114 protein-coding genes, 1 tRNA gene, 2 riboswitches and 3 other annotated features (2 of these 120 cut by a window edge) are annotated in these 115,343 nt (G+C 42.3%); of the genes, 14 read left to right on the plus strand and 101 right to left on the minus strand.

Going from position 1 to position 115,343, the window contains the following annotated elements; genetic code table 11:
- From recJ to QR42_RS12185, 5 genes are all read right to left on the minus strand, one after another.
- Positions 1-699: the 5' portion of a single-stranded-DNA-specific exonuclease RecJ gene (gene recJ, locus QR42_RS12165; RefSeq protein WP_039180306.1), read on the minus strand. The gene continues 1,626 nt to the left of window position 1, outside the view; only the first 699 of its 2,325 coding nucleotides appear in the window; it begins with the start codon at positions 697-699; its stop codon lies off the left edge, out of view.
- A gap of 81 nt (positions 700-780) precedes the next feature.
- Entirely contained in the window at positions 781-1,131 is a 351-nt protein-coding gene (locus QR42_RS12170; RefSeq protein ID WP_039180309.1) for a LapA family protein, read from the minus strand.
- A gap of 101 nt (positions 1,132-1,232) precedes the next feature.
- A complete protein-coding gene (locus tag QR42_RS12175; protein WP_039180311.1) occupies positions 1,233-1,721 on the minus strand; it encodes a cation:proton antiporter regulatory subunit in 489 nt (162 codons plus the stop codon).
- 357 nt (positions 1,722-2,078) lie between these two features.
- Positions 2,079-4,307: a protein translocase subunit SecDF gene (gene secDF, locus QR42_RS12180; RefSeq protein WP_039180313.1), complete on the minus strand. Its 2,229-nt coding sequence runs from the start codon at positions 4,305-4,307 to the stop codon at positions 2,079-2,081.
- Positions 4,308-4,348: 41 nt separating this feature from the next.
- A complete protein-coding gene (locus tag QR42_RS12185) occupies positions 4,349-4,645 on the minus strand; it encodes a post-transcriptional regulator (RefSeq protein ID WP_003216788.1) in 297 nt (98 codons plus the stop codon).
- A 116-nt stretch (positions 4,646-4,761) separates the two neighbouring features.
- On the opposite strand from QR42_RS12185, the gene spoVB reads away from it, so the two are divergent.
- Entirely contained in the window at positions 4,762-6,312 is a 1,551-nt protein-coding gene (gene spoVB, locus QR42_RS12190) for a stage V sporulation protein B (protein ID WP_039180316.1), read from the plus strand.
- A 1-nt stretch (position 6,313) separates the two neighbouring features.
- On the opposite strand, the gene QR42_RS12195 is transcribed toward spoVB, so the two are convergent.
- Entirely contained in the window at positions 6,314-6,976 is a 663-nt protein-coding gene (locus QR42_RS12195; RefSeq protein WP_039180318.1) for a DUF421 domain-containing protein, read from the minus strand.
- A gap of 151 nt (positions 6,977-7,127) precedes the next feature.
- On the opposite strand from QR42_RS12195, the gene QR42_RS12200 reads away from it, so the two are divergent.
- Positions 7,128-7,505 (plus strand): TIGR04086 family membrane protein, encoded by a 378-nt coding sequence (locus tag QR42_RS12200; RefSeq protein ID WP_039180321.1) that lies wholly within the window; start codon positions 7,128-7,130, stop codon positions 7,503-7,505.
- 49 nt (positions 7,506-7,554) lie between these two features.
- Here the strand turns inward: QR42_RS12200 and yajC are convergent, their stop codons facing one another.
- From yajC to QR42_RS12235, 7 genes are all read right to left on the minus strand, one after another.
- Positions 7,555-7,821 (minus strand): preprotein translocase subunit YajC, encoded by a 267-nt coding sequence (gene yajC / locus QR42_RS12205; RefSeq protein ID WP_008360993.1) that lies wholly within the window; start codon positions 7,819-7,821, stop codon positions 7,555-7,557.
- A gap of 47 nt (positions 7,822-7,868) precedes the next feature.
- Positions 7,869-9,014: a tRNA guanosine(34) transglycosylase Tgt gene (gene tgt / locus QR42_RS12210; protein ID WP_034321314.1), complete on the minus strand. Its 1,146-nt coding sequence runs from the start codon at positions 9,012-9,014 to the stop codon at positions 7,869-7,871.
- Positions 9,015-9,045: 31 nt separating this feature from the next.
- Positions 9,046-10,074 (minus strand): tRNA preQ1(34) S-adenosylmethionine ribosyltransferase-isomerase QueA, encoded by a 1,029-nt coding sequence (gene queA / locus QR42_RS12215; protein WP_039180328.1) that lies wholly within the window; start codon positions 10,072-10,074, stop codon positions 9,046-9,048.
- A 34-nt stretch (positions 10,075-10,108) separates the two neighbouring features.
- The gene (locus QR42_RS12220; RefSeq protein ID WP_012010741.1) at positions 10,109-10,309 is read right to left on the minus strand and encodes a DUF2905 domain-containing protein; all 201 of its coding nucleotides are present in this window, start codon (positions 10,307-10,309) and stop codon (positions 10,109-10,111) included.
- Complete coding sequence (gene ruvB / locus QR42_RS12225; RefSeq protein ID WP_024423143.1) at positions 10,302-11,306, minus strand: Holliday junction branch migration DNA helicase RuvB; 1,005 nt, start codon at positions 11,304-11,306, stop codon at positions 10,302-10,304. Before ruvB ends, QR42_RS12220 begins: the two co-directional genes overlap by 8 nt.
- An 11-nt stretch (positions 11,307-11,317) precedes the next feature.
- Entirely contained in the window at positions 11,318-11,923 is a 606-nt protein-coding gene (gene ruvA / locus QR42_RS12230) for a Holliday junction branch migration protein RuvA (protein WP_024423144.1), read from the minus strand.
- Between the two features lie 148 nt (positions 11,924-12,071).
- Positions 12,072-12,572, minus strand: coding sequence for an intercompartmental signaling factor BofC (locus tag QR42_RS12235; RefSeq protein WP_200885531.1), 501 nt, complete (start codon positions 12,570-12,572; stop codon positions 12,072-12,074).
- Between the two features lie 238 nt (positions 12,573-12,810).
- Here QR42_RS12235 and QR42_RS12240 point away from each other — a divergent pair, with 238 nt between their 5' ends.
- Positions 12,811-13,455: a serine/threonine protein kinase gene (locus QR42_RS12240; RefSeq protein ID WP_039180336.1), complete on the plus strand. Its 645-nt coding sequence runs from the start codon at positions 12,811-12,813 to the stop codon at positions 13,453-13,455.
- A 33-nt stretch (positions 13,456-13,488) separates the two neighbouring features.
- Here the strand turns inward: QR42_RS12240 and QR42_RS12245 are convergent, their stop codons facing one another.
- Positions 13,489-13,671: a hypothetical protein gene (locus QR42_RS12245; protein ID WP_008342761.1), complete on the minus strand. Its 183-nt coding sequence runs from the start codon at positions 13,669-13,671 to the stop codon at positions 13,489-13,491.
- 191 nt (positions 13,672-13,862) lie between these two features.
- Here QR42_RS12245 and QR42_RS19475 point away from each other — a divergent pair, with 191 nt between their 5' ends.
- Positions 13,863-14,009 carry a hypothetical protein gene (locus QR42_RS19475; RefSeq protein WP_167364625.1) on the plus strand — a complete coding sequence of 49 codons (147 nt, stop codon included), beginning with the start codon at positions 13,863-13,865 and terminating at the stop codon, positions 14,007-14,009.
- Between the two features lie 35 nt (positions 14,010-14,044).
- On the opposite strand, the gene thiC is transcribed toward QR42_RS19475, so the two are convergent.
- Positions 14,045-15,805, minus strand: coding sequence for a phosphomethylpyrimidine synthase ThiC (gene thiC, locus QR42_RS12250; RefSeq protein ID WP_039180339.1), 1,761 nt, complete (start codon positions 15,803-15,805; stop codon positions 14,045-14,047).
- Positions 15,806-15,931: 126 nt separating this feature from the next.
- A riboswitch (TPP riboswitch) is annotated at positions 15,932-16,040 on the minus strand.
- A 235-nt stretch (positions 16,041-16,275) separates the two neighbouring features.
- Here thiC and QR42_RS12255 point away from each other — a divergent pair.
- The gene (locus QR42_RS12255) at positions 16,276-16,908 is read left to right on the plus strand and encodes a LysE family transporter (RefSeq protein WP_024423148.1); all 633 of its coding nucleotides are present in this window, start codon (positions 16,276-16,278) and stop codon (positions 16,906-16,908) included.
- Positions 16,909-16,953: 45 nt separating this feature from the next.
- Here the strand turns inward: QR42_RS12255 and QR42_RS12260 are convergent, their stop codons facing one another.
- The 5 genes from QR42_RS12260 to nadB form a co-directional block, all read right to left on the minus strand.
- Positions 16,954-17,571 carry a YhcN/YlaJ family sporulation lipoprotein gene (locus QR42_RS12260; RefSeq protein WP_039180343.1) on the minus strand — a complete coding sequence of 206 codons (618 nt, stop codon included), beginning with the start codon at positions 17,569-17,571 and terminating at the stop codon, positions 16,954-16,956.
- A gap of 334 nt (positions 17,572-17,905) precedes the next feature.
- Positions 17,906-19,156 carry a SafA/ExsA family spore coat assembly protein gene (gene safA, locus QR42_RS12265; RefSeq protein ID WP_039180346.1) on the minus strand — a complete coding sequence of 417 codons (1,251 nt, stop codon included), beginning with the start codon at positions 19,154-19,156 and terminating at the stop codon, positions 17,906-17,908.
- Positions 19,157-19,287: 131 nt separating this feature from the next.
- Complete coding sequence (gene nadA / locus QR42_RS12270; RefSeq protein WP_039180349.1) at positions 19,288-20,397, minus strand: quinolinate synthase NadA; 1,110 nt, start codon at positions 20,395-20,397, stop codon at positions 19,288-19,290.
- Positions 20,384-21,244 carry a carboxylating nicotinate-nucleotide diphosphorylase gene (nadC, locus tag QR42_RS12275; RefSeq protein ID WP_039180352.1) on the minus strand — a complete coding sequence of 287 codons (861 nt, stop codon included), beginning with the start codon at positions 21,242-21,244 and terminating at the stop codon, positions 20,384-20,386. Before nadC ends, nadA begins: the two co-directional genes overlap by 14 nt.
- Positions 21,226-22,800 (minus strand): L-aspartate oxidase, encoded by a 1,575-nt coding sequence (gene nadB, locus QR42_RS12280; RefSeq protein WP_039180354.1) that lies wholly within the window; start codon positions 22,798-22,800, stop codon positions 21,226-21,228. Before nadB ends, nadC begins: the two co-directional genes overlap by 19 nt.
- A gap of 94 nt (positions 22,801-22,894) precedes the next feature.
- On the opposite strand from nadB, the gene QR42_RS12285 reads away from it, so the two are divergent.
- Positions 22,895-24,037 (plus strand): IscS subfamily cysteine desulfurase, encoded by a 1,143-nt coding sequence (locus QR42_RS12285; RefSeq protein WP_200885516.1) that lies wholly within the window; start codon positions 22,895-22,897, stop codon positions 24,035-24,037.
- 3 nt (positions 24,038-24,040) lie between these two features.
- Positions 24,041-24,583 carry a transcription repressor NadR gene (locus tag QR42_RS12290; protein ID WP_039180361.1) on the plus strand — a complete coding sequence of 181 codons (543 nt, stop codon included), beginning with the start codon at positions 24,041-24,043 and terminating at the stop codon, positions 24,581-24,583.
- Positions 24,584-24,607: 24 nt separating this feature from the next.
- Here the strand turns inward: QR42_RS12290 and pheA are convergent, their stop codons facing one another.
- The 20 genes from pheA to QR42_RS12390 form a co-directional block, all read right to left on the minus strand.
- Positions 24,608-25,486 (minus strand): prephenate dehydratase, encoded by an 879-nt coding sequence (gene pheA / locus QR42_RS12295; RefSeq protein ID WP_024423155.1) that lies wholly within the window; start codon positions 25,484-25,486, stop codon positions 24,608-24,610.
- 18 nt (positions 25,487-25,504) lie between these two features.
- A complete protein-coding gene (locus QR42_RS12300) occupies positions 25,505-25,948 on the minus strand; it encodes an ACT domain-containing protein (protein ID WP_008342790.1) in 444 nt (147 codons plus the stop codon).
- Between the two features lie 55 nt (positions 25,949-26,003).
- Positions 26,004-27,290: a GTPase ObgE gene (obgE, locus tag QR42_RS12305; RefSeq protein ID WP_039180364.1), complete on the minus strand. Its 1,287-nt coding sequence runs from the start codon at positions 27,288-27,290 to the stop codon at positions 26,004-26,006.
- A gap of 21 nt (positions 27,291-27,311) precedes the next feature.
- The gene (locus tag QR42_RS12310) at positions 27,312-27,905 is read right to left on the minus strand and encodes a sporulation initiation phosphotransferase B (RefSeq protein ID WP_024423157.1); all 594 of its coding nucleotides are present in this window, start codon (positions 27,903-27,905) and stop codon (positions 27,312-27,314) included.
- 256 nt (positions 27,906-28,161) lie between these two features.
- Complete coding sequence (gene rpmA, locus QR42_RS12315; protein WP_003216586.1) at positions 28,162-28,446, minus strand: 50S ribosomal protein L27; 285 nt, start codon at positions 28,444-28,446, stop codon at positions 28,162-28,164.
- 12 nt (positions 28,447-28,458) lie between these two features.
- Positions 28,459-28,797, minus strand: coding sequence for a ribosomal-processing cysteine protease Prp (locus QR42_RS12320; RefSeq protein ID WP_039180367.1), 339 nt, complete (start codon positions 28,795-28,797; stop codon positions 28,459-28,461).
- A 14-nt stretch (positions 28,798-28,811) separates the two neighbouring features.
- Positions 28,812-29,120: a 50S ribosomal protein L21 gene (gene rplU, locus QR42_RS12325; RefSeq protein ID WP_003216781.1), complete on the minus strand. Its 309-nt coding sequence runs from the start codon at positions 29,118-29,120 to the stop codon at positions 28,812-28,814.
- Between the two features lie 12 nt (positions 29,121-29,132).
- Positions 29,133-29,205, minus strand: a sequence feature (ribosomal protein L21 leader region).
- Positions 29,206-29,271: 66 nt separating this feature from the next.
- Positions 29,272-30,141 carry a M50 family metallopeptidase gene (locus QR42_RS12330; RefSeq protein WP_039180370.1) on the minus strand — a complete coding sequence of 290 codons (870 nt, stop codon included), beginning with the start codon at positions 30,139-30,141 and terminating at the stop codon, positions 29,272-29,274.
- Positions 30,134-30,925 (minus strand): M23 family metallopeptidase, encoded by a 792-nt coding sequence (locus tag QR42_RS12335; RefSeq protein ID WP_039180373.1) that lies wholly within the window; start codon positions 30,923-30,925, stop codon positions 30,134-30,136. The genes QR42_RS12330 and QR42_RS12335 overlap by 8 nt, the downstream gene beginning before the upstream one ends.
- 180 nt (positions 30,926-31,105) lie before the next feature.
- A complete protein-coding gene (minD, locus tag QR42_RS12340; protein WP_017358134.1) occupies positions 31,106-31,909 on the minus strand; it encodes a septum site-determining protein MinD in 804 nt (267 codons plus the stop codon).
- Positions 31,910-31,911: 2 nt separating this feature from the next.
- Positions 31,912-32,595, minus strand: a complete 684-nt coding sequence (gene minC, locus QR42_RS12345; RefSeq protein ID WP_039180377.1) for a septum site-determining protein MinC — start codon at positions 32,593-32,595, stop codon at positions 31,912-31,914.
- 54 nt (positions 32,596-32,649) lie between these two features.
- Complete coding sequence (gene mreD, locus QR42_RS12350; protein WP_039180381.1) at positions 32,650-33,168, minus strand: rod shape-determining protein MreD; 519 nt, start codon at positions 33,166-33,168, stop codon at positions 32,650-32,652.
- On the minus strand, positions 33,165-34,064 hold the full coding sequence (gene mreC / locus QR42_RS12355) for a rod shape-determining protein MreC (protein WP_039180383.1): 900 nt from the start codon (positions 34,062-34,064) through the stop codon (positions 33,165-33,167). The genes mreD and mreC overlap by 4 nt, the downstream gene beginning before the upstream one ends.
- Before the next feature lie 27 nt (positions 34,065-34,091).
- Entirely contained in the window at positions 34,092-35,111 is a 1,020-nt protein-coding gene (locus QR42_RS12360) for a rod shape-determining protein (RefSeq protein WP_007501538.1), read from the minus strand.
- A gap of 89 nt (positions 35,112-35,200) precedes the next feature.
- Complete coding sequence (gene radC, locus QR42_RS12365) at positions 35,201-35,875, minus strand: RadC family protein (protein WP_029706175.1); 675 nt, start codon at positions 35,873-35,875, stop codon at positions 35,201-35,203.
- A gap of 47 nt (positions 35,876-35,922) precedes the next feature.
- Entirely contained in the window at positions 35,923-36,492 is a 570-nt protein-coding gene (locus QR42_RS12370) for a Maf family protein (protein WP_039180386.1), read from the minus strand.
- A 177-nt stretch (positions 36,493-36,669) separates the two neighbouring features.
- Positions 36,670-37,686 carry an SPOR domain-containing protein gene (locus tag QR42_RS12375; protein ID WP_039183241.1) on the minus strand — a complete coding sequence of 339 codons (1,017 nt, stop codon included), beginning with the start codon at positions 37,684-37,686 and terminating at the stop codon, positions 36,670-36,672.
- 156 nt (positions 37,687-37,842) lie between these two features.
- Positions 37,843-38,574, minus strand: a complete 732-nt coding sequence (locus QR42_RS12380) for a prepilin peptidase (protein WP_039180389.1) — start codon at positions 38,572-38,574, stop codon at positions 37,843-37,845.
- A 147-nt stretch (positions 38,575-38,721) separates the two neighbouring features.
- A complete protein-coding gene (locus QR42_RS12385) occupies positions 38,722-40,026 on the minus strand; it encodes a bifunctional folylpolyglutamate synthase/dihydrofolate synthase (protein WP_039180392.1) in 1,305 nt (434 codons plus the stop codon).
- A gap of 65 nt (positions 40,027-40,091) precedes the next feature.
- Positions 40,092-42,734, minus strand: coding sequence for a valine--tRNA ligase (locus QR42_RS12390; protein WP_039180395.1), 2,643 nt, complete (start codon positions 42,732-42,734; stop codon positions 40,092-40,094).
- Positions 42,735-42,793: 59 nt separating this feature from the next.
- Positions 42,794-43,023 (minus strand) — a binding site (T-box leader).
- Positions 43,024-43,191: 168 nt separating this feature from the next.
- Between QR42_RS12390 and QR42_RS12395 the strand changes: the two genes are divergently transcribed.
- Positions 43,192-43,380, plus strand: coding sequence for a hypothetical protein (locus QR42_RS12395; RefSeq protein WP_003216497.1), 189 nt, complete (start codon positions 43,192-43,194; stop codon positions 43,378-43,380).
- 53 nt (positions 43,381-43,433) lie between these two features.
- Here QR42_RS12395 and ysxE read toward each other — a convergent pair whose 3' ends face one another.
- The 8 genes from ysxE to hemA all read right to left on the minus strand — a co-directional run bounded on the left by ysxE (position 43,434) and on the right by hemA (position 52,184).
- Positions 43,434-44,465, minus strand: coding sequence for a spore coat protein YsxE (gene ysxE / locus QR42_RS12400; protein WP_039180399.1), 1,032 nt, complete (start codon positions 44,463-44,465; stop codon positions 43,434-43,436).
- A gap of 37 nt (positions 44,466-44,502) precedes the next feature.
- Entirely contained in the window at positions 44,503-45,798 is a 1,296-nt protein-coding gene (locus QR42_RS12405) for a LysM peptidoglycan-binding domain-containing protein (protein WP_039180402.1), read from the minus strand.
- Positions 45,799-45,932: 134 nt separating this feature from the next.
- The gene (gene hemL, locus QR42_RS12410) at positions 45,933-47,225 is read right to left on the minus strand and encodes a glutamate-1-semialdehyde 2,1-aminomutase (protein WP_039180405.1); all 1,293 of its coding nucleotides are present in this window, start codon (positions 47,223-47,225) and stop codon (positions 45,933-45,935) included.
- Between the two features lie 27 nt (positions 47,226-47,252).
- A complete protein-coding gene (gene hemB / locus QR42_RS12415) occupies positions 47,253-48,221 on the minus strand; it encodes a porphobilinogen synthase (RefSeq protein ID WP_029706177.1) in 969 nt (322 codons plus the stop codon).
- A complete protein-coding gene (locus QR42_RS12420; protein ID WP_039180408.1) occupies positions 48,221-49,012 on the minus strand; it encodes a uroporphyrinogen-III synthase in 792 nt (263 codons plus the stop codon). The genes hemB and QR42_RS12420 overlap by 1 nt, the downstream gene beginning before the upstream one ends.
- Positions 49,009-49,941, minus strand: coding sequence for a hydroxymethylbilane synthase (gene hemC / locus QR42_RS12425; protein WP_034279812.1), 933 nt, complete (start codon positions 49,939-49,941; stop codon positions 49,009-49,011). Before hemC ends, QR42_RS12420 begins: the two co-directional genes overlap by 4 nt.
- A 37-nt stretch (positions 49,942-49,978) precedes the next feature.
- A complete protein-coding gene (locus QR42_RS12430) occupies positions 49,979-50,809 on the minus strand; it encodes a cytochrome c biogenesis protein (RefSeq protein WP_039180413.1) in 831 nt (276 codons plus the stop codon).
- A gap of 7 nt (positions 50,810-50,816) precedes the next feature.
- A complete protein-coding gene (gene hemA / locus QR42_RS12435; protein WP_039180415.1) occupies positions 50,817-52,184 on the minus strand; it encodes a glutamyl-tRNA reductase in 1,368 nt (455 codons plus the stop codon).
- Positions 52,185-52,426: 242 nt separating this feature from the next.
- Here hemA and QR42_RS12440 point away from each other — a divergent pair, with 242 nt between their 5' ends.
- Positions 52,427-52,912: a hypothetical protein gene (locus tag QR42_RS12440; RefSeq protein ID WP_039180418.1), complete on the plus strand. Its 486-nt coding sequence runs from the start codon at positions 52,427-52,429 to the stop codon at positions 52,910-52,912.
- A 209-nt stretch (positions 52,913-53,121) separates the two neighbouring features.
- On the opposite strand, the gene yihA is transcribed toward QR42_RS12440, so the two are convergent.
- From yihA to ilvE, 14 genes are all read right to left on the minus strand, one after another.
- Complete coding sequence (gene yihA, locus QR42_RS12445; protein WP_024423177.1) at positions 53,122-53,709, minus strand: ribosome biogenesis GTP-binding protein YihA/YsxC; 588 nt, start codon at positions 53,707-53,709, stop codon at positions 53,122-53,124.
- A complete protein-coding gene (gene lon, locus QR42_RS12450; protein WP_039180421.1) occupies positions 53,706-56,030 on the minus strand; it encodes an endopeptidase La in 2,325 nt (774 codons plus the stop codon). Before lon ends, yihA begins: the two co-directional genes overlap by 4 nt.
- A gap of 171 nt (positions 56,031-56,201) precedes the next feature.
- Entirely contained in the window at positions 56,202-57,863 is a 1,662-nt protein-coding gene (gene lonB, locus QR42_RS12455; protein ID WP_039180424.1) for an ATP-dependent protease LonB, read from the minus strand.
- Positions 57,864-58,000: 137 nt separating this feature from the next.
- Entirely contained in the window at positions 58,001-59,266 is a 1,266-nt protein-coding gene (gene clpX / locus QR42_RS12460; protein ID WP_024423180.1) for an ATP-dependent protease ATP-binding subunit ClpX, read from the minus strand.
- A gap of 251 nt (positions 59,267-59,517) precedes the next feature.
- Positions 59,518-60,792, minus strand: a complete 1,275-nt coding sequence (tig, locus tag QR42_RS12465) for a trigger factor (RefSeq protein ID WP_034279803.1) — start codon at positions 60,790-60,792, stop codon at positions 59,518-59,520.
- 240 nt (positions 60,793-61,032) lie between these two features.
- Entirely contained in the window at positions 61,033-62,040 is a 1,008-nt protein-coding gene (gene ddcA, locus QR42_RS12470; protein WP_039180427.1) for a DNA damage checkpoint antagonist DdcA, read from the minus strand.
- Positions 62,041-62,165: 125 nt separating this feature from the next.
- Entirely contained in the window at positions 62,166-62,765 is a 600-nt protein-coding gene (gene leuD, locus QR42_RS12475) for a 3-isopropylmalate dehydratase small subunit (protein WP_024423183.1), read from the minus strand.
- Positions 62,766-62,778: 13 nt separating this feature from the next.
- Positions 62,779-64,194, minus strand: coding sequence for a 3-isopropylmalate dehydratase large subunit (gene leuC / locus QR42_RS12480; RefSeq protein ID WP_039180431.1), 1,416 nt, complete (start codon positions 64,192-64,194; stop codon positions 62,779-62,781).
- Positions 64,195-64,234: 40 nt separating this feature from the next.
- A complete protein-coding gene (gene leuB, locus QR42_RS12485) occupies positions 64,235-65,332 on the minus strand; it encodes a 3-isopropylmalate dehydrogenase (protein WP_039180435.1) in 1,098 nt (365 codons plus the stop codon).
- Positions 65,333-65,350: 18 nt separating this feature from the next.
- The gene (locus tag QR42_RS12490) at positions 65,351-66,904 is read right to left on the minus strand and encodes a 2-isopropylmalate synthase (protein WP_039180437.1); all 1,554 of its coding nucleotides are present in this window, start codon (positions 66,902-66,904) and stop codon (positions 65,351-65,353) included.
- Positions 66,891-67,919 (minus strand): ketol-acid reductoisomerase, encoded by a 1,029-nt coding sequence (ilvC, locus tag QR42_RS12495; RefSeq protein ID WP_024423187.1) that lies wholly within the window; start codon positions 67,917-67,919, stop codon positions 66,891-66,893. The genes QR42_RS12490 and ilvC overlap by 14 nt, the downstream gene beginning before the upstream one ends.
- A gap of 18 nt (positions 67,920-67,937) precedes the next feature.
- Positions 67,938-68,456 (minus strand): acetolactate synthase small subunit, encoded by a 519-nt coding sequence (gene ilvN, locus QR42_RS12500; RefSeq protein WP_007501584.1) that lies wholly within the window; start codon positions 68,454-68,456, stop codon positions 67,938-67,940.
- The gene (ilvB, locus tag QR42_RS12505) at positions 68,453-70,177 is read right to left on the minus strand and encodes an acetolactate synthase large subunit (protein ID WP_025092480.1); all 1,725 of its coding nucleotides are present in this window, start codon (positions 70,175-70,177) and stop codon (positions 68,453-68,455) included. Before ilvB ends, ilvN begins: the two co-directional genes overlap by 4 nt.
- Positions 70,178-70,299: 122 nt before the next feature.
- Positions 70,300-70,546 (minus strand) — a binding site (T-box leader).
- A gap of 8 nt (positions 70,547-70,554) precedes the next feature.
- Positions 70,555-71,469, minus strand: coding sequence for a branched-chain-amino-acid transaminase (gene ilvE / locus QR42_RS12510; RefSeq protein WP_039180440.1), 915 nt, complete (start codon positions 71,467-71,469; stop codon positions 70,555-70,557).
- A gap of 433 nt (positions 71,470-71,902) precedes the next feature.
- Here ilvE and QR42_RS12515 point away from each other — a divergent pair, with 433 nt between their 5' ends.
- Positions 71,903-72,946 (plus strand): lactonase family protein, encoded by a 1,044-nt coding sequence (locus tag QR42_RS12515; protein ID WP_039180442.1) that lies wholly within the window; start codon positions 71,903-71,905, stop codon positions 72,944-72,946.
- Between the two features lie 33 nt (positions 72,947-72,979).
- On the opposite strand, the gene QR42_RS12520 is transcribed toward QR42_RS12515, so the two are convergent.
- The 8 genes from QR42_RS12520 to QR42_RS12550 all read right to left on the minus strand — a co-directional run bounded on the left by QR42_RS12520 (position 72,980) and on the right by QR42_RS12550 (position 80,109).
- Positions 72,980-73,399, minus strand: coding sequence for a YkvA family protein (locus QR42_RS12520; RefSeq protein WP_039180444.1), 420 nt, complete (start codon positions 73,397-73,399; stop codon positions 72,980-72,982).
- 94 nt (positions 73,400-73,493) lie between these two features.
- The gene (gene dltD, locus QR42_RS12525; RefSeq protein WP_039180447.1) at positions 73,494-74,660 is read right to left on the minus strand and encodes a D-alanyl-lipoteichoic acid biosynthesis protein DltD; all 1,167 of its coding nucleotides are present in this window, start codon (positions 74,658-74,660) and stop codon (positions 73,494-73,496) included.
- On the minus strand, positions 74,660-74,896 hold the full coding sequence (gene dltC / locus QR42_RS12530) for a D-alanine--poly(phosphoribitol) ligase subunit 2 (RefSeq protein WP_024423191.1): 237 nt from the start codon (positions 74,894-74,896) through the stop codon (positions 74,660-74,662). The genes dltD and dltC overlap by 1 nt, the downstream gene beginning before the upstream one ends.
- Before the next feature lie 21 nt (positions 74,897-74,917).
- The gene (gene dltB / locus QR42_RS12535) at positions 74,918-76,102 is read right to left on the minus strand and encodes a D-alanyl-lipoteichoic acid biosynthesis protein DltB (RefSeq protein ID WP_039180449.1); all 1,185 of its coding nucleotides are present in this window, start codon (positions 76,100-76,102) and stop codon (positions 74,918-74,920) included.
- Positions 76,099-77,604, minus strand: a complete 1,506-nt coding sequence (gene dltA / locus QR42_RS12540; RefSeq protein ID WP_039180452.1) for a D-alanine--poly(phosphoribitol) ligase subunit DltA — start codon at positions 77,602-77,604, stop codon at positions 76,099-76,101. The genes dltB and dltA overlap by 4 nt, the downstream gene beginning before the upstream one ends.
- A gap of 14 nt (positions 77,605-77,618) precedes the next feature.
- The gene (locus QR42_RS19110; RefSeq protein WP_024427820.1) at positions 77,619-77,768 is read right to left on the minus strand and encodes a teichoic acid D-Ala incorporation-associated protein DltX; all 150 of its coding nucleotides are present in this window, start codon (positions 77,766-77,768) and stop codon (positions 77,619-77,621) included.
- Between the two features lie 252 nt (positions 77,769-78,020).
- Positions 78,021-79,253, minus strand: a complete 1,233-nt coding sequence (locus QR42_RS12545; RefSeq protein WP_039180455.1) for a Kelch repeat-containing protein — start codon at positions 79,251-79,253, stop codon at positions 78,021-78,023.
- Positions 79,254-79,494: 241 nt separating this feature from the next.
- Positions 79,495-80,109: a DUF4241 domain-containing protein gene (locus QR42_RS12550; protein WP_039180458.1), complete on the minus strand. Its 615-nt coding sequence runs from the start codon at positions 80,107-80,109 to the stop codon at positions 79,495-79,497.
- 197 nt (positions 80,110-80,306) lie between these two features.
- Here QR42_RS12550 and QR42_RS12555 point away from each other — a divergent pair, with 197 nt between their 5' ends.
- On the plus strand, positions 80,307-81,287 hold the full coding sequence (locus QR42_RS12555; protein ID WP_039180461.1) for an SDR family oxidoreductase: 981 nt from the start codon (positions 80,307-80,309) through the stop codon (positions 81,285-81,287).
- Positions 81,288-81,702: 415 nt separating this feature from the next.
- Here the strand turns inward: QR42_RS12555 and QR42_RS12560 are convergent.
- The 10 genes from QR42_RS12560 to QR42_RS12605 all read right to left on the minus strand — a co-directional run bounded on the left by QR42_RS12560 (position 81,703) and on the right by QR42_RS12605 (position 89,268).
- Positions 81,703-81,776, minus strand: a tRNA-Arg gene (locus QR42_RS12560).
- 120 nt (positions 81,777-81,896) lie between these two features.
- Positions 81,897-82,421, minus strand: a complete 525-nt coding sequence (locus QR42_RS12565) for a YfcE family phosphodiesterase (protein WP_039180464.1) — start codon at positions 82,419-82,421, stop codon at positions 81,897-81,899.
- 14 nt (positions 82,422-82,435) lie between these two features.
- A complete protein-coding gene (locus tag QR42_RS12570; RefSeq protein ID WP_162860205.1) occupies positions 82,436-83,038 on the minus strand; it encodes an XTP/dITP diphosphatase in 603 nt (200 codons plus the stop codon).
- Positions 83,039-83,048: 10 nt separating this feature from the next.
- Positions 83,049-83,777 (minus strand): ribonuclease PH, encoded by a 729-nt coding sequence (rph, locus tag QR42_RS12575; RefSeq protein ID WP_024427165.1) that lies wholly within the window; start codon positions 83,775-83,777, stop codon positions 83,049-83,051.
- 151 nt (positions 83,778-83,928) lie between these two features.
- Positions 83,929-84,990 (minus strand): GerMN domain-containing protein, encoded by a 1,062-nt coding sequence (locus QR42_RS12580; protein WP_039180469.1) that lies wholly within the window; start codon positions 84,988-84,990, stop codon positions 83,929-83,931.
- A gap of 100 nt (positions 84,991-85,090) precedes the next feature.
- Positions 85,091-85,909: a glutamate racemase gene (racE, locus tag QR42_RS12585; protein WP_099663515.1), complete on the minus strand. Its 819-nt coding sequence runs from the start codon at positions 85,907-85,909 to the stop codon at positions 85,091-85,093.
- A 7-nt stretch (positions 85,910-85,916) separates the two neighbouring features.
- Positions 85,917-86,357 carry a MarR family winged helix-turn-helix transcriptional regulator gene (locus QR42_RS12590; RefSeq protein WP_024423206.1) on the minus strand — a complete coding sequence of 147 codons (441 nt, stop codon included), beginning with the start codon at positions 86,355-86,357 and terminating at the stop codon, positions 85,917-85,919.
- A gap of 149 nt (positions 86,358-86,506) precedes the next feature.
- A complete protein-coding gene (gerE, locus tag QR42_RS12595) occupies positions 86,507-86,731 on the minus strand; it encodes a spore germination transcription factor GerE (protein ID WP_003184172.1) in 225 nt (74 codons plus the stop codon).
- A 206-nt stretch (positions 86,732-86,937) separates the two neighbouring features.
- On the minus strand, positions 86,938-88,254 hold the full coding sequence (locus QR42_RS12600; protein WP_039183245.1) for a CitMHS family transporter: 1,317 nt from the start codon (positions 88,252-88,254) through the stop codon (positions 86,938-86,940).
- Between the two features lie 153 nt (positions 88,255-88,407).
- On the minus strand, positions 88,408-89,268 hold the full coding sequence (locus QR42_RS12605) for a LysR family transcriptional regulator (protein ID WP_024423208.1): 861 nt from the start codon (positions 89,266-89,268) through the stop codon (positions 88,408-88,410).
- A gap of 135 nt (positions 89,269-89,403) precedes the next feature.
- On the opposite strand from QR42_RS12605, the gene QR42_RS12610 reads away from it, so the two are divergent.
- Entirely contained in the window at positions 89,404-90,534 is a 1,131-nt protein-coding gene (locus QR42_RS12610) for a 2-methylaconitate cis-trans isomerase PrpF family protein (RefSeq protein WP_039180474.1), read from the plus strand.
- 225 nt (positions 90,535-90,759) lie between these two features.
- Here the strand turns inward: QR42_RS12610 and QR42_RS12615 are convergent, their stop codons facing one another.
- The 5 genes from QR42_RS12615 to QR42_RS12635 all read right to left on the minus strand — a co-directional run bounded on the left by QR42_RS12615 (position 90,760) and on the right by QR42_RS12635 (position 95,313).
- Positions 90,760-91,479 (minus strand): biotin--[acetyl-CoA-carboxylase] ligase, encoded by a 720-nt coding sequence (locus QR42_RS12615; protein WP_039180477.1) that lies wholly within the window; start codon positions 91,477-91,479, stop codon positions 90,760-90,762.
- 78 nt (positions 91,480-91,557) lie between these two features.
- Positions 91,558-92,019, minus strand: coding sequence for an acyl-CoA thioesterase (locus QR42_RS12620; protein WP_039180479.1), 462 nt, complete (start codon positions 92,017-92,019; stop codon positions 91,558-91,560).
- 121 nt (positions 92,020-92,140) lie between these two features.
- The gene (sdhB, locus tag QR42_RS12625) at positions 92,141-92,905 is read right to left on the minus strand and encodes a succinate dehydrogenase iron-sulfur subunit (protein WP_034279749.1); all 765 of its coding nucleotides are present in this window, start codon (positions 92,903-92,905) and stop codon (positions 92,141-92,143) included.
- A 1-nt stretch (position 92,906) separates the two neighbouring features.
- Positions 92,907-94,667 carry a succinate dehydrogenase flavoprotein subunit gene (gene sdhA / locus QR42_RS12630; protein WP_039180483.1) on the minus strand — a complete coding sequence of 587 codons (1,761 nt, stop codon included), beginning with the start codon at positions 94,665-94,667 and terminating at the stop codon, positions 92,907-92,909.
- Between the two features lie 37 nt (positions 94,668-94,704).
- Positions 94,705-95,313, minus strand: coding sequence for a succinate dehydrogenase cytochrome b558 subunit (locus QR42_RS12635; RefSeq protein WP_039180486.1), 609 nt, complete (start codon positions 95,311-95,313; stop codon positions 94,705-94,707).
- Positions 95,314-95,596: 283 nt separating this feature from the next.
- On the opposite strand from QR42_RS12635, the gene QR42_RS12640 reads away from it, so the two are divergent.
- Positions 95,597-96,040 carry a YslB family protein gene (locus QR42_RS12640; protein WP_024423214.1) on the plus strand — a complete coding sequence of 148 codons (444 nt, stop codon included), beginning with the start codon at positions 95,597-95,599 and terminating at the stop codon, positions 96,038-96,040.
- A gap of 155 nt (positions 96,041-96,195) precedes the next feature.
- On the opposite strand, the gene QR42_RS12645 is transcribed toward QR42_RS12640, so the two are convergent.
- From QR42_RS12645 to zapA, 15 genes are all read right to left on the minus strand, one after another.
- Entirely contained in the window at positions 96,196-97,431 is a 1,236-nt protein-coding gene (locus tag QR42_RS12645; RefSeq protein WP_039180488.1) for an aspartate kinase, read from the minus strand.
- A 133-nt stretch (positions 97,432-97,564) separates the two neighbouring features.
- Positions 97,565-97,742: riboswitch (Lysine riboswitch) on the minus strand.
- A 61-nt stretch (positions 97,743-97,803) separates the two neighbouring features.
- The gene (gene uvrC, locus QR42_RS12650) at positions 97,804-99,576 is read right to left on the minus strand and encodes an excinuclease ABC subunit UvrC (protein ID WP_024423216.1); all 1,773 of its coding nucleotides are present in this window, start codon (positions 99,574-99,576) and stop codon (positions 97,804-97,806) included.
- Positions 99,577-99,715: 139 nt separating this feature from the next.
- Positions 99,716-100,030, minus strand: coding sequence for a thioredoxin (gene trxA, locus QR42_RS12655; protein ID WP_007501629.1), 315 nt, complete (start codon positions 100,028-100,030; stop codon positions 99,716-99,718).
- Between the two features lie 246 nt (positions 100,031-100,276).
- A complete protein-coding gene (locus QR42_RS12660) occupies positions 100,277-101,755 on the minus strand; it encodes an alpha-N-arabinofuranosidase (RefSeq protein ID WP_039180490.1) in 1,479 nt (492 codons plus the stop codon).
- 75 nt (positions 101,756-101,830) lie between these two features.
- Complete coding sequence (locus QR42_RS12665) at positions 101,831-102,808, minus strand: electron transfer flavoprotein subunit alpha/FixB family protein (protein WP_039180492.1); 978 nt, start codon at positions 102,806-102,808, stop codon at positions 101,831-101,833.
- 43 nt (positions 102,809-102,851) lie between these two features.
- Entirely contained in the window at positions 102,852-103,625 is a 774-nt protein-coding gene (locus tag QR42_RS12670; protein ID WP_039180495.1) for an electron transfer flavoprotein subunit beta/FixA family protein, read from the minus strand.
- A 31-nt stretch (positions 103,626-103,656) separates the two neighbouring features.
- On the minus strand, positions 103,657-104,436 hold the full coding sequence (locus QR42_RS12675; protein ID WP_039180497.1) for an enoyl-CoA hydratase: 780 nt from the start codon (positions 104,434-104,436) through the stop codon (positions 103,657-103,659).
- A 26-nt stretch (positions 104,437-104,462) separates the two neighbouring features.
- On the minus strand, positions 104,463-105,047 hold the full coding sequence (locus QR42_RS12680) for a fatty acid metabolism transcriptional regulator FadR (RefSeq protein ID WP_039180499.1): 585 nt from the start codon (positions 105,045-105,047) through the stop codon (positions 104,463-104,465).
- A 168-nt stretch (positions 105,048-105,215) separates the two neighbouring features.
- Positions 105,216-106,934, minus strand: a complete 1,719-nt coding sequence (locus QR42_RS12685) for an AMP-binding protein (RefSeq protein WP_039180502.1) — start codon at positions 106,932-106,934, stop codon at positions 105,216-105,218.
- Positions 106,935-107,033: 99 nt separating this feature from the next.
- Positions 107,034-107,489, minus strand: coding sequence for an immunity 63 family protein (locus QR42_RS12690; RefSeq protein ID WP_039180505.1), 456 nt, complete (start codon positions 107,487-107,489; stop codon positions 107,034-107,036).
- A 162-nt stretch (positions 107,490-107,651) separates the two neighbouring features.
- A complete protein-coding gene (locus tag QR42_RS12695; protein ID WP_008345990.1) occupies positions 107,652-108,056 on the minus strand; it encodes a DUF350 domain-containing protein in 405 nt (134 codons plus the stop codon).
- A 14-nt stretch (positions 108,057-108,070) separates the two neighbouring features.
- A complete protein-coding gene (locus QR42_RS12700; protein ID WP_039183248.1) occupies positions 108,071-110,428 on the minus strand; it encodes an endonuclease MutS2 in 2,358 nt (785 codons plus the stop codon).
- 21 nt (positions 110,429-110,449) lie between these two features.
- Positions 110,450-112,162: a DNA polymerase/3'-5' exonuclease PolX gene (gene polX / locus QR42_RS12705; protein ID WP_039180509.1), complete on the minus strand. Its 1,713-nt coding sequence runs from the start codon at positions 112,160-112,162 to the stop codon at positions 110,450-110,452.
- 114 nt (positions 112,163-112,276) lie between these two features.
- Positions 112,277-112,810, minus strand: a complete 534-nt coding sequence (locus tag QR42_RS12710) for a CvpA family protein (protein ID WP_024423226.1) — start codon at positions 112,808-112,810, stop codon at positions 112,277-112,279.
- Between the two features lie 7 nt (positions 112,811-112,817).
- On the minus strand, positions 112,818-113,075 hold the full coding sequence (zapA, locus tag QR42_RS12715) for a cell division protein ZapA (protein ID WP_012010831.1): 258 nt from the start codon (positions 113,073-113,075) through the stop codon (positions 112,818-112,820).
- 134 nt (positions 113,076-113,209) lie between these two features.
- Between zapA and rnhC the strand changes: the two genes are divergently transcribed.
- Complete coding sequence (rnhC, locus tag QR42_RS12720; RefSeq protein WP_039180512.1) at positions 113,210-114,133, plus strand: ribonuclease HIII; 924 nt, start codon at positions 113,210-113,212, stop codon at positions 114,131-114,133.
- Between the two features lie 36 nt (positions 114,134-114,169).
- Here the strand turns inward: rnhC and pheT are convergent, their stop codons facing one another.
- Positions 114,170-115,343, minus strand: partial view of a phenylalanine--tRNA ligase subunit beta gene (pheT, locus tag QR42_RS12725; protein WP_039180515.1) — the 3' end only. 1,241 nt of this gene lie beyond the right edge of the window; the window shows 1,174 of its 2,415 coding nt (coding positions 1,242-2,415); the start codon falls outside the window, past its right edge; it ends in the stop codon at positions 114,170-114,172.

The following is a 115,343-nucleotide window of genomic DNA, read 5'->3' on the forward strand; positions in this document are numbered from 1 at the left end:
AAGCGGTACAAGATCCGCGATTGTCCCGATTGCTGCAAGATCTAACAGCTGAACTGGCAGCTCCCCAAGAAGTGCATGCGCCACTTTAAACGCTACACCTACACCAGCAAGTTCTTTAAAGGGATACTCACAGCCTGGCTGCTTAGGATGGACAATGGCAAGTGCCTCAGGCAGCTCCTCACTTGGTTCATGGTGATCTGTAATGATCAGGTCTAGCCCTATTTCTTTTGCAATACGTGCTTCATTTACAGCAGCAATGCCTGTATCAACCGTGATGACAAGCGATGCTCCTTGCTCCTTGATATATCGAAAAGCCTGTTCATTAGGCCCATAGCCTTCTTTAAACCGATCTGGAATATAAAAGTCTACTATCGCAGACCGCTCTTTTAATGTATGTAAAAGTACAGACGTACTTGTCACACCATCTGCATCATAGTCTCCGAAGATCACAATCGATTCCTGCTCTTCGATCGCTTTGTTGATGCGCTCTACTGCTTCTTTCATTCCTTTTAATAAGAATGGATCATGAAATTCGGCTTTTTGATCAAATAAAAAAGACCTCGCCTCTTCTACTTCTTCAAGTCCTCTTTTTACGAGAAGCGATGCAGTCAGCGCTGAAATATTCAGATTTTCAGAGAGTGATTTCACTTTTTCTTCGCTTGGATGTTCATATTCCCAGCGCATTTTGGATAATAACATAAATTCACCCCTCAACCACACTATTATACTAGAGTGGCCTGAGGGGTTTCAATTTTTATTTTATGAAATTGTGCTGGAAGATTATTTTTCCTTCCGGTCAAATGATGCTGGCTGTTCTTTTAAAGGCGTAACATGCGATTTTTTTTGAAGATCTTTGTCTGCCTTTTTCGTCGAAGCAGCAGGTGCAGCAGCTGCACGCTCAGCTTTTAATGCCTTTAGTTCACGTTTCAGTTTCACAATTTGGAAGATCCCTGCAAATGCCACAATCAGTCCGCCCATTAAAACAGAACCGATAATGACGAGGATCAGCGGCCATTCAGCCGTTCCAAATAAGTAGTCTACCTCGACAGGCCGTACATTAATCACGGCAAATACTGAGACAATTAATACGAAAATAAATGCGAGTATGATGGTCCATTGTTGTTTGTTCATCTACAAATCCCCCAAGCTTTTTCTTTTATTCTTCCCTTTTCACTGCCTTTTTTAAACACAGAAAAAAAGCAGCGGAAGAAAACCTATCAGCATGGGCATCATCAGCTGCTGAGTTTTTCTTTAATCAGGTTCTTTAATTCTTTTCTTTCTCCAGAAATAACAAGGGTATCCCCTTCTTCGATGATGGTATCTGGTCCTGGATTTAAAATCTTCTCGTGTGATTTTCTCATAATGGCGATGACTGTTACTTGATAGTTTTGGCGAACATTGAGTTCACCGATGCTTCTTTGAACAGCTGGTGCATTCTTTTCAATTTTAAACCATTCAATCACTAGATCATCAATGGCTACCTCTACGGTTTCAAGCGCTTTCGGCTTATAGACCATGCCGCCTAAAATAGCCGCAATTTGCCTTGCTTCTTCATCGTTTAGCAGGATACCAGAAATCGTTTCTTCGTGGTCGCCCTCCTGAAAATGATACATTTCTCTTCTGCCGTCATTATGTGTAATGATGGCAAGCTTCTCATTATTTCTTGTGATCATTTCGGCTTTATGACCGATACCTGGCAGTTCAGTTTCCCGAACCTTCATCACAGCCCCTCCAATGAATAAAGCAAAATGCCTTAAACAGACACCCGCTTTCTATACTGATCTAAACGTAAGTCATTATAGCAAAAGACCATTTTAAGATCAATGAAACCCGAAATATTTTTTCAATAGAAAAAGACTGCCGAAAAGGCAGTCTCAGATTGTTGAAAAAGGGCTAAAATGATATTTATTTTAGCCCTTTTTCTTCTTTTCAGCGTGATAGAAAACCTTTGCAGTCTAGGAAGGACGAGTACCGGAGCGGAGCGAATTTGACATTCGTGAGCACCGGCACGCAGGACTGACAAAGAATGCGAGGGTTTGTCTACACGCTGAGACTGCCGAGAAGGCAGTCTTTCTAGATTAAATATCTTGATCTGTATCTATCTTAGCTGGTTTTTTCAGCTCGCGGCCTTTCCACATCAGCCAAATTTGTGCCGCGATATAAAGGGATGAATACACCCCTGTTAATAAGCCGACAAGTAAGGCGATGGAGAAGTTTGTAATCGACGCCGATCCGAAGATAAGCAGTGCGACAACAACGACAAGTACAGTCAGCACCGTATTGACAGATCGCGTAAAGGTTTGCTGTAAGCTTAAGTTCACAATGTACGATAGATCTTCAATGGTTTTCGGTTTACGTTTCTTCATTTGCTCACGAACCCTGTCGAAGGTAACGATCGTATCGTTGATCGAGTACCCGATGACCGTGAGGATCGCGGCAATGAAGGTGACATCCACCTCTAGGCGCGTAATACTAAAGAAGGCCACGATAAAGAACGCATCATATAGCAGTGAAATAATTGCCGCAATCGCCATCTTATACTCAAATCGGACGGATACATATAAAATGATCCCGATGGAGGCAATGATGACGGCATATAGCGCATTACGTGCAAGTTCTTTTCCGACAGTCGGAGACACTGTACTTACGTTTGGCTCCGTTCCGTATTTATCTTTGAAGTAATCTTTCACTTCAGCAATCTTTTCTTTGTTCGGCACACCGACAAATCTCGCTGCTGCCTGATTCTCTTTTTGACCCGATAACACGACACTGTCTGTCTCAAGGTCAAGTTTTTTAAAGTCTTGCTCGACTTGTTCAGTTGACAGCTTGTGATCACTTTGAATATCAATTCTAGTTCCACTTGTAAAGTCAATTCCCGCATTCAGCTTGAAGATGGAAAGAACGATGATTCCCGCAATGGTGATAGTAGCTGAGAAAATCATAAATCCTTTACGTTTGCTGACGAAATCCCACTTATCAAATGGTGTTTTTGGCTCGGTGGTTTCTGTTGTTTCATGAATGTTCATAATGTCTTTTTGACGAACACCAAACCAGCCTTTTCTCCGGTCAAGATAGCGGCTTTCAACAAGAAGACCGAGAAGGAATCTTGATAGGAAAACAGCTGTGATAAAGCTTGTTAAAATCGAGAGGATGAGCATTGTTGCAAATCCTTTTACAGAGCTTGTCCCGAAGAAGAACAGCACTCCGCCGGCAATAATACTTGTTAAGTTAGCATCAAAGATCGTCGCAAATGATCTGCGGTTCCCTGATCTGAAAGCAGAACGGACTGATTTGCCGAGCTTCAGCTCTTCCTTGATCCGCTCATAAGTAATAATGTTGGCATCGACAGCCATCCCTACCCCTAAAATGAGTGCGGCAATTCCAGGCAGTGTCATAACCGCGCCCATCCAGTCAAACACTTGCAGCGTAATGTAGATATAAGCTGAAAGTGTGATGACAGCTATAAGACCAGGTAATCGGTAATAAAACAGCATGAATAAGAAGATAAATGCGATTCCTACTATTCCTGCAAACACTGTTTCGTTCAGTGCTTGTTCACCAAACTGCGCACTCACAGATGTGGAATATTTTTCTGTTAATTTCACTGGCAATGCCCCGGCATTTAAAATACTCGCAAGGTCTTTTGCCTCTTGGACAGTAAACTTCCCTTCAATTTGTACGTCACTGCTGTTAATCTCTTGATTCACATTTGGTGCAGATACATACTTGTGGTTTGATTTTGAGACTTCTTTTTTGAAGGAATCTCCTTTGTGGTAATCAAGCCAAATGACAAGCTGATTATTTGGTGCCATCGCTGCTACTTTTCTTGTGACGTCACCAAATTTTTTCGCATCCTTTAGTTTAACCGTCACAATTGGCTCATTCGTTTGACTGAATGTTTGTTTTGCACTGTTTTCGACTAGGTCAGCCCCGTTTAGGAGTTCTTTATCATTCGTATCTCTGAAGGATAGCTGTGCTTCAGTGGAAAGAATCTCCCTTGCTCTGTTTTGATCTTTTACACCCGCAAGCTGCACGCGGATACGGTTGTTGCCTTCAATCGAAATGTTCGGCTCACTTACACCAAGCACGTTTGCTCTTCGGTTAAGAGCCTCCACTGTACTAACGAGAACACTATTTGTGATCTTGTCCTCTTTTTTCACTGGATGTACATCATACAGGACTTCAAATCCACCCTGTAAATCCAGCCCTAGCGTCATATCTTTCGCAACAGGCTTTGTCAGTAAGCCCACGCCAGTTCCGATTAACAGAACCACTAAGAAAAACGCAAGAATGCGCCCTTTTTTCATTATGTATTTCCTCCTTAAACACCTGAATCCATTAAGATGGCTTATTTTAACAGTTCATCAAGCATATTCTTGCCATCTTCACTGTCCAAAAAAGCAGACGTTTTAAACGACTGAACGGTTGCATAGTTCATAAATTCGCCTATTTTTACAGATAAGATATCTGCAACCATTTCATGAATCGGATACTCTTGTTTTTTCTTCCACTTCTTATTCTCTAAGTATGACCATAATTCCTCTAAATCTACATCTTTATAGCCCAAAACGATGAATTCTTCAAGCTTACTGAACAGAAAAGGCTTTAAATGGTCTTTGTAAATAGCAGCTGGATGTTGTGTCATTGCGTAGCTCCCCCTTTTCAGTTTTTTATCGAGAGACTTGTCATGCTTGGACGATATACACGCATATCTTATTGTATATGATTCTATGTCGTTTGAGAAGGCAGGTGATCTGTGATTTGACGAAGCAAACGTTTTTAAAGGGGACCATTATTTTAATTTTAGCAGGTTTTATCACGAGAATATTGGGTTTTGTCAATCGAATTGTCATTGCGAGGTTCATTGGCGAAGAAGGGGTCGGGCTTTATATGATGGCTGCACCTACCTTTTTTCTCGCCGTGACGCTCACGCAATTCGGACTGCCTGTCGCCATTAGTAAGCTTGTCGCAGAAGCAGAAGCCCGGGGTGACAAACAGAAAACAAAACGTATTCTGGTCATGTCCCTTGCGATAACAGGAACACTCAGCCTGATTTTCACGCCGCTCTTTTTATGGTTTGCGCCTATCATGGCAGAAAATATGCTGACAGACCCTAGAACGGTCTATCCACTGCTTGCCATTACACCCGTCGTACCAGTCATCGCCATTTCCAGTGTGTTAAGAGGCTATTTCCAAGGCAGACAGCAAATGAGTCCGCTAGCGATGTCTCAAGTTCTGGAACAGGTCGCAAGAATTTCATTAGTCGCGGTATGTACAACGGCTTTCCTTCCTTACGGGATTGAATTTGCGGCAGCAGGTGCGATGGTGTCATCTGTGATTGGAGAGATGATTTCACTTGCTTACTTATTGATCGCCTTTCGCTATAAAAAGACCATTCGTATTCGAAAACGATTTTTTAAGGCGATTCATGACGGAAGGGACACATTTAAGCAGCTGATGAGCATTGCCCTACCAACAACAGGCAGCCGTTTTATCGGGAATATTTCATGGTTTTTAGAGCCGATTGTTGTCGCGCAAAGTCTTGCCATTGCTGGATATGCGGCTGTTGAGGCGACAAGGCAGTACGGGGAGTTGACCGGGCTTGCTCTAACCCTTTTGACACTACCTAGTTTTATTACGTATTCACTCTCCACTGCATTAGTTCCGGCGATCAGTGAAGGAATGGAGCAGAATAAACGTAAAACGGTCGAATACCGGCTGAAGCAGGCGATGCGCCTTTGTTTACTCAGCGGAGGCATTTCATGTATTATTCTTTTCGTTTACGCAGAAGATTTAACGCTCTTTATGTATGGTTCGTCGCATGCGGCTGTTTATGTGAAATTCATGGCGCCATTTTTCCTTCTATATTATTTTCAGGGGCCCCTTCAAGCCGTACTTCAAGCACTCAATTTAGCTGGTGCGGCGATGACCAACAGCCTGATAGGTGCAATTGTGAAAACAGGGATGATTTTTGTTCTTGCTTCACAGCCTGGCTTTGGCATTATGGGCGCAGCACTTGCGATCTTAATCGGCATCATCCTTGTCACACTGCTCCATGCGGCAACTGTTGGAAAGGTGCTGCCTATTCATTTACCATTAAAGGAATATGGACTATGCGTCCTTGTGATTATCGGTACCGGGGCTGTCAGCCTTTGGCTGAAATCTCAAGTAAACGGACTCTTTTCTGCTCCTATTGAACTTGTAACACTCATCATTGTTACGTGCATGCTGTATGTCATTCTATTAATCTGCCTAGGACTAGTGAAACGAGAAGAGCTGCGCCGCATCCCGTTCATTGGGAAGCTGTTTTAGCTCATCTCTTTTTGATCACTTCATCTTTCAAATCAATATAAAATGTTTTTTGATTAAAGCTGCAGTAAGAGATTTGCTCGATATCATGATAACCTCTTTTAGCAAGCTCATCTTTCAGCCACTGTTCATTTTGATTGATTTGCTTAAGGTGATCATGCTGCACTACACCGTCCGCAACAAGTGGAAGCTCAAGCGCTGCATGTTTGAGCTTGTTTTCTTTTTCGACGACAGCGAGTTTCCCAGACGGCTCTAAAATAGCGTAAGAGACATCCTGAATACTGTCGATGTTATTTTCTCTTAATTGAATGAGCAGGTCATCAAAATTGTATCGCTGTTTTCTCATCGCACCCTCGTCTATTTTGCCATTGATGATGAGCAAGACCGGTTTGCCGTCAAGAAAGCGCCGGACGCCTTGGAATTTCAATGAGAGATAGGCAAGTGTGATTTGAATGAAGGTTAACAGCAGGATTGGCCATACCGTATGTAACATGTGATCCTCTACTTCTTCTATGGCAAGAACCGCAATTTCTGCAATCATCATAAAAATGACTAGATCTAAAATACTCAATTCCCCAATTTCCCTTTTGCCCATTAAGCGAAAGATAAACCAAATTAGAAAATATAAAATGATGGTTCTCATGGAAATGATCAAGATGTCCTGCATGTGATGTAAACCCTCCTTCTCCAACATAGCTTGTGTCAAAACACTTTATTTATGTAGAAAAGAAACGTCTGAAACATGTCTATTTTTTCTCCTCTGTGAATACATTTTAGTAAAAGACAAGCTTCGGTCAATTGGAGAGGAGACAAATCACATGCAAGAAACAAAACATATTGGAAAAGGCATTTTATCCGGATTAATTGCCATTTTTGTCGTGATGGTTGTCACAAGTTTACTTGTGTCGCTCATGCTTACATTCACAAGTATGCAGGAATCATCATTTAAATGGATGATTATGATTTTGTCCTTTGTTGCCCTGTTATTAGGAGGCATCATTTCTGGCGGGAAAGCAAAGGAGCGCGGCTGGCTAATTGGTGCGATCACATCTATCATTTTTTCTCTCACTGTATTTTTATTTCAATATTTGGGGTTTGGAAAAACGTTTTCACCAGAGCAGTTCATCTATCATGGGGCATTTTTAGGCATTTGTATGCTGGGGGGAATGATTGGCGTCAATCTTAGAGGCAAATAAAAAAAGAGCGGTTCATATCGCTCTTTTTTTATTGCTATGTATCGGAGGATTAGCCTTTGTCAGCTAATTCTCTAATAGCACGGCGATCGAAAGTTAAACGGTTGTTTTCGCTTGTTTTGATGACCACTTTTGATTCATCAATTGAGTCGATTTCACCGTGTAAACCACCGATTGTGACGATTTTATCGCCTTTTGATAAAGATTGCTGCATCTGACGCACAGCTTTCTGTTGCTTTTGCTGTGGACGGATTAACAAGAAGTAAAGCACAGCAAACATGACAACAATCATAATGATTGAACCCATACCACCATCCATTCTATTTCACCCCTTTCTAAAGCATTGTAAAGCCTTTCGTTTATGCGTTAAAAGTTTTTCGCATTCGGTTTGTTAAAGCCATAACGCTCAAAAAACTCTTCTTTAAAATCACCTAAACGATCCTCACGGATAGCTTCTCTCACTTGCTCCATTAATTTTAACAGAAAATGAAGATTATGATAAGTTGTTAATCGAATTCCGAACGTTTCATTTGTTCGGATGAGATGTCTAATATAGGCGCGAGTATAGTTTTTACATGTATAGCAGTCACAGTTCTCATCGATTGGTCTAAAGTCACGCTCATATTTTGCATTTTTCACAACAAGACGGCCTTCACTTGTCATTAAGGTACCGTTTCTTGCAATTCGCGTAGGCAGTACGCAGTCAAACATATCTACACCGCGAATGGCGCCGTCAATTAAGGAATCTGGCGAGCCGACACCCATTAAGTACCTTGGTTTGTCTGCCGGTAAAAATGGTGTAGTGAACTCAAGTACACGATTCATCACATCTTTTGGTTCCCCTACAGATAAGCCTCCGATGGCGTAGCCTGGGAAATCAAGTGAAACAAGGTCTTTTGCACTTTGTTTTCGAAGCTCTTCGTATTCTCCGCCTTGGACAATTCCAAACAGCCCTTGATCCTCTGGACGCTGGTGCGCTGTTAGACAGCGCTCTGCCCATCTGCTTGTCCGCTCCACAGAACGTTTCATGTAATCGTACTCTGCAGGATATGGCGGGCATTCATCAAATGCCATCATAATATCAGAACCAAGCGCATTTTGGATCTCCATGGCTTTTTCAGGAGATAGGAACAGCTTGTCTCCGTTTAAATGATTACGGAAGTGAACGCCTTCTTCTTCAATTTTTCTAAATTCACTCAATGAGAAAACTTGGAATCCGCCTGAATCAGTTAGAATGGCTCGATCCCAGTTCATAAATTTGTGCAGACCGCCTGCTTCTTTTACGATATCGTGGCCTGGACGGAGCCATAAGTGGTACGTATTGCTTAAGATGATGCCTGCATCCATTGCCTTTAATTCTTCAGGCGCCATTGTTTTGACTGTAGCCAGTGTACCTACTGGCATAAATACAGGTGTTTCAAAAGAGCCGTGCGGTGTATGAACGCGGCCAAGACGTGCACCTGTTTGTTTGCATGATTTAATGAACTCATAACGTATCGGTAATTGCGACAAAAATGAGCCCTCCTGTCTTTGTTGTATGATGTTATTGAATCAGCATGGCATCGCCAAAGCTGAAGAATCGGTATTCCTCTTTCACAGCCTCATTGTACGCTTTTAGTACGTGCTCTCGTCCAGCTAATGCGCTGACAAGCATAATTAACGAGGATTTTGGCAGATGGAAATTTGTGATCATGCCATCAATTGCCTTGAATGTGTAGCCAGGGTAAATAAAGATCGACGTCCAGCCGCTTGAGGCTTTGAACTCACCATCGTGTGCGCTTGCAATGGTTTCAAGCGTTCTTGTTGACGTTGTGCCGACTGAAATAATCCGTCCGCCTTCTTTGCGAACGCGATTGAGCTCATCAGCTGTTTCTTCATTCATTTCATAAAACTCTGCATGCATTTCGTGTTCTTCAATACGTTCTGCACTTACCGGACGAAACGTGCCAAGCCCCACGTGCAGCGTAATAAAAGCAATGTGAACACCTTTCGCTTTCAGCGCATCCAGCAGCTCGGTTGTAAAATGGAGACCGGCCGTTGGGGCAGCAGCGGAACCAACCTCTTTTGAATAAACGGTTTGATAGCGTTCACGGTCGTCAAGCTGCTCTTTAATATATGGAGGCAGCGGCATTTCACCAAGGGATTCAAGCACTTCATAAAAAATGCCTGTATATTGAAACTCGACTTTTCTTCCACCATGTTCCATTTCCTCTGTACATACCGCTTTGAGCCGTCCATCACCAAAAGTGATAACCGTCCCTTTTTTCACCCGTTTCGCTGGTTTTACAAGTGTTTCCCAGTTGTCTCCTTCTTCTTGCTTCAAGAGAAGCAGCTCAACTTTGGCACCTGTATGCTCTTTCATCCCAAACAATCGTGCAGGCAAAACGCGAGTATTGTTTAGAACGAGACAATCACCTTTTTGAAAATAATCGATGATTTGTGAGAATGTATCGTGTGTAATCGCACCCGTCTGTTTGTTTAAGACCATCAGTCTTGATGCATCTCTTTTTTCAAGCGGCACTTGTGCAATCAATCTTTCTGGTAAATCAAAATCAAATAGTTCTAGCTTCATTTCCTTCACCTATTCTGTAGTTAACTAGTTAACGTTATTTCATCCGTCCAAAGATATTCAGTAATATGGTTAGTACGATGCTAATGACAATGCATGTAATGACAGGAAAAAAGAACGTTACATTTCCTTTTTTCACAAAAATATCACCTGGAAGCTTACCAACCAATTGAAACACTAATCCTGCGGCAAAAAGGACACCACCTAAAATCATTAATATTTTAGGGAATTCAGTCACGAATCGGAACCTCCATTTGAAAATGTTCATACGCTTCTCTTGTGACGACCCGCCCTCTTGGTGTTCTTTGCAGGAAACCAATTTGCAGCAAGTACGGTTCGTACACATCTTCAATCGTATGTGATTCTTCTCCAATTGTCGCTGAGATTGTATCAAGACCAACCGGACCGCCTCTAAATTTTTCGATCATACTTAAAAGGAGCTTATGGTCTATATGATCGAGGCCAAGCCTGTCGACTTGAAGACGCTCAAGGGCATCTTCCGCAATGTCCTGCGTAATAGCATGATTCCCAAGCACTTGCGCAAAATCTCTTACTCTTCTGAGCAAACGATTGGCAACCCTCGGTGTTCCCCGGGAACGTCTCGCAATCTCTTCGGCAGAGCGAATATCGATCCCAATCTCAAACAGCTCGGCTGTTCTTGCCACAATGTGAGCCAAATCTCTTTGCTCATAGTATTCCAATCTTGCATGTACCCCAAACCTATCTCGAAGCGGCGCTGTTAACAGCCCGACACGGGTCGTTGCACCTACAAGCGTAAATGGCGGTAAATCAAGCCGTACAGAGCGTGCTGTATCTCCTTTTCCAATGACAATATCTAAACAAAAATCCTCCATTGCTGGGTACAGCACTTCCTCAATTGAGCGCTGCAAGCGGTGAATTTCATCAATAAACAATACATCACCTGGCTCAAGAGACGTTAAGATGGCCGCCAAATCTCCAGGACGCTCAATGGCTGGTCCTGACGTTGTACGCAGCTGAACATTCATTTCATTGGCAATAATCGACGCAAGCGTTGTTTTCCCAAGTCCAGGAGGTCCATATAAAAGGACGTGATCAAGCGTTTCCTGCCGCATGCGGGCAGCTTCAATAAATACGCTGAGATTATCCTTTACTTTTTGCTGACCGATATATTGGCTAAGTGTCTGTGGCCGCAGACTTTGCTCAATGGCTGATTCATGGTTGTCTGCTTCAGTTGAGACGAGCCGTTCATCCATGAGACATCACCCTATTTCAACATTTTTTGTAAAGCTTTTTTCACATATTGATCGGTTGTGAGATTCTTTTCTTCTTTTAATAATGGAAGAACCTTTTTAATTTCACGATCACCGTATCCAAGGACACTCAAGGCTTCAAGCGCTTCATCTAATGCAGTTTGCTGCGTTTCAACCTGAATGTGGTCCTCGTGATTAAATAAGTTGCCAATCATTTCTGGTACCACATCTGCAAGTTTTCCTTTTAGATCCAGAATGATTTGACGTGCTGTTTTTTTGCCCACACCAGGGAATTTAATCAGGAACGCTTCATCTTCACGTTCTATCGCTGAAATGACAGCGCCTGGATCACCGGAAGCAAGAATGGCGAGTGCGCCCTTTGGCCCTATTCCTGTGACATTTAACAGTTTTGTGAACAGCGCTTTTTCTTCTCGTGTTTGAAAACCGTATAACGAAAATGCGTCTTCCTTTATGTAATGATACGTATAAATCGTTTCTTGTTTATTTACTCGATAGATAAACGGGTTTGGGGTATAGACTTGATATCCCACTCCGCCGTTTTCAATGACAACATATTGCGGGCACACATAATCAATGGTCCCTTTTACAAACTCTATCACCGTTTTCACCTCTTTGACTGTTCTTCATTGTAACATAAATCGAGGAGAAAACCGCAATAAAAGTTAACATACGTTCGCTCAGTACATTTTTATCATGAAACCACGAAAAACAGCTTGCGGTCTTCACACCAGCAAGCTGTTACACGCTTTAAAACGATATTTCATTTCGGTAAGGCTTCATGACTTCAAGCACATGCTCAAATTCATCCTTTGTTCGAAAAGGAATGCCTTGCTCAAGCTGTTTTTCCACATGACTTTCTAAACGGGACGTATCAATTTGAAAAAAGAGATGAATAGGCTCCGCCCAGCCGTCAGGCCTTCCATGAAACGTAGAAATCACACCGTCCTCTGATAATCCGATATATCCATTTGCTTTACTTAATGGAGAGATATCATCAATTTGCTTTCTAAAAAGGGCAAAATCCTCTTTTTGTTCTACCAGCGTCCAGCCTTTATACTGCGCCCAGAATGTGTCTTTGTCTTCTAATGATGACCGGTGTCTTTCAATACTCACATCGCCGTCTAGATAGACTTTTTCAAGCTGAACGGTGATAGAGTTTGACTGCTTTTGCAAGTGTTCTTTCCCTTCCATATCCGCAGCGAAAAAAAGCACACTTGTCATGATAAGTCCTGTAACGAAACATTTCATCTTCACTTTCACTATTTACACCTCTTTAGAACATGAGATCGATGCATGACATATGTAGTTTGACCCATTTTTCTAAACATTAACCAAATCGATGATTCAAATGTATGGTAAGAGTCTTTCGTTGTATCCTTCATTCGTAAATGTTATGTTTTATACAATCCATTGCTTTATCGAGTGACACGTTTTTTCATCATTCGTTTTTCAGCCGCATAAACTGAAACCAAAGAAGGTGAAGTCAATGTCAGATGTCAAAAGATTAGCCGAATCGATTCAGTATCATGAAGAGAAACGTTTTCATAAGCTTGCCTATAAACCAGTAGAGCTTGAACTGTGCGGCAAAGGAAGAAGTGCCTATGTCTTTTTATACAAAAAAGACGGCAAGAAAATGGCACTAAAAGTCTTTTTCCCTTCTTATCAGCATATTGCCCGCAAAGAGGCTGCCATTTACGAAAAACTTTCTGGTTCGTCTTACTACCCTGAGATTTATGAGTCTGGGGATCAGTATATTTTAATGGAATATATTAAAGGCTACACATTCTATGAATGCCTTACAAAAGGAATTCCTATTAAAAAACAAATGATCAATCAAGTCGATGATGCGCTGGAGGAAGCGCGCGAGAAAGGATTGAATCCTTCTGATATCCATCTGCGCAATCTGATCTTAACTAAAGAAGGACGGATCAGAGTCATTGACGTTGCCAGATTCACGCAAACGAAAGCATGTCATCAATGGGATGATTTAAAAGCTGCTTATGCTTATTACCAAAAACCTTTTTTCCCTAAAAAAGCACCGCGTCTGTGGCTAGAAGTGATTGCTTATTTGTATAAAAAGAACTGGCTGTCCCGCGGGCAGCTTAATAATCGGAATGATTTTTCTGCATAATGAAAGCCGCTCTATTTGAGCGGCTTTCTGTTGTTATTCTGTTTCTACATGGATACTATTGACGTTTAATAGGTTAATGATTTCATTATTCAGCTTAAACCAATGATTGGCTTCTTCAATTTTTTTATACACATCATAGGTAGCTGGACGTTTGAGCTCGAAATCAAGCACTTCCCCATTGTTCATATGAAATGTTACCTTAAATACTTTCATCATAAGATCACCTTCCACTCTTCTTGTTCGCTGGTCAAATAGATCAGCTCTTTTCATTCATTCTCTATTCAACTCGTTTCCCCTCCTTCTTTCCATTCAAACCCAAGAAGTTTAAATTTTGTTTAAATTCACACAACATATCTATCTCTCATATCTGCAAAGAAGTATATTAGTGAAAAAGGAGGCTGCCCTTGATGAAGCAGAAAAAGAAACGAACATCTCCAGAAAGAAAAACAGTCTTTTTTCATTTAACAGATGCTCTCATTCCAAGTGTGGACATGATGGCATATGCAGCAAAGGCATTTTTTCACCTTTTAAGAAAAGCCTTTTCAGCGGTTTGATAAAACCCCGCACAGCATCGTGCGAGGTTCTTTTTTTATGGCTGATAAATTTGACTTCCTTGACTGACAAACTCCTTCGCCTTCTTTTCCATCTCTCTTTTTACTTCTTCAGATTGATTGCGGATATCATGAGAAATTTTCATACTGCAAAACTTCGGTCCGCACATCGAGCAAAAGTGAGCGGTTTTAGCGCCTTCGGCAGGCAATGTTTCATCATGGAACGCCAAGGCTCTTTCTGGATCAAGTGACAGGTTGAATTGGTCCCGCCACCTAAATTCAAACCTCGCTTTCGATAAAGCATCATCGCGCTTTTGAGCGGCAGGATGTCCTTTTGCTAGATCAGCAGCATGTGCAGCAATTTTATAGGCGATCACGCCTTCTCTCACATCTTCTTTGTTCGGTAGACCTAAATGCTCTTTTGGCGTTACATAGCACAGCATTGCTGTTCCGTACCAGCCGATCATGGCCGCACCGATCGCGGATGTAATGTGATCATACCCCGGCGCGATATCTGTTGTAAGAGGCCCTAACGTATAAAATGGTGCTTCCTTGCAAATGTCCATTTGCTTGTCCACATTCTCTTTGATTTTATCCATTGGGACATGTCCGGGTCCTTCAATCATCACCTGCACATCGTGTTTCCAAGCAATCTCTGTTAACTCACCTAACGTTTCCAGCTCTGCAAACTGCGCCTCATCATTGGCATCAGCAATCGAGCCTGGTCTAAGTCCATCTCCAAGTGAAAAGGCGATATCATATTTTTTCATAATTTCACAAATGTCTTCGAAGTGAGTGTAGAGGAAATTCTCTTGATGATGAGCAAGACACCATCTTGCCATAATTGCACCGCCTCTTGAAACAATTCCGGTCACCCGATCGACAGTGAGCGGAATATATCTTAACAGCACGCCAGCATGAATCGTGAAATAGTCTACACCTTGCTCCGCTTGTTCAATTAATGTGTCCCTGTACACATCCCACGTCAAATCTTCTGCGACTCCATTCACTTTTTCAAGGGCCTGATAGATGGGAACGGTTCCTACTGGGACTGGGCAATTCCGAATGATCCATTCTCTCGTTGTATGAATATCCTTTCCAGTAGACAGATCCATCATTGTATCTGCCCCCCATCTGATCGCCCATGTCATTTTTTCAACCTCTTCATGAATGGATGACGTGACAGCTGAATTGCCAATATTCGCATTGATTTTGACATGAAAATTTCTTCCGATAATCATTGGTTCACTTTCTGGATGGTTAATATTTGAAGGAATGACGGCTCTTCCGCTCGCTACTTCCTCTCTAACGAACTCAGGGCTTAGCTCTTCTCTTATTGCGATAAACTCCATTTCAGGCGTAATGATGCCTTTTTTGGCATAATGCATTTGCGTCACGCGCGCTCCTTGTTTCGCGCGGAGCGGCTTATGATGAAAATCAGTTTGGACAGAATGGATGGACTCCTTCTCCCTTGAACGATATCCGTTATCTTCCGGTTTTACATGACGCCCTTTATAGCTTTCTGTATCTCCTCTTTCTTCAATCCATGCTGCCCTAAGACGCTTTAACCCCTTTGTGACGTCAATATGAACGTTCTCATCGGTGTACGGTCCACTTGTATCGTATACACGGACTGGTTCATTTTTTATGTCGCCCGCCTCTGTCGCCGTATGCGAGAGCGTAATCTCTCTTTTTGGCACTAAGATATCGGGTCTTGATCCTTTCTCATATACCTTATGGCTGCCGTCAAAGCTGGATAACAATGATTGGTTGGATGGGACACTTTTCTTTTCTTTCATTTGCTGTTCTCTCCTTTTCTTCTTGTCACCGGACAGGATGGAATCAGCACCAGCAAAAAACCAGGCTCTATTTAAAGAACCTGGTTTCGTCGTCAGAAATAAACATGCATATCATTGATATGATACATGCATCATCTTTAACTTCCCCACGCTGGTACGAGCCAGATCAGGTCCAAAGGGTTAAGAAGTTTATGCTTCTCTCTCAGCCCATTTACGGGCACCCCTAGTCACTTTTATTGATTTCCACATCAGTGTAGCATAGAGACATCATGAAGAAAAGAAGATTCAGGAAAATAGTTCCTTTCCCCTACAAGCGTTATGGATCATGTTGATATACAGTCTTCTATACATCATCTATCTCTATCATTTCAATCAAATCTGAAATAATCATTGATCCTTTTCTCCTATTATGTATAATTAATCTAAACGGAGAATTTTTATACAATTTATTTAAAGGAAGTTCTAGTCGATTGCAAACATTTCTCACATTCATCGTCGTAGGATTCTCAATTGCTCTGCCTGTTGGAGCAATCACGGTTGAAATGACAAAACAGGGACTGAAAAACGGATTTTTTCATGGTTTAACTGTCGGAGCAGGCGGTATGACCATAGACTTATTACTCATCTTGGCTTTATATGCTGGATTTGCTCAGTTTTTATCTTTGCCGTTTGTTCAAATCCCGCTCTGGCTGATTGGAGCTGTATTTTTAATGATTCTCGCATACGATTCCATTAAAAATGCGGATCAAGATATTCATTTAGCAGGAGAAAAGGTCAATAAATCATTCGCGAAAACATATCGAAACGGCTTGCTTGTGGCGGTATCTCCTGGAAATCTTGTGTTCTGGGTTTCTGTTTTTGGTGCTGTACTTGCGGATGCTTATACAAAAACAGATTCATCTGAATTTATGCTGGCTGCCGGCGGTATTTTGGCAGGGATTCTCCTTCATGACATCGGTCTCCTCACACTTGTATCCTTAACAAGAAAAGTGATGAATCGGACGATGATCAAGTGGACATCCATTATTGCTGGTATTTTATTATTAGGGTTTGGCTGTTATTTCTTTTACGAATTTTATATAGGCATCAAGGTTTATTTTTAAGAAAAGGCTAAAGTTCGTGATGAACTTTAGCCTTTTTGTGTCAAACTATCGGGTCATGCCTGTTTGTCCTGTTTCAAATTGCGTTCTTCTCATATCTCTAAAGCGTGTGAATGCACCTTCATCTTTCATGACTTGGACTGCTCTTCCATCCGCATAACGAGTCGCTGCTTCTTCTATTTGTGATACACCTTCTGACGTCAGGCGGCCATCTGATTTAATGGCAATATACACATTCTCATCCGTCACCATGACTTGAGAGTCTGCCACGTGATTCATTTTATTGACGCGGTTGGCAATTTTTCTTGAACGCTGGATGTTCTCTTGTTTATCGTAGCCTGAGAACGACATTTGGTTATGATAGTTCATATCTCCATGACTGTAGCGTCCATCTCCACCTGCAAGAGGCATTCGATCATCAGCTTGAGGACGTGTACGGTAATCAACATTCGTTGTATTCCCACCGTTCATCCCTTCCATGAGTTCAGAAACTGGTCCTTGATGATCTTGGTTATTGTCATCTGCACGGTTATTCGAATGATATCCGACCGGCTGACCTGATTGATTATGCCTTGTATCTACACCTGCATTGTCATTTGTACCACATGCTGTTAACCCAATAGGAAGAAGCACTAATGCGATTGTTTTTTGCCATTTTTGTCTCAAACGAAAAACCCCCTGTACAAATTCAATCTCATGAGCGCGAAACAGGCTCTGTTTTAGCATGTACAGTTAGGAAGAAAATCAAGCTGTCAGTTATAAACAAAAAAAGGAACGATTGAGATCGTTCCTTCTTGTATGGTGACAAAAGGCTAAAATGTTCTTGATTTTAGCCTTTTGTCTTCTTTTCAGCGTAATAGAGAACCTTTGCATTCTAGGAAGGACGAGCACAGGAGCGGAGCGAATTTGACATTCGTGAGCACCGGAGCGCAGACCTGACACCGAATGCGAGGGTTTGTCTACACGCTGAAAGGAACGATTGAGATCGTTCCTTCTGTCATTAATCCTCTTCTTCCTCCTCCGGCCTTGCAAATACGGATTGACCTGGATATGGCTGCATATAAGGCTGAGCTGGATAAGCTCCCATTTGGCCATAAGGAACAGGATTCGGATAATGTCCTGGCCAAGGCTGATGATGCTTCATGCCATCATCACATCCGCAGTCTTCCTTGCCGTATGCTGCATTTGAGACGTTTGGATAAAAGCCTTGATTTACGTTGGCATTTGCATTGGCGTTTGAATGCATATGGTGATGCCAGTGATGTCCGTCGTTTGCATGGTGCTCATGATTTTCCCCGTAGTAAGCAGGGGCTTGATACGCAGGATAATATGGATGAGCCGGGTATGGATATGGCATCATATGATGGTGATAATATGGATGGATAGGATAACATAGGCCTGATCCCGGTAAAATTGGCGATGCCGGCACCATTTGCTGCGGATATGGATACATCGCCGGCATGTAATGACCATGACCATAACCAAAATAAGGATCATATGGTTCATGATGATGATGCTGGTGATGATGCTCGTTATTTTCAGCCACTCCTCCTACCGCTGCCCCTCCCACATTTGGCATTTGCGGGAAGTTAGGAAGGTTTGGGTAATTGCCATGCTCCATGTCTTTTCCCTCCTCTTTTTGATGCGGAATATGAATAAACGGGTCATATCCCTTTGCCACTTCATCTTTTAGATGACCTTTATTTTCATGATGAAAATGGTCCTTGTGATCTTTATGTTCCTTATTCTCATGATGGAAATGACCCTTGTTATCTTTATGGTCTTTATTCTCATGATGAAAATGATCTTTGTGATCTTTTTTCTCGTGAACGTGATCTTTTTTCTCATAATGATCTTTTTTGGGAGGAGGCGTGAATGGCTGGTAGAGATTGGTCTGATAATAGTTCACATCAACTTGCGGAAAAACTGGCTGCTCGATCTTTGGCACTGGGGGTACATAAGGTACCGGTTCATTTGGCTTTTCCTTCGGTTTTGTATCTTGCACTTGCACGACATCTTTTGGCTTTTCTTTCACATACGGATGTTCTTTCGTTTTTGGCATTTCTTTTGCTTTGTGATGATCTGTTTTCACAGGCACACCACTAGATGGAATTTTAATCTTCATACCCGGCATGATCAAATCAGGATTACTGAGCTGAGAATTTAGTTTTTTCAATTCTTGAAAGTCGACTCCGTATTTCTTTGAAATTTTCCAAAGGGAGTCTCCTTTTTGCACAATATGAATTTTCAACGTTTTCCCCTCCTATGCAAAACGTGAACGTAACGGTTATGTCAGAAGTACAATATGTTTCAACATAAATTTATGCCTATTTACAAGCCGATATGATAAAAACTTGTTTTCTGATAGGAGGGGCTGAATCATTATTTAATGGCGAGCATTTTCTCGAGTGCAAGCAAAGCGTCTTTCGTGATGTCTTCATTGACCTGTATCAACCCGACCGGCTGACCCTTTTCAATGCTTTCAAGTGACCATAGCAAATGAGGCAGATCAATCCGGTTCATCGTCAAGCATGGACACATATCTGGGTTAAGGGATTCAATTTGTTTATCTGGGTGCTGCGCTATGATCCGTTTGACTAAATTCATCTCTGTTCCAATCGCCCACTTGCTGCCTGCTGGCGCCTGTTTGATCGTATCAATAATAAATTTCGTTGAACCTGCTAGGTCAGAAGCCCTTACGACCTCATGCGTGCATTCAGGATGGACAAGAATTTGAATGTCACGGTCTTTTTTTCTCATTTCTTCTATATTCCGAACGGTAAACTTCTCATGTACGGAGCAATGGCCTTTCCATAAAATCATCTTGATCCGAGAAAGCGGCTGATCGGTGATGAGCTTTTCTTCTATCTGATCCCAGACAGCCATTTCTTCTAGCGGAATACCTAAATCAAAAGCCGTATTACGCCCTAGGTGCTGATCAGGCAGAAACAGAATCCGCTCTTTTTGCGTCATCGCCCACTCGAGTACTTTTTTAGCATTTGACGAAGTAACAGTCGCCCCGCCATGCTTGCCGACAAATGCTTTAATATCTGCTGTTGAATTGACATACGTAAGCGGAAGTATTGTATCTCCAAACAGGTCAGTGAGCTGCTCCCATGCTCTGTCTGTTTGTTTCATGTTCGCCATATCTGCCATTGAACAGCCTGCCCTCATATCTGGCAATACGACGCTTTGATTCTTGTTTGACAGCATATCTGCCGTTTCTGCCATAAAGTGAACACCGCAGAACACAATGTATTCAGCCTCGTGATTGTCGGCCGCTATTTGTGCCAGCTGCAATGAATCTCCTGTTGCATCTGCAAATTCGATGACCTCATCCTTTTGATAATGATGGCCCGGTATAAAAAGCTTTGATCCAAAAGCTCGCTTAATTTCTAACACTCGCTGCTTCATTTCATCATCAGAGCGGTGTTTATATTCATCCGGCATCATGGCTGCATGTTGATTGGCTAATACATTAAGCATGGACATGAGTTCCCCCTTTATGACTGAATTCCATATTCATACTAAAATCAAATGCTGGAGCAGAATGTGTGAGAAAACCAAGTGAAATCAAGTCGACTCCTGTCCCCCTGTAGCTTGGCAATGTCTCTAGCGTAATGCCCCCTGAAGCCTCTGTCAGAATGGACTCTGGCGTCATTTGTTTAAAACGTTTAACCTCGTCCGGAGAGCAGTTATCAAACATGATGACATCCGCTTTTGCATCAATGGCTTCCATTAGCTGCGTTTCTGATTCAATTTCCACTTCAATTTTCACCATATGACCAGCATATGCTCTTGCTTTTTCTACCGCTTCACGGATAGAACCGCATGCGGCAATATGATTATCTTTAATCATCACCCCATCTGATAAGCCAAAGCGATGATTCTTTCCACCGCCTGTCTTCACTGCGTATTTCTCTAACATACGCAAGCCGGGTGTCGTTTTTCTCGTATCACAAATCGTAATAGACGGGTCACCTAATCGCTGCACCGCCTCATGTGTTAAAGTGGCGATACCTGTCATTCGCTGCAATAGATTTAAAATGACCCTCTCTCCCTTTAATAAGTCGTTGATTGGGCCCTTTATTTTCGCCAGTACAGCGCCTGAATGAATCCAATCACCTTCTTGAAAAAACAGCTCAGTTTGAATCTGTTCATTCAACAGGCGGTACCCTATATCAATCAGTTGTGATCCTGCCAATACACCAGATTGTTTCGCAATGATAAGAGCTGTTCCGTTCTTGTCTCCAAAGATGGCATCAGCTGATACATCTCCAAAGCCAATATCCTCTGTGAAAAAATGAGTGAGCATTTGTTTTAACTGTAAACGTTCCATTTGGCACCGATCCTTTCATTTTTCATGATATGAATATGACCTTTTTCATGAACAATCTGCCTGCCCTGCCACAACGCATCGCTTCGCTCTGGATAATCCATTCGATAATGGCCTCCTCTGCTTTCTGTACGGAGTAATGCAGATTTAGCAAGGCAAACCGCTAATGCCCATTGATTGCTTAATTCGATCTGTTCATTTGTGATATCCTTCACATTAATTTGCTGAAAAGTGACATGCTGTAACGTATGAAGCAAAGTCTGCAAGCCCTTTTCATCTCTCACAATGGCTGCAAATGTAGTCATCCATTGTCTCAGCTGATCCTTTGAAATCATTGGAACCATCCATATTTCTTGAATAGAAAAAGGTGGACTTGTTTCTTTCTGTTTAGGCATCTGTTCAATTCTTTGTGCTGCTTTGCTGCCTAACACGAGACCTTCCAGAAGAGAATTACTGGCCAATCGATTCGCACCGTGTAAGCCAGTACAGGCCGCTTCTCCAATGGCAAATAGCGCTGGAACAGTCGTTTCTCCATATTCATTGACGCTGATACCGCCCATTAAAAAGTGCATACCCGGGGAAATTGGCAACCTGCCGCTCGCCATATTGACACCTGCACGCTGGCACATCGCATCTATTGCTGGGAAACGAGCTGAAAAATGCGGAATATCATGGATGTTAAGATATAATTGATGGCCTAATTGCTGCTCATGAAAAATAGCTCTAGCGACCACATCTCTAGGTGCTAAATCAGCTTGTGGGTGAATACCTTTCATGATCCGCCTGCCTGTTTCATCTTCTAAATAAGCTCCCTCTCCCCTTACTGCCTCTGAAATGAGACCAACTGCTTTTCCATCGATTGTCAAAAGAGTTGGATGGAATTGAACAAATTCGAGATCCACTAATTGCGCACCTGCTCGATAGGCCATCATCAGTCCGTCTCCTGTTACAGAAGGATCATTTGTGTTTGTCTCATATAGGGAGCCGCAGCCGCCTGTTGATAAAACAACGGCATCTGCGGTCATTGTTTGTACGTGTCCTGTCTCGTCTTTCCATACAACACCCTTGCATGTCCCTTCATGAACCAATAGATCAATGACATGATGATATTCATATAAATGAATATGTGAGCCGAGCTGACTTTTCAGATACTGTACAAGGGTTTTCCCTGTTTGATCTCCTCCTGCATGCAAGATGCGATGAGTGGTGTGTGCCCCCTCTTTGCCTAATTGCGGCTCTCCCGCTTCATCTTGATCAAATGGACATCCATCTGCTACGAGCTGCTGCACAAGATGTTTTCCAAGTCTCACGATTTCTTGTACGGTTCTTTCATCATTGTGGTCACAGCCAGCATCTAGTGTATCTTGCACATGCTGCTCAGCTGAATCATGTGCTGAAAAGGCAGCAGCAATTCCACCTTGTGCCAGCATGGAATTACTAGATGAAAATTGTTTTTTTGTCATCATGATGACCTGGCAGTTTTTCGAGATATTTCTTGCAAAGGAAAGCGCTGCAATGCCTGATCCCACCACAATAACTTTTTTGATTGATGACACCATTGCCCCTCCTGTCATTTACACCTGTCTTGACACATATCATTACACAACACTAAAATAAATACAAGAAAAAATTTTCACACGGGAGATGGATAGGTTGGCTTATTTAGATTACGCAGCTTCTACACCTGTTTCAGAAGAAGCACTGCATGTTTTTGAGCAGCTGAGTAAAAATTTCTACGGAAATGCAAGCAGTCTTCATGATGCTGGGGGAAAAGCAAATGACATATTGACTTACAGCAGACAATCACTCGCTGCCATGATCGAGGGTAAACCAGATGGGATCTACTTTACAAGCGGTGGAACTGAATCCAATCTCCTTGCGATTCAATCGATCATCAATGGACTACCAGCACATAAACAGCATGTCATCACAACTTCAGTCGAGCACCCTTCGGTTCATCATGCAGTTAGCAGCTTAGAGCGTCTTGGCGTAAAAGTCACGATCATTGAACCGAATCAGGATGGAATCATAACAGAGAACATTCTCAAAAAAGCATTATTGCCTGAAACAGGACTCGTATCTATTCAGCATGCTAATTCAGAAACAGGGATTATCCAGCCGCTTGCTGAGTTAGCACCTCTTTTAAAAGAAAGGAACATTCTTTTTCATACAGATGCTGTGCAAACATTTGGAAAGATACGTGTGTCCATCAAAGAACTTGGAGTCGATGCCGTGTCCATCTCAAGTCATAAAGTGTATGCTCCTAAAGGCGCTGGTGCCGTTTATATGGGCGCTCATGTTCCTTGGAAACCTTTATATACAGGAGCAGTTCAGGAAAATGGCTTACGTCCAGGGACAGTGAATGTTCCGTGTATCGGTGCTTTTGCTGCTGCAAGTGAACAAGTAATGCTTAGGCTGGATGAACAGCAAAAATTAGATGAACAGCTGCGTGATTATTTTCTTCAACAGTTAAAAATCAGACAGTTGCCAGTTCGTACTCTTCAGGACAATGACAATCGCCGCACGCTGCCTCATATTATTGGTTGTTTTTTTGAAGGGTTTGAAGGACAATATGTAATGTTAGCATGTAACCGGCATGGGATTTGTCTATCAACTGGAAGCGCATGTGCTTCTGGTTATCACCATCCTTCCCCTGCTGTGAAGGCATTGCGTGTATCAGATCGTGATGCCCTTCAATTTATTCGACTATCATTTGGATGGCAGTCATCAAAAGATGACATCGATCAGCTTTTGCATACATTTGAGCATTTGCAAAAGGAGAAGAAGGGAGCTTAGGACGTGGAGCAAGAGAGGAAACTCATTGGCGAAGAAAGAAGAACCGCCATTTTAGAGTGGCTGAAAGAAACAGACACACCGCTTACTGGAAGCTTTTTAGCTAAAAAAGCGGCTGTCTCTCGACAAGTCATTGTACAAGATATTTCATTATTAAAAGCAAAAAATGAACCCATTATTGCCACAAGCCAAGGCTATGTGTATATGGCAGCGCAGCATGCGCCAGAAAGAGAAATTGAACAAATCATCGCCTGTAAGCATGATCCTGCTCGCACAGAAGAGGAACTGACCTTGATTGTAGACTTTGGAGTGACGGTGAAAGATGTGATCATTGAGCATCCTGTTTATGGTGAACTAACGGCCTCCATTCGCGTCAGCACACGGAAACAAGTCGCTGATTTTGTCCATCATATTTCTAACACCGGCGCGTCCTACTTGTCAGAACTAACAGACGGCGTGCATTTGCATACTCTCTCTTCTTACAGCCAAAAGCAGCTTGACCAAGCCATTCAAGCGCTGGATGATGCTGGGTTTTTAATAAAAGACTAAAAAAATAGTGTCCTGGATGGGACACTATTTTTCATTCGTTAATTCATATGTTTGATAGCTGCCGAGCAGCTTGACCTCACAGCCAATCGCTTCTAATTCTTGAATCGCACCAGGGACTAGGACATCATCCATTTCTTTTTCGATGTCAATAATAAATAAATAGTGTCCAAGACCTGTTTTTGTCGGACGGGATTCAATTTTTGACAAGTTGAGATTCCGCCAAGAAAAAGCAGACAGCACGCGGTGCAATGCACCTGATTGGTCATCCTTAGGCAGACTGACCACAATGGTCGTTTTTGGCTTTGATGAGAAACCAGAATTCATTGGGAACGATGCGTTAGGATCTTTATGTAAAATCACAAAGCGTGTATGGTTGTGCGGATAATCATGAATGTCTTTTTTCGCAATCGTCAAACCATACGTTTTTGCGGCAATTTCATTGGCAATAGCCCCGACAGCTTCATCTGGATGCTCACTGATGTATTTTGCTGCATAGCCTGTTGATTCCACTGGCCGGTGAGGAATATGAGGGTACTGTTTTTTCAGAAATTGATGACACTGGGCAATCGCATGAGGATGTGATTGAATGACATCTAACGTCTCCCAGCTCTCCGCTCTTGACGGATGGACAAGCAAATGCTGCCGTATCGGTGCTGTCATCTCCCCCACAATGGACAACGCTTCTTCATGAATTAAATAATCAATCGTTAAGTTCACAGATCCTTCGAGTGCATTTTCAAGTGGAACGACCGCCAAATCGACTTCGCCCTTTGACACAGCATCCATACATTGCGGAATCGTTGCATAGGCACGCTGCACTGCATCTTTTGGAAAACAAGAGCATACGGCCAAATGAGTAAATGTTGCCTCTGGTCCAAAATAACCTACAGTTAATTGCTTCATCTGCTATGATCTCTCCTTTTACGCCCCAGAACCTAGAATTTCAACTTTTTCGACAAATTCAAGCTTTCTTAATTGATTCATGACGGTGTTAATATCATCTGCCATACCTGCCGTACTAATCGATAAGGTGACATTCGCTCTTCCTTGCAGCGGAATCGTTTGGTGAATGGATAACACATTACAGCCAGAGTCAGCCACAATTTGAAGCAGCCTTGACAGAGCCCCAGACCGGTCTTCAAGGTGGAAAAACAATGTGATGATCTGCTCTTTTACCATTGTATAAAATGGAAAAACAGCATCTCGGTATTTATAAAAAGCACTGCGGCTTAAATCCGCTTTTTGAACAGCATCGGCAACTGAATCCGCTTTTTTGCGATCGAGAAGCTTTTTGACTTCAAGCGTTTTTCGCATCGCATCTGGAAGTACATCCTCTCTTACTAAATAGAACGTTTCTTCTTTCACCTGTTTTCTCCCCTTTTAAAAACGGGAGAGCCCATGGTCTGGACCCTCCTGTTGATCAATCAATAAATTCGAATTCAAATTCAAGCAGACGAATGATGTCGCCATCTTTTGCACCGCGCTCACGCAAGGCATCGTCGACACCCATACCGCGCAGCTGTCTAGAGAATCGTTTAACGGATTCATCTCTTGAGAAGTCTGTCATCTTAAAGAGACGCTCAAGTGCTTTACCCGTTAAGACAAATGTGCCATCAGGATCTCTAGAGATCTCAAATGGTGCATCACCCTCATCAAATCTGTACATCACGCGGTTATCCGACAGCTCCTCTTCATTATAGAGCGGGAATTCCGGTGTTGTTTCAAGCTGATTGGCGATTTCAAATAAGAGCTCACGAAGCCCTTCTCTTGTGATCGCACTAATCGGGAACACTTTATAGTCATCCGTTAATTTTTCTTTAAATGCCGCTAGATTGTCAGCTGCATCTGGCATGTCCATTTTGTTCGCAACAATGATTTGCGGACGCTCTGTCAATCTCATATTGTATTGCTCAAGCTCTTCATTAATCGTCACGTAGTCTTCGTATGGGTCACGCCCTTCAAGTCCAGACATATCAATGACATGGACAATGACACGTGTACGCTCAATATGACGTAAAAATTGATGACCTAAGCCAACGCCTTCGTGCGCTCCTTCAATCAGTCCTGGCAGATCCGCCATAACAAAGCTTCGGTTATCGTCTGTTTCAACAACTCCGAGGTTCGGCACAAGCGTTGTAAAATGATAATCCGCAATTTTTGGTTTCGCAGAAGAGACAATTGAAAGCAGCGTTGACTTCCCGACACTTGGGAAACCAACAAGTCCAACATCTGCAAGTACTTTTAATTCTAAGATGACGTCACGTTCTTTACCTGGCTCACCGTTTTCAGAAAGCTGTGGCGCAGGATTTGCTGGTGTTGCGAAGCGTGAATTTCCACGTCCGCCACGTCCGCCTTTGGCAATCACAGCCCGCTGCCCATGCTCTGTCAAGTCAGCTAGTACTTGTTCCGTCTCTGCATCTGTCACAACCGTACCCGGCGGAACTTTGACAATCATTTCTTCCGCATTTCGGCCATGCTGGTTTTTACTCATTCCATGCTCGCCGCGGTCAGCCTTGAAATGACGCTTATAACGAAAGTCCATTAACGTTCTAAGTCCTTCGTCTACTTCAAATACAACATCTGCACCATTTCCGCCGTCGCCGCCTGCTGGGCCGCCCTTTGGTACATATTTTTCACGACGGAACGCCACCATACCGTTTCCGCCGTCACCGCCTTTAACATACACTTTAACCTGATCTACAAACATAACTTCCTCCGTTTCTCTGCATCACATATCTCGTTCTTGCCTCAAACAAAGCTCAATCATGGACTCATGAGGCGTCACATGAAATTGCGTTATACTCATACATGGATAGTTTGCGTCATGAAACGCATTTAACGCATCCAAACTTGTTAATTTTCCTTTGAAATCAAAATATAAGATCACATCATTTTCTTCATGATCTGTTTGGAACGTGACCGTTAAATGATTTTCAGTTTTTTGGCAAACTGATTGATCGAATATCGAAAACAACTCCTGTGATACCGTTAGCAGCTGCGATTCATATGCTGATAAGTCTCGGGTTTCACCAAGCACTTCATATTCTAAGGTGATAAAATGCGACTCCCAATTAAATGTTAGAAAGTAATAGGCCAATTGGGGAATTTTTAAATTTGAGAGTTTGGATTCATGCTGTGCTTCAATGACCATTTCTTCTATAATTTCAAACACGCGGTCATATTTTTCTAATGTCAAGTTGCCTTTGATCAGCTGTAATTTATTCATCCAGTCGTGTCTTGAACGACTGAGCAGATAGATCAATTCATTTGTTAATGCAACGTGAGTTAATTTTTCATTTTCTTTACTTGGTATCTCTTCCATTATCGCACTCCCAATCGTTTGGTCTCTCTTTTAGGAGTCTTATCATCAATATGTCTCCCTGAATTATAACAGAGAAGACAGCATAGAAAAACACTAGTTATGTGAGGAAAGGTTGTTTTTTCTGATCGTATAGGAGAAAATGAGGCAAAGTCAGCAAACGTTCTTTGATACTTATGGAGTGCATCTTCTTTTATCATCTTCGGTACTGCTTGTAAAAGTGAAAAAAACTCCAGTCAATGACCGGAGTTTTTAGCAATTATTGTGCCGCAGGATATACGCTCACTTTTTTACGGTCACGACCGAAACGTTCGAATTTAACCGTTCCGTCGATTTTAGCGAAAAGAGTGTCGTCGCCTCCGCGTCCAACGTTTTCACCTGGATAGATTTTCGTTCCACGTTGACGATAAAGGATAGAACCACCAGTTACGAATTGACCATCAGCACGTTTAGCGCCTAAACGTTTAGACTCAGAGTCACGTCCGTTCTTTGTAGAACCTACCCCTTTTTTAGATGCGAAAAATTGAAGATCTAATCTAAGCATGAAGTTCACCTCCTATTTTTTTGTTGATATTCTCACATAATCGTGATAATCTCGTTCAATTGTCTCTAAGGAAACGACCATGCCTTCTAAAAGCAGCTGGGCTTTTTCAAAGGATACCGGATCTGTATCAGCTGGCAGTTCAAAAGAGAAGTAGCCGCCTTCTTCACCAATATCAAGCAGTGGGTCCAATCCTGTCAGTGCAATAATTGAATTGACTGAGCCGAAAACAACAGCAGATACACCTGCACAAACGAGATCTTGACCTTTTTCAGCAAACTCGGCATGTCCAGTCATCTGAAAAGACATAATGCTTTCATCTGCTGATGACCGAGTAATGGTTGCTTTGATCATATCACTCACACGCCTTAAGCGTTGATTTTTTCGATAACAACTTTAGTGTAAGGTTGACGATGACCTTGTTTCTTGTGGTTGTTTTTCTTCGGTTTGTACTTGAACACAGTAATTTTCTTACCGCGACCTTGTTTTTCAACTTTAGCCGTTACTGTTGCTCCAGCAACTGAAGGGTTACCCACTTTGACAGTGTCTCCGCCGACAAACAATACGTTTTCGAAAGTTACTGTTTCACCTGCTTCAGCAGCTAGTTTTTCAACATAAACAGTTTGACCTTCTTCAACTTTTACTTGTTTACCACCAGTTTCGATAATTGCGTACATCTCTGCACCTCCTAATAAACTCAGACTCGCCGAATACAGGGGGCCATAGGCTCTTTACACCTGCTCCGCGCGGTTGTAGCACGGGTGCTACATATCCATAACATTAAAAAATATATCAAACTAGACGCAAAATGTCAATGTATTTTCACCATTAGTACGGTAAAAGAAGCTCTTCCATTGAGGAGGTCGTTCTGCGATCTGAAAAATACGCATGGAGCAGTTCATTTTCATCAAGCTGACTCATCTTCACGCCATCTCTTTCAATAATAATCGGATGCTTGCAGCCCCTTTGAAATCGTGCAATCACTTCGTAAACTTTTTCCTCTGCACTTGCTCTCAGCGGAATCAGTTTTTCTACCTTTTGCTCTTTTTTACCGTAATACCGTTCTAGTAAAAAACGAACCCTGACGTAATGCCTCTGCCTGTGCTCCATCACGAGTGAATAAGCTAAAAAAGTGAGCAGCACCCAGCCATTGAATTGCAGCGGTGCAAACAAAAGTAATCCTGCTGTCAATAGACCGAAAAAGACAAGTGAGCCTTTTATGGCTAGAGCATGTGCACGTTGGAAAGGGTAAAAAATAGATAAGAGCAAAAAGAATAATTTTCCGCCATCAAGCGGCCAAATGGGCAAAAGATTGACAAGAAAAATCGCCATATTATAAAAGGTAAACATCGTAAAGACGTCATGCGAGATAAGAGAAGCCTCCATGAACAGCCACGCCATGAGCTGGAGCGGTACATGCTGAAGCGGCCCGCACAAAATGACCGCCAGCTCCTCTTTTAGCGGACGGTTTCCATGTTCCTCTACTTCAACCGTTCCGCCAAATGGCAGTAAAAAAATCCGCCGAATGCGCCAATGATAATAGCAGGCAGCCGCTGCATGTCCAAGTTCATGGACACAGACGATCACAAGCAGGCAAAGCAGCGGCTTAATTTGACCTGACAGAATCGCAAACGCCATCACAATCCACAGCAGCGGATGGATGTGAATTTTCGTCAGCATGAGCAGCCATCTATTCAAAGGTCATCACCTGAATAGGATCGATAAATTGTTCATTTTGTTTAATGGCAAAGTAATACGTGCCCTTCCCTTGATCATCAAGCGAAATCTGGCCAATTTTTTCACCTTTATCAACAAAATCGTATAAGGCCACATCGGCTTTCTTTAATTGACCGTACCAGCTATAGCTGTTATCTGCATGCTGCACCACCACGGTAAGCCCTGTATCGCTTTTCTTTTTCACCTCGACCACATAGCCTTCCTTCATACTATCAATGGCTTCAGCGGATGTTTCAACTTTGACCCCTGCTCCATTTTGCGTAAAGGATTCCTGCACTTTACCAGAGGCAGGCACAGCTAGTTCTTGATTCGCTTGTACGTCCTTTTGGCCCTCTTTTTTCTCTGTTAAAAATGCCAGCGGATGTCCGACTGTTTTTTCAATCCAGCGGTTGGCAGCAGCAAATTGAAAATCTTGCTCAAAGGTCTGAGTAATCACCGGCTTCAGCTGCTGAAACGGACCTGCCTGACCTTTAAACGAAATGGCAGCAATCAACACAAGGGACGCTGATAATAAGCATTTAAGCACAAAGGTATTCGGGTTAAATAAGGGATGACGATATTTCTTTGGCTGATGAGACGCCGGTTCATAGGAGGTCGAGCCAGAATGCTTTTCTTCCTCTGTCAGCATAACCCATGGCGGGATATCCTCTTTTTTCTTGAAAGCCGTCTTCTTAGGAGGAGCAGCTGGCTGCATCGTTTTGCGGCGCTGCGCGATTTTCTTTCGGTACTCGTCCACTCTTTTCATGAGATCACCCTTTACATACAAACAGTTTGTACATTTTATGTGACAACCTCATCTGATATGCAACAAAAAGACCGATTCTAAATCGAATCGGTCTCAGCGTGTAGACAAACCCTTGCATTCGTTGTCAGGTCTGCGCTCCAGTGCTCGTCCTTACTAGGCTGCAAAGGTTTTCTATCACGATTATGCTCTTACACCAAAAAATGCTTTCAGCTTTGCAAACATTCCCTTGTTTTCTTCTTCAAAGGATTGAAGCGGAACAGATTCGCCTAGTACGCGGCGGGCAATATTGCGATAGGCAATCGATACTTTGTTTTTAGCATCCATAACAATCGGTTCACCATTGTTTGAAGCCTTAATCACATCATCATCATCTGCTACGATGCCAAGTAGATCAATCGACAAGTGATGTACCACTTCATCTACATCCATTGAATCGCCATTTTTCGCCATGTGTGTACGAATACGGTTGACAATCAAACGAGGCGGTTCGATATCTTCTTGTTCTAACAAACCGATGATTCGGTCCGCATCTCTCACAGCTGAGATTTCAGGTGTCGTCACGACAATGGCCTTGTCTGCACCGGATACAGCATTTTTAAAGCCTTGCTCAATTCCAGCAGGGCAGTCAATGACAACATAATCAAAGTCTTGTTTCAATGATTGAATTAATTCTTTGATCTGTTCCGGCTCCACAGCCGTTTTATCACTTGTTTGAGCAGCAGGTAAAAGATACAAAAGGTCCTCGAAACGCTTATCTTTTACAAGCGCTTGGTGAATTTTGCATCTTCCTTCTACTACATCAACTAGATCATAAATAATGCGGTTTTCAAGCCCCATCACGACATCCAGATTCCGAAGGCCGATGTCCGTATCAACTAGACACACTTTTTTCCCTTGAATTGCTAGTGCTGTGCCTAAGTTTGCAGATGTTGTTGTTTTGCCAACGCCGCCTTTTCCTGAGGTAATCACAATAGCCTCGCCCAATTTCACATTCCTCCCTCAAGCCTTGTCAGATTAGGTCTTATATGAGCCAATTGCTGCAGGCGTTCAATGATCATATTGCCATCTATATCTAAATAAGCACATTCCATTTCATTTCCATCTTCTTTTTGGTCTGGTGCACGGTTAAAAACTTGTGCGATGCGAAGCTGTGTTGGAATCATATGTGATGCCGCAATAACAGCCTGCTTGTTGCCATTACATCCAGCATGCGCCACACCTTTTAATGCGCCAAGCACAAAAATATTTCCTCCTGCGCGAATCGTTCCGCCAGGATTGACATCTCCTATTAATAAAAGATCTCCTTCGACATACAGCACCTGTCCAGAGCGTACAATTTTTGCTACAGAAGTAATTTCAGCCTCTGCTTTTAATCGTCTCGCCTCTTCAGTTGACATGACGTCACTTTCAATGGAGTGGATCACGAGATGTTCATTTTCAGACACCGCTTCAGTCAAACGCGTCTCCTGATCCTCCGTTAAATAACGAAAACCAAGCTTAATATGCACATTGACCTTATGTCCTTCTCTTCCATCTGTATATTGCTCAAGTAAAAGAACCTCTCGCAAGCCAGAAAGAAGATCATCAAACGAACAGTCATCATTTAACTGTAATGTTAATCCGTTTTTTGTACCTTTTATCGTCACATATTGCTGTTTTTGAGTTTTCAAGATGCTCACCTCAACAACATACTCATTTCGCCTTAATTGGACAAACTCCTGCTTTTATTCGTCGATCAGTCCTTGTTTCACATTGATGAAAAAGAGCCTAAGCGGCACAACAAGTATGAGAGACGCAGCAGTATTTAAAAGAATCGTAGGAATAAAGCGTTCGATGACATACGTATTAAACGGCATAATCCCTGGTTGAATTGTCGCTTGAACGCCGTATACATAAAACTCCATGACGGAAACAGCAATAATCGACAGAAAGACGACGACTAACATATTCGTTTGCAGAACTTTAAAGGCTTTTGCTAGCAAATAGCAAAGCGCCCCAAAGCCAAACATATGAACACCAAGTATGCCTGTATATGAAATATCATATAAAAGTCCAAAGATAAATCCGTAAATCACACCATATTTTTGATTCACAAAAGCAGTCATAAATACAAGTGCAAGTAAAATGAAATGAGGAGCTAAAATTTGATTCTCTGAAACAAATGGGAGCTTCACTAAATCGACAAAAATGCTGTCAAATACGAAGATAAACAACATGACGAAAGCAAGAAGGACACGTTTCACGAGCCTTCCTCCTTCGTCAATTCAGATGCATCTGCTGTACTTGTGCTGCGATTCACCACAATCACACGGTCTAAATTGTTGAGTTCAGCCGCTGGTTCTACGTAAATGATCTTTGTCAGGCCGTAATGGTCTGGCTCGATTTCACTCACCTTACCAATCGTCAAGCCTTGTGGGAATACGCCCCCTGCTCCAGATGTTTCAACAAGATCTCCTTTTTTGACATCCCCATCTGCATCGGATTTTAGAATATTCATAGTCAGCATTTTTTTCTTGCTGTCATAACCGTTAATAATTCCATTGAGTTCTTCTTTGCCCTTTTTCGCAAAAATTTTCGTTGAAATTCTATTATTTTGGTCAGTTGAGCTTAGCAACCTTACAGTTGAAGTAAAATTGTTGAGCTTATCACTTTCAATCTTCCCAATTAATGCGCCACTCTCATTTGTGACCGCCATATCTTTGTCAACGCCTTGTTTTTTCCCTTTATCAATCATCACAAAGCTATCCCAAAGAGATGGGTTTCTTGCGATAACAGTTGATAGAATTGGCGTGTAATCACGAACAGAGTTCACATAGCCAAGCTGTTTGCGAAGCTTTTTGTTCTCATCTTCTAGTTCTTGAAGTTTCGCCTCATATTGGGTTTGTCCATCAAGTTTTTTTCGAAGACGCTCGTTTTCATCATATGTGTTCTTTAAATCTTGTACGTTCCCATAAATACCGGCAATAAATTGTGATGGTTTATGAAAGACACCTTGAAAAAAGCCTGTCGTATCCCCCACTAATTTTTCCGGCCATGAAGCACCTCTGCCGCTTTTCACTGAAAAACCAATCATGGCCACCAGTACGATGACACAGACAAGGAGCAACATTAATCTTTTATTCATAAAAAACTGCGGCATGTCTTACACCTCTTTAATTACGCCCGATTATCGATTATCTTTTGATTTTCCTTTGAACAAATGAATATGTTCTAGTGCTTTCCCTGTTCCGATCGCCACACAGTCAAGCGGATCTTCAGCAATAATGACTGGCATTTTCGTTTCATCGCTAATGACTTTGTCAAGATTACGCAGCAGTGCACCGCCTCCTGTTAAAACAATTCCGCGGTCCATAATATCTGCTGCGAGCTCAGGCGGGGTTTTTTCAAGAGTCATTTTCACTGCATCGACAATTGTTTCCACCGTATCGCGAAGCGCTTTTGCAATCTCTTCTGCCGTAATAGAGATTGTTTTTGGCAGACCTGTTAAAAGGTCACGTCCACGAATGTCCATCTCATCATGTACATCAGGCTGCGCAGAACCGATTTCCATTTTAATCGCTTCTGACGTACGATCACCAATCATCAGGTTATACGTTTTACGGATGTAGCTGCTGATCGCATCATCCATTTCATCACCTGCAACACGGATTGATTGTGATGTCACAATGCCGCCAAGAGAAATAATCGCTACTTCTGTTGTACCGCCGCCAATATCCACAACCATACTTCCTGTTGGCTCCCATACAGGCAGGTTAGCACCGATTGCCGCAGCAAATGGTTCTTCAATCGGATATGCGTCACGTGCACCAGCTTGTCTCGTTGCATCAATAACTGCACGCTCTTCTACAGCTGTAATGCCAGATGGCACACATACCATGACGTAAGGTTTACGAGCAAAAAGCCCTTTGCCTTTTAATGCTTGATTAATGTAATATTTCATCATTGTTGCTGTCGTCTCGTAATCTGCAATGACTCCGTCTTTCATTGGGCGTAGTGCCACAACATTACCAGGTGTACGGCCAATCATATTTCTAGCATCATTTCCGACCGCCACTATAGACTTCGTATCAGTTTCCAAAGCTACGACCGAAGGTTCTCTCACAACAATGCCTTTTCCTTTAATAAAAACAAGCGTATTCGCTGTTCCAAGATCTATTCCAAGGTCTTTTGTACCAATTCCAAACATATGTATGTATCTTCCTTTCTTAAACCAAAATTCCCTTAGGGAAAAACTCATAAACTCTATTATATCGTAAAACATTGAAAAAAAAAGTGTTACAAATACCCTTTTTCCTTCAAACTCACAAATTTTTGATCACCTATGACAAGATGATCAAGCAGCTGTATTCCAATCAGCTTTCCACATTCAAATAGTCTCTGTGTGACTTCAATATCTTCCCTGCTGGGCGTCGGATCTCCAGATGGATGGTTGTGCACACAAATAAATGAAGCAGCGGACCGTTTAAAGGCCTCTTTGAAAATTTCACGCGGGTGAACGATGGATGAGTTCAGACTTCCAATAAACACGGTATGTTTATGAAGAACTTGATTTTTTGTGTTGAGATAAAGACAAACGAAATTTTCCTGTTGTAAAAACCTCATATCTTCCATCACAAAGTTTGCCCCATCCTCTGGTGTGCGGATTACATAGCGGTTGTCCGTCGTTTGATGGTGTAATCTAGTGCCGAGTTCTAAAGCAGCTAAAAGAGAGACCGCCTTCGCCTTTCCAACTCCTCGAATCTTCGACATTTCTTCAATTGAGGCTTCTCTTATAGTGCGAAGACCGCCAAATGTTTGCAGAAGTCTTGCGGAAATTTGAAGAACTGATTCCTTTTTTGTGCCTGTCCTTAAAAGAATCGCAACAAGTTCATGGTTTGACAGACTGCCGGGACCATATTTGATCAATCGTTCTCTCGGCTTTTCATCTTGAGGAAAATGCTTTAGCAACATAGGGAAATCGTTCATGATGCCCACTCCTTTTAGATTCCTTCCTGTCATCAAAAAGGGGTGATTCCAAATGTTTCGAGCACTCTAACTGTTTTGGCAATAGGGAGACCTACAACGGAAAAATAATCACCATCTATTTTTTGAACAAACAGTGCGCCTTTTCCTTGAATGCCATAGCTTCCCGCTTTATCAAGCGGTTCTCCCGTTTCGATATAGCGGTCTATTTCATTTTGCGTAAGTGCCCAAAACGTCACTTCTGTCTGTTCATAAAATGTTTCTTTTCTATTCTCTGACTGAATCGTGACACCCGTCAAGACTTGATGTGTCTTTCCTGACAATAATTGAAGCATTGAGGCCGCTTCTTCCTTGTCTTTTGGTTTCCCAAGACATTTGCCGTCAATTGCAACAATCGTATCTGCACCAATAATCACAGCTTCGGGATATAATCTTTGAATATCACTTGCTTTTTGTTCTGCCAACCATTGGACGTTCTCTGCAGGAGAAAAGTTTCGATTTATTTCTTCTTTTAATTGACTTGCTTGAATGTCATAAGAAAACCCTGCTAGATCAAGCAATTCTTTTCTTCTAGGGGATTGAGATGCGAGAATCAATCGGTTCATGTTTGTTCATCCTTTCAGGGTTTAGCCTAAGAAGTAAGATACCCATTCATCCTATCAAATGTACATCTTACCGACAATTTACGAAAATTCATTTTTCATGTTCCTTCATCATTATGTTGGATGAAAAAGAAAAAAACTAGTCATTTTTTGACTAGTTTGGTTTCTTAAAATATGATTTTACGTATTTAATTGATCAAGCAGTGCCTGCTGAGATTTCCACCCGTTTTCAGCAGTAGGTTCATTTAACAGCTGCACCGCTTTCAGCAAACTGCTTTTAGCTGGTGCGTCCGTTGTTTTGGCACTTTCAAGCTCAGAGATCAGCTGCGTAACGTCCTTTTGATCCACATCGTCTCCTGCAATGACCTTAGAGGATAATACAGATGCCTTTTCTATTAAACTAGTCAGCTCATCCGGTACTTGAAATGAGAGCTCCTTGCCTCCCCATGCCTCAAAGTGCTGATCAATCAGCTTCTTCCCAACAGCACTTGTCATGCCCTGTTCTGTCGCAAGCCCAGCAATGACATAATAGCCATCATCCATTGAGATCTTTTTCCCCGCATACCCTGCTTCTTTTAAACTGCCAACTAATTCATCTGCTCCTTTTTCAGAGGAAAACTTTCCAGCCTGTACGACATAGGTTGAAAAATGGCCAGAGGCGCTTTTTTCATCTTTATTCTCTTTTGATTCATCAGCAGTATCTGCTGGCGGCGCATCACCGCCCGCTTTCATTGATGATTGATTTCCGGACGCTGAAACGCTGATATCTCCCCCTGATGGATTCTGAGTACCATCTTGACTTAAGCTAAGTGCAAACACACCAAGGCCTGTCCCAAGAACCACTGCAAACACAATCGTTGTCATCACTCTCTTAAACGGGCCGCGGTTTTTACCGAACTTCTGATCAAAGGAGCCTTTTTTCTTTTGATAAGGTGTGACGACCTTTGGATCAGAATGATAAATATGATCAGCTGCGTCATCCCACTGGAAGTCTTCTTCTTTCGGTTTAGCCGGTTCTTCCTCAGATGCAGCTGTCTCCTGTTCTGACTGCCTTTTTTCCTCCCAATTCGAAAACGTCACTTGATCATCCTCTTGCTGTTTTGGCGGCTGGTGGTCATCTTCATGAAGCATTTCTTCTTTGCCATTAATATTGACTTTTAACCCTTGTTTTTTTGCCTGCCTTTTTTTCACTGTCATTCCCCGCTTTCTGACATTGTTTGTAAGAAAGACCTTTTTGTCCAATGAATCAGCGCGAATGTACCCGTCCTTCTTTCTGTTTCACACTTTAACATAGCGGAAAAAAAAAAGAACAAGACTTTTGTCGGCAGGGAAAAAAAGTGTTCGCCAATTTTTTCAACCGGTCGACCCTGCGAATGGGAGCATGACATGAGCTCCATAGAGATACAGCCAAAAAGAAAAAGAGATCGCAGGAACAAAGGGAAATGGTTCATCTAATCGAAAAGAAAAAACCTTCGCATAGGCGATTCCAGCGATACACGAGAGGAAAAGAATGAGAAGGAATGGCTTGAAGCCAAAGCAAAACGCAAGAACACCGAACAGCTTCATATCAGCTCCGCCCATGCTATTTGGCTTGAAACGTTCTAAACTATAAAACATGAGAAAGCAAAAAAGAAGCGAAGACGCTCCTTCCCACCAAATTAGAAGAGGTTCAAGCGTGCGGTATATGACGAAAAGAGGGAAAAAGAAGAGAAACAGCTCGTTTGGCACCCTCATATAAAGGAGATCACTCACGACAGCAATCACAAATAAACTACAAAGAATCACAAGAAAAAGACCTTCAAACGAAATACCAGCGATTCTATACATGAGCAAAAAAAGACTGCCTGACAGCAGCTCAACCAGTGGATATAACAAAGACAGCCGAGTGCCGCAATGCTTACAAGTTCCCCTCAATAACGCATACGAAACGAGCGGGATCATCTCGTGCAGGGAAAGCGGCTGTTTACAGACTGTGCAGTGAGAACGAGGAAGAAGAATAGATCGCTTAAGCGGCAGCCTTTCACCAACTAGATGAAAGAACGACCCCATGGTGACGCCTGCAAGAAACACAAAAATGCCTATCATATATCGTGACCCCTTCCGAGAATAAGATAGACCGGATTTTATCACGATCGTATTCATTGAGCACATAGCGAAAATATGATTTTACTTTCCATCTGCATATCAAAAGAAAAAAACACAAATGGCGTTAAAGCCATTTGCGTTTTTGTGTTACCCGATCATACGATTTCGTATATCTGAAATAAAATAAAGAGAGCCTGTCACAATGATCACCGCTGACGGATCATCACTTTTTTTCTGAATGAACTCAAGCACTGTACGAGGGTCATCATCATACGACTTTACGTCTAACTGACTGCATACATAAAGCTTTTCAGCTGATTCGGCTCTTGGAAAATCAAATGAAACAAAATGGATAGAAGAACTGACAGCTTCAAGCTTTTGAATCATTTGCTTGTACGGCTTATCTTTTAAAGCACTAAAACATATATGCACCTGTTTACTAGAAAAATGAGCTTGTACAGTTTCAATTAAACGGTCGATCCCTTCTTCATTATGAGCGCCGTCTAAATACACTGGAGGATGATCTTTGACTTTTTCAAATCTCCCAGCCCAAACTGCCTGCCGAATGCCCTCATATATTTGCTCTTCTGTCACACTAATATAGCCTTCTTGCTCCAGCCATTCAATGAGTAAAACAGCAAGGGAAGCATTTTGCCTTTGATGCGTTCCGATTAATCCTGTTTCAAGCTGCGGATACTGCTTTTTTGATGTGCGTAACGTGAAACGTTCACCTGTTTCTGTCGGCTGTTGCTCATCAAACCTACAAGTATCATGTAAGGAAATACATTCAGCATTCTTTTCTTTTGCTGTGTTATGAATGACAGCAAGAGCTTCAGGCTGGTGAACTGCCGTGATCATTGGAATACCCGCTTTGATAATACCCGCTTTTTCAGCTGCAATCTGTTCAAGTGTGTCACCTAAAATGGCCATATGATCATGACCAATTGACGTAATCGCTGTTAAAATAGGCATAGCAATATTTGTAGAATCAAGTCTTCCCCCAAGCCCTGTTTCCAAGAGGACAAAGTCTACTTGATGCACATGAGCAAAATAAGCAAATGCACATGCTGTAATGATTTCAAATTCTGTCGCTGCGCCAAGCTCTGTTTGATCTAATTCGTCAACAAAAGGCTTGATTTCATTCACCAAACTCAACCATTCTTCATCTTCTATAGGCACTCCATTCACGCTGATTCTTTCATTGAACGTTAGTATAAACGGAGAGGTGAAAGTTCCGACCGAATAGCCGGCTGCCTGCAACACAGAACGCGTAAACGCAATGGTTGATCCTTTACCATTTGTACCTGCAACATGTACTGTTTTTATACTTTGTTCCGGATTTCCTAGTCTGTTCATCAGCCATTTCATTCGTTCAAGACCCGGTTTTACGCCAAAGGCCAGTCTGCTGTGAATCCAATCAATGGCTTCATGATAGGTTGTAAACAATGTCATCTCTCATTTCATACGAAATTTTCAAAAAAGACGACTCCCTTTCATTAGGAGCCGTCTTTTCAACCTTATGCTTTCAGCTCTTCAATACGCTTTTGAACAGCTTCGCGTTTTGCGACATAATCACGTTCTTTCGCACGCTCTTCTTCTACGACACTTTCAGGCGCTTTTTTCATAAAGCCTTCGTTGCCAAGCTTTTTCTGTACTCGTTCCACTTCTTTTGTCAGCTTATCAAGCTCTTTTTGCAGACGAACAATTTCTTCATCTAAGTTGATTAAGCCTTCAAGCGGCAGAATGAGTTCTGCTCCAGAAATAACAGCCGTCATCGCTTTATCACTAGCTGGGATATCCGTGCCAATTTCAAGAACACTTGGGTTTGTGAAGCGCTCAATATATGAACGGTTTTTCTCTAAGCGTTCCTGCACATCAGATGTAGAGGCTTTAATGTAAAGTTCAACTTGTTTGCTCATTGGTGTGTTCACTTCACTGCGAATGTTACGAACAGAGCGGATGAGTTCCACAAGCAGCTTCATATCAGCAGAAGCTTGTTCGTTGGAAAGCTCCGGCTTCTCTTCAGGCCATGCCGCAACAGTAATGGACTCACCTTCATGCGGTAGATGCTGCCAGATTTCTTCTGTTAAGAACGGCATAAACGGATGTAGAAGTCTCATCGTTTGATCTAATACATACGCAAGGATCGAACGAGTCGTTTTCTTCGCTGCTTCGTCTTCTCCATTAAGCGGAAGCTTCGCCATTTCAATGTACCAATCACAGAAATCATCCCAAATAAAGTTGTATAAATGTCTGCCCACTTCACCGAATTCATACTTGTCAGCAAGCTGTGTGACACTTTCAATTGTTTCATTTAAGCGTGTTAAAATCCATTGGTCAGCAACTGATTTTTCTCCTGTTAAATCAAGCTCATCATACGTTAAACCATCCATATTCATTAAAGCAAAACGGGATGCGTTCCAAATTTTGTTCGCAAAGTTCCAAGTGGATTCAACCTTTTCAAAGCTAAAACGAAGATCCTGACCTGGTGAGCTTCCAGTCGCTAAGAAATATCTTAATGAATCCGCACCGTATTTGTCGATGACCTCCATTGGATCAATTCCATTGCCGAGCGACTTACTCATTTTACGCCCTTGTTCGTCGCGGATAAGCCCATGAATAAGGACATCTTTGAACGGTTTTTCTCCTGTGAATTCAAGACCTTGGAAGATCATGCGGGATACCCAGAAGAAAATGATGTCATAGCCAGTTACAAGCAGATTGGTTGGATAGTAGCGCTTGAAGTCTTCACTGTCTGCATCCGGCCAGCCCATTGTAGAAAACGGCCAAAGTGCTGAACTAAACCATGTATCAAGCACATCGTTATCCTGTTCCCAGTTCTCAATATCTTCTGGTGCTTCAAGTCCAACGTATACTTCTTTCGTTTCTTTATGATACCAAGCCGGAATACGGTGTCCCCACCATAGCTGACGAGAAATACACCAGTCACGGATATTTTCCATCCAATGTAAATATGTCTTTTCAAATCGGTCTGGAACAAATTGAACTTGGTCGTTCCCTTTTTGCAGATGAATGGCTTCGTCTGCCAGCGGCTGCATTTTCACAAACCATTGTGTTGATAAATACGGTTCAACGACAGCTCCACTTCGCTCACTATGACCAACTGAATGCATGTGGTCCTCAATTTTGAACAAAATGCCTTCTTCTTGTAAATCCTTCACAAGCTGTTTGCGGCATTCGAAGCGGTCCATCCCTTTGTATTGCAGGGCATTCGCATTCATTGTGCCATCTTCATTCATGACAAGAATACGCTCTAGCCCGTGGCGGTTTCCAAGCTCAAAGTCATTCGGATCATGAGCAGGTGTAATTTTCACAGCACCTGAACCAAACTCCATATCAACATAGTCATCACCGACGATTGGGATCTCACGGCCTGTAATTGGTAAAACCACTGTTTTTCCAATCAAATGCTGATAGCGTTCGTCATCAGGGTGTACGGCTACGGCTGTATCTCCCAGCATTGTTTCAGGTCTTGTTGTCGCAATTTCAATTGAACCCGTGCCATCTGAAAGCGGATATCTCAAGTGATAAAACGCACCTTGAACATCCTTATAAATCACTTCAATATCAGAAAGTGCCGTTTTCGTTGCTGGATCCCAGTTAATGATGTACTCTCCGCGATAAATAAGCCCTTTTTCGTACAATTGAACAAACACTTGGCGAACGGCTTTATTCAGACCTTCATCTAAAGTAAAACGTTCACGGGAGTAATCGAGACCAAGGCCCATCTTCGCCCACTGGCTGCGAATAAAATCTGCATATTCTTCTTTCCACTTCCACGTTTCTTCCACAAATTTCTCTCGGCCAAGGTCATACCGGCTTACGCCTTCTTCGCGAAGCTTTGCCTCGACTTTTGCCTGAGTCGCAATACCGGCATGGTCCATACCTGGAAGCCAAAGAACGTCATAGCCCTGCATCCGTTTCATACGCGTCACGATGTCTTGGAGTGTAGAATCCCATGCATGCCCAAGGTGCAGTTTTCCTGTCACGTTTGGTGGAGGAATGACGACTGTATATGGATCTTTCGTTTTGTCATTTTGTGCTTCGAAGAATTTTCCTTCAAGCCAGTACGTATAGCGGTCTTTTTCAATCGCATTAGGATCGTACTTTGTTGGCATTTCTTGATTATTTGTTCCCATTTGTGTAACCTCCACATTTTTTCGGCTGATGAAACATAAAAAAAGCCTTTCCATCCTTATAAAAGGACGAAAAAGCTTTTTCGCGGTACCACCTTTTTTCACGAGACACATACACGTGTCCCATACACTCTAAAGGATAACGGGGTTCTCCCGAATTTCTCTACTTGTTCATTCAAGAAATTAAGCTCACAGGCGACCTTCCAAACAAGTACATCCTAGGAAACCTCTCAGCTCTTGGCTTCCCTCTCTTTAGGGTCTTGCTCGTACTCTTCCTGATCCACGCTTACGATATATCACGTTCATCAGCACATACTCATCTTTTATTAATATTACTAAATGCCTTTTGTTTTCGTCAATCATCTTTTCCGCTTTTCTTCTTCTTTATACAAATTGGGCAGGCACCCTTCGCCCTTTTGCCCATATGATAATAACAAAATGAAGAAGGAGGGCGTTTGATTTGAAGAAGATCAATCCTTACACACTCCCCCCCTGGCTGAGACAAATTCGGGCAGTTGCCTCCCAAGTCGTTCTCCCGATTGCTATATTTCAAGGATTTCGTACGATCATTTTCCCTACAACATTTGACGTCCTCATTCTAGGTATTCTTATTTTTCTCGCCTGTGCCTTTCATCTTGATTGGTTTTAAAAAAACTCATGCTTATGTACCTGCCCATATAAAGCCAACGCAGCATAACCTCGTCATTCCGCTGATGACGAGGCACTTTGTTCTTCTTCAAGCCGTTTAGCCTGTTCAATCTCATGAATCTTCATGACGGTCGGCTCAGAATTTTTCATCTGCCAATACGCTCTTAACAACTGCTGACAGCTTTCCATTTCATCCTGCCCGCCTGCTTCATAAGCTTTTACTGTATCAAACAGCCCTTGCGGATAAGCAAGGTAGCTTAGGAACAAATGCAGTTCTTCCTCCCGAAGAGGGTTTCCTTTTTGATACGTATAAAACAAAGAAGTGCATTCAGGACAAGACGTGGGATAGGTTTTGAATGTCCGAAAGAAATAGGTCAGAAGATCATAGATGGGGGCGGCTTTTTTAGACCGCTCGAAATTGGTGAAATGTCCTGTTCCTACATCATTATACAAAAAATGATGGATTGATAGCTGTCCATGATTTAGCACAACCCGCGTTGTCTCTTTGTCTTTCATTTCTTCATGCCAATCTTCTAATCGTTCAAGCGCAAATTCGCTGGCAGACATTGCCTCTGAAAAATACATAGCAGCGGCCAGCTCAAATGGCGACATATACCACGTTTGTTCTGCCCGCTCTATGAATCGTTCATACATGTCTTTCTCTGTTTCCCATTTGGTCTTGATTTGGGTGTAATGCGCTTCTATCTCTTGCTCTGTGATATCCATCATGACTTCAGTACGCTTATGAAGTCTTGCAATCTCTTGAAATAAATATTCGTGCTTATCGTCCTGCTCTTCTCTCTTTTCATTCGTCAGCCACGGCATCAGATAGTATGCATACTGGCTTTCCCGATGACTTGAGAAAAAGGAACCGCTCTTCGTCCGATAAATCGGCACAAAGGAGCGATATCCCTTTGATTCTAGTTCAAGCATTTGTTCAGTAAATTGCATATGCCGGTTGGCTTTTACTCGCTTCAAGGCAAATACACCCTGCTTTGTATATACCTTGATGACAACAGGACTGACAGGTTCAATATATTCAGCCTCAAGTCCGTATTCGTATAAGACAGATTGGATTTCATCCACGTTCACTCACCACATTTTCTCGGTCAGTCATCGCTTGCTATGCATTGCTTTTTTGATATTCAGGAATATAAAGAATCTGCCCTTCCTCAAGCTCCGCATCAATCGATAATGAGTTTGTGCGAAGAAGCTGCTGCACATTCAATTGATATCTCTCACAAATACGATCGACCGTATCTTCTTGCTGAACTATACATATTTTCATGCGAGAAAAATCTTCCTCCTCCTGCTTAGCGAACAGCTTTGTTAAATAAAGAGAGTTCTCACTGCCAGACGTTTCTCTCACGTCTTCTTCAAGCTCCTCTTCTTCTTGAGCTGACTCATATATTTTAGGTGCTTCCCGTTCATATAACCGCCCGAGCTGATATTCGTCATCCTGCTCCTCTTGCTCAGGTTCCACTTGATAAGCAGGTGATTCAAATGCCGGATATGACTGTACCGTTTCTTCCTGCTCTTCGGCAGCTTCCGGATCTTTTCTCACTTCCACTTCAAAGAATGTATCCTCCCGCTCCTCTTCTTCTAAAAGCTTAGGTGGTTCAAAAAATGGCGGTTCCTGCACGTGAGCTTCAGGGATGGATCGATAGCCAAGCGCCACAGCTTCTTCTTGGTTATTCGGCTGTTCCGGCTCTTCTTGTTCTTCAGATTCCTCGGGTTCTTCGAGCACTTCCTCTACTTCCCTGTTCATCAGTTCTATCTCAATTTCTTCTTCTTGATCTTCCTGTTCTTCTTGCTCAGCACGTGTGTCATGTTGGAAAACAGGCTGCTTCTCATCATCCTCATGTTCTTCGCCTTGCAGCTCTTTTTGTTCTTCTTGTTCCGGCCGCAACTGATAATCGTAAGCCATATCGCCATAATCCTCTTCAGGACGATGGACAAATTCATACGGCTCCTCTACAGGCGCTTGAGGCGTTTCCTCGTCTAACAAGCCCTCAATGGCTAAATCAGCCTGAATGGTAAGCAAACGATTCTCTGTCAACTGGTAATCAAACGCATCAATAAACACAAACACATCATTTAAATGACTAATTTTGTTCTTCGGAATGGTGATATCGACTGGAAATTGATGCAGAAGCTCCGCCGTTCCGTCTTCTCTTACCTTTACCTCATCTGCTTCCCTGTATGTTGGAAAGGAACTCAATTCACCCAATAGCTCCTCTTGATTTATGTTGTATTCTCCTGTTAGCTCGAGTGAACCTCTAATGGAAACATAATCATTCACTTCTTGAACGAGAATGTCAGGGTCGAGAGAAATTGACAGCAGCTCACTGACTTCCTGTCCGCTTTTGAAATAAATGGATTCTTCTACCGAAAACTGTAATCGATTGTTTTGAGACAAGTCGGTGTCCTCCTTTCATCTAATCCTTAAAAAATAAAATTAGATGTCAATACAGTTGTATGTGGGAGGAAGTGAAAATATGATTGGTTTTCTCCAACGCAAAAAGCCGATATGTCTCCATATCGGCTTTTGTTTTATCGACGTAGTTTTTGAAAAACCTTTTCCACTGTCTCAATCGTATATTCGATGTCTTCATCTGTATGAGCTGTTGACAGGAATAGCCCTTCAAATTGAGATGGCGGGAGGAAGATGCCGTGATCGGCCATTTCCTTGTAAAATTCAGCGAATAAAGCAAGATCAGCTGTTTTCGCTTTGTCATAATTGATCACTTCTTCATTTGTAAAGAAGAATCCAATCATGGAGCCCGCACGGTTAAACGTTAATGGAATTCCATATGCTTTTGCTGCTTTCGAAATACCTTCTTCTAAACGGTCACCTTTTCGTTTAAACTCTTCATAAGACTCAGGTGTCAGCTGTTTTAGAGTTTCTAAGCCTGCTGTCATCGCAAGAGGGTTACCAGATAACGTTCCTGCTTGATAAATTGGACCACTTGGCGCAATTTGTCTCATAATATCCGCTCTTCCGCCATAAGCACCGACCGGAAGACCGCCTCCAATGACTTTACCAAGACACGTCAGATCAGGTGTGATGCCAAAATAGCCTTGCGCGCAGTGATAATCCACACGGAAGCCAGTCATGACCTCATCAAAAATGAGTAATGATCCGTATTGCTCCGTAATGTCTCTCAGCCCTTGCAAGAAACCTTCTTGCGGAGGGACAACCCCCATATTTCCTGCGACTGGCTCTACAATGACACCAGCAATATCGTCGCCAAATTCTTGAAAAGCAACTTGAATGCTTTCTAAATCATTGTACGGCACTGTGATCGTGTTGCTTGCAGTCCCTTCAGGAACACCAGGACTATCAGGCAATCCAAGCGTTGCCACTCCAGAACCCGCTTTAATGAGCAAAGAATCACCGTGGCCATGATAGCAGCCTTCAAATTTCACAATTTTATTTCTGCCTGTAAAACCGCGAGCTAGACGAAGTGCACTCATCGTCGCCTCTGTACCAGAGCTGACCATGCGAATGACTTCGATGGAAGGGACCCGCTCTGATACAAGTTTAGCTAATTCATTTTCAACTAACGTAGAAGCACCGAAGCTTGTCCCATTTTCCGCTACTCGCTGAATGCTTTCAACGACACGATCATTCGTATGTCCTAAAATCAGCGGTCCCCATGATAAGACATAATCGATGTATTCATTTCCATCAATATCATAGATCTTGGCGCCTTTGCCTCGTTCCATAAAAATCGGGTCTGTGTTGACTGATTTAAATGCACGCACAGGGCTGTTGACACCACCAGGCATTAAATGCTGTGCTTCTTCAAATGCTTGTTTTGATTTTTCATAGCTACGTCCCATTTCAATGTCCTCCTGTCTATCCGTTCTTTATTCTGAGAGCCATTTTGCTGCATCTTTTGCATGATACGTAATAATGAGTTCTGCTCCTGCACGTTTCATGCTTGTCAGCATTTCCAGAACAAGCTCTTTTTCAGAAATCCAGCCATTTTGAGCAGCGGCTTTTACCATTGCATACTCTCCGCTCACATTGTAAGCAACAACAGGGAGTGTAAATTCATTTTTCACATCACGCATAATGTCTAAGTAAGAAAGAGATGGTTTGACAATCAAGAAGTCTGCTCCCTCTTCTACATCAGATTGCGCTTCTCTTAGAGCCTCTAAACGGTTTGCAGGGTCCATTTGATATGTTTTACGATCTCCAAACTGCGGTGTACTATGTGCTGCATCACGGAACGGACCGTAAAAAGCACTTGCATATTTCACAGCATAAGACATGACTGGTACATGAATAAAGCCTGCTTCATCCAGTGCCTCACGAATGGCAACAACAAATCCGTCCATCATATTTGAAGGCGCGATGATATCTGCACCTGCACGCGCTTGGCTGACAGCAGTTTTCGCTAATAGCTGAAGAGATTCATCATTTAAAATTTCACCATCTTCAACGATTCCGCAATGTCCGTGATCTGTATATTGGCATAAGCAAGTGTCTGCAATCACCACGAGCTCTGGGAAATGCTTTTTGATCTCAAGCGTTGCTCTTTGAACAATGCCATGATCGTGATACGCCTCACTGCCTACATGATCTTTATGATCTGGCACACCAAATACAATGATCGATTTGATGCCAAGATCAACAAGCTCTTGGACTTCTTCTTTCACAAGATCTACAGAAATATGATACACACCTGGCATTGAAGAGACTTCTTTTCGGACATTTTCTCCCTCTACAAAAAAGATCGGATAAATGAAATCAGATGGTCTTAAAAAAGTTTCTCTGACTAATTCTCTCATTCCTGCGCTTGTCCGCAATCTGCGGTGTCTGTTAAATTTCATCAATGGTTCAACTTCCTTTCAGATAAACGGCACATCAAATCAAGCATTCCGTCTATCGTATAAGTATCTGGGGTTTCAGAAGAAATCCCGTATTGAAGCAGTGCCTCTTTTGTCAGAGGACCGATCGTCACAAAACAGGTGTCAGATGCAGCAAGCATCGCTGCATCTGCTTCCATCACATGCATAAAAGAATGAACAGTAGATGAGCTCGTAAATGTAATAAAATCAAATGATTGCTTCGTCATTGCCGATTTAAGAGCAGCAATTCCATCCTCATCCTTGACTGTTTCATATAAAATCCATTCTTTTACCTCTATGCCGAGCGGAACGAGGGTCTCTTTCACCACATCTCGTGATAGATGCCCTTTTGCTACAAACACACGATCTCCTGGGCGTACATGGTCAAGTAATGCATCTGCCAGTTCTTCCGCTATAAATCGTTCTGGCACAACATCCACCTTCAAGCCGTGCTGCTCAAGATAGGCAGAGGTTTTCTCTCCTACAGCAGCCACTTTTAAATGGGATAAGCTCTTTTGGAAATGATGGTCTTTTATGTAGTTCAGAAAAAAAGACGCACCATTCACACTCGTGAAAACAAGCCATTGGCTATTTTCTAAGTCCTTTAAAAAGTCCTGCGCTTTTTCTTTTGTGAGCGTAGGCTCAAACCGAATAAGAGAGGTTAAAACCGCATGGCCGTTCAGCGCTTCAATCTTTTGCTGAAACACGCCCGCTTGACGTTCATTTCGAGTGACAAGCACCGTCTGTCCGTGAAGCGATTTGCCTATGCTCATTGAGACAGATCCTTTTTCACCTTGTCGATCAAATCCTTTGCTCCCTTATCGGCCATCTGCTTAGCACACGCTGTTCCAATTGCTTCAGGGTCAGTGCCTGTGACGGTTTCTCGAATAATTGTGTGCCCATCAGCAGATGCAACAAGACCTGTTAGTTCAATTTCATTATGCTCATTCATCGTTGCATAGCCGGCGATCGGCACCTGACAGCTTCCATCCATTTGTTTGAGGAAGGCTCTTTCTGCGAGGACCGTTTTCTTCGTATATTCATTCGTAAATTGGGCGAGAAGCTGCAACAGCTCTTCATCATCCCCGCGGCACTCAATCGATAGCGCGCCTTGTCCAACGGCTGGAAGGCACGTCTCAGGAGATAAAAATTCCGACACAACCTCTTTGCTCCATCCCATTCTGGACAGACCGGCAGCAGCTAGAATAATGGCATCATACTCTTCATTTTTCAGCTTTTCCAATCTCGTATCAATGTTTCCTCGAATCCATTTAATCTCAAGATCTGGTCTTTCCTGAAGAAGCTGTGCGCTGCGCCGTAAGCTGCTCGTTCCCACAATTGCACCCTTAGGCAGTTCGCTGAGACTTAGATGATCCTTCGAAATAAGTGCATCCCGCACATCTTCACGCTCAGGAATACAGCCAATCACTAAACCTTCCGGAAGAGCTGCCGGCATATCCTTCATGCTGTGCACCGCCATATCGATGTCATGATTCAGCATCGCCTGCTCAATCTCTTTAACAAACAGTCCTTTTCCGCCAACCTTAGATAAGGTCACATCTAAAATTTGATCACCCTTTGTTACAATTTCTTTTATTTCAAAAGAATAAGAAGGGTTTAGTTCAGACAGCTTTTGAATGACCCATTTTGTTTGTGTAATTGCCAGCTTACTTCGTCTAGAACCTACTTTAATTGTACGCAATACGTCTTCCTCCCGACAATGCCTTTAAGACTCATCATTATTGAAACCAATGAAAGGTTGATAAGCTACCAAGCAGAAAATAATTGATCATCAGCACAAGGAATGAAGCGACATTCCAAAATGCCACGATTTTGCCCTGCATATTTCTCACCAATCTGATATATAAGTAAAAGCCATATAAAAACAGCATAATAAACGAACCAAGCACCTTTGCATCTGTCCAGTACAACGTATCATACGAGATATATGCCCAAATGATGCCAAGAATTAAACTAAGCAAAAGCATTGGCACACCAATAATGTTTAATACGTATGCCATATGATCCAGCTTTGATAAGTCTTCAATTCTCAAAAGCCATTTTCCCCATTTTTTCTTTTTCAGCAAACGATATTGAAAGAGATAAAGCAGTGAAAATGCAAAAGAAAGTGAAAAGGCACCGTAGGATAAAATCGCCATCGTAATATGAATTACGAGCAGTTCACTCGTCAGCTTCCCCGTTAGTTCTGCTGAATGGAGGTCAGATGGTGTAAAGGTATGAATCGCCATCATGGAAAAACCGATCACATTTGTAAAAAAGACAATAAATTCAACGCGCAATATCTTTGTGAGCACAAGCGAAAGTGTCACAAGCACCCACGTATAAAAATATAACCCCTCTGCTACATTCAACACAGGGAATCGGTCTGTTTCCATCATAATATAGAACATGTAGACTGTTTGCAGCAGCCAGACAATAGAAAGCAACCAGAAAGCCATTTTTCCAGCCTTCCGGTTGTGTTGAAGAAAATCTATGAAATAGAACAAGACACTTAGTGCATAGATTAAGATCGTTGCTTCATTGAGTCTCGCTACAATGGATTCCATCATCGCTTAATCACTCACTGGCAACTGTAGCAAAGCCTTGTGCCATATTTGGTTTGAACAGCTGAAATGCCCCTTGCTCCACCTGTACAGGTTCGACCTTTTGCTCTTCATCTTCAACCTGTAAATCAAAGATTTCTTTAAAGAGTAAAAGTTTTTCCTCTGCATTTGGCTCCGCGGCAATTTCTTTTGCCTTTAAGATAGGATCTTTCAGCATTTGGTTGATGATGCTTTTCGTATGTTTATTTAACAGCTTCATTTCACGGTTTGTGAGGTTTGGAAGCTTCCGCTCAATACTCTGCATCGTATCGGCTTGAATTGTGAGTGCCTTTTCTCTAAGTGCAGAAATGACTGGAACAACACCTAACGTATTCAGCCATTGCTTAAATTCTACAATTTCTGCTTCAATCAGGAGCTCAACCTGCTCAGCCACTGCACGGCGCTCTTTTAAGTTAGCAGCCACGATGCCTTCAAGGTCATCAATGTCATACAAAAAAGCACCTTCTACTTCAGAAATGGCTGGATCTAAATCACGGGGCACAGCAATATCTACCATAAATAGAGGTCTGCCCTTCCGCTTTTTATTCGCACTTTCGACCATTTCTTTTGTAATGACAAATTGTTTCGCACCCGTTGAGCTGATTAAAATGTCCGCTTCGGATAATGTTTTTTCTAATTGGTTTAAGCTCTTAGGCTCTCCTGAAAAACGACCGGCCAATTCCTTTGCCTTCTCAAATGTTCGGTTGATAACCGTTACTTGGCCAATTCCTTGCCCTTGGAGGTTTTGAGCCGCCAGTTCGCCCATTTTGCCCGCGCCAAGAATCAGGACATGCTTATCAGAAAGACGTCCAAAGATTTTTTTAGCAAGCTCAACCGCTGCATAGCTGACAGACACCGCATTAGACGCAATATCCGTTTCCGCATGAGAGCGTTTTGCAACAGTGACCGCCTGTTTAAATAAATAATTGAAAACGGTACCAATGGTCTTCTCCTCTTGAGCTACTTTAAAACTTGAGCGTACTTGACCGAGTATTTGCGTTTCACCAATGACCATGGAATCAAGTCCACAGGCCACACGGAATAAATGCTCAACCGCTCCATCGTTTTCATAGAACTTCAAATAAGGAGAGACATCTTCTTTTTCTAAACCGAACCAATCGGCTAAAAATCTTTTTATATAAAACCGTCCAGTATGAAGCTGATCTACTACTGCGTAGATCTCTGTTCGATTACATGTTGAGATGACGATATTCTCTAGAATGCTTTTTTCTTCTTTAAGCTTGGACATCGCTGTTCCGAGCTCACTCGGTTCAAAGCTCAGCTGTTCCCGTATCTCAACAGGGGCTGTTTTATAATCTAAACCCACAACAAGAATATGCATAACTTCAGCTTGCACCCCCAACGCCCTGTCTAATTTATAATAATTACAATATAGAATTTATTATTTATAATGATTATAACATATATTCATTTTTAACTGGATAAAAATTGTGAACAGATTTCAAAAATGTTGTGATATAGTAGAAAAATGTTCGACACCGTTTATGCCATATCATCACTTCAAGCAATTTACCAGATTTGGCGCGTGCGGACAAATGATCTGCTTAAAAGAAGGTGACATCTTTGAAGAAGAAATCCATTTTGCTGCCGCTTACTTTACTGGCTGTAGCGCTATATGCCATTCTCTCAGGAGGTCAATTTGACATTTGGAAGGATCAAGAGAAATGGTATACACTTGTACTGCTTTTTGGACTCGCTTTTTTATATCAAGGAAAGAAGGAGCAAGAAAGCGCTCATGTGTTTATCGGTATGCTTATGACAGGCCTTTCGCTACACTTTATTCTTCAGCCTAAATTGGACCACTGGCCAGACACATTTACGATGATTGTATTCATCGTAGGACTTGCACTCTTTGTGAAATCATCTCAGAAAAAAGAATATCGTATTGAAGGTGTTGTGCTGATCGCACTCGGTCTGTTCCTTTATTTCTTTCAGCAAATTACAAAACAGCTAAGTTCCCTTTCGATTCCTACTTCTGGCTTTGAATTGTACTGGCCTTATGTACTGATTGCTGTCAGTCTCCTCTTATTATTTTTAAAAAGGAAATAACTTATACAATAAAAAAGCATCTGCTCATCGCAGATGCCTTCAGCGAGAAGACAAACCCTCGCATTCGGTGTCAGTCCTGCGTGCTGGTGCTCACGAATATCAAATTCGCTCCGCGCCAGTACTCGTCCTTTCTAGACTTCAAGGGTTTTCATCTCACGCTGAAAAGAAAACTAATGTAAAAAAGCATCTGCTCATCGCAGATGCTTTTTTTAGCCGTTTACTTTCGCAAGGATCGCATTCCAGGCTTCATCTTTTCCCTTTTTTGTTTCAGAAGAGAATAAGATGAGTTCATCTGATGGGTCAATGTCGAGCGTCTGTTTGACGACTTTCGCATGTTTTTCCCATTTGCCTTTTGGAATTTTATCCGCTTTTGTTGCGATGACGATCACGGGAACTCCGTAATATTTAAGGAATTCATACATGTTCACATCATCTACTGATGGCTTATGGCGCAGATCCACAATTTGGACAACTGCTTTTAATTCTTCACGCATTGTAATATACGTTTCGATCATTCTACCCCAGGCTTCGCGCTCTGTTTTTGATACTTTGGCAAAGCCGTAGCCCGGAACGTCCACAAAATGGAGCATATCATTAATAATGTAGAAATTGAGCGTCTGTGTCTTTCCTGGTTTAGAAGACGTACGCGCTAAATTTTTACGATTAATCAATGAGTTGATGAACGAGGACTTTCCAACATTTGATCGTCCAGCAAGCGCGATTTCAGGCAGTCCACCGCTCGGGTACTGCTCTGGTTTCACCGCACTAATGACGATATCTGATTTTGTTACTTTCATCTTCCCTCTCCTACCAACGCTTTCTCAAGCACCTCATCTAAATGTGAGACCGGAATAAAGGTTAGTCCTTCTCTCACACTTTCAGGAATATCATCAATATCCTTCTCATTGTCCTTTGGAAGAATAATGGTTTTCAATCCTGCACGATGTGCGCCTAATGCTTTTTCTTTTAGTCCGCCAATTGGAAGCACTCTTCCTCTTAACGTTATCTCTCCTGTCATACCAACCTCTTTTGATACAGGACGTCCTGTGAGTGCTGATACAAGAGCCGTCGCAATGGTGATACCAGCTGATGGCCCGTCCTTTGGAACCGCACCCTCTGGAACATGGATATGAATATCATGCTTTTCATTAAAATTAGGATCAATGTTCAGTTCATCTGCTTTGGAACGAATATAACTGAATGCCGCCTGTGCAGATTCTCTCATGACATCACCAAGCTTACCTGTTAACAAGAGCTTGCCTTTACCAGGCGAGAGTGATACCTCAATTGATAAGGTGTCTCCGCCAACTGTCGTATACGCAAGTCCTGTGACAACCCCCACTTGGTCTGTTGTTTCAGCCTGACCATAACGGTAAAGTCTTTTTCCAAGGAATTCAGATAAGTTCTTTTCCGTCACTGTGATGCGTTTTCGGTCTTCAGCCACAATCGCTCTTGCCGCTTTTCGGCAAATGGCCGCAAGCTGACGCTCTAACCCGCGGACTCCTGCTTCTCTTGTGTAATAGCGGATCATATCATAAATCGCTGCTTCACGAAGCTGCAAGTTCCCTTTCTTTAATCCGTGCTCCTTTAGCTGCTTCGGCAGAAGGTGATCTTTCACAATCTCTGCTTTTTCAACCTCTGTATACCCTGCAATCGTGATAATCTCCATTCTATCACGAAGTGGGCCCGGAATGGTTGCTAAATTGTTGGCAGTGGCAATAAATAACACTTGTGATAAATCAAATGTCTCTTCAATATAGTGATCGCTAAAGTTGTGATTTTGCTCTGGATCCAGCACTTCAAGCATCGCAGAAGACGGATCACCTCTAAAATCAGAGGACATCTTATCAATTTCATCTAAAAGAAACACCGGATTCATTGTGCCTGCCTTGCTCATCCCGCGAATGATGCGGCCTGGCATCGCGCCTACATACGTTCTTCTATGTCCACGAATCTCAGATTCATCACGCACACCGCCAAGAGAGATACGGATAAACTTTCGGTCAAGTGATTTAGCAATCGATTTGGCAAGTGACGTTTTCCCTACCCCAGGAGGTCCTGCTAAGCAAAGAATCGGTCCTTTTAATGAATTGGTCAGCTTCTGTACAGCAAGATATTCAAGCACACGTTCTTTGACCTTTTCCAGCCCATGATGCTCATCATCTAAAATCTCACTTGCCAGCTTTAAATCTAGACGATCTTCTGTATAGATGCCCCATGGAAGATTGATCAGCCAATCAATATAATTTCGAATGACAGAGCTCTCCGCAGAGCTTGAAGGAATTTTTTCATAACGGTTCAATTCTTTTAGTGCCGTTTCACGAACAGAATCCGGCATGCTGGACTCTTCGATTTTAGACATTAATGAACTGACTTCGCCCGTTTTTCCTTCTTTGTCACCTAGCTCCTTTTGAATGGCTTTCATTTGTTCACGCAAATAATATTCTTTTTGCGTTCGTTCCATTGAACGTTTGACGCGCTGACCAATTTTCTTTTCAATCTCCAGCACTTCTTTTTCATTGTGGATTAAGCTGATGACACGGTTCAGACGTTTTTTAACATCCACTGTTTCCAGTACTTCTTGTTTGTCCTTTAATTTAAGCGGCAGGTGAGAAGCGACGATATCTGCCATTCTCCCCGGTTCCTCAATATCCGTCACCGTTGCATATGTTTCAGCTGAGATTTTTTTTGAAATTTTTATGTACTGATCAAAGTGATCTAACAAAGTGCGCATGAGCGCTTCTGCTTCTGCGTCCTTTAAATCTTCTTCTGCCAATTCTTTAATATCGACGGACGTATAGTCCTCAAGCTCCACATATGATTCGATCTGCGCTCGATTTAAGCCTTCTACGAGTACACGAATCGTTCCATTCGGCAGCTTCAGCATTTGTTTGATTTTTGTGTAGGTGCCGACTTTGAAAATTTCCTCTTCACCTGGTTCATCTATTGAAATTTCCCGCTGTGTTGCTAGAAAAATCATATGATCGTTCATCATCGCCTGTTCTAATGCTTGAACAGACTTCTCGCGTCCAACGTCCAAATGCAAGACCATTGTTGGATAAACAAGCAAGCCTCGCAATGGGAGGAGCGGAACATTCTTTTTGATTTCATCTGCCATGTTGATTGACACCTCCGTCACTAGTATGAATCATTATAATATACCTGTTTCAGTCTTGTACAATGTAAAAGACTTGAGAAATGATGATCTTACCGTAGTATACCCTTTCTTTTTATCTTGAAAAAGAAAAAAAGATCTATTTCACTAAAAAATCCCCATATGTGATGGGGATTAAACAGATTTTCTTTTCATTTCCTCTTCTAGTCCATCTTTCTTCTCGTCTGGCGGGTTGACCAAACACTGATCCAGCACCTCTTGGAAGTGCTTCACAGGCACAATGGTGACGCCTTCAATCTCTTTTAAGATCGACTGCTGGTTGTCATAAGGAATAATCACGGTTGTGGCACCAGCTTGTTTCGCCGCCTTAATCTTCGGTATCACACCGCCGATCGGCTTGACCTGACCCTGCAATCCGATTTCACCTGTCATTGCTGTCAGATGATCAATCGGGATTTGATGAATAGCAGAGAAAATCGCCGCCGCCATGGCAATCCCAGCAGACGGTCCATCAATCGGGGCACCGCCTGGGAAATTAATATGGATGTCATATTCATTTGTCCGTATGCCTAAGTTTCTCAGCACTGTTAATACGTTTTCAACAGACCCTTTGGCCATACTTTTTCGTCTAATGGATTTAGACTGACTGCCAATGCTTTCTTCTTCAGCAATGCCTGTAATGTTGATACTGCCTTTTTCAAGCGCCTTACATATATTCACTTCAATCTCAAGCAAGGCACCGCTGTTTGGTCCGTAGACAGCCAGACCATTCACTACCCCGACTTTTGGCTTTTCCGGTACTTTTTGTTCATATTTTGGTGTCAGCTGACTTGAATGAATGACCCACTCGACATCTTCGATCGTGATGTCTTTTCGGTTTTCTGTGACGGCCATTCCAGCGGCGATCTGCACCATATTGACTGCTTCACGGCCATTTTTCACATAGGAGGTTAACAGGTTCAGCCCTTCATCACTTAATTCCTTTTGGATTTTTTGGACAGCCTTAGCAGCAACAATTTTTAGTTCATGCTGGTCAAGGTCCTTAAAGAAAATTTCCAAACACCTTGAGCGAATAGCCGGTGGAATTTCTTCAGGTGTTCTTGTCGTAGCACCAATCAACCGGAAATCAGCCGGAAGCCCATTTTGAAAAATATCGTGGATGTGATTCGGAATTTGGGTGTTTTCCTCACTGTAGTAGGCACTGTCTAAAAATACTTTCCGATCTTCAAGGACTTTCAGCATTTTGTTCATTTGGATCGGATGCAGTTCACCAATTTCATCAATAAACAGAACCCCGCCATGAGCATGCGTAACGGCTCCTTGTTTTGGCTGCGGAATGCCTGCCTGTCCCATGGCTCCCGCCCCTTGGTAAATCGGGTCATGCACGGAACCAATGAGTGGGTCTGCAATGCCCCGTTCATCGAATCTTGCGGTGGTGGCATCGAGCTCCACAAATACCGCATCTTTCTTAAACGGTGAATCAGCATGACGTTTCGCTTCTTCCATGACAAGACGGGCAGCGGCTGTTTTTCCAACTCCCGGTGGGCCGTAGACAATGACATGCTGAGGATTTGGTCCGCAAAGCGCTGCTTTTAGAGCACGAATGCCGTCTTCCTGCCCTACAATATCTTGAAATCCCTTTGGCCGGACTCTCTCTGATAAAGGCTCACTCAGCTTGATTGAGCGCATCTTTCTGAGTGCTTCCATTTCTTTCTTTGATTCTTTGTCTATCGTCACCTTTTGTGTGCGCTGATTTCGCAGTAAGTTCCAAAAGTACAGCCCGATGACGATACCAAAGAACAGCTGTATAAATAATACGATTCCTGTCCAGCTCAATCGGTGCTCCCTCCTTCATCTATCGTATGTATTGGTTTCTGTCTGCTAGTATTTCCTAGAGCTGGACGGAATAAACACGTCTTCCACGATAAATAAAAAACTCCTGAATCAAAATGATTCAGGAGTGAGACTTCTCTTTATGCAGATGTTTTTGTATCTTTGTTGACGACTGTGCCATCTTTTAACACAAGACGCGGCGGCTCACCATCAGCAACCGTTGCACCAGTGATGACACATTTTTCAATATCATCACGAGATGGAAGGTCAAACATCACATCAAGCATGATACCTTCAATGATCGAGCGAAGACCACGAGCACCTGTTTTACGCTCAATTGCTTTTTTCGCAATTTCGCTAAGAGCATCTTCTTCAAATTCAAGCTCTACATCGTCAAGCTCAAGCATTTTTGTATATTGCTTAACGAGCGCATTTTTAGGCTTCGTCAAGATTTCTACAAGTGCTTTTTCATCTAACGGCTCTAGGCTTGCAATAACCGGTAGACGACCGATGAATTCTGGAATTAAACCGAAGCGAAGCAAGTCTTCTGGCAGTACTTTTGATAGAAGGACTTCTTTTTCAAGATCTTCGACTTTATTTTCCGCACCGAATCCAATTACTTTTTGACCTAAGCGGCGTTTGATGATTTGCTCAATGCCGTCAAAGGCTCCACCACAAATAAAGAGGATATTTGTTGTATCGATTTGAATGAATTCTTGATGAGGATGCTTACGTCCACCTTGAGGCGGTACACTAGCAACTGTTCCTTCAAGAATTTTCAAAAGGGCTTGCTGGACACCTTCCCCAGATACATCACGAGTGATAGAAGGGTTTTCTGATTTTCTTGCTACTTTATCGATCTCATCGATGTAGATAATGCCTTTTTCCGCTTTTTCTACATCATAATCCGCTGCCTGGATCAGCTTTAGTAAAATATTCTCTACGTCTTCACCAACATAACCTGCTTCAGTTAATGATGTTGCATCTGCGATCGCAAATGGAACATTTAAAATACGAGCAAGTGTTTGAGCAAGTAATGTTTTACCGCTTCCTGTTGGTCCAATCATAGAAATATTACTTTTCGAAAGCTCAACATCATCAATCTTGCTGTTGGAATTGATCCGTTTGTAATGGTTATAAACCGCTACAGCTAAGGATTTTTTCGCATTGTCTTGTCCGATGACATATTCATCAAGAATCTCCCGAATTTCATGAGGCTTCGGAACATCCTTGAATTCAACTTCTTCCTCTGTGCCGAGCTCTTCTTCAACTATTTCCGTGCAAAGCTCGATACATTCATCACATATATATACGCCAGGTCCTGCGACCAGTTTACGCACTTGATCTTGCGTTTTTCCGCAAAACGAGCATTTTAATTGACCTTTTTCCTCGTTGAATTTAAACATTCTTTCACCCCTTATTCTTCTTCACTTGCCTGTAGCTAACAGTCAGCTACCTTTCTGGGTCCAGTATGTATGCATTTTACCATACTTTCCTAAAAGACGGTAACGATGTGTTTCTAACACTGCACATTGAGATATGTATGACAGAAAGATGCGACTTACACTATCGTTTCCAAAAGAAGCGATGATAAGTCAAAAATTGTACAAAACAAGGCACGAGTCACTCGCGCCCTGTTTTATTATTATGCACCATATTAACGGTTTTCTACAAGAAAATCAATTGCTTTACGAACTTTTAGATCTTCTTTCATTGCTTCAGTAGATCCGATCGCTTGTTTGATATTTTCAATTGGCATGTTGTATGCTTCAGCCATTTTTGAAAGTTCTTCTTCCACTTCTTCGTCAGACACTTGTAAGTTTTCTGCAGCAGCAATTGCTTCAAGTGTTAGGTTAGATTTTACGCGTTTAGCAGCATCTTCTTTCATTTGCTCTTTAAGCGCATCTTCATCTTGTCCAGAGAATTGGAAGTAAAGCTCAAGGTTCATTCCTTGCATTTGAAGACGTTGTTCGAATTCTTTCATCATGCGGTCTAGCTCTGTGTCAACCATCGCTTGTGGGATGTCGACTTCCGCATTTTCAGAAGCTTTCGCAACTAGCTCTTCACGAAGTTTTCCTTCTGCTTCGTTTTCTTTTGCTTCTTCAAGACGTTTCTTCGTTTTTTCAGTTAACTCAGCAAGTGTTTCTACTTCTTCATCAACATCTTTAGCGAACTCATCGTCAAGTGCTGGAAGTTCTTTTGCTTTGATTTCATGAATTTTCACTTTGAATACAGCTGGTTTACCTGCAAGGTCTTCAGCATGGTATTCTTCTGGGAATGTAACTTCTACGTCTTTTTCAGCGCCAGCTTCAAGACCAACTAATTGCTCTTCGAAACCAGGGATGAATGAACCAGAACCTACTTCAAGAGAGTAGTTCTCAGCTTTTCCGCCTTCGAATGCTTCTCCATCAACGAATCCTTCGAAATCAAGAACAACTGTATCGCCGTTTTCGATTGCGCCTTCTTCTTTGACAACAAGCTCAGCTTGACGGTTTTGCATGCCTTTAAGCTCTTCTTGTACATCTTCATCAGTAACAGCTGTGTCGTCTTTTTCTACGTTAAGACCTTTGTAGTCACCAAGTTTTACTTCAGGCTTCACAGTTACTTTTGCAGTGAAGATTAAGCTTTCGCCTTTTTCGATTTTCTCAACATCGATTTCAGGGCGGTCAACTGGTTCGATACCAGCTTCGTCGATTGCTTTTGGATATTCAACTGGAAGAAGAATATCTAATGCATCTTGATAAAGAGATTCTACACCAAAACGCTGCTCGAAAAGACCACGTGGTACTTTCCCTTTACGGAATCCAGGGATTGATACTTGCTTAACCACTTTCTTAAATGCATCATCAAGTGCTTTGTTAAATGTTTCAGCGTCAACTTCTACAGTTAGAACGCCTTCGTTACCTTCTTGTTTTTCCCATTTTACTGACATGTGTGTTTCCCTCCAAAAATCTATTCAGATTGTGCGTTGCTCCATTCTAAAGCATCATAAAGACTTCGTCCAATCAAAAACCACGCACTCCGCTAAGAAGCTTGCATTATGTATACAACATTTGACTTGATTATACATATCGTCTTTCAACCATTGGAATCTGACAACTGCACTATATATGCACAAATACAACCATTATATTATAACATAACAAGTCCGTCTTTCAACTAAATCGACAAATTACAAATAAGAAATTTCTTCAATATCTTTCAGCATTGTGCAAGCTTCTCTCAGCTCTCGTTCGTTAAATTCATACAATAGATGCAATTCTTCGAGTTCAATCTCGATCCCATGCATTTCATAGCCGACTTTATGAAGTGCCGCTGCCCAAAGACTCGGATCTGTGTACTTAGGAAGAAATGGATACAACACAAATAAGTGCCGGCGCCATAGCTCTTCCACGCCTTGGTAAAGGGTTGGGTTCTCATTGCCGAGCGTGTCATCGAGCATACGAAGGACTTGCTGAAGAAGCGGCATCTGCTCTGGCTTTACAGCCTCAGAAGGAATAAGTGTTAAAGAATCACCGAATTTTGTCACATGAACCGGCTTTGCCACATCATGATCTGCCAGAAGCTGCAGGATCATTGATTTGACCAAAGGGTTCCCATCAGGATTTTGTAAGATAGTATTTAATAGACCCATATGCGGTTTAATATTCCGGTCTTTCAATGAATGGATGAACTGAACCTGTTCTTCCGGCCGCTTCAGCATGTCATCTATGTTGACCTCACTTCCGGCGTCCTCATCTTCATCTAAAATCTCTTCAGGTGATTCAATCATTTTTCTGCTAAATTCGAGCAGCTTGTAAAAATGCTCCGCGCTTTCTGCTGGAAGGTGGTTTTCCTCGAGCACAGCCTCAATCGTCTGTTTGACTTCTTCATATTCTTTCAGCTGAATTAAGATCGTCATATACACTTGGAGCACAGTGAAATAGTGGCCATATCCTTCATGCAGCATTTTTTCACAAACACGCTTTGCATCCTGCAGCTCACCCAGCTCCAGAAAACAAATTGCCATTCCGAGGTGAATATCGGATTCTTCATCGTCATCATACGATTTAGCTTCTGAAAACAAGTGAAGCGCCTCTTGATACTGTTTATCTTTTAATGCTGCCATTCCTTTTTCAATCAGTCTTTCTTTCAGACCAGGAAACAAAATGACATTATCTTTCTTCTTGTCATGCTTCATGCTTACGTTCCTTTCGGGCGCATATTTTTTATCAGTTTACCAACGAAGATTAGTAAACACAAGTAACGAGAGGTTTTCATGCAAAAAAGAAGCCGTCACACCTCGGGCGGACAGCTTCTCGTTGCTTAGGCGCGCAGCCAGCTGCTGCGCTTTTCTTCAAATGCTTGAATGTCATCTTCTAGTAGTAATGTTAATGAAATCTCATCATAACCATTTAGGAGCATTTCTCTCCAGTGAGGGTCGACTTGAAAAGGGGTGATATTCCCTTCGTGATCTTCTATTTGCTGTTTTTCAAGATCAACCGTCATCTCATACCCTTTGTTCTCATATGACGCTGCGAAGGTTTTCCACACATCATAATCAAGGCGAATCGGAAGCATCCCATTTTTAAAGCAGTTTTGATGAAATATATCTGCGAATGATGGTGCGATGACAATTTTAAAGCCATAATCATCAAGCGCCCAAGGAGCATGTTCCCTAGATGATCCGCAGCCAAAGTTTTCTCCTGCGATCAAAATCGATGCTCCTTCATAGATCGGCTGATTCAGTTCGAAATCTGGATTTGGGCTGCCATCGGCTAAATAACGCCAGTCGAAAAAGGCAAAGCGGCCATATCCTGTTCGTTCGATTCTTTTTAAAAATTGCTTCGGAATAATTTGATCTGTATCTACATTGATACGGTTAAGCACAGCGGCTTTCCCTTTATGAGTGACTAAAGGCTCCATCTATGACAACTCCTTACACGACTGTTTTCTCTTGATTAAACTTCCTGACATCGACAAATCGGCCATGTATCGCAGCCATTGCAGCCATTGCCGGGCTGACAAGATGCGTTCTCGCACCCTTCCCTTGACGCCCTTCAAAGTTACGGTTTGATGTGGACGCGCAGCGTTCGCCCTCCGGTACCACATCGTTATTCATACTAAGGCACATACTGCAGCCTGATTCTCTCCATTCAAATCCTGCTTCAAGGAAGATTTCATGAAGACCTTCTTTTTCTGCTTGCAATTTGACACTTTGAGAGCCAGGCACCACAATCGCTCTGACATGATCTGCTACTTTTTGTCCTTCAATCATAGAAGCGGCTTGGCGTAAATCAGTCATTCTTGAGTTCGTACATGAGCCGATAAAGACATGCTCAATCGTAATATCTTCTATACGCTGATGCGGATGGACTCCCATGTATTCGTAAGCACGAATCGCTTCTTTTTGATCATCTTCTTGTGCAAAGTCCTCAGGTCCTGGAATTGATGCATCCACAGGCAGTACCATTCCTGGGTTAATTCCCCACGTAACCATTGGTGAAATCTTATTTCCATCTAACACAATGGTTTTATCGTAGGTTGCACCTGGATCTGTTCTAAGTTCTTCCCATTCTTTAATAGCTGCTTCGAAATCCTCGCCCTGCGGTGCATATTTGCGGCCGCGGCAATATTCGAAGGTGACTTCATCAGGTGCAATCAATCCTGCTCTCGCACCTGCTTCAATCGACATATTACAAACAGTCATCCGCTCATCCATCGTCATGTTTCTGAATACTTCCCCAGTGTATTCAATGACATAACCTGAACCGAACTTCACGCCGTGTGCACCAATGACGGCTAAAATGACATCTTTGGCGGTTACCCCTTTTTGAAGCTTTCCGTCTACTCTAATTTCTAGCGTTTTCGGACGCTGCTGCCAAAGTGTTTGTGTAGAAAGTACATGTTCAACCTCACTTGTACCGATCCCAAAGGCAAGTGCGCCAAACGCGCCGTGAGTTGATGTATGACTATCTCCACAAACGATTGTTTTCCCCGGAAGTGTCAATCCAAGCTCCGGTCCAACGACATGGACGATTCCCTGGTCAACACTGTGGAGATCAGCAAGACGAACGCCAAATTCCGCACAGTTGCGCTCTAAGGCACTCACTTGCTTTTTAGCAATCTCATCTTTAATCACAAATCGATTCACAGTTGGGATGTTGTGATCCATCGTCGCAAACGTGTTTTGAGGTCTTCTCACCTTACGCCCTTTTTGTCTTAATCCTTCAAATGCTTGAGGTGATGTCACTTCATGCACCAAGTGCAGATCAATATATAAAAGGTCTGGTTTCCCCTCGCCGCTTTTGACTATATGCTGATCCCATATTTTTTCGATGATTGTTCGAGGCATAACCCTTTTCCTCCCTCTATCTAATTCCACAAGATTCTATTTATACAATGGTTTGCACGCGCTGCTTGAGTGCGTCTACAACCGCATTAGTGATTTCTTCAGTCGTTTGATATGTTCCCTCTTTTGCTGCTAAATCTTTTGTTCGTTTGCCAGAGGCAAGAACAGCTTCCACAGCGTCTTCTATTGCAGCCGCTTCTTCTTCTAATGCAAAGGATGTTCTAAGCAAGCTTGCTGCTGATAAAATGGTTGCCAGAGGGTTTGCAACGTTTTGCCCCGCAATATCGGGTGCTGAACCATGAATTGGCTCATATAAATGAAGGCCTGTGCTTGATAAACTAGCAGATGGCAGCATGCCGAGTGATCCAGTAATCATCGAAGCTTCGTCACTTAAAATGTCACCGAACATATTCTCAGTCACAATGACATCAAATTGAGCGGGCTTGTAAATCAGCTGCATGGCGGCATTGTCAACGAGCATATGCTCAAATTCAACTTCTGGATATTGAGAAGCAACTTCCTCTACTGCTTCACGCCATAGTTTACTAGAAGCAAGAACATTCGCTTTATCCACAGACGTCACTTTTTTCTGTCTCGTTAAGGCCATATCGAACGCTTCTTTTAATACGCGGACAATTTCTTCCTTTGTATAAAGGAGCGTATCAACGGCAGCTTCTTTTCCTTCATCATCTGTATAGCGTTCGCTTGGTTCACCAAAATAGAGGCCGCCTGTTAATTCACGAACGATGACGAAATCGACTCCGTTAATGTGATCCTGTTTTAATGGAGATGCCTCGCTTAAGCTATCGAACACCTTTACAGGGCGGATGTTAGCAAATAAGTCCAGCTGTTTACGAATGGCGAGCAAGCCTTTTTCCGGACGAAGCTCTGGCGGGTTTTGATCCCACTTTGGTCCGCCGACTGCTCCTAATAAAATCGCATCAGCGCTTTTGCATACATCTACTGTTTCCTTTGGAAGCGGGTTGTTTTTTTCATCTATTGCGATACCGCCAATGAGCGCAGTTTCAAATTCGAATTCGTGCTGAAATTGAGCCGCTGTCTCTTGAAGGACAGCGACTGCAGATGTCACGACTTCCGGTCCGATTCCATCGCCGGGCAAAAGTGCAATTTTCTTTTTCATGAGAACCTTCCTCCTTTCCTATGAGATTGCGTGATGTTTCTCAATTTCAATTAGATTTGATTTGAAGATTAAATGTCTGTTCACTGCATTGACGTAAGCTTTCGCCGATGCTTCAAGCACATCTTGCGCTACACCACGTCCTGCTGTTTCTTTTCCTTCTATTGAAACAGTGACATATACTTCTGCTAGTGCATCTCTGCCTTTTCCATTTGATTGAATGCGGTAGTCCAGCAAATGAATTCTTTCTTCCATACAGCGCTCAAGCGTGTTGTACACAGCTTCTACACTGCCTGCACCTGTAGCTGCTTCTTGAATGACTGCCTGTGTTTCTTGGTTTTTCAGAGAAACTGTTGCTGTTGGCATTTGTTCTGTTCCATAATGCACTTGCAGACTTTCAAATTCGTAGCCAATTTTTCGATCTGCTACTTTTTCTTCTAATATAATAGAGATCAAATCATCATCTGTAATTTCTTTCTTTTTCTCTGTCAAGTTCTTGAAAGTCTCAAAGAATTTATTGATTTCGTCTTCCGTTAGTTTAAAGCCTAGTGTTTTCATGCGGTCTTTAAACGCGTGTCTTCCGGAGTGTTTTCCAAGGACAAGCACATCTGTTGTCACACCGACAAGCTCTGGAGAAATAATTTCATAGGTTGTTTTTTCTTTGAGGAAACCATCTTGGTGAATACCTGATTCATGTGCAAAAGCGTTGTTTCCAACGACTGCTTTATTACGCGGCACAATCATTCCTGAGTATTTGCTCACTACATCACTTGTACGCTTAATTTCATTCAATTGAATCGTTGATTCGACCTGGTAAAAGTCTTTTCGAATATGAAGAGCTACTGCAATTTCTTCTAACGCGGCATTTCCAGCGCGCTCACCAATTCCGTTGACAGCCGTTTCAATTTGATCTGCTCCATTTTCAATGGCAGCAAGTGAGTTTGCCACAGCCATTCCTAGATCATCGTGACAGTGAGCGGACAAGTTGACGCGGTCGATATTTGGAACGTGTTCCTTCATATATTTAAAGATATTCCCGTACTCTTTTGGCGCTAGGTATCCAACTGTATCTGGCAAGTTAATGACACTCGCCCCGGCGTCAATGACCTTTTCTACAATTTCTGCCAAGAAAGCAAGATCTGTACGGCACGCATCTTCTGCTGACCATTGGACAACTGGAAAACGTTCTTTCGCATATTTCACCATTGCAACAGCCTGTTCTACGACTTCTTCACGTGTTTTCTTTAGTTTATGCTTCAGGTGAATGTCGGAAGTAGCAATAAAGACATGAAGCCTTGGCTCCACTCCATCTTTTAATGCTTCCCATGCAGCATCAATGTCACCTTTCACACATCGTGCAAGACCAGCAACAGAACAGTTTTTAATCGTTCTTGCTATTTCTTGTACGCCTAAGAAATCCCCTCGGGATGAAGCGGGAAAACCCGCTTCAATGATATTAACCCCAAGGCGCTCAAGCTGCTTTGCAATGATTAGCTTTTCTTGTGCATTTAAGTTCACTCCTGGTGATTGCTCTCCATCTCGAAGTGTTGTGTCAAAAAAATTAATTTTCCGCACCGACGCTCACCGCTTCCTTTTTCTTTCCTTGTTTAACGAAAGGCATCATTTCACGAAGCTTTCTACCAACGATTTCAATTTGGTGCTCATTTTCATTTGCATTGATTGCATTGAAACGTGGACGATTCACTTGGTTTTCAACGATCCATTCTTTTGCAAAAGTTCCGTTTTGGATATCAGTCAAAACAGCTTTCATCGATTCTTTTACTTTTGCATCTACAACGCGTGGTCCTGATACGAAGTCACCCCATTGTGCTGTATCAGAGATTGAATATCTCATGCCTTCTAATCCTTCTTCATACATAAGGTCAACGATTAATTTCAGTTCATGCAGACACTCGAAGTATGCAAGCTCTGGCTGATAACCAGCTTCTGTTAACGTTTCGAAACCTGCTTTCACTAGTGAAGTAAGACCTCCACAAAGAACTGCCTGCTCACCGAATAGATCCGTTTCTGTTTCTTCTTTAAATGTTGTTTCAAGAACGCCCGCTCTTGCTCCGCCGATCGCTTTTGCATAAGCAAGTGCTTTGTCTTTCGCTTGACCAGATACATCTTGATAGATAGCAAATAGGGCAGGTACACCAGCGCCTTGCTCATACGTTCTTCTCACAAGATGTCCTGGACCTTTTGGAGCTACAAGATACACATCTACGTCACTTGGAGGAACAATTTGATGGAAGTGAACGTTAAATCCGTGTGCGAATACAAGTGAGTTTCCAGCTTCTAATTGATCTTTGATTTCTTCATCATATACTTTCTTTTGCTGCTCATCTGGAAGTAGTACCATGACGACGTCTGCTTGTGCTGCTGCTTCTTTTACTGTGAATACTTGATGACCGTCTTCTTGTGCTTTTGTATAAGATCCGCCTTTTCTCACGCCGACGATGACATCTACGCCGCTTTCTTTTAAGTTCAATGCATGTGCATGACCTTGTGATCCGTAACCAATGATAGCTACCTTTTGACCATTTAATACGTTTTCTTGAATATCACCGTTATAATATACTTTTACCATTTGACTCTCTCCTTTTGTTTAGACAATTGAAATTGTTTTATTTGTTTGCGGCTTTTGCTGATTATCTCTCGCAAAGGCCGTGGTGCCAGTTCTGGCGACTTCTTTAATGCCGTATGGCTTAAGTAATTCAATGAGTGCTTCAATTTTTGAAGACTCACCTGTCACCTGAATGACGACACTCTCTCTGCTCACATCTACAATAGAAGCTCTAAAAGGTTCAATGACTCCCGTGATCTCCATTCTAGATGCTGGTGCAGATACGACTTTTATCAAAGCCAGCTCTCGCTGAACGATTGATTGGTTTGTAATGTCTGTTACTTTCAGAACATCGATTTGTTTGTTCAACTGTTTTGTCAGCTGTTCGATGTCTTTCTCTTGGTCTACATGGACGACGAACGTGATGCGTGATACATCTTGAATCTCAGAATGGCCGACCGTAATGCTTTCAATGTTGTAGTGTCTTTTAGTAAAGAGGCCTGTGATTCTGTTCAGTACGCCTGATCGATTTAATACAGTCAACACAATAATTCTTTTCAAGGTTTCACCCCCACCATCTCATGAAGTCCTTTCCCCGGTGCTACCATCGGGAATACTTTTTCATCTCTCGCTACATTGACATCGATGAAAACAGGCTCTCTAGAGGTTAAGGCTTCTTCGAGTTTTTCTTTCGCCTCTTCGTCTGATGAGATTCTGATCCCTTTAATGCCATAAGCTTCAGATAATTTTACGAAGTCTGGCTGCTCTGAAAATTTAGAATGTGAGTAGCGTTCTTCATAGAAAATTTCTTGCCATTGTCTTACCATTCCAAGGCTGTGATTATTGAGTACAATCACTTTGACTGGAAGGTTCAGCTCACGGATAACGGCAAGTTCTTGCAGGGTCATTTGGAAACCTCCGTCTCCTAAAATCGCTACAACGGTTGCCTCTTGATCAGCAAGCTGAGCTCCAATGGCTGCTGGTAATCCGAAGCCCATTGTGCCAAGGCCTCCAGATGTGACCCACTTATCTGCATTTTCAAATGGATAGAACTGTGCCGCCCACATTTGATGCTGTCCGACATCAGTTGCGACAATGGCTTCACCTTTTGTGAATTGATGAATGTATTCAATCAGCTTTTGAGGTTTAAAACCCTCAGCTTCGTTTTCAACGTACCAGAGTGGATATTCTTCCTTCCACTGATCTAATTGATTTTTCCATTCGTCTGATTCCCCTTGCTTCCCGTCTTGCTTGATCAGCTCTTCAAGAACGAGCTTACTGTCTCCAACAACCGGGATATGGGTATGAATGTTCTTGCCAATTTCCGCTGGGTCGATGTCAATATGAGCAACCTTCGCATGTTTCGCAAAATGATTGAGGTTGCCTGTTACCCTGTCATCAAATCTTGCTCCGATTGAAATGAGCAGGTCACATTGATGAAGAGCCATGTTCGCTGCATATGTTCCATGCATACCAGCCATCCCTAGGAAAAGAGGGTGCTTTGCCGGGAATCCGCCAAGTCCAAGCAATGTATGAGCGACTGGGATTTGCTGCTGCTCTACATACTGTCTTAATTCTTCAGATGCTTTGCCATGAAGAACGCCAGCTCCTGCTAGAATAACTGGTTTCTTCGCTCTGCTGACAGCTTCTACTAATTTGCGAATTTGCAAATAGTTCGGCTCTACTTTTGGCTGATAACCAGGTAAATCAATTGGCTGGTCATATTCAAACGTTCCTTCAATGCCTGCGACATCTTTTGGAATATCGATCAATACTGGACCAGGTCTGCCTGTTGTTGCAATATGGAATGCCTCTTTGATGACACCCGGTAATTCCTCTGGATTTCTCACCTGGTAGCTGTGCTTTGTAATTGGCATTGTGATGCCGAGTACATCTGCTTCTTGGAAAGCATCCGATCCAATGACTGACGTTGCCACCTGCCCTGTGAATACAACTAGGGGAAGTGAATCAATCATCGCATCTGCAATTCCTGTCACAAGGTTTGTCGCTCCAGGCCCTGATGTTGCAATGACAACACCTGGTTTACCAGATACTCTTGCGTATCCTTCTGCTGCGTGAATCGCTCCCTGCTCATGTCTTGGCAGAACATGAAATAAACCAGAATCGTAAATTTTATCGTAGATTGGTAAAACTGCTCCGCCTGGATAGCCGAAAATGACTTCTACTTTTTCTCTTTTGAGTGCTTCAATTAACATGAGTGCACCGTTCATCGTTTGTGGTGCTTTTGATTTTTCCGTCTCCATTTGTACATTTGTCCCCATTTGATTTCCTCCTCTTTGTCTTGCTTCAGTCAAGTCCTTTCACCCTTTTCCATTCAAGATAGAGATATGAGACCATATAAAAAAGCCTTCTCACCCCACAATGACACTACTTTTCACTAGGTCAAAGGGGCGAAAAAGCTTTGTTTTTCGCGGTACCACCCTTGTTCACGGCAAACCCTGCTGCCGTCTCATGGACATCTTTCGTCCATTTTGGTAACGAGTGAGCAATGTCACTCGGCCTGCCCTACTATCATTTCAAGCAGACACTCAGAGGTGAGTTCACTTTAGAAAGTAACACCGGTTTCCAGCTAGCACCGGCTCTCTGTAGATACTGACTCTAAAGCTACTAGTCCTCTTCAACGTTTATCGATATCTATTTAACTTGCATGAATGTTTTCATCTGTAAAAACGACTTTTTCTCCTTCTTCAACTACTCGCTTGCGGAATTGTTCAAGAAGTTTGTTTGTGTGGAACCCTGGTTTCCCTTCACCGATTGTACGGCCGTCAACTTTTACAACGGCGATGACTTCGGCTGCGGTTCCTGTTAGAAATACTTCTTCTGCAGTATACACATCATGTCTTGTGAAAGGTTCTTCTTTCACTTCGTAGCCTAAGTCTTCTGCAATTTCCATGATGGCATTTCTTGTGATGCCTTCGAGTGCGCCGATATAACCTGGCGGTGTATAAAGCTTGCCTTTTTTATAAATAAACACGTTGTCTGCAGAACCTTCCGCCACGTACCCTTGATCGTTCAGCATCAGCGCTTCACTCACACCGGCCATATGGGCTTCGATTCGGACAAGAATGTTATTCAAATAGTTTAATGATTTTACTTTTGGGCTAAGAACATCTGGACGATTTCGTCTTGTTGGGACCGTCACAATGTCAATACCCGTTTCATATAGGTGCTTTGGAAAAATGGCCAGCGGCTCTACAATGATCACTGTGTTGGCTCTCCCGCAGTTGTTAGGATCTAATCCAAGATCACCCGCTCCTCTTGAGACGACAAGGCGGATATAGGCATCCTTTAGGCCATTCCTTTCAACTGTATGAATCATTTTTTCCGTGAGTTCCTCAAGTGAATATGGAATGTTCAGCATAATGGATCTGGCGGAATCATACAGGCGGTCTAAATGTTCTTTCATTCGAAAGATATTTCCGTTATACACGCGAATCCCTTCGAAAACACCGTCGCCATATAAAAAGCCATGATCGTAAACTGAAATTTTCGCATCCTCTTTTTTCACGAGTTCATCGTTTAAAAAGATCCACTGTTCCTTTTGGTCTTCCATTTTCAGTGAGCACCCTCTCTTTCAAACAAAAAGTAGTTGAATTTTCAGACACTTTATTTTGAAGTGTCAATCGCTTGCACTGCGTGTTTGTTTAGCTTTTGTTGAACCCATCTTACGCCGCTTTCCATACAGTGTCAACAGCATTTTTAAAATTATTAGACAATTTAGACTAATCAAAATTAAATGTATACGCTTACACCTTTGCTAGACAAGGAATGAAAAAACTTAAAATTTTTTGTATTTTTTCTTCAATTTATTTACTTTACATGAACGCTTTTCTTTTGAGAAAACTTTTGTGATATTTTTTCACATGATTTTTGATGAATATTGTGAGATTTCAATGACTTTGTTTTTTCTTTTGGTATGCCTTTCTAAAGCGTTTTCCTATGAATTTATGATAGAATGAGAGCATCTAATAGAAGGAGGGCAATACATGGCTAACATCAGAGGTTATATCGGTACGTATACAAAGGGAGACAGTAAAGGCGTTTATACGTTTACATTAAATACGGACAAGCAGCAGATTGAGCAAGTAGAAGTCGCTGCTGAGCTTGAAAATCCTACATATTTAACCGTGTCAGAGAATCAAAAGTTTGTTTATGCTGTTGTGAAAAAAGGATCACAGGGCGGCCTTGCTGCGTATCAAATTGATTCAACAACAGGCAGACTTCACTTCATCAACCAAGAGCTTGCCGATGGAGCTTCTCCTTGTCACGTCAGCGTGGACAGTCAAACGAAAACGGCGTATACAGCAAACTATCATAAAGGGACAGCAGAGATGTATGAGATCGATGCTGAAAATGGCTCAGTGATCCGCACGCTCTCACAGGCGCAGCATGAAGGAACTGGCCCTAACGAAGATCGTCAGGAAAAGCCACACACCCACTTTATGGGTCTCACGCCAGATGAGCAATTTGCTGTGGCTGTTGACCTTGGAACAGATGGAATTTATACGTATAAGAAAGAAGACGGCAAACTTGAGCTTGCTCATACATTTGAAACAAAGCCAGGCAGCGGACCTCGTCATATCACATTCCACCCAACGAAACCTGTGGCATATGTCATGACAGAGCTAAGCTCAGAGGTCATTGTGCTTCGTTACTTTGAAGATGGTCATTTTGAAGAGATCCAAACAATCTCGACCATTCCAAGCGATTTTACAGAGAACAATCAAGGCAGTGCCATTCATGTCTCTTCAGACGGCCAATTTGTTTATGCAGGAAATCGTGGTCATGACAGCATTGCGATTTTTAAAACAGACGCTGACGGCCGATTAAGCCTTGTCGAGATTGCTTCTTCTGAAGGAAACTGGCCTAGAGATTTTGTGCTTGATCCAACAGAAGAATTCCTCGTCGGTTCAAACCAAGAATCTAGCAATCTCGTGTTATACAAACGCGACAAAGAAACAGGACGACTCACTGTCTTACAATCAGACATTACCGTCCCTCATCCAGTTTGCGTGAAATTTTTAGGATAAAAGAAAAAAGCCTCCAATAACGGAGGCTTTTCTTTATACAGACGGCATACCGCCATCCTCAAGCTTGTGATCAATCAAAGACGTATCGGTTTTTTCGCCGAACCATTTTGACAGCCTGTCTTTTGCTTTCCCTTTCACATCATCATCAATGTACATTGCTACTTGAAGCAGAGCAAATGTAATGGCGCCTAAATCATCTGTATAGCCGACACCAATCAATGTATCAGGAATGAGGTCAAGTGGAAGGATAAAGTAGCCGAGTGCTCCAATAATCAAGGTCTTTGCTTTGACCGGCACTTCGGGTTTTTGCAATGTATAGTAAAGTAATAGCACAGCATAGACTAGAGAGACACCAGCTTTTTGTGCCGTCTTTTTTAGCTTTTCCCAAAAGGCATGATCATTAAAATGCTTCTTCGAACGCTTTAATAGTTCTTTTTTCTCAGAACGATTCATCATATCGCCTCCATCTACAGCATAGCCCTTTTCCCTCAGTTATACAAGATATCCGCTGATTCGACAAACAAAAAGCAGCAGAAAGCTGCTCTTTCTACTGCTCTTTGTAAAACTTTTCAATTGCTTTATCGATGTAAACCCATCCTTTATAAGACACATGAATCGTATCTTTAAAGAAATATGGATCGTACTCATGCTTAGTCAAATCTGCGACTTCATACCCATTATCTCGAATTTGACGATTGATTTTTTCATAATAACCTGTACGGCCTTCTTTCGGAAAACCAGTGTAATCATACCACTTTCCGTTGACAGGAATCGTTACAAACAAAGGCTTTGCCCCTGCCTGTTTTAAAATATCCAGCATGATTTGAAAATCTTTATATTCTGGTGATTCGGCATAAGAATGACCTTCACGGGAATCCTTCATCTTCTTCATGATCGGTTTCAGTTTGCGGTCAAACAGTTTTTGATTAATATAAAACGGGTTGTCCCCTGCTCTTTCCGCACCAAAAATGCTCGCTTCTTTTTCAAGCTCAGCCCATGTTTTTCCTTTGACTGAAGGAGATGGTTGAAGCTTGCGCTCATGCCCCGATCCAATCGTATAGTACATGTCTTTCTTTTGAAGCATGCCATAATACATTTTCGCAATAGGAGAAATCGCGCCATAAGCGAACTTGTTTCCAGATAGCTCTGCTTTAAAAAGCTCTGTAATCACCATGTCGTTTTTGACTGCTTTAAACTTCATGATTCTTTTAATCAGCTCTTTTTTCACAGTTGGATCAATTTCTTTATTATAGGCTAGATTCAGCGCCTGAAGCGCTGAATAGTTAGGTGCAAAGTGATTCTCGTCAGATCCCCATTTCACAAACCACTGCGGGGACACGATAAATACAAGCTTCTTCCCTTTTAATTCATCCATATGCGCTGCAAAGTTCATCGCATGAATTAATGATTGCGATCCACCTTTTCCAATTAGATAAGGTGTGAACCCTTGAGGATTCTCATGAAAGAAATTCGAAGGGTGATATGGATCAAAACGTGATAGTTCAGAAGATCCATAGATCGGCAAATAAGTTGGATCTTTTAGCATTTCATCTTGTAAATAAAGCCCTTGAAACATCCCTGGATCTAATTCTGTGGCTGACTTTTGTAATTTGTCTTTTGGGATCAGGTGTGAGAGCCATGCATTTGGTACAAGAAGAACACCAATGAATAGAACAGCCGCTAAAATAAGCGGCCCAAAAAAACGCTTTTTCATTACTTCATCTCTGCCAGCTGCTCAGCAATATGATTCGGCGTATCCCACACATCACGATCGAATTCTGTAATCGGAACAGTGATTCCGAGTTGACTTTCAATTGCCATAAGCAGTTCTACTGTACCAAATGAATCAAGAAGACCTTCTTCAAAAATCGCAATCTCTGGATTTTCTTTCACAACGTCATCCTGACAAACCTCTGCAATAATACCGTATACTTGATTTTTAAATTCCATAATTTTCTACTCCCTTAATGATTAATGATGAAATGGTTTTCCTGAAAAAATATAAAATCCGAAACAAATCACATGGAATGTAATAATGATAGACACAACCATTGTGACCTTATTATCCGGCCACCACTTGTGCTTTTTATTCCATTTCTCAAATAAATTGTAACCGGACATGACAACTGCATGATATAGTCCGTAAATAATATATTGAAGGGCAAGACCATGCCAAGCACCCATCAATAGAAAGAGGACAAAGTACCCGATATTTGATACAGCCATACGGTTCTTGATCCACTTCTTTTTGGTCATAAAGAACACAAATCTCATAAACACGTAGTCTCTGAACCAGAAGGACAGGGACATGTGCCAGCGATTCCAGAAGTCTTTAATATTGCGGCTGATAAACGGTTTATTAAAGTTCTCTGGCGATTTAATGCCCATAATATAACTCACACCTACAGCAAATGCTGTATATCCAGCAAAGTCAAAGAACAAATACATGCTGTAAGCATACATATACGTTAACTGCTGAACAAAGTGACTGCTGCTAATGTGATGAATATTCATCAGAATATACGTGTGAATCAGATAACCAATAATGAACTTATATAAGAAGCCAATGAAAATTTTATGAATACCGGAATACAGAAGATCACTGTATGCTTCCTTTTCAGGCGGTGTATCCATATCTTTTTCAAATCGGCGGTAACGGTCAATCGGACCTGATGAAATCGTCGGGAAAAAGACAATGAAATAGACCAAACGATGAATCGGAATTTTCTTCTTAATCAAGCCGTCTCTTGTCTCGATAATTAACTGAACACCTTTAAATGTTAAGTACGAGATCCCCAAAAAGCTCAACCAGTTAATTGGCGCCGGTTGGTGCGGGTGATGAGTTAAAAAGAACGGTAATACCTTTGACAGCACAAGCGGCAAAATTGATGCCACCACTGCTGCATAGAAAACGGATGCCTGATTCGCCTTTAACCGGTATGCAAGGTACAGGCGAATGATTAAGACTTGCCACACCGTGAACAAGAAGAGCAGCAGTGCGCCATGTGCATCCTTTGAGAAAATAAGCGCGAGTGCCACAACCGTTGCAAACATGTTGTAGCCCTGCATTCTTTTGCCGCGAAGACCAAGAATGATCGTCGGCAAAAGAAGAATACCAATTAGAATGAAGAAAAAGAATGAACTAAACGGAATCATAGAAGAACCTCTTTCGCGATTCTCTTACGGTCAACCTTCCCGTTTGGCGTCATGTAAAGCTGCTCAAGATAGACAAACTTTCTTGGAATCATGTACGCTGGCAGTGAATCCGCCATTTCTTTCTTAATCGCACTTGTCAGCTGATACTCTTTTTCAAATGAATGAGCTGCTGGAACAATCGCTGCAATCAAGTACTCGACATGACCGTTTGGCTGGAATGGCACAATCACACAAGCATTGACATAGGTTGTCTCGCTTACATGATATTCAATTTCTTCAAGCTCCATCCGGTATCCATGAAGCTTAATTTGATAGTCGAGACGACCGTGGCACGTAATTAATCCATCCTGCGCCACACCTGCGTCACCTGTGCGGTAAGCAGGGCGTCCTTCGTATTCAAAGAACACTTTATCCGTTAAGGCTTGTTCACCTAAGTAGCCTCTCGTGACGCTTGGCCCCACGATGACAATTTCGCCTTTCTCACCATCAGAAAGTGTCTTGCCTTCTTCATCTAAAATGACGATATCTGTATCAGGTTTGGCATAGCCGACTGGTAAAGAATCGTGCTGATCAAGAATCTCCTGCGTGACTTCAATCGATGTGATCGCAACAGTTGCTTCAGTTGGACCATACGTATTAAAGACCTGCGCCTTTGGAAAACGCTCCAGAAGTGCACTTGCTACAGCTACAGGAAGCGCCTCACCGCAGAACAAGAAAACTTTCAGCTCTGGTAAAAGCTCTCCTGTAAAGGAAGGGTCCATTAAGCACATTTGCACAAAGGATGGTGTTGATGTCCACACTTCAACGTCAGATTGACCAAGTGCTGCAAACATATCCTTTGGCTTATTGACAAGATCTTTTACTAAACAGTAAAGCGTGCCGCCTGATTGAAGCGCTGGATAGAGATCCATCACTGATAAGTCAAAAGAAAATGGTGCTTGATTTAAGAATGTGCGTCCCTCACCAATTGGGAAGTCGCGGCACATCCACTCTGTAAAGCTTTCTAAATTATTGGCTGTTACCTGAACGCCTTTCGGTTTTCCGGTACTGCCAGACGTATAAATAATGTAGAAAACATCATCTTGTTGAACCCACTGCGTGGATGGCGGTGCTTCTTTTTCAAGTGCTAAAAGCGATGCCGCACTTTTCACTTCAATGTGCTCTTCTACATCTAATACATTCTGCTCATTTGCACATATCAATAGACTGGCTTTTGAGCTTTCAATGATTGAGACGATGCGCTCAACAGGTATTGAGATATCGACCGGAATATAAGGTCTGCCTGATTTCACACTGCCTAAGAAAGAAATCAGCATCTCTGGCTCCATATGACCGTAGACAATGACAGGTTCACTGCCAGCTGCGACCGCATCGATCGCACCAGCCATTTGGTCTGATAAATGCCAAAGCTCATCATATGTGATCGACGCCTGTTGAGAAACAAATGCTGGCTGTGTTGGTTTCGTTTGCTGGTATTCATGAATCGTGTGTAATAGTTTCATAGTTTAATCTCCAATTAAAAATCGTTGTAAATGAATGATCCCGTATTTGCTGTGTGGAATCCGTAAATAAAGAACAATAATAGCAAAATAAGTAAGTAAAAGCTTGTATATCCTATCCATTTTACAGACTTATTTTCTGATAGCTTCTTGAATAGCATATTGATAACCTCTTTTCTTTTGACACTTATAGAGACGCATGGATCATCAAAAGAGTTTCATATCAAACCATAAAATTTTTAAGAATTGCTAAAAAAATGTCGAACCTTGGAATGTCTCTTTTGAGCAAAGCTGTCTTATTGTAACAAAGATTTAATACATTTGAAATAAAATCCGAGCTTAAATTTGCCTTAAAATTGCTGAAAGCTGTCGAGCTAACTCAAAAGCCACCTAGTTTGATTAGATGGCTTTGATTTCAATTACTTCTTATATTTATTGACTTCGAACATGAGAATGTTTTTAAACACTACATAATCCTTTTTACTTTCAAATGGACCTTTGTTATTGTCATGCTCGTCAATTTCATAAAAACCTGGTCCTTCACCTGCATCACGCTTTTTGTACCATGATAGGAAGGCGTTGACTTCTTTCATGGAGAGGTCATACTCTTTCTGTAAGCCATTGACCATTGTGATGATGAGTAGTGCATCGCCGTCTTCATTTGTTGCATCGTCTTTAGGCGGTGTTGTTGGTTCTGGGTCTTTGTCGCCAGGTGGTTCGGTTTCAGTGTTGTTTGGAAATTGCAGGTCTTTTAAAGATAAAGAGATGACAGATTTGTAGTTTTGATCTGCAATCTCTGTATAATTCTCATTATAATCTCTACCACCTATAAGGTATAATGTATCATCAATAACTACTGATGAAGCTCCTATACGCATATTGTGGTAAGGCACATCTATTCTAACTAATTCTTCTTGTTCAGTATCATATACAATTAAACTCCTTGTTGAACCACCGGGAAATATCATGTTATTTTTATAAGTTACACCATTCAAGTAACCACTGACAAACCCTTTTTTCTTTGCAGTCCAAACTTCTTTTTTAGCGTCAAATTCAAAAACTTCACGTTTATCGTTTTTGCCAAAGATGTAAAACTTCTCATCTAATACTAGACCGATTGCTCCTTCTATTTTAACATTTAGAGGAGCTTCTTCTTTCCATGTTTGCTTAGAAAGATCATAGCTAAAAAACTCTTTTCCACCAAATACATAAATTTTATTTCCAATAACACCCGCTTGAACGTTATATGAGCCTTTTGATTTGCTAACAAAGGGAATATCAGGTAGTGTTTCCCATTCATCTTTTTTTGTATCATACACTTCGAACTTATTATAAGTAAAACCCGTATGTTTTCCAGCAAGGACATATATTTTTGAACCTACTACTACTGATGCTGCTCCTCCTCTTCCAGTAGGTATATCTGTCTTTTTAGTCCATTTGTTTACAGATGGATCATATTCTAACGTTTCTTTGTCGGCATTAAACCCACCAATTACATAAATTTTCCCATCTACAGCATTAGCTACAGCTCCCACTCTTGCTGTTGGCAAATCAGCTAATTGATTCCATTCATCCTTAGCTGCATGTACCATTTGAACTGACTGCGTGAATGAAAGGATTACTAGTAACATCATGACGATCCATTTTTTCAAAAATAACACTCCCTTTTCATTATCTTACTTCTTCATTATCGGAGCGTTTTTTTATTTTTATAGAATCATTGAATTTTTTAAAGAGAAATTAATAGAAAAAAGCATCGGAAAAGTGACTTACTATAGAGTCGCTTAAAATAATAGGTTTAATCAAAAACTGCCTAAGTCTATAATCAAAGAACAATAAAGAAACCCATGATTTCATGGGCTTCTCATCAATCCATTATTAGAAAGTCTGTCACTAGGCAAGCAGGTTCTCCGTTTTCATCCATCCCCAAAAACTCGGGTACATCCCGTCACCGAAACCTGTTGTAAACCTGGCAATGTCCACCTTGTCATGAAAACGGGTGACGAGCCAGCCCCATGTGTGCTTGTAGTTTTGCGCAAGAGCTTCTTCAAATTCCTCGTAAAGATAAAAATCATTGTCCTCTTTATATCGCTTATCCTCATACGCTTGAAGATATATAGCTGACTCCGCATCCATAAAGCAGCCCATAACCTTATTTACACCGTAGCCACAGAACTCTTCTTCTTTTAATTGATTGAGTTCTTGCCCTATTCTTGTAGCAAGCTCCCATTCTGTTGCTTGCTCGTTTGTAAACTTGATCATTGCATAGGCTACTCGTTCGTCTCCGTTTTCCAACCGCTTAACTACAAGTATAATAGGATATTTCCCTAGAGCAACCTTCCTCGTAAAAGATTGGTCCATACCTGAAACAAAAGGATCACAGGCAACAATATGACCGCCCGTGATCTCGATATAGCCTAACTGTTTAGCGAATAATTGATCACTCTCTTGACTGCTTGTTGTCTCTCCATTTCTATATAACAGGTGACTTGGATTGATGTTGTACAAGTGATCATTCCTTTCATTGTTTTTCTGAAGCATTTGGAATTATGGTACTTTTCTCTATTTGGCCTTTTCTTCCTGCTTTATTTCCCCTATTTAATCCGTTCAACCTACTCAAGAGAGCTTACAGAAATATTAATACTTGGATTAGCAGTCAACAACATAAACATTTAAAGGGAATAAGTACATTTGGAGGGAATTCAATGACACAAGAATCTGATGAGCGTAAGTTGCAACAAATAAAACAAATGCAACAGAAGTTTCTAGAGAAAATGAAAACTCAACCTTATCCCATGTACCCTAATTACGGAAAAATCACACGCTATGAAGAAATCCCAATTAATTTACCTGAACAACGTCAACTTCGGCATCCTGGTGTAGAAGGCTTAATGGTACCACTTCCAATTATTGAAAATACAAATTACAAAGGGAGTGGTAAGTTAGCGGGAAAAGTTGCTCTCATTACAGGAGGGGATAGTGGTATTGGTGCAGCAGTAGCCATTGCCTTCGCAAAGGAAAGTGCTGACGTTGCGATTGCATACTTAGATGAACACGAAGATGCTAATAGAACAAAAGCAAGAATCGAAGAACTCGGGCAACGTTGTTTATTGATGCCAGGAGACTTGCGAGATAAAAGGCAATGTATCACCATTGTAGAGAAAACAGTAAAAACCTTCGGACGTCTAGATGTTCTATGTAACCACGTTGGTATCCAATTTCAACAACCAAGCCTTCTTGACATTACAGACGAACAATTCGATGACACCTTTAAAATCAACATATACTCACATTTTTACACAACCAGAGCAGCGCTTCCTTACTTAAAACCAGGCAGTTCTATTATCGGTACTTCTTCAGTCGTAACGTATGTAGGTGAGCAACAAATGATTGATTATACAGCCACAAAAGGTGCAATTGTTGGTTGGACACGTGCTTTGGCTAAAAATGTTGTAAAACAAGGAATTCGTGTAAACGCTGTTGCTCCAGGTCGAATCTGGACGCCACTAATTGCAGCAAGCTTCTCGTCAGACCAAGTGGCTGTATATGGAGCATTTAATCCAATGGAACGAGTTGCCCATCCATTTGAACTCGCACCAACATTTGTTTATCTAGCTTCTGATGATTCACGTTTTGTTACAGGTCAAGTGCTGCATGTTGACGGTGGGGAATCCACACATTCCTAATATAAGGAGGTCATTGGATTGAGATATGAATTTAATCCAGAGGTAGAGTTATTACTTGTGAATCATTCAATGAAAAAAGTTACTATGGTTTATATGGAGCATTCATGGCTAATGTCTGAAATTGGACGTAGACCGCCTTATTATTGCTATCCAAATTATGAACTGAACTATCCAATCATTTAAAAGGAACGTTTAGAGCATAAAAAATGGATACAACTATGTCAATTTACGCTCATGTCATTGAAGAAGCTATCCATTTTGATAGCTTCTTTGATACAAACACAGAGAACGGAAATATTTAAAAATAAATCCGCTCCCAAAACCCTGTTTTGGAGCGAGTTACGAACTTAAGTTCCAAAGAACAAAAAAGCCTGAAATCCTTGATAATAAAGGGTTTCAGGCTTTTAATTTAGTACGTCCCAGGAGAGATTCGAACTCCCGACCGACGGCTTAGAAGGCCGTTGCTCTATCCTGCTGAGCTACTGGGACATGTTGTTATGTAGTGTGCTGTGGTGTATTACCTCAGCGACAAGATTTATTATATTACTATTGTTCTTTAAAGTCAACGGTTTTTCGAAAGTTTTTTCATAAGGGGCAAATGCTGCACCCTTATGAAATACCTTCCAATGTGACAGTGTTTTCGAGATCTTGTATGACCTGACCTTCGTCCGTGAAAAACTGTACGTTTGCTTCGCTTCCATCTAGTGTCAGTATAGCATAGCTGCGCTCTTTTCGCACTCTTGGCAAGTGTACGCTGCCAGGGTTAATGAGGAGTTTTCCTCTTAGCAGTTCACTGCCTGGAATGTGCGAGTGGCCAAAGCAGATAATGTCTGCGCCTAGCTCTTCTGCACGGTAGTAGACTTGAAGTAAGGATTGTTTGATGCCATGCAGATGTCCGTGAGTGAGAAATAGTTTTCCGCCTCCATCAAGTGGGAGCAGGAGCTCTTCTTCAAAATCGCCCATAAAGTCACAATTTCCTTTGACGACTTTGTATCCTTCGAGTGCTGGGTGGTTCGTTTCGAGTTCTGAATCTCCGCAGTGGATCATCATGTCGACTTCAGCCTCATGCCGTTTGGCAATGGTTTGAAGTTCGTCTGTGAGTCCATGACTGTCACTAATAATGAGTATCTTCATGGCTTCATTCCCCCTTATTCATTTGCGTCTAGCAGTGATGAAAGCTTTTGAAGCGCGACCGCTCGATGGCTGATCTTGTTTTTCTCCTCTGGTGATAACTCGGCCATCGTCTGGTCTTTGTCTTTGACGATGAAAATTGGGTCGTATCCGAAGCCATTTTCGCCGATTGGTTTTTCTGCAATGAAGCCTTCTACTGATCCTTCTACCGTTTTTGTTTCTTTTCCCGGTATGCTGACAGCAAGGGCACATCTGAATCTGGCTGTGCGGTCTTCTTTTTCAATGCCTTGAAGTTCGCTCAGCACTTTTTCCACATTCTCCGCATCATCTTTATGCTCACCTGCGTATCTCGCTGAATACACGCCAGGTTTCCCGCCTAGATAATCAATCGACAGACCGGAATCGTCTGCAATGACCATTTCACCTGCTTTGGCTTGAATAGCCTCCGCTTTGATGATGGCATTTTCTTCGAAGGTTTGTCCTGTTTCTTCAATCTCTTCAGTAAAGCCGATGTCTGCTAGTGTTTTGACCGTGAATCCTTTTGGCTCAAGAATGGCTTTGAATTCTTTCGCTTTGCCCGCATTGTGCGTTGCAATGATGGCTGTTTTCATCCTGATCAAACCCTTCTCTTTATTCGATGACTTCTCCTGTTACTGCTTTTTGCTTTTCGATTAATTCTTTGATGCCCTTTTCGGCTAAATCAAGCAGTCCGTTTAGCTGTTCTCTTGAGAATGTCGCTTCTTCACCTGTTCCTTGAAGTTCAACAAAGCGTCCAGCGCCTGTCATGATGACATTCATATCTACTTCAGCAGAAGAATCTTCTTCATAGTTTAAATCTAACAGAAGACCTTGCTGAGAATCAATTCCGACGGATATTGCCGCTAAATAATCAGTAATCGGGTTTTCTTTGATGACTCCTTCAGCTCGCAGCTTTTGAATCGCGAGTGTCATGGCAACAAAAGCACCTGTGATGGACGCTGTGCGTGTGCCGCCGTCTGCTTGAATGACATCACAATCAATCCAAATCGTGCGTTCGCCAAGCTTTTCTAAGTCAACGACTGCGCGGAGTGCTCGTCCAATTAAACGCTGGATCTCCATCGTACGTCCTGTGACTTTTCCTTTAGATGATTCTCTTATCGTTCTTTGTGCAGTTGCTCTTGGTAGCATGCTATATTCTGCTGTAATCCAGCCTTTTCCTTCTCCTCTTAAAAAAGGAGGTACGCGGTCTTCGATCGATGCGTTACAAATCACCTTCGTATTTCCCGCTGAGATTAAGACAGAGCCTTCTGGGTGCGTGATGTAGCCTGCCTCTATTTCAATTTTTCTCAATTCGTCATATTGTCTTTCATCTAATCTCATGTTTTACCTCCGTTACGATATACATTCCGCGCGTATGCCAGCGGGGTTCTCCTACTAACTTTGACAACCTCGGCTTGTTCTAACCGCTCGGAATAAAAAAGAGGCAGCGAATATGCATGCCTCTTTTTCTCCATTATATCAATGTGTGACGTTAAAAACTACCTGTATTCACTTGTTCTGGTCGTGAAACCGGCTTTGTGAGCTCTGCTCCTTTTTCGTTCACAAGCTCAGCCTTGCCGTTGACCTTAACAGATACGCTTTTGACGTCCGGCAGCTCGGTTAATGTGAGCACAATGCTATTAAGAACTTTTTGTGAAATCACCTTTTTCTTTTCATCTGCACTGCCAAAAATAGATTCGTTGAAATCAAGTGTCACATGTCCATCTTTTACTTTTGGTACATCATTCAGCTTCACATCTTGATCAAAGTCTGTAAGCAAATGGCTTTTTTTGCTTGGTCCAGAGACGAGCTCATCAATTGCTGCTGTAATCGGATCATCCTCGTCTTTTGGTGCTCTTGTGGTGACCGGAACGTAGTAGGTCTGTTCATCAGATTCAGCTAAATAGTAGACAGTAACAGGCTTTGTTGAAGTCATATCAGCGGCAGCCTCGTGCTGGATATTAATACCGTCTTCTCTGCTTAAATCATCTGAGATGGGTGTACCGTTCACAGGCATTTCTTTTAGTTCATGTCCATTCATCTTCAATTTGACTTTGGCTATGGAATCAAACTGCGTTAACGTCCAAGTAACAGATTGCAGGATTCGCTGTTCGTCTTCTTTTTTATAGTTTTTAAATTCATTTGAAAAATCCACAATCGCCGTTCCATCTTTAATATCGACAGATACGCTCGTGTCCGCAGGTAACACTGCTCTGAATCCGTTCGGCATTAAGTTAGAAATAGGTCCCCCGTCCACGAGATATTCAAGGGTTTGTTTGGCACTTCCTTCATTTTTCGGCAGCGGAATGGATTGAGATACGACATACCCGTTTTTATCAATTAAATATAATTCTCTCATGACTGTATCAGCCTGCTTCTCTTCTTTTCCTTCTTTGGCTGTTTGTTTGTCTTCTTTATTTTCTTTCACATATGTGACGTTTTGTGGTGGATCAATCTCTGTTTTCGCTTGGTCTGTTTGAAACAATCCGCATCCTGACAAAAGCATGGCTGACGCGATACACGTAACAGCTGCTGTAGATCCTTTTTTCAGCATACTTCACCCTCCTCTAGTAGTTTGTACTACTATGTATACGAGCTCCATCAGAGGATTAGACCCTTTTCATAAAAAAATAACCCGCTTCAAGTAGAAGGGGTTATTGCTGGTAGATGTGTTCAAGTGACACGGTTTCGACCTTTCCTGGCAGGTAGCCAAACCAGTCACGAGCGATGTTTTGGAAATTTTGCTGCTGTCCTGTTGTGTAAAATGTATGGACAGGTGCTTCTTTAGAGGTATTTAACAGCCCTTTATATGAAAGAATCGTACTCGCTTCTCTCGCTGTCTCATCCCCTGATGAAATGATGTTTACTTCACTGCCCATAAAGCGCTGAATCGGCTCTTTTAAAATCGGATAGTGTGTGCAGCCAAGAATAAGTGTATCAATTCCTGTTTCTTTCATTGGTTCAAGGGAGTCTTTCACCACTGCCTCTGCTGTCTGATCTAAAAACGTTCCGCTTTCCACAAATGGGACAAGGAGCGGACACGCCAGGCTTTGAACCGTTAGTCCTGCTTTTAGTGACAGCAGCGCTTCTTTGTATGCCTCGCTTTTGATCGTATTGACTGTGCCAATAACGCCAATATGCTGATTGTTTGTCACCTTAATCGCTGTACGGGCGCCGGGCTGAATGACGCCAATGACCGGAATATCAAGCGTTGCTTTGATTTCGTCCAGTGCGATCGCCGTTGCTGTGTTGCACGCAATGACGAGCATTTTAATATGGTGGTGTTTTAATAAGTAGTGCGCCATTTCCCAAGTATATTGAAGAACTTCTTCTTCTTTACGAGGGCCATATGGACATCGTTTTGTATCGCCTACATAAATGATGTTTTCTTTTGGCAGTTGTCTCATGATTTCCTTTGCAACGGTTAAACCGCCGACGCCGGAATCAATGACGCCGATTGGTTGATCCAACAAAATCGCCTCATTTTCTTTTCATTTGCTGCTGTAGTTTCGTTAAGGATTGGTTGAAAACGATGGCTTCTTCTTCTGAGAAAGCCCCTAGAAGTTCACTGACGTATTCTTGGCGTTTAGCAATCACTTCTTGAATGATCCTCTCGCCTTCAGGCAATAAATGAATGCGAACCACGCGGCGGTCAGATGGATCTTTCACCCGTTCGACAAGTTCACTTTTTTCCATTCTATCAATTAAATCAGTGGTTGTGCTGCAAGCCAAATACATCTTTTGTGACAGCTCACCTATTGTCATATCTCCGAATTCATAAAGCCACTGAAGCCCGATGAATTGTGGAGGTGTAATCGTATATTGATTCAGGATTTCTCTGCCTTTTTGCTTAATAATTGCAGCAATGTGGCGCAATGATTTTTCAATCTCTGCAACATGGCCAGACTCATTCGTTTCCATTTTATTGATACCTCACTATAGCATCTCACTTTGATTAAAACGTACATGTCTATTTTCCTCGTTTTTCAAAGAAAATGCAAGAAGAGAGTCATGGAAACCATATAGAAATAACCGGTTCCTTCCCGATATGGAAGGAAAACCGGCTGACTTTAGAGCTCTAGCTCACCCATACGCAGAAGCTCGACTACGGCCTGTGAACGGCCTTTAACTCCTAGCTTTTGCATGGCATTCGAAATATGATTTCGAACAGTCTTTTCGCTAATAAAAAGCTCGCTTGCAATTTCTTTTGTTGTTTTATCTTGGACGAGCAATTCGAATACTTCTCTTTCTCTTTTGGTTAATAGCGGCTTGGATTGAAACTCTTTCTCCTTCAAGTATTGTAACCCTCCTTGCTAAGGTGAGAGCTCTAGTCTCTATAGAATGGGATTCTGTATAGTCGAGATATCATATGCCGGGTGCCTGAGGTAGGTGACGTTAAAATCAAGAAATCCCGCATATCAGCGTCCAATTTACTGCACTTTCAGCCACGCAAAAAAGGACGAGTCTCCCCACCGAGACATCGTCCTTTTTTACGTGGTATTTAAAAGATTGTAATGGCGCCTGTTAACAATGCAATAAGTGTTGTAAAAAGGGCAGTTAACACGGTCCATAGGAGTGCGTATTTTTGCAAATCACCAATATCTTTGTTCAGCATACCAACAAGCAGCAGCGTTGAAGCCACAAGTGGGCTCAGTAAGTGGACAGGCTGTCCTATGATAGAAGCACGTGCAATCTCCACCGGATCAATCCCGTAAGCTGCGCCGGCTTCAGCCAAGATCGGCAGCACCCCGAAATAGTAAGCATCATTTGAAAGAATAAATGTAAATGGCATACTCGTCAGAGCAACAATCAGCGGGAAAAATGAGCTGTAGGAATCAGGAATCATGTAAATGACCAAATTGGCAATGGCCTCAACCATCTTTGTTCCTGAGAAAATCCCTGTGAAAATTCCTGCTGCAAATACAAGTGTGATAACCGTTAATGCATTTCCTGCATGCGATAAAATTCGCTCGCGCTGATCTTCAACCTTTGGATAGTTAATCATGAGAGCGATGACAAATCCAATTAAGAAGAGTACAGGAATTGGGATGATATCCAGGACTAGTGTGACCATGACAGCAATTGTAAGGAAGAAGTTAATCCAAATCAGATTCGGCCTTTTGATATCGGCTACTCCATCCTCAATTGACGCAGCCAATTCAGGAGAAATGGACGGCTCTTCTTTGTACTGAATCTCTGCAATCCCAATCCGTTTTCTTTCTTTTTTTCCAAGTACGTAAGCAGTAAAAAGTATAAAAAGACCGCCTCCAACCATCGTTGGGAGTAATGGAATGAAAAATTCGCCTGCATCTAATCCAAGCGCCGCGATAGCACGAGTAGCCGGACCGCCCCATGGCGTCATTCCGCTCATAATTCCTAATGATAATAATGAAATTGTTCCTAAAATTAATGGGTTCATCCCAATTCTTAAGAAAAGTGGCAGCATAGCTGATACGGTAATCATATACGTTGTTGTTCCGTCACCATCTAATGCAACAAGCATAGACAAAATCGCTACCCCAAAAGCAATTTTGACAGGATCACCTTTTACAATACGTAGAATGAGTTTAATCAGAGGATCAAACAATCCAGCATCCAGCATGACACCGAAGAATAAAATCGCAAATAACAATAAAGCAGCTGATGGTGCAACAGTTTTCAGTCCATCAAGCATCATGTCCCCTAATCCTTTGTTAAAGCCACCGATCAATGCAAATATGATAGGTACAACGGTTAGAGCCACCACCGGATGCATACGTTTAGTCATAATGAGAAATGTAAATGTCAAGACCATCAAGATCCCTAAAATAGCTAGCACTTTATATCCCTCCATCCTCTTCTTTACATGATCTGCAAGCGCCCCCTTGCACTTGCGATCTATATGTTAGCGCTTTCTATTTCAAGGATATAATAGCTTTTTTTATAATGAAAATATCGATTTTTTCGTATATTCAATAAATTCCTTTTATAATCAACCTTGCTGATTTCTTAAAAACTCAATGAACGCTTTCACAACAGACAAATGAAGTGAGTCTGGCTGGTACATGAGCCATGTATCTCTTAAAACAGGCTGTCCATCTTTATACGAAAGACCTTTTACAAATAACTCATCACTTGGTCTGAGGCAAATTTCTGGGACAATGGCATAGCCTAAACCATGCTTCACCATCTCTTTTGATGTATCCTGACGGTCTGTCTCCATCGTGACAAGCGGAGGCATTGTGAAAGTTTCCTGCCACCATCTGTTAATCAGCCGTTTCAATGAACTGTCTGTATGATAGTCAATGAGCGGCAGATTCGGGAGATCCTTTAGCTGGATTTCTGATTTTGAAATGATGCAAAGACGCTCTTTATCGAGCAAAAAACGCTCTCCATTCCAGTCATAATCGCCTCTTAAAATCCCTAAATGCACACTTGATGTTCCTAATAAATCCATTACCTTTGTGCTCCAGCCTGTGTTGACCATAAATTGAACATGTGGATACTGCTTAGAAAATTCTTTTAATATTTCTGGCAGTTTATACTGGGCAAAGTTACTTGAGACCCCTAACCGGATCGTCCCTTTGACCTTTTTTTGCATATTGAGCATGCCATCTTTTGTTTGCTGCAGCTGTTTGAGCATGTCATTTGCATATTTAGCCAAGTATTCGCCCTCTGATGTAAATTCAATTCCTCGTTTTCTTTTAAAGAAAAGCTTCATATCAAACTCCTCTTCAAGCTGTTTCAAACGATAGCTTAGGGCAGGCTGAGAGACAAATAATTTTTCTGCCGCTTTTGTGATGTTCTTTTCTTCATAAAGTACCTTTAAAAACCGCCAATCTTTTTCATCCATTGTTTGTCCTCCTTTTTTACTAATTATAAAATAATTTTATTGATTTCTCTTAAAATAATGTATTTAACTTATTTCTTATTATACTTTACCATTTTGGTTAGATAAACAGTTTATTAAAAATTGAGGGTGAGAGTAATGAGAAAAGTTCCAATCACAATCATGCGAGGCGGTACAAGCAAAGGGGTATTCATTCACGCGAACAATGCACCATATGAACACGATGAGCTCGAAGCATTTCTATTAGACATTATGGGCAGCCCTGATCGGCTGCAGGTCGATGGAATCGGCGGCGGTAATTCTTTAACAAGCAAAGTGGCGATCATCGATAAAGCCACACGCCCGGATGTGGATGTGAACTATACATTTGCACAAGTCAGCATTAATGAGAGATATGTCGACTTTAAAGGAAACTGCGGGAACATCTCATCAGCCGTTGGGCCGTATGCGATCATTAAAGGACTTGTTCAAGCGGTTGAGCCCATTACGACTGTACGTATCCTCAATACCAATACAAATAAAGTCATTACGGCAGAGGTCGAGGTCGAAAATGGAGAAGTAAAATTTGAAGGACAGGCAGAAATTCCAGGCGTAAAAGGAACTGGTTCTCCCATTTATTTATCCTTTGAGAAACCTGAAGGCGCTGTCACAGGTAAAACCTTTCCAACTGGAAACAAAATTGATACGATTCAAACAAAGTTTGGCGAGATTCCAATCTCGATCGTTGACATTGCAAACCCAATTGCCTTTATTCGCGCGAAAGATATTCAATTAAAAGGAACTGAATTGCCTGAAGAGTTTACAGACGAATTACTGGACGATTTAGAAGAAATTCGTTCCCTTGCTGCTGAAATGTGTCATTTTGCACCAAAAGAAATGGCCACATTACAGTCTCCAGCTGTTCCAAAGCTTGCGCTCATTAGTGAGCCTACTGATTATGTAGATACAAATGGAATCTTGAGACGAGCAGAAGATATGGACATTATCGTTCGTATGCTATCGATGCAACGACCGCACCAAGCACTTGCCATTACCGGCTCTGTCTGCGTGACAGCCAGCTGTTTCTTAGATGAAACGCTTCCTTCTCAGCTGTTTCAAGGAAAAGATGACACCCTTCGTATTGGGCATCCTGCTGGTATTATGCAAACTGAAATTGACATCTCTGAAAACAGAGTCAAAGTTATTCGAACCGCAAGAGAAATTCTAGACGGAGTTGTCTTCACAAAACAAGACTATGTGATTCAGCCTCAGATTAAAAGAGAAGCTTAAAGCAGACGAGAACATCGTCTGCTCAGATTGTTGACAAAGGGCTAAAATGATCTTGATTTTAGCCCTTTGTCTTCTTTTCAGCGTGATAGAAAACCTTTGCAGTCTAGGAAGGACGAGCACAGGAGCGGAGCGAATGTGACATTCGTGAGCACCGGAGCGCAGACCTGCGGGCGAATGCGAGGGTTTGTCTACACGCTGAGCAGACGAGAATATCGTCTGCTTTTTTTAATGCTGTAGCGGTGCATCTATATCTCCGGCCGAATGAGCTTTTATCTGCCCTTTCTCATCTTTTAGCTGGAGATGACCGTTGTGGTTGACCCCGCAGCAAATACCCTCTTCCCATGTTTGTTTTTCACGGTCTAACGAAATCCGCAGCGGTTTATGAAGACGATATAACCGTTTGTTGTAGAGGGCAGTGAGTGCTTCAAACCCTTCGTTCTTCCAGCGTGTATGATATTTTTCAAAAGCGGCTGCAAGTTCCTTCACAAGCTGATCGGCATTCACCTCTGTAAGCTCTGATAGGCAAATGGTTTTGTACGGAACATGCTCTGGCTTTGTCTTCACATTGATGCCAACCCCGATATAAATGGCTGTACGGTCCGCTTCAATCAATGTGCCTGATACCTTTGCTTCATTGATGAGAATATCGTTTGGCCATTTAATCGCCAGCTGATCCTCAGCCCTTATGAGAGGTTTAAGTACATCGTAGATCGCTAGTGCCGTCAGCGGAGCAATCGTTGACTGGGTGGAGAGTTCTTCTGGCGGCAAAACTGTCATGGTCACAGCGACATTTCCTGCAGGCGTTTCCCACGGCCTGCCTAGCCTGCCTCTTCCTGCTGTCTGCTGATGTGCATAGACAGCAAATGAGGGTTTTTCTCCTTGTTGAATGAGCCTTTTCGCTTCATTATTTGTACTATCAATGGTGTCATATTGAAAAATCTTCATGTGTTCTCCTTTTGTTTCTTCTTGATATGGTCTTTTTATTATAACAAAATGAAGCTTATACGTTGATGAGGCTGCATACTACCCATTTCGCTGAGCTTGAAATGTCTCTTTTTCTTCCTCTGTAAATGGAACAGGAGCACCTGTTTCTTTATTAATTTGGACCATGGTGACTGAGCCTGTAAAGCATGGTTCCTGCTGCTCGTTTTCTCCTAAATAATGAAGAATAAGTGAGCTTGACCCGACTTTTTCCGGCTTTACATACACACGAAGCCGCTCCCCTATCTCCACCTGTTTGATGTAATCACATTGCAGGTTTGCCACGACTGTAATCGTCTCTTTCACACGTTTCATTCGTTTATCCACAATTCCTGTTTTTTGAAAAAAGGCAATACGTGCTTCTTCAAAATACACAAATGGGGTGACATTGTTCATATGGCCGAACATATCCGTTTCTGAGAAACGGACAGTCGTTTCGACATAAAATCGAAAGGATGCCCTCCACTCTTCAAACGGTTCTTCAATATATGACGGAAGTCTCACTTTATCATCTCCTTATTCATCAATAAACGCCTCTCCCATATTGGAAGAGGCGTTTATTTTGTGTTCCACCCAGCCTCTTGTAAACACTCATCATGATTGGCAAAGAGGACTGAATGTGATGTTATTCTGCGTGATCGCTTCCGAAGAAGTTACGGAAAGCTTGTAATGTTGTATCTCGGTTAAGTGCTGCAATTGACGTTGTCAGCGGGATTCCTTTCGGACAAGCCTGCACACAGTTTTGAGAGTTCCCGCAGTTCGCAAGACCGCCGTCACCCATAATTTCTTCTAGACGGTCAGACTTATTCATCGCACCTGTCGGGTGTGCGTTAAATAGACGTACTTGTGAAAGCGGTGCAGGGCCCATAAAGGAAGACTTATCATTCACGTTTGGACAAGCTTCAAGGCAGACACCACATGTCATGCATTTTGAAAGCTCATACGCCCATTGACGTTTTTTCTCAGGCATTCTTGGTCCAGGTCCAAGATCATATGTGCCATCGATCGGCACCCATGCTTTTACTTTTTTCAAGGAGTTGAACATGCGGCTTCTATCAACCTGCAAGTCTCTCACGACCGGGAATGTCTTCATCGGTTGAAGACGGATCGGCTGATCTAACTTATCAATCAGGGCTGTACATGACTGGCGCGGTTTTCCATTAATGACCATAGAGCAAGCTCCGCACACCTCTTCAAGACAGTTCATATCCCAGTTGATCGCCGTTGTTTTTTCACCTTGTTTATTGACCGGGTTACGTCTAATTTCCATGAGTGCAGAAATGACGTTCATATTTGGGCGGTAAGGGATTTCGAATTCTTCATCATAAGGCTTTCCATCTGCTGTATCTTGACGCGTGATAATGAATTGAATTGTGTTTTTTTCACTCATCTTATTTCTCCACCTTTTTCTTCGAGTAATCTCGTTTACGAGGTGCAATTAACGATACATCGACGTCCTCATAGTGGAATGCAGGCTTTTGATTTTTCCCTTTGAACGTAGCCATCGTTGTTTTAAGGAATTCTTCATCGTTTCTTTCTGGGAATTCCGGTTTATAGTGTGCGCCTCGGCTTTCATTCCGGTTATATGCCCCGATCGTAATGACTCTTGCCAGCTGAAGCATGTTGTCAAGCTGACGCGTGAAGGCAGCGCCTTGGTTGCTCCATGATGCGGTATCGTTGATGTTGATCTTCTTGTAGCGCTCCATTAGTTCTTCGATCTTCTGATCTGTTTTTAAGAGTTTGTCATTGTAACGAACCACTGTAACGTTATCCGTCATCCATTCTCCAAGCTCTTTATGAAGCACGTATGCATTTTCTGTTCCGTCCATGCTGAGGATGTTGTCCCATTTCTCCTGCTCTTTCTTCACAGCGCTGTCAAATGTTGCAGAAGATAGGTCTTCCGCAGATTTCTCAAGACCGCTAATGTACTTCACTGCATTTGGTCCAGCGACCATTCCGCCGTAAATCGCAGAAAGAAGTGAGTTTGCACCAAGTCTGTTTCCGCCGTGCATCGAGTAATCACATTCTCCGGCAGCGAACAGACCTTTGATATTCGTCATTTGATCATAATCGACCCATAATCCGCCCATTGAGTAATGAACAGCTGGGAAGATTTTCATCGGAAGCTTACGCGGGTCATCACCCATGAATTTTTCATAGATTTCAATGATTCCGCCAAGCTTAATATCAAGCTCTTTAGGATCTTTATGAGAAAGATCGAGATATACCATGTTCTCTCCGTTGATGCCAAGCTTTTGCTCGACACATACGTCAAAGATTTCACGCGTTGCGATGTCACGCGGTACAAGGTTACCGTATGCTGGGTATTTTTCTTCAAGGAAGTACCAAGGCTTCCCGTCTTTATATGTCCAAACACGTCCGCCCTCACCACGAGCTGATTCACTCATGAGACGAAGCTTGTCATCTCCTGGAATCGCTGTTGGGTGAATTTGAATGAATTCTCCATTTGCATAATGCGCACCTTGCTGATAAACGATAGATGCAGCAGATCCAGTGTTAATCATGGAGTTCGTTGATTTACCGAACACGATTCCAGGGCCGCCTGTTGCCATGATAACCGCATCTGAACGGAAGGATTGAATTTCCATTGTCGTTAAGTTCTGTGCGACAATCCCGCGGCATACTTCCTCGTCATCTAAAACAGCGCCAAGGAATTCCCAGCCTTCATATTTTGTGACAAGTCCTGCTACTTCATAGCGGCGAACCTGCTCATCCAGTGCGTATAATAGCTGCTGGCCTGTTGTAGCTCCAGCAAACGCTGTACGGTGGTGCTGTGTTCCCCCGAAGCGGCGGAAGTCCAATAATCCCTCTGGTGTTCTATTAAACATAACACCCATACGATCAAGTAAGTGGATAATGGACGGCGCTGCTTCACACATTGCCTTTACTGGCGGCTGGTTGGCTAAGAAATCTCCGCCGTATACCGTGTCATCAAAATGCTCATAAGGTGAATCCCCTTCACCTTTTGTATTGACCGCTCCGTTGATTCCGCCCTGTGCACATACAGAATGCGAACGTTTCACAGGTACGATTGAAAATAGTTGAACAGCTGTTCCCGCTTCTGCTGCTTTAATAGTTGCCATGAGACCAGCTAAGCCGCCTCCGACAACGATGATGCTAGAATTACTCATTGTAGCCCCTCTCCCTCTTCTACTAATCTATTTCCTCTTAAACAAAAGCGAAAATTGCTCTTAGCCCTACATATGAAAGCGCTATAAATATACCTAATGTCACAAATGTGGAGATTCTTTGTGAGCGTGGTGAAACCGTAATTCCCCAGCTGACAGCAAATGACCACAAGCCATTAGCAAAGTGGAAAATAGTAGATAAAACGCCGACAATATAGAAACCTAGCATAAATGGAGAGCTTAAAATATTCGCCATCATGTCGTAGTTGACTTCAGCTCCAAGTTGAGCTTGAATGCGTGTTTCCCATACGTGCCAAGTGATAAAAATCAATGTGATGATACCTGAAACCCTTTGCAGTCTGAACAACCAGTTTCTTAAGTAACTGAAGCGAGACGTGTTGTTTTGTGCCGTAAAGGCTATGTACACCCCATAAACAGCATGATAGATCAGTGGTAAGAAAATCACGAACAGCTCAAGTGCATATCTGAAAGGAAGCTGTTCCATAAAGTGTGCAGCTTTGTTAAACGCTTCTGGTCCATCCGTCGCAAAGTGGTTAATCACTAAGTGCTGTACTAAAAATAGACCGACCGGAATGACGCCAAGCAAAGAATGCAATCTCCGATAAAAAAATTCTTTGTTCCCCGACATTACTTTACCCCCTAGTAAAAAAAGTGCAATTGCTTGAAAATTGTCTTACCCCCGCTTCTTTCAATTGTAAGCACTTTATTCAAATTTATTGACAATTTCATTTTACTCCTATGTCAAAAAAGCGTCAAGAAACCGCGTACATAAATTAAAATTTTCCGAAATTTAAAAGTTTTAAATCAAAATTCGTTTTACTACAATAAGAATTTCTTAGACTTCAGGGAAAACTCTGTCATCATATGCCTACATAAGCTATAATAAATTGTTGAAAGAGGGGAGCCGTACAATGAATAAATTCGAATCTAACTTAGAACAGCTAAAAGAAATTGAAGTCAATGGATTTGCCTACGAGCTGATACGCGAAGTTCTGCTGCCTGATATTCTTGGTCAGGACCATTCATCTATGATGTATTTTGCGGGTAAACTGCTTGCTCGTAAATTTCCTCAAGAGTCATGGGAAAAGATCCCCGAATTTTTCCATGATGCCGGATGGGGGACTCTCACAATGGTCCATTCGAAAAAACAGGAAATTGAGTTTGAGCTCGAAGGTCCACTAGTATCCAATCGACTCACCTATCAAAAGGAGCCATGCTTTCAGATGGAAGCGGGTTTTATTGCTGAACAAATTCAGCTTCTAAATGAGCACGTGGCTGAATCCTATGAACAAGTGAAAAAGCGTGCTGAGAAAGTCATTTTAACCGTTAAATGGGATTTAAGAGACCCTAGCTAATCCTCTTGATAAAAGGGCGCGGACTTCAGGTCACGCCTTTTTTATATGTCTACATCTATCATAGCATACTTAATGAATGGGTTTACGTCCGTTTCAGCCGATTCCATATAGAAAAAAGAGGCGATCCTCTTTCATGAGGTCACCTCTTTACCTTTTTAAGAGTGAGCAGCTGCGCTCACCTTTGATAAATCAAACGCATCATGCAGCGCTTCTACCGCTTTGACCATATCATCACGGCCGACCACCGTTGAGACTTTGATTTCAGACGTACTGACCATTTTCACTTGAATGTCTTTTTGCGCTAACACAGCGAACATTTCAGCAGCTACGCCTGGATTTGAGACCATTCCAGATCCCACAATGGATACTTTCGCTAATTTGCTTTCTGTCTCAATCTGCTCGTAGCCAAGCGCCCCTTTATATTCTTCTAATACTTCAACTGTTTTGGACAAATCATCCGTTTTAACAGAGAAAGAGATCGACGTCTGATTGGTGCTTGTGACAGACTGAATGATGATATCAACATTGATATTCTGTTTCGCAAGCGTCGTAAAAATGGTCGATAATGTTGTGAGACCGCTTGAAAGCCCGCACACTGTCACACGTGTAATCTGATCTTCAAACGCAATGCCTCTGACGACTAAATTTTGTTCCATGGATGATTCCTCCTCAATTAACGTACCCGATTCATTTTCAATACTAGAACGGACTTCTAGCGGGACTTGATAATTTTTCGCAAATTCAACAGCTCTTGGATGCAGGACACCAGCTCCTAAATTAGCCAGCTCAAGCATCTCATCGTATGAAATACCTGCAAGTTTCCGCGCAGATGGTACATAACGCGGATCTGTCGTAAACACCCCTGGTACATCTGTGTAAATATCACATTTATCAGCTTTTAGTGCGGCAGCCAGTGCCACAGCAGTTGTATCTGATCCTCCGCGTCCAAGTGTTGTGATATGTAAGTCATCTGCAATTCCTTGGAAGCCTGCCACAACAACGACTTTCCCCGCACTTAATTCCTCTTTTATTCTTGCTTCATCAATGTCCACGATTCTTGCATTTCCGTGTACATGCTCTGTTTTCATACCAGCCTGCCAGCCTGTGAAGGAAATGGCATCATAGCCTCTTGCTTGGAGCGCCATCGCTAATAATGAAATGGTCACCTGTTCACCAGTTGCGAGCAGCATATCCATTTCTCTTTTGCTTGGATCGTCTGTAAGTTCTTTTGCTAGGTCTACTAGAACATCTGTTGATTTACCCATCGCTGATACAACCACAACCACATCATGTCCTGCCTCGCGTTCAGCGATCACTCTCTCTGCGGCATTGCGAATTTTTTCTGTTGACCCAACGGAAGTTCCGCCAAATTTTTGTACAATTAGTCCCATGTCTACCACCCTTTTTCAAAAGTTCACGTGTGAGAGAAGAGGCTGCTTTGGAGACTGTCCGCTCACTGCAAATAAAAAAGCAATGAGAGAACAAATCTCCCATTGCTTTAAAATCATCATTAAACGATGCAAACAATGAGATAGCCCTCCAAGAAATGAATTCTTGACAGCCCTACATTTCTTCAATGTACAGCCAGCGAATAAAATGAGTGGATTTTATTCACTTCGGCGACGCTCCCCTTTCAGCCCTCTTCTTAGATCCCATCGATCTCCGAAGGCTTACTCTTGAAGTTCGCACCTCTATCTTCAACAAACAACACGTTCATTTATTAAATTAGTCACATCTTAACAGACATTTGGAAAAAGTACAATCTATTTTTTTAATGCTTCCATTAAAAGTTCAGCCGTCTGTTTTGGAATGCCCGCCTCCTGAAAGTCTTGGATAGAGGCTTCTTTCATCTTTTTCACAGAGCCAAAATGTTTGAGGAGCTGCTTTTTACGCTTCTCTCCGATACCTGGTACATCGTCTAAAATAGACTGGAATGCATTTTTTCCGCGCAGCTGCCGGTGAAAGCTAATGGCGAACCGGTGCACTTCATCTTGAATGCGCTGCAATAAGTAAAAAGCTTGGCTATTTCGCTCTAGCGCAACAATTTCAAGTGTATCTCCCATCATGAGATTTGAAGTCCGGTGTTTTTCATCTTTTACAAGACCTGCGACTGGGACAGACAGATTCAATTCATTTTCAAGCACATCGATGGCTGCGTTGATCTGTCCTTTTCCTCCGTCAATTAAAATTAAATCTGGCAGCGGCAGTTCATCCTTTAACACGCGGGTATATCGTCTTCTAATGACTTCACGCATGGATGCATAATCATCTGGTCCTGAGACGGTTTTAATTTTGTATTTTCGGTATTCCTTTTTATATGGCTTCCCGTCCTGAAAGACAACCATTGCAGAAACCGGGTCTGCTCCTTGAATATTGGAGTTATCAAACGCCTCAATTCTGTACGGCATATAAATATTAAGCGCATCCCCAAGCTGCTTCACCGCACCAATTGTCCGCTCTTCATCACGCTCAATGAGCGAAAACTTTTCTTTTAAGGCGATTTTGGCATTTTGATGCGCAAGTAAAAGCAGATCCTTTTTCTTTCCTTTTTTCGGCTGGTGAACGTTTGTCTCAAGTAATTGCTCAATCATCTCTTGATCGACACTGTCCGGTACCAAAATTTCCTTCGGCAGAAAATGGTTGTTCTTTTCATAAAATTGCCCCATAAACGTAAGGAACTCCTCTTCAGGGTCCTGATACATAGGAAACAGGCTGACATCACGTTCAATCAATTTCCCCTGTCTGATGAAGAAAACTTGGACACACATCCAGCCTTTATCATAGGCATAGGCGAAGACATCTCGATCTGATAAATCACTCATCGTCATTTTCTGTTTTTCCATCGTTGAGTCGATATAAGCGATTTGGTCTCTCAGTTCTTTTGCCCGTTCAAACTCTAAATTTTCAGCAGCTTCCTGCATCTTTTCGGTCAGTTCTTTTTTGATTTGCTGATGTCCTCCGTTTAGAAACCTTGTGATTTCGTCCACGAGCTGCTTATTCGTTTCCTCGGAAATGTCATACACACATGGTGCAAGACATTGCCCAAGATGATAATAAAGGCAGACGCGGTCAGGAAGGGTGGCGCATTTTCTCAGTGGATATAAGCGGTCGAGCAGCTTTTTCGTTTCTCGTGCTGCTTGTACGTTTGGGTATGGACCGAAATATTTCCCTTTGTCCTTTTTTACATTGCGGGTGACGATCAGCTTAGGGTGGCGTTCATTCGTAATTTTTATAAATGGATACGTCTTGTCATCCTTGAGCATGACATTGTATTTTGGGTCATATTTTTTGATTAAATTCAGCTCTAAAATGAGCGCTTCGATATTAGAAGAGGTGACAATGTATTCAAAGTCTTCAATTTCACTGACAAGCCGCTGCGTTTTGGCGTCATGTGATCCAGTGAAATAAGAGCGCACCCTGTTTTTTAACACTTTTGCCTTTCCCACGTAAATGATCGTATTTTGTCTATCTTTCATTAAGTAACAGCCTGGTTGATCCGGCAGGACTGACAGTTTTTCTTTGATTAGTTTGTTCATATTTTCATCCGTCCTTGTTTTCCTCTTTCACTCCTTCTAGTGTATCACGAACATTTGTTTTATACCATGTTGAAAGAAAAGCGGCTCTCGTCTTTACGAGAACCGCTTCAATGATTATGCCGCTTGGACATAGATCGGTTTATAGATGTTTGTTGACAAGTTCAGCAAGTGCTTCTTTTGGTTTGAAACCAACAGAAGTTTCTACAACTTCACCGTCTTTTAAAACAAGAAGTGTTGGGATACTCATAACGCCGTATTTACCAGCAGTTTCTTGGTTATCGTCTACATCAATTTTTACAATTTTCATTTTGTCGCCCATTTCTTGATCAAGTTCTTCAAGAACTGGAGCAATCATTTTACAAGGTCCACACCATGGTGCCCAAAAGTCTGCAAGAACAACACCTTCTGCAGTTTCTTGTGAAAATGTTGCGTCAGTAGCTTTTACGATTGCCATTATTCATTCCTCCAATGTAAATTATGCTTTTTAGTATAGCATCTACCAATGTGACTTGCGAATGAAATGCTTACGAATCATTTTTTAGGAAATGAATTAAAAAACAAACCGTATAATCGCACCAATAACAACAATCGCACCGATGATCATTAGAATGGTTCTAAGCATATGACATGACACCCTTTCCACTTCATTTACAATGTATGATGCCCCAACATTCTTCTCATCAAACATTGAAATATGCAATCAAGCGAGGTCGACAGTTATCATGACTACTGACATTGGCGGCAGCTCTACCGTTAATTCCCCGGGATTTACAGTCATTTGCTGAAAGTCTTTTGGCTGAACAGAATGAGGATCATCAAATGTATTATGCGCATTCATGCGATCAGCCGTCAGCACACGTCCAGTGACTTTCGTTTGTGCATCAACCCCTTCAATGGCAAGGGATACCTCTTTTTGTTCATGCGGATTCAGGTGACAGTAGCTAATATGCATCTTCCCTGATGAACGTGAGGCTGACACACTGACCTGAGGAATTTTTTCACCTTTTCGTTCATACGGCGGTGAAACGAACTCCACTTCAAGCGCTTCTTCCTCTTGATGCACTTGAAACATGTGAAACACATGATACGTAGGCGTCAGAAGCATCTTTTCGTCCTTTGTTAATACCATCGCTTGCAGCACATTGACCGTCTGAGCGATATTTGCCATATGAATCCTCTGACAATGGCGATGAAAAATATGAAAATGGAGGGCGGATACAAGGGCATCTCTTAGTGTGTTTTGCTGATATAAAAACCCAGGATTTGTCCCTGGCTCTGGGTCATACCATGTCCCCCATTCATCAATAATCATCCCAATTCGCTTGTCTGGGTCATAACGATCCATGATTTCTCCATGGTCCTCGACAAGCCGTTCCATCTCATAGGCTTTTTTCAGCGTGATAAACCATTCATCCTCGTCGAATTCAGTCGCTGATCCTTTCTTCTCCCATGTACCAGGTACGGTGTAATAATGTAAACTGAGCCCATCCATCCACGGTGCAGCCCGCTCCATCAATACTTTCGTCCAATTCACGTCATTAGAGTTCGCGCCGCAGGCGATTTTATAAATACGCTGCCCGGCAAATTCTCTTACGTACGTTTGATAGCGTTTATATAAATCTGCATAGTATTCAGGCGTCATATTCCCGCCGCAGCCCCAGCTTTCATTGCCTACACCAACATAGGTCAGCTGCCAAGGTTCTTGTTTTCCATTTTGAATGCGCCAGTCGGACATAGGTGTCCCTTTTGGAAATGTCATGTATTCGACCCAATCGGCTAATTCTTGAACAGACCCGCTTCCCACATTGCCGCAAATGTATGGCTCACATTCAAGCAGCTCACACAATGCCATGAATTCATGCGTACCAAATGCATTGGATTCAACTGTACCACCCCAATGGGTATTGACCATCGGCTTTCGTTCACTGAGATCACCTACACCATTTGCCCAGTGATACTCGTCTGCGAAACAGCCCCCCGGCCACCTCAGCACCGGAATATGTAATGCTTGAAGCGCCTTCAGCACATCGGTACGAATCCCGTCAATATGGTCAATCTCTGAGTCTTTTCCTACCCAAATCCCGTCATAAATCCCTCTTCCTAAATGCTCTTGAAAGTGCCCATAAATGTGTTTAGAAATGCGTCCGATCACGTCATTGACTTTTACTGTCCCCTTCACTTGTCAACCGCTCCTTTTCTTCTTGATTACATACAAAAAAACCCAGAATACCTAGGGATTCTGAGTGTATGAGCGTTACGAGTGGATATTCATCTTTTTTAACTCTTCATTTAAAAGCGGTACCACTTCAAACAAGTCACCGACGATTCCGTAATCGGCGATTTTGAAGATTTCTGCTTCTGGGTCTTTGTTGATAGCTACAATGACTTTACTGTTAGACATTCCCGCTAAATGCTGAATCGCTCCTGATATCCCGCATGCAATATAAAGGTCGGGTGTGACGACTTTTCCCGTTTGACCAATTTGCAGGGCATAATCACAATAGTCAGCGTCACAAGCTCCGCGCGAGGCTCCGACTGCTGCCCCGAGCGTCTCAGCGAGTTCATTCAGCGGTTCAAAGCCTTCCTTGCTCTTAACCCCGCGCCCTCCGGCAACAATGACCTTTGCTTCCGATAAATCTACACCTTCTGACGTTTTTTTAATGACTTCCTTCACGATCGTCCGAAGGTTTTGAATATCGACTGAAACTGGTGTGACTTCTCCGCCTCGTGACGTATCCCGCTCAAATGGCGCCACGTTGTTTGGCCGGATGGTCGCTAGTAACAGGCGGTCTGTGGAAATGACTTTTTCGAAGGCTTTTCCAGAGTAAATCGGTCTAGTGAAAACAAGATGTTCGCCGGTAACGCTTACATCGATCGCATCTGAAATCAAGCCAGTCTGGAGACGTGCGGCTATTTTCGGTGACAAGTCTTTTCCAATAGACGTATGGCCAAAGAGCACAGCATCTGGATCGACCTGATCTAATATGGCTTGAAGCGCCTGCGCAAAACCATCTGACGTATAATATGAAAGGTGCGGATGCTCCACAATCATGACATGATCCGCTCCATAGTAAAGCAGTTCATCCGCTAGGCTTTTGACGTCATCCCCTATTAACACGCCAATGACCTCACCGCCATCTGCCACTTTGTGAGCGGCAGCAATGGCTTCAAATGTCACATTTCTTAATTTACCGTCACGACTTTCTCCAAGTACAACAACTTTTTTACTCATCTTCAAGCTCCCCCTTGTTCTCGTGATATCGTAAAGTGGATGTTTAGATGACTTTTGCTTCATTTCTGAGTAGATCTGTCAGTTCTTTGACTTGATCCTGAAGCTCGCCGCTCAGCACCTTGCCACCCTCTTTTTTCTCCGGTAAGAAACGTTCAATTGTTTTGATTTTATATGGTACATCGTCTTCGTCCAGATCTAAATCATCAAGTTCCAATTCTTCTAAAGGCTTTTTCTTTGCCTTCATAATGCCTGGTAATGATGGATAGCGAGGCTCATTGAGTCCTTGCTGAGCTGTGACGACTAGCGGTAGTTCGGTAGAAATGACTTCCACATCACCCTCTACATCTCGTTCAATCGACGCAGAGCCGCCATCAATTTGAATGCTTGTTATCGTTGTCACATATGAAAAGCCGAGTAATTCAGCAAGACGCGGGGCTACCTGTCCAGAGCCGCCGTCAATTGCTACATTCCCTGCTAAGATCAAGGAAGCCTCTTTGTCTTTTAAATAGTGATAAAGAATGGTAGAAGCTGAATATTGGTCCCACTCTTCTAAGTCATCTTCCACGTTTAATAAGACGGCCCTGTCACAGCCCATTGCAAGCGCTGTTCTCAGCTGTTTCTCCGCATCCTCACCGCCTACTGTCACAACGGTCACTTCTCCCCCGTGCTCATCGCGAAGCTGAATGGCTTCTTCAATGGCATACTCGTCATAAGGATTAATAATGAACTCTGCTCCATCTTCTTGAATTGCACCAGACTGAATAGAAATTTTCTCTTCCGTGTCAAACGTACGCTTCATCAAAACAAATATATTCATTTATTTCTCCCCCTTGTGTCGTACTTATCCCTTATTCCCCTTTAAAGTTCGGTTTGCGCTTTTCGATAAAGGCCTGGATGCCTTCTTTGGCGTCATTTGATTGGAAAACCTCACCAAACTTTTTGGCTTCCAGCTTCATTCCGCCGTCATATGAATACAATTTTGTTGCGTTCAATAAATCAAGCACATATTCAAGTGATTTTGGGCTTTTCGCTGCAAATTTCCCCGCAAGTGTTTTAGCCGCTTCGAGCGCTTCTTCCTCTGTTTCTGCCAGTTTTGTAACAAGTCCGCAGGCAAATGCTTCTTCACCTGTAATCGGTTCAGCTGTTCCCATCATTTCAAGCGCTTTAGCAGAACCAACGTAGCGCGGGAGGCGCTGCGTGCCGCCGAATCCTGGAATAATGCCGAGGTTTAGTTCTGGAAGTCCAAGCTTCGCATCTTTTGTTGCGATTCGGATATCACAAGACATGGCAAGCTCAAGGCCTCCGCCTAATGCTGCCCCGTGAATCGAGGCAATGACTGGTTTTGGACATTGTTCAATCCGTTCAAAAACTTGCTGTCCTCTATCTGCGAGGCTTGCATAATCAGACTCTTCCTGTAAAGTGGTAAATTCTTTAATATCAGCACCTGCTGAGAAGAATCTGCCTTCTCCGTGAATCACAATCGCTCTTACTTCTTCATTCTGTTCCAGCTCATCGAACATGTCATTAAGCTCAGTGAGCAGCTGAGAGGATAAGGCATTTGCAGGTGGGTTCTGAATCGTGATGAGCGCTGTCTGTCCTTCATGATGTAAGCTGAGTATCTTTTCCATGTCAATCATCCTTTTTCACATTGTCTTTAGGATTGATGTATTCCGCTTAACAGCAGATCATGTACATTTTCTGCGAGTGCAGGCAGATCATACTTTTGATCATTCATGACCCATGTTGTTGCGGTTTCATCAATCGTCCCAAATACCATTTGTCTCGCTAAGCGGACATCTAAATTTTGTCTGAATTCTCCTGTTTTCTTTCCTTCTGTTAAAATTGACTCGAGCATATTTAAATACCCTTTTAGCACTTCATTGATTTTTTGCCGCAGCTCAAGGTTTGACTGCCTGAGTTCAAGCTGTGTCACAAGAGCCAAATGATGATTTTGCGCCAGCATGCGAAAATGCTCCTCAATCAACAGTAGAAGCTTTTCTTTGGCAGACGGCTTCTTTTGAATATCTGTTTCCATCCGTTCGATGAATTGTCCCATTTTTTCTTTGAACAATGAGATGAGAATATCCTCTTTGTTTTTGAAATAAAGATAAATGGTTCCGTCTGCGACCCCTGCTTGTTTCGCAATCTTTGAAACTTGTGATTGATGATAGCCATTCTCTGCAATCACCACAACTGCTGCATCAATAATTTGCATGTACTTCGGTCTTTTCTGCTTCAATGTGCTTCGTCCCTTTCTAAATTGAATGAGCATTCATTCATAACTTTATGTTAAAAAGAAACGGGTGATTTGTCAAGAGATCTTCTTCTTTCTTTTCAACCTTTATCATACCAGAGCAGGCTGTTATCATTCAAATCATCCGGCCGCTCGACCGGATGATAAAGGTCGTTATTTCTTTAACTGATCAACAGCTGTTTCAGATGATGAAGCGTGCTTTCTTTTTTCTTCTTCAATTAAAACTCTGCGCAAAATTTTTCCGACGGCCGTTTTAGGCAGTGACTCTTTAAATTCATACACGCGCGGTACTTTAAATGAAGCAATTCTCGTTCTCACAAAGCGATCGAGTTCATCCTCTGTTAAATAAGCATCCTTTTTCGGCACAACAAATGCTTTTACTGTTTCTCCTCTATAAGGGTCTGGTATACCTGCGACAACAACTTCTTGGACAAGCTCATGCTCATAAAGGGCTTCTTCGACCTCTCTTGGGTAAATATTATAACCGCTCGCAATAATGACATCCTTTTTCCGGTCAACGATATAGAAAAAACCGTCCTCATCCATATACCCAATATCTCCGGTGAAAAACCATCCATCCCTTAATACAGCTGCTGTCTCCTCTGGCTGATTCCAATATCCTTTCATAACCTGCGGTCCTTTGACGATAATTTCTCCGTGCTCATATGGCTCTTTGAGGCCACCCGTTTCCTCACAATAAATACCTGCGTCTGTACCAGGCCACGGACAGCCAATGCTGCCTGTTTTGTTCGCTCCCCATAAAAAGTTAGAATGGGTCACTGGTGAGGTTTCGGATAGACCATACCCCTCCACTAAACGCCCTCCTGTTAATTTTTCGAAGTTCTGTTTGACTTCAACAGGAAGAGCCGCCGAGCCGCTTAAACATGCAGTGATGGACGACAGGTCATACTTTTCAATGTTCGGATGATGCAGCAAGGCGATATACATGGTTGGTGCACCTGGAAAGAGTGTCGGTTTCTGTTTTTCAATCGTTTTGAGGGTATCAGCTGCGTCAAATCGAGGAAGGAGAATCATTGAATGCCCTTCTTTGACAGCAAGATTTAATACGGTCGTCATTCCGTATACATGAAAAAACGGAATAATGCCGAGGATTCGTTCTTTTCCTCTTGTCGTTTTATACATCCAAGAAGCGCACATTTCAGTATTCGCTAAAATGTTTTCATGCGTAAGCATGACCCCTTTTGGTAAACCGGTCGTTCCACCTGTATATTGCAAAACAGCGACATCCTCTTTCGGTTCAATGGCAAGCTGCGGGATTTGTTCTCCTGATGATTCTTTCATGATTTGTGAGAAGTGATGAATGCTATCACTTTTCTCGACTTGGATGACCATTTTATTTTTTCTTTTTTGGACGATAGGAAACAGAATGTTTTTTGGAAATGGTAAATAATCCTGTAGTTTGGTGATGATCAAGTGTTCCACACTTGTCAGCGCTTTCATTTTATAGGCCTTTGGATACAATAAATCCAATGTAATCAGCACTTTAGAGCCGCTGTCCTCCATTTGATATGCCAGTTCTTTCTCCGTATAAAGCGGGTTCGTTTGAACAACGATGCCGCCTGCAATTAAAACAGCATAATAAGAAATGACCGATTGAGGACAGTTTGGCAGCATGATCGCTACTCTGTCGCCTTTTTTCACGCCAATTTCCATCAGGTGACCAGCTAGTTTCAATGCGTCTTCTTGGAGCTGTTCATAGGTGATGTTTTTTCCTAGAAAATGAATGGCTGTATGCTCAGGTGCAGCCTCTGCGGAGCTGAATAAGTAAGATTGTAACGTCTCATTTGGGATGGTGAGTTCGTGGGGAATTTGATTCGGGTAATGCAGAAGCCAACGTTTATCTGACTGCATAAAAACCCTCCTTCCTGAACTTTCGTACTATTTTATTATAGCAAACTTTTCCTTAAGGCAGTTTGCTTTTTTCAAATAGAGCTTGGTTCCATGACCTCTTTATTTCTTCGCTGGTGTTTCGATCGATGCTCTTTTTCCTTCATGATGCCACTGTTCATATAATCCACCGATTGCACGGAATGACTCATTTACTCTCTCCACGATCTGTTGATGGATACTCGGATCATTAGGTAAATGCGTCTGGATGTTGTCGACTTGATACTGCCTCATCATGTCGATGTAGACTGTGAGAAAGATCGTGTCTTCTAAAATCCAGTAAATGACTTCATCCGCTTCTTTTGTTCTTTTATGCAGCATTTGGATTCCTCGTTCATATTGAATGAGGATATAGCCGCTCGGATCGATTTGAACATAAGGGCTCAAATCATCAAAAAATCCAGTCGTTTGAAATGGGCGTGCAATATACGGTTCATATATGTCTCTTGGCAGGGATGTCATTTGGAGACATGTATCAATGCGCTTTATGATTTCGTCTTTTTGCAGAATTTGCTTCATGTGATTCGCCGCCTTCGGGTGAGATAAAAGCTGCCAAGGGACCCCTGACAGCTTTCTCACTTTGTCTTTTTCATTTCACAGGAACATGTAAACGGCACCAATGACCGCAAAAGTGCAGGCAACTATGATTAAAACTTTTGCTAGCTTTTCCATGTCGTCTCCTTAAATGCCGGCTGCTACTACGTAAGACAGCCCAACTGAAATAATGAGTGAAATAAACCCGACCGCTCTATTATCATTCTCAATCTCTTTGTCTACTTTAAATCGTGGTGTTAAAAATTCAAAAATGAAATAGCTGACAAGCAGCATCACAAAGCCGTATACGCCCCATCCAATCATTTGCAGAAGGGAATTGTGCTGTGCAATAGAATGCTGAAACACATTCGCAATCCCAAAGATCTTTCCGCCTGTTGCCATGGCAACAGCTAAGTTCCCACGCTGAATCTCTTCCCAGTTTTTATAGGAGGTGACGAGTTCAAAAATGGTTAGAAATAAGACAAGACATAGAACGGCCACGCTGTAATAGGCGGCAATTTCCACAAGTTCATTTTCCCAAAAGGCTTTCATGCGTTTTCTCCTTTTTACTTTAATTCGACGATGGTAACGCCTGATCCTCCCTCGCCTTGTTCCCCAAAACGAGCATTTTTCACATTTCGGTGCTGTTTCAGTAATTCCTGAACCCCTTTTCTAAGGGCGCCAGTTCCTTTTCCGTGAATGATCGACACACGCGGATAACCAGCTAAGACAGCATCATCTAAATATTTCTCGACTCTGCTTAAGGCATTTTCATAACGCTCTCCCCTTAAGTCGAGCTCAAGCGATACATGATAGTCTTTTCCTTTGACTGCCGTAATGGCTTTCTCCTGCTTAAATTCAGGTGCTGATTTGATAAATTCCATGTCTTTTTCTTTTACTTTCATTTTCAGAATGCCCATTTGGACACTCCATTCTTTGTCACCTGTTTGTTCAAGCAGCGTTCCTTTTTGCCCGAAGGTGAGCACTTTCACTTCGTCGCCTGATTTTAGCTGTCTTGCTGCTTTTTTCACCGGCTCTGGCTTTTTCTTCCGGTCAAACTCAGGCACTGCATCTTCAAGACGCTTTCTCGCATCGATGAGTTCATGCTCTTTGAATGAGCGATGCTCATTTTTTATCGAACGAAGCTCTTGAATGATGTCTTCTGCTTCTTTTGAGGCTTGTTCAATTTTTTCTGCCGCTTTTTGTTCAGCTTCTTCAAGCAGTTTGTCCTTTTGCTCATTCCATTCAAGAATTTGTCTCTGCAATTCTTTATGAAGCTTTTCTGCTTCTTTTCTATAGACTTCTGTCTCATGCAGCTCTTCTTCCGCTTGTTTCTTGCTGTCTTCTAATGAAGCAATCATTTGGTCTACTTCATTATGCTCAGCATGCATATCCGCTTTTGCCCGGTCAATGAGGTGATCTGGCAAACCAAGACGTTTAGAAATTTCAAATGCATTACTTCGTCCAGGTACACCGATGAGCAATCGGTACGTTGGTGATAAGGTTTCAATGTCAAACTCCACGCTCGCATTTGTGACACCTTCTCGGTTATATCCGTAAGCCTTCAGCTCAGGATAGTGAGTTGTTGCGATGACGCGTGCATTTGTTTGATGCACCTCGTCTAAGATACTCATGGCCAGCGCGGCACCTTCAGCAGGGTCTGTTCCTGCCCCTAATTCATCAAATAACACGAGTGAGTTAGATGTCAAATTCTTTAAGATATCCACAATATTGACCATATGAGATGAGAACGTACTCAAGCTTTGCTCAATGGACTGTTCATCTCCAATATCAGCAAAGACTTGGTCGAATACAGCTACTTCCGAGCCTTCTTCAACTGGAATATGAAGGCCTGCCTGCGTCATCAGCGTCAAAAGACCAAGCGTTTTTAAAGTAACGGTCTTACCCCCTGTATTTGGACCAGTAATGACGATGGTTGAAAAATCTTTACCGAGCTCAATGTCGTTTGCCACAACCTGATCACGAGGCAATAAAGGATGTCTTGCCCGTTTTAAATAAATCTCCCCTTGATCGTTCACAGCAGGCTTTGTGGCTTTTTCTGCCTTTGCATACTTGGCTTTAGCAAAAATAAAATCTAGCGTTTGAAGCTCCTTTACATTGTGAAGCAGTTCTTCAATGTGTTCTGACACGCTCGCTGTCAGCATTTGCAGGATCTTTTCGACCTCTTGTTTTTCTTTTAAACGGGTTTGCTGCAAAGTGTTATTTAAATCCACGACCACTTGCGGCTCGATAAAAAGGGTTGCCCCAGATGATGACTGATCGTGAACAATTCCGCCGTAATTCGAGCGGTACTCCTGCTTTACCGGAATCACAAACCGGTCATTACGAATGGTAACAATCGTGTCTGACAGCATTTTTGAAGCAGATTGTGAACGAATCATGGATTCTAATTTATCTCGAACTTTTGATTCTAATGAACGTAATTGCGTACGTATTGTTCGTAGCGCCGGAGTTGCATGATCAAGCACTTCTCCATTATCACCGATACAGCTTTCGATTTCTTTTCTGACTTCGGGCAGTAATATCAGCGTCTCTGCATATGTATGAAGGCGTGGTATATCTACACCATCTTCATACAGGGACGTGAGAAAGTACTTCATATTTTTCGCAGTGTATAATAGCGCTGCAATTTCCATGAGCTCAGATGGGCTTAATGTACTGCCGATTTCTGCCCGTTTGACCCCGCGTCTAATATCCGTTAGCCCGCCAAATGGCGCAGATCCCTTTAAACGGATGACATCCTGTGCTTCTGCTACCTCTTCCAGCAAATGCTGAATGGTTTCGATATCCGTCAGCGGAGTTAAATCCTGCGCTCTTTCTTTTCCTAATGAGGATGCGGTATAGGACATGACTTTTTCTTTTACTTTATGAAATTCTAATGATGCTAACACTTTTTGTTGCAGCATGGTCCAGCCTCCTAACGACTACCTGTCACGCGTTAAAAACTTTTTGATCTCGTTTAGAGAAAAAGTATTCACGACATTTGCTTTTGGTGTCCAGCCTTTTCTTGCAGCTGTTACACCAACTTCCATATGATCCAGCATGGTGATATTGTGCGCATCTGTATTGATCATGATGTTCACACCTGCTTCGTTTGCTTTCATTAAATGCTCTGTTTTCAAATCAAGTCTTGACGGGTTGCTGTTGAGCTCTAGTGCAGTTCCCGTTTTCTTCGCAAGCTCTATGAGCTGATCTATATTTAAGGCATAGCCGTCTCGTCTGCCGATCAAACGGCCTGTTGGATGTGCAATTAAATCTACATGCTGATTCCGCAGGGCATTTTCAAGGCGCTCCATGATGACTTCCTCCGGCTGAGAAAAGCTAGAATGGATAGACGCAATCACAAAATCCATGTCTGCTAAAAAGTCATCATCATAATCTAATGATCCATCCGGGAGAATATCCATTTCGACCCCTTTGAAAATGTGAAAATGCTCGAATTCTTGATTGAGCTTGTCAATTTCTTTTGCTTGCAGACGTAAACGTTCTTTTGTTAAACCGTTTGCTACTTTTAAATATTGCGAGTGATCTGTAATCGCCATGTATTCATAGCCTTTTGCGATACATGCCTCTGCCATTTCACGAATAGAAAATGCGCCGTCACTCCAAGTTGAGTGCATATGAAGGTCGCCTTTAATATCTTTTAGCTCGACAAATTGCATACTTTCTTTATACGTATCAATCTCCGCTCCGGTTTCACGAATTTCTGGCGGAATGAGCGGAAGTTGAAAATGCGCATAAAAAGCGGCCTCGTCTTCGAACGTTTTTACTTCTCCAGTTTCAATTGTTTCCACACCATATTCACTAATACGCTCTCCGCGTTCCTTCGCCAGCTGACGCATTCGAATATTGTGGTCTTTTGAGCCAGTGAAATGATGCAGCGTTGTTGCAAATTGGTCTGTTGTCACAAGCCGGAAATCTACACTGATCTCAAAATCAAGGGCAAGAATGACAGATACCTTCGTATCACCGCTTGCGATGACGTCTTTGACATCTTGAAGTGCAACGAGCTGCTCTCTGACTTGTTCAGGATTGTCAGTCGCGATGATATAATCTAAATCTTTGACTGTTTCCCGTGCACGTCTTAAACTGCCAGCTCTTGAAAAACGAAGAATCCCCTTCATCTGTTCAAGCGCATGATCAATCCGCTCTGCCACATCTAATGCAAAGCCAATTGGCAGTCGTTCTGGCTGTTTTCCAGCCTCCTCAAGAGCGGCGAGTATCTTTTCTTCGGTTTTTTTACCGAAGCCTGCAAGCGCTTGTACTTTTTCCGCTTCGCATGCTTCTTTTAATGATTGTGCATCATGGACACCAAGCTCTTGGTAAAGCTTAGCAATCTTCTTCCCGCCAAGTCCTTGCAATTTTAAGAGCGGAACAAGTCCTTCAGGCACTTCCTTTTTTAATTGTTCGAGTGTTTCTGATTGTCCTTTTTCGATATACTCTGTGATCACAGCAAAGGTTCCTTTTCCAATGCCGGGTAATGCTAATAGATCATCTATTTGCGAAAGGCTGCGGTCGTCTTGTTCCAGTGCCGCCGCTGCTTTACGAAAGGCAGAAATTTTAAAAGGGTTATCTCCTTTTAGCTCCATATATACTGCAATTGTTTCAAGAAGTTTGATAATATCTTTTTTATTCATCTCTCATCCTCCAGCCGCTTTGGCATCTTCCTATATAAATATACAAACTTTCCCTTCATCCTACAACTTTCTGTCATGGAATGAGAAAAAACTTCTCCAGGAAAGGAGAAGTTTTTAAACTCCATACGTCGACCATAGGTCTTTGACAAGACCGGACAGGTAAGGGGTGTTGTTTACGATCACATCTGCTAACATTGATTTGCTCATCATTGTCTGCAGTGCATCTACTGGTAGTAATGCAGCGACAAACAATAGAATAAACACAAATAAATAGGTTTCAAGAAATCCTAAAACACCGCCAAGCAGTTTGTTCACCTGTTTAATCACAGGTATACTTGCAATGGTTGTGAGCAATCCGCCAATGATGGCGAGCAGGATTTTGGTCAAGATAAACAGAATGATAAACGCAATGGTATTATAATAAGCTGTTTCTAGATTTCCACTAAAGAAAGCAAGCTGCGGTTGACCGCCGCTAAAATTAGGTGCTGGAATCCACGTAAGCTGTGGTGCAAGTGACTGATAAAACATGGAAGCCACTAAGATAGAAACAACAAAGCTGATCAATTTAATAAATTGAAGAATAAACCCGCGTTTTAGACCGACAAGCGTTCCCATAAGAAGCAAAAACAAAATGATGATATCGATCACGGTAATTTCATTCCTTTTCTTTTAGCTGAATCTCTAATTTTTCGTATTGCTCTTTTAATTTCAAGTAGTCGTGGACGACATTGACTGCTGTCAGTACAGCTAATTTGTTTATATCAAGGTATGGATTTTTTTCGTTTATTTCTCTCATTTTATCATCAACAATTGACGCAACATGTCGCATATGCATCTTCGTTTCTTGTCCGATGATCGTATAGGACTGTCCGTAAATCTCAACTGTTGTTTTCGTTTTACCGCCGTCAGACAACGTTTCTCCTCCATTCCACGAGAATCCTAGTCTCTATCATAACATGTTTAGACATTGAATGGAAAGACGAGCCCTTCCCTGTTATGGTACACTTTAGAAATCAATGATATCAAGGTAAAAAGGAGTTATCCACTGTGCCCCAATCCGTTTTAAAAGCAACATCAGAAGACCTCAAAAAGATGAAGAGCGCGTATGCGCACCATTTAACAGACACTTTGCCGCCAGGTGCCCTCTTTCAAGCAAAAGTCCCTGGCTGTACGATTACAGCCTATCGATCTGGGAAAGTGCTCTTTCAAGGACAAAAGGCAGAAGCTGAAGCCAGTCAGTTCAGCCACATGCAAGCAGCTGATACGAAAAGTCAAAAAGCACCTGCTGTTACAAAATACAGTCCGCCGCCCGGCATCGCTTCCATGTCGGTCATCGGTTCAGACGAAGTAGGTACAGGTGATTATTTTGGACCGATCACAGTCTGTGCGGCCTATGTTGATGCCAGCCAGCTTGCTTTAATGAAAGAGCTTGGCGTAAAAGACTCAAAGGGATTAAAGGACCCTCAAATTATTAACATTGCCAAGGATCTCATCAAAACCATTCCGTTCAGCCTTCTCGTTCTCCGAAATGAAAAGTACAATACGATGCAGGAAAAGGGCATGAGTCAAGGAAAAATGAAGGCACTGCTTCATAACCAAGTCATTACCTCTGTGCTAGAAAAACTGGGCGGACAGCAGCCTGAGGCTATTTTGATTGACCAGTTTGCAGAACCAGGCATTTATTTCAGGCATCTGGCTGGGAAAAAAATCATTCGGGAGCGGACGTATTTTAGCACAAAAGCAGAAGGCATCCATTTGTCAGTCGCTGCGGCTTCCATTATCGCAAGGTACGCCTTTTTAATTGAAATGGACAAGTTATCAAAGGCTGCAGGCTTTGACATCCCAAAAGGAGCCGGCCCTCATGTAGACAAGGCCGCCGCCAAGCTCATCAAGCTGCATGGTGAAGATGCTTTACGTCAATTTACAAAGCTGCATTTTGCCAACACACAAAAAGCGAAAAAAATGCTATAAAAAAAGCTAGGGCCCATGAGGCCTTAGCTTTTTTCTTTAACCGCGTAAGACGGCTTGATACGTATCTTCTAGTGCTTTCAATACTTTTGTATGAACAGCTGTGACTTCTTCCTCAGTCAACGTTTGTTCAGGGTTTAAATATTGAAGAGAGAATGCAACAGATTTTTTGCCTTCTTCCATATGTTCCCCTTCGTACACATCAAATACAGAGAGGTCTGTGAGTAGATGACCACCTGCTTCATAGATGACTCGCTCCAGCTGTCCGCTTGAGATATGCTGATCGACAACAAGTGCGATATCTCTTGTCACAGCAGGGAATCTCGGAATCGCTGTATATTTCATATCCTTCGTTTCAGATGTCATCACATCTGTTAAATCAAACTCGAACACATACGTTTCTTTTAAATCCAATTCTTTTTCAACAACTGGATGCAGTGCGGCAACAAAGCCAATGACTTTGCCATTTAAGTGAACATCTGCTGTTCGCCCTGGGTGAAGACCCTCACGCTCTGCTTGAACATATGTGATTTGGTCTGACACACCAAGCTTTTCGAACAATCCTTCAGCAATTCCTTTCGCTACATAAAAATCGACGGCTTTTTTCTCGCCCTGCCAAAGATTTTTATGCCATAAGCCTGTCAGCGCACCAGCGACATGTTCTTTTTCCACTGGTTTTGCTCCTTCAGCTTCTGCTAAGAAAACAGATCCCGTTTCATAAAATCCAAATGAATCGGCTTGTCTTGCCAAGTTATATGCTACAGAATCAAGTAAGTTTGGCAAAAGACTTTGTCTCAGCACACTGCGTTCCTCACTCATTGGCAGAGAAAGCCTCGTTTCATAAGCGGGATGCAAGGCAAAAGCTGTGGACTTATGCTGATTCGTCAATGAATACGTAATCGCTTGAGAAAGTCCTGCGCCCTCTAAGAAACGTCTTACCTTTCTGCGCTTCACTTGGTATGGCGTGAGACCGCCAACCGTGCCAGCTGTTGCAGGCAGTGTAGATGGAATATTATCGTAGCCGTATAATCTTGCGACTTCTTCAATGAGGTCTTCTTCAATCGTAATATCCATTCTGCGGGAAGGAACTGTTACGACAAGAACATCATTTGATTCGCCCACTGTGAAGCCTAGTTTGTTGAAAATCTGAATCATATCTTCTTTTGAAATGTTCATTCCAAGCACCTTGTTCACACGCTCAGTTGATACGTGG

The organism is Bacillus sp. WP8 (assembly GCF_000800825.1).
In the GTDB taxonomy this organism is placed as follows: Bacteria; Bacillota; Bacilli; order Bacillales; family Bacillaceae; genus Bacillus; species Bacillus safensis.

Bases quoted from the DNA above. Each gene is read 5' to 3' on its own strand.
- QR42_RS12385 (WP_039180392.1), bottom strand. From the start codon at position 40,026: ATGACATTGTTTACAACCTATCATGAAGCCATTGATTGGATTCACAGC.
- ddcA (WP_039180427.1), bottom strand. From the start codon at position 62,040: ATGAAGCATGACAAGAAGAAAGATAATGTCATTTTGTTTCCTGGTCTG.
- QR42_RS12175 (WP_039180311.1), bottom strand. From the start codon at position 1,721: ATGAAGGTTCGGGAAACTGAACTGCCAGGTATCGGTCATAAAGCCGAA.
- QR42_RS12610 (WP_039180474.1), top strand. From the start codon at position 89,404: ATGAGAAAAGTTCCAATCACAATCATGCGAGGCGGTACAAGCAAAGGG.
- dltB (WP_039180449.1), bottom strand. From the start codon at position 76,102: ATGATTCCGTTTAGTTCATTCTTTTTCTTCATTCTAATTGGTATTCTT.
- sdhB (WP_034279749.1), bottom strand. From the start codon at position 92,905: ATGAGTGAAAAAAACACAATTCAATTCATTATCACGCGTCAAGATACA.
- trxA (WP_007501629.1), bottom strand. From the start codon at position 100,030: ATGGCAATCGTAAAAGCTACTGACGCAACATTTTCACAAGAAACTGCA.
- QR42_RS12675 (WP_039180497.1), bottom strand. From the start codon at position 104,436: ATGGAAAAGATACTCAGCTTACATCATGAAGGACAGACAGCGCTCATC.
- ilvC (WP_024423187.1), bottom strand. From the start codon at position 67,919: ATGGTAAAAGTATATTATAACGGTGATATTCAAGAAAACGTATTAAAT.
- radC (WP_029706175.1), bottom strand. From the start codon at position 35,875: ATGTTGCTAAAGCATTTTCCTCAAGATGAAAAGCCGAGAGAACGATTG.
- rplU (WP_003216781.1), bottom strand. From the start codon at position 29,120: ATGTACGCAATTATCGAAACTGGTGGTAAACAAGTAAAAGTTGAAGAA.
- sdhA (WP_039180483.1), bottom strand. From the start codon at position 94,667: ATGAGTAATTCTAGCATCATCGTTGTCGGAGGCGGCTTAGCTGGTCTC.
- dltD (WP_039180447.1), bottom strand. From the start codon at position 74,660: ATGAAAAAGCGTTTTTTTGGGCCGCTTATTTTAGCGGCTGTTCTATTC.
- QR42_RS12195 (WP_039180318.1), bottom strand. From the start codon at position 6,976: ATGCAGGACATCTTGATCATTTCCATGAGAACCATCATTTTATATTTT.
- QR42_RS12240 (WP_039180336.1), top strand. From the start codon at position 12,811: ATGTCAGATGTCAAAAGATTAGCCGAATCGATTCAGTATCATGAAGAG.
- QR42_RS12635 (WP_039180486.1), bottom strand. From the start codon at position 95,313: ATGTCGGGGAACAAAGAATTTTTTTATCGGAGATTGCATTCTTTGCTT.
- leuB (WP_039180435.1), bottom strand. From the start codon at position 65,332: ATGAAAAAGAAAATTGCACTTTTGCCCGGCGATGGAATCGGACCGGAA.
- QR42_RS19475 (WP_167364625.1), top strand. From the start codon at position 13,863: ATGAAGCAGAAAAAGAAACGAACATCTCCAGAAAGAAAAACAGTCTTT.
- pheA (WP_024423155.1), bottom strand. From the start codon at position 25,486: ATGAAGCAATTAACTGTAGGTTATTTTGGACCAGAGGCAACATTTACT.
- nadB (WP_039180354.1), bottom strand. From the start codon at position 22,800: ATGGTGTCATCAATCAAAAAAGTTATTGTGGTGGGATCAGGCATTGCA.
- lon (WP_039180421.1), bottom strand. From the start codon at position 56,030: ATGGCAGATGAAATCAAAAAGAATGTTCCGCTCCTCCCATTGCGAGGC.
- rpmA (WP_003216586.1), bottom strand. From the start codon at position 28,446: ATGCTTAGATTAGATCTTCAATTTTTCGCATCTAAAAAAGGGGTAGGT.
- hemL (WP_039180405.1), bottom strand. From the start codon at position 47,225: ATGGGACGTAGCTATGAAAAATCAAAACAAGCATTTGAAGAAGCACAG.
- QR42_RS12515 (WP_039180442.1), top strand. From the start codon at position 71,903: ATGGCTAACATCAGAGGTTATATCGGTACGTATACAAAGGGAGACAGT.
- QR42_RS12420 (WP_039180408.1), bottom strand. From the start codon at position 49,012: ATGAGCATAGGCAAATCGCTTCACGGACAGACGGTGCTTGTCACTCGA.
- ruvB (WP_024423143.1), bottom strand. From the start codon at position 11,306: ATGGATGAACGGCTCGTCTCAACTGAAGCAGACAACCATGAATCAGCC.
- QR42_RS12640 (WP_024423214.1), top strand. From the start codon at position 95,597: ATGAATAAATTCGAATCTAACTTAGAACAGCTAAAAGAAATTGAAGTC.
- tig (WP_034279803.1), bottom strand. From the start codon at position 60,792: ATGTCAGTAAAATGGGAAAAACAAGAAGGTAACGAAGGCGTTCTAACT.
- QR42_RS12520 (WP_039180444.1), bottom strand. From the start codon at position 73,399: ATGAATCGTTCTGAGAAAAAAGAACTATTAAAGCGTTCGAAGAAGCAT.
- QR42_RS12380 (WP_039180389.1), bottom strand. From the start codon at position 38,574: ATGATAGGCATTTTTGTGTTTCTTGCAGGCGTCACCATGGGGTCGTTC.
- QR42_RS12375 (WP_039183241.1), bottom strand. From the start codon at position 37,686: ATGACAGTGAAAAAAAGGCAGGCAAAAAAACAAGGGTTAAAAGTCAAT.
- ilvB (WP_025092480.1), bottom strand. From the start codon at position 70,177: ATGGGGACAAATGTACAAATGGAGACGGAAAAATCAAAAGCACCACAA.
- yihA (WP_024423177.1), bottom strand. From the start codon at position 53,709: ATGAAAGTAACAAAATCAGATATCGTCATTAGTGCGGTGAAACCAGAG.
- nadC (WP_039180352.1), bottom strand. From the start codon at position 21,244: ATGGAACGTTTACAGTTAAAACAAATGCTCACTCATTTTTTCACAGAG.
- QR42_RS12555 (WP_039180461.1), top strand. From the start codon at position 80,307: ATGACACAAGAATCTGATGAGCGTAAGTTGCAACAAATAAAACAAATG.
- yajC (WP_008360993.1), bottom strand. From the start codon at position 7,821: ATGGATGGTGGTATGGGTTCAATCATTATGATTGTTGTCATGTTTGCT.
- QR42_RS12335 (WP_039180373.1), bottom strand. From the start codon at position 30,925: ATGAAAAGAGTGGACGAGTACCGAAAGAAAATCGCGCAGCGCCGCAAA.
- QR42_RS12430 (WP_039180413.1), bottom strand. From the start codon at position 50,809: ATGATGGAATCCATTGTAGCGAGACTCAATGAAGCAACGATCTTAATC.
- secDF (WP_039180313.1), bottom strand. From the start codon at position 4,307: ATGAAAAAAGGGCGCATTCTTGCGTTTTTCTTAGTGGTTCTGTTAATC.
- QR42_RS12370 (WP_039180386.1), bottom strand. From the start codon at position 36,492: ATGAACCGATTGATTCTCGCATCTCAATCCCCTAGAAGAAAAGAATTG.
- QR42_RS12690 (WP_039180505.1), bottom strand. From the start codon at position 107,489: ATGAAGCAAATTCTGCAAAAAGACGAAATCATAAAGCGCATTGATACA.
- QR42_RS12645 (WP_039180488.1), bottom strand. From the start codon at position 97,431: ATGGGACTAATTGTACAAAAATTTGGCGGAACTTCCGTTGGGTCAACA.
- obgE (WP_039180364.1), bottom strand. From the start codon at position 27,290: ATGTTTGTAGATCAGGTTAAAGTGTATGTTAAAGGCGGTGACGGCGGA.
- polX (WP_039180509.1), bottom strand. From the start codon at position 112,162: ATGAATAAAAAAGATATTATCAAACTTCTTGAAACAATTGCAGTATAT.
- QR42_RS12580 (WP_039180469.1), bottom strand. From the start codon at position 84,990: ATGCTGAAAAAAGGATCTACAGCAGCTGTTACGTGTATCGCGTCAGCC.
- dltA (WP_039180452.1), bottom strand. From the start codon at position 77,604: ATGAAACTATTACACACGATTCATGAATACCAGCAAACGAAACCAACA.
- mreC (WP_039180383.1), bottom strand. From the start codon at position 34,064: ATGCCGCAGTTTTTTATGAATAAAAGATTAATGTTGCTCCTTGTCTGT.
- QR42_RS12565 (WP_039180464.1), bottom strand. From the start codon at position 82,421: ATGAAGATACTCATTATTAGTGACAGTCATGGACTCACAGACGAACTT.
- leuD (WP_024423183.1), bottom strand. From the start codon at position 62,765: ATGGAGCCTTTAGTCACTCATAAAGGGAAAGCCGCTGTGCTTAACCGT.
- hemA (WP_039180415.1), bottom strand. From the start codon at position 52,184: ATGCATATTCTTGTTGTGGGTTTAGATTATAAAACAGCCCCTGTTGAG.
- QR42_RS12200 (WP_039180321.1), top strand. From the start codon at position 7,128: ATGCAAGAAACAAAACATATTGGAAAAGGCATTTTATCCGGATTAATT.
- QR42_RS12615 (WP_039180477.1), bottom strand. From the start codon at position 91,479: ATGAAGATTTTTCAATATGACACCATTGATAGTACAAATAATGAAGCG.
- QR42_RS12235 (WP_200885531.1), bottom strand. From the start codon at position 12,572: ATGAAATGTTTCGTTACAGGACTTATCATGACAAGTGTGCTTTTTTTC.
- QR42_RS12360 (WP_007501538.1), bottom strand. From the start codon at position 35,111: ATGTTTGGAATTGGTACAAAAGACCTTGGAATAGATCTTGGAACAGCG.
- queA (WP_039180328.1), bottom strand. From the start codon at position 10,074: ATGAAGCTAGAACTATTTGATTTTGATTTACCAGAAAGATTGATTGCA.
- QR42_RS12245 (WP_008342761.1), bottom strand. From the start codon at position 13,671: ATGATGAAAGTATTTAAGGTAACATTTCATATGAACAATGGGGAAGTG.
- dltC (WP_024423191.1), bottom strand. From the start codon at position 74,896: ATGGAATTTAAAAATCAAGTATACGGTATTATTGCAGAGGTTTGTCAG.
- nadA (WP_039180349.1), bottom strand. From the start codon at position 20,397: ATGTCCATGCTTAATGTATTAGCCAATCAACATGCAGCCATGATGCCG.
- QR42_RS12670 (WP_039180495.1), bottom strand. From the start codon at position 103,625: ATGAATATATTTGTTTTGATGAAGCGTACGTTTGACACGGAAGAGAAA.
- QR42_RS12185 (WP_003216788.1), bottom strand. From the start codon at position 4,645: ATGACACAACATCCAGCTGCTATTTACAAAGACCATTTAAAGCCTTTT.
- clpX (WP_024423180.1), bottom strand. From the start codon at position 59,266: ATGTTTAAATTCAACGAGGAAAAAGGTCAATTAAAATGCTCGTTTTGC.
- uvrC (WP_024423216.1), bottom strand. From the start codon at position 99,576: ATGAACAAACTAATCAAAGAAAAACTGTCAGTCCTGCCGGATCAACCA.
- QR42_RS12695 (WP_008345990.1), bottom strand. From the start codon at position 108,056: ATGAAAGCCTTTTGGGAAAATGAACTTGTGGAAATTGCCGCCTATTAC.
- thiC (WP_039180339.1), bottom strand. From the start codon at position 15,805: ATGAAAGAAAAGAAAAGTGTCCCATCCAACCAATCATTGTTATCCAGC.
- QR42_RS12320 (WP_039180367.1), bottom strand. From the start codon at position 28,797: ATGATCAAAGCAACCATTACTCGGTCATCAGCAGATGAAAGCATTATG.
- QR42_RS12170 (WP_039180309.1), bottom strand. From the start codon at position 1,131: ATGAACAAACAACAATGGACCATCATACTCGCATTTATTTTCGTATTA.
- hemB (WP_029706177.1), bottom strand. From the start codon at position 48,221: ATGAAATTTAACAGACACCGCAGATTGCGGACAAGCGCAGGAATGAGA.
- QR42_RS12605 (WP_024423208.1), bottom strand. From the start codon at position 89,268: ATGGATGAAAAAGATTGGCGGTTTTTAAAGGTACTTTATGAAGAAAAG.
- ilvE (WP_039180440.1), bottom strand. From the start codon at position 71,469: ATGGAAGACCAAAAGGAACAGTGGATCTTTTTAAACGATGAACTCGTG.
- QR42_RS12390 (WP_039180395.1), bottom strand. From the start codon at position 42,734: ATGGGAACAAATAATCAAGAAATGCCAACAAAGTACGATCCTAATGCG.
- leuC (WP_039180431.1), bottom strand. From the start codon at position 64,194: ATGCCTCGAACAATCATCGAAAAAATATGGGATCAGCATATAGTCAAA.
- QR42_RS12590 (WP_024423206.1), bottom strand. From the start codon at position 86,357: ATGGAAACGAATGAGTCTGGCCATGTTGCAGAGATTGAAAAATCATTG.
- QR42_RS12665 (WP_039180492.1), bottom strand. From the start codon at position 102,808: ATGAGTAAAAAAGTTGTTGTACTTGGAGAAAGTCGTGACGGTAAATTA.
- rph (WP_024427165.1), bottom strand. From the start codon at position 83,777: ATGAGATTAGATGAAAGACAATATGACGAATTGAGAAAAATTGAAATA.
- QR42_RS12685 (WP_039180502.1), bottom strand. From the start codon at position 106,934: ATGCAGTCAGATAAACGTTGGCTTCTGCATTACCCGAATCAAATTCCC.
- QR42_RS12310 (WP_024423157.1), bottom strand. From the start codon at position 27,905: ATGGAAGAGATACCAAGTAAAGAAAATGAAAAATTAACTCACGTTGCA.